The organism is Pseudonocardia sp. DSM 110487, from assembly GCF_019468565.1.
Taxonomy (GTDB): Bacteria; Actinomycetota; Actinomycetes; order Mycobacteriales; family Pseudonocardiaceae; genus Pseudonocardia.
In genome coordinates, this window is sequence record NZ_CP080521.1 from 5,783,721 (window position 1) to 5,896,561 (window position 112,841).

Annotated in this window: 104 protein-coding genes (2 of these 104 cut by a window edge); 52 read left to right on the plus strand and 52 right to left on the minus strand. The window is 73.1% G+C overall.

Going from position 1 to position 112,841, the window contains the following annotated elements:
• Positions 1 to 967, plus strand: the 3' portion of a protein-coding gene (locus K1T35_RS26980; protein WP_220254622.1) for an iron chelate uptake ABC transporter family permease subunit. 59 nt of this gene lie to the left of the window's left edge; only the last 967 of its 1,026 coding nucleotides appear in the window; its start codon lies off the left edge, out of view; it ends in the stop codon at positions 965 to 967.
• Here the strand turns inward: K1T35_RS26980 and K1T35_RS26985 are convergent.
• Positions 948 to 1,373 carry a pyridoxamine 5'-phosphate oxidase family protein gene (locus tag K1T35_RS26985; RefSeq protein ID WP_220254623.1) on the minus strand — a complete coding sequence of 142 codons (426 nt, stop codon included), beginning with the start codon at positions 1,371 to 1,373 and terminating at the stop codon, positions 948 to 950. The genes K1T35_RS26980 and K1T35_RS26985 overlap by 20 nt on opposite strands.
• Before the next feature lie 68 nt (positions 1,374 to 1,441).
• Between K1T35_RS26985 and K1T35_RS26990 the strand changes: the two genes are divergently transcribed.
• A complete protein-coding gene (locus K1T35_RS26990; protein ID WP_220254624.1) occupies positions 1,442 to 2,083 on the plus strand; it encodes a DUF1707 domain-containing protein in 642 nt (213 codons plus the stop codon).
• A gap of 68 nt (positions 2,084 to 2,151) precedes the next feature.
• Here the strand turns inward: K1T35_RS26990 and K1T35_RS26995 are convergent, their stop codons facing one another.
• Positions 2,152 to 3,042 (minus strand): LysR family transcriptional regulator, encoded by an 891-nt coding sequence (locus K1T35_RS26995; protein WP_220254625.1) that lies wholly within the window; start codon positions 3,040 to 3,042, stop codon positions 2,152 to 2,154.
• A gap of 88 nt (positions 3,043 to 3,130) precedes the next feature.
• Here K1T35_RS26995 and K1T35_RS27000 point away from each other — a divergent pair, with 88 nt between their 5' ends.
• The gene (locus tag K1T35_RS27000; protein ID WP_220254626.1) at positions 3,131 to 4,282 is read left to right on the plus strand and encodes an MFS transporter; all 1,152 of its coding nucleotides are present in this window, start codon (positions 3,131 to 3,133) and stop codon (positions 4,280 to 4,282) included.
• Here K1T35_RS27000 and K1T35_RS27005 read toward each other — a convergent pair whose 3' ends face one another.
• The 4 genes from K1T35_RS27005 to K1T35_RS27020 are packed head-to-tail and all read right to left on the minus strand — an operon-like array spanning position 4,283 to position 7,877.
• A complete protein-coding gene (locus tag K1T35_RS27005) occupies positions 4,283 to 4,816 on the minus strand; it encodes a signal peptidase II (RefSeq protein WP_220254627.1) in 534 nt (177 codons plus the stop codon).
• A gap of 21 nt (positions 4,817 to 4,837) precedes the next feature.
• The gene (locus K1T35_RS27010; RefSeq protein ID WP_220262881.1) at positions 4,838 to 6,340 is read right to left on the minus strand and encodes a tripartite tricarboxylate transporter permease; all 1,503 of its coding nucleotides are present in this window, start codon (positions 6,338 to 6,340) and stop codon (positions 4,838 to 4,840) included.
• 5 nt (positions 6,341 to 6,345) lie between these two features.
• On the minus strand, positions 6,346 to 6,837 hold the full coding sequence (locus tag K1T35_RS27015) for a tripartite tricarboxylate transporter TctB family protein (RefSeq protein WP_220254628.1): 492 nt from the start codon (positions 6,835 to 6,837) through the stop codon (positions 6,346 to 6,348).
• Complete coding sequence (locus K1T35_RS27020) at positions 6,837 to 7,877, minus strand: tripartite tricarboxylate transporter substrate binding protein (RefSeq protein ID WP_220254629.1); 1,041 nt, start codon at positions 7,875 to 7,877, stop codon at positions 6,837 to 6,839. Before K1T35_RS27020 ends, K1T35_RS27015 begins: the two co-directional genes overlap by 1 nt.
• 85 nt (positions 7,878 to 7,962) lie before the next feature.
• Here K1T35_RS27020 and tcuA point away from each other — a divergent pair, with 85 nt between their 5' ends.
• The 3 genes from tcuA (at position 7,963) to K1T35_RS27035 (ending at position 10,619) form a co-directional block, all read left to right on the plus strand.
• A complete protein-coding gene (tcuA, locus tag K1T35_RS27025; protein ID WP_255620770.1) occupies positions 7,963 to 9,420 on the plus strand; it encodes an FAD-dependent tricarballylate dehydrogenase TcuA in 1,458 nt (485 codons plus the stop codon).
• A 2-nt stretch (positions 9,421 to 9,422) separates the two neighbouring features.
• Entirely contained in the window at positions 9,423 to 10,076 is a 654-nt protein-coding gene (locus K1T35_RS27030; RefSeq protein WP_220254631.1) for a GntR family transcriptional regulator, read from the plus strand.
• 84 nt (positions 10,077 to 10,160) lie between these two features.
• A complete protein-coding gene (locus tag K1T35_RS27035) occupies positions 10,161 to 10,619 on the plus strand; it encodes a DoxX family protein (protein WP_220254632.1) in 459 nt (152 codons plus the stop codon).
• 7 nt (positions 10,620 to 10,626) lie between these two features.
• Here the strand turns inward: K1T35_RS27035 and K1T35_RS27040 are convergent, their stop codons facing one another.
• Positions 10,627 to 10,815, minus strand: a complete 189-nt coding sequence (locus K1T35_RS27040) for a hypothetical protein (protein WP_220254633.1) — start codon at positions 10,813 to 10,815, stop codon at positions 10,627 to 10,629.
• Between the two features lie 183 nt (positions 10,816 to 10,998).
• Here K1T35_RS27040 and K1T35_RS27045 point away from each other — a divergent pair, with 183 nt between their 5' ends.
• Positions 10,999 to 11,406 (plus strand): STAS domain-containing protein, encoded by a 408-nt coding sequence (locus K1T35_RS27045; protein ID WP_220254634.1) that lies wholly within the window; start codon positions 10,999 to 11,001, stop codon positions 11,404 to 11,406.
• 51 nt (positions 11,407 to 11,457) lie between these two features.
• A complete protein-coding gene (locus K1T35_RS27050) occupies positions 11,458 to 12,447 on the plus strand; it encodes an acetylxylan esterase (RefSeq protein WP_220254635.1) in 990 nt (329 codons plus the stop codon).
• Between the two features lie 192 nt (positions 12,448 to 12,639).
• Here K1T35_RS27050 and K1T35_RS27055 read toward each other — a convergent pair whose 3' ends face one another.
• Positions 12,640 to 13,401, minus strand: a complete 762-nt coding sequence (locus K1T35_RS27055; protein ID WP_220254636.1) for an alpha/beta fold hydrolase — start codon at positions 13,399 to 13,401, stop codon at positions 12,640 to 12,642.
• Positions 13,402 to 13,516: 115 nt separating this feature from the next.
• Between K1T35_RS27055 and K1T35_RS27060 the strand changes: the two genes are divergently transcribed.
• On the plus strand, positions 13,517 to 13,948 hold the full coding sequence (locus K1T35_RS27060; protein ID WP_370645145.1) for a winged helix-turn-helix transcriptional regulator: 432 nt from the start codon (positions 13,517 to 13,519) through the stop codon (positions 13,946 to 13,948).
• A gap of 169 nt (positions 13,949 to 14,117) precedes the next feature.
• Here the strand turns inward: K1T35_RS27060 and K1T35_RS27065 are convergent, their stop codons facing one another.
• A complete protein-coding gene (locus K1T35_RS27065) occupies positions 14,118 to 15,437 on the minus strand; it encodes an MFS transporter (protein ID WP_255620772.1) in 1,320 nt (439 codons plus the stop codon).
• Between the two features lie 72 nt (positions 15,438 to 15,509).
• Here K1T35_RS27065 and K1T35_RS27070 point away from each other — a divergent pair, with 72 nt between their 5' ends.
• Entirely contained in the window at positions 15,510 to 16,376 is an 867-nt protein-coding gene (locus K1T35_RS27070; protein ID WP_220254638.1) for a LysR family transcriptional regulator, read from the plus strand.
• 18 nt (positions 16,377 to 16,394) lie between these two features.
• Positions 16,395 to 17,009 carry a VOC family protein gene (locus K1T35_RS27075; RefSeq protein WP_220254639.1) on the plus strand — a complete coding sequence of 205 codons (615 nt, stop codon included), beginning with the start codon at positions 16,395 to 16,397 and terminating at the stop codon, positions 17,007 to 17,009.
• Here the strand turns inward: K1T35_RS27075 and K1T35_RS27080 are convergent.
• Positions 16,933 to 17,706 (minus strand): DUF2306 domain-containing protein, encoded by a 774-nt coding sequence (locus K1T35_RS27080; protein ID WP_255620773.1) that lies wholly within the window; start codon positions 17,704 to 17,706, stop codon positions 16,933 to 16,935. The genes K1T35_RS27075 and K1T35_RS27080 overlap by 77 nt on opposite strands.
• 45 nt (positions 17,707 to 17,751) lie before the next feature.
• Between K1T35_RS27080 and K1T35_RS27085 the strand changes: the two genes are divergently transcribed.
• From K1T35_RS27085 to K1T35_RS27095, 3 genes are all read left to right on the plus strand, one after another.
• Positions 17,752 to 18,351, plus strand: coding sequence for a superoxide dismutase (locus K1T35_RS27085; protein WP_220254640.1), 600 nt, complete (start codon positions 17,752 to 17,754; stop codon positions 18,349 to 18,351).
• Positions 18,352 to 18,353: 2 nt separating this feature from the next.
• Entirely contained in the window at positions 18,354 to 18,881 is a 528-nt protein-coding gene (locus K1T35_RS27090) for a flavin reductase family protein (protein WP_220254641.1), read from the plus strand.
• 75 nt (positions 18,882 to 18,956) lie between these two features.
• Positions 18,957 to 21,050, plus strand: a complete 2,094-nt coding sequence (locus K1T35_RS27095) for an ATP-dependent Clp protease ATP-binding subunit (protein ID WP_220254642.1) — start codon at positions 18,957 to 18,959, stop codon at positions 21,048 to 21,050.
• 16 nt (positions 21,051 to 21,066) lie between these two features.
• Here K1T35_RS27095 and K1T35_RS27100 read toward each other — a convergent pair whose 3' ends face one another.
• From K1T35_RS27100 to K1T35_RS27115, 4 genes are all read right to left on the minus strand, one after another.
• On the minus strand, positions 21,067 to 21,870 hold the full coding sequence (locus K1T35_RS27100; RefSeq protein WP_220254643.1) for an SAM-dependent methyltransferase: 804 nt from the start codon (positions 21,868 to 21,870) through the stop codon (positions 21,067 to 21,069).
• Between the two features lie 53 nt (positions 21,871 to 21,923).
• On the minus strand, positions 21,924 to 22,364 hold the full coding sequence (locus K1T35_RS27105; RefSeq protein ID WP_255620774.1) for a MarR family winged helix-turn-helix transcriptional regulator: 441 nt from the start codon (positions 22,362 to 22,364) through the stop codon (positions 21,924 to 21,926).
• A 97-nt stretch (positions 22,365 to 22,461) separates the two neighbouring features.
• A complete protein-coding gene (locus K1T35_RS27110) occupies positions 22,462 to 23,271 on the minus strand; it encodes an NmrA family NAD(P)-binding protein (RefSeq protein ID WP_220254645.1) in 810 nt (269 codons plus the stop codon).
• The gene (locus K1T35_RS27115; protein WP_220254646.1) at positions 23,268 to 23,696 is read right to left on the minus strand and encodes a nuclear transport factor 2 family protein; all 429 of its coding nucleotides are present in this window, start codon (positions 23,694 to 23,696) and stop codon (positions 23,268 to 23,270) included. The genes K1T35_RS27110 and K1T35_RS27115 overlap by 4 nt, the downstream gene beginning before the upstream one ends.
• 73 nt (positions 23,697 to 23,769) lie before the next feature.
• On the opposite strand from K1T35_RS27115, the gene K1T35_RS27120 reads away from it, so the two are divergent.
• A complete protein-coding gene (locus K1T35_RS27120) occupies positions 23,770 to 24,393 on the plus strand; it encodes a TetR/AcrR family transcriptional regulator (protein ID WP_220254647.1) in 624 nt (207 codons plus the stop codon).
• Positions 24,390 to 26,129, plus strand: a complete 1,740-nt coding sequence (locus tag K1T35_RS27125) for an acyl-CoA dehydrogenase (RefSeq protein ID WP_220254648.1) — start codon at positions 24,390 to 24,392, stop codon at positions 26,127 to 26,129. Before K1T35_RS27120 ends, K1T35_RS27125 begins: the two co-directional genes overlap by 4 nt.
• Positions 26,130 to 26,226: 97 nt before the next feature.
• Here the strand turns inward: K1T35_RS27125 and K1T35_RS27130 are convergent, their stop codons facing one another.
• On the minus strand, positions 26,227 to 26,823 hold the full coding sequence (locus K1T35_RS27130; RefSeq protein WP_220254649.1) for a hypothetical protein: 597 nt from the start codon (positions 26,821 to 26,823) through the stop codon (positions 26,227 to 26,229).
• 59 nt (positions 26,824 to 26,882) lie between these two features.
• Between K1T35_RS27130 and K1T35_RS27135 the strand changes: the two genes are divergently transcribed.
• Together K1T35_RS27135 and K1T35_RS27140 are read left to right on the plus strand one after the other, a co-directional pair.
• Positions 26,883 to 27,728, plus strand: coding sequence for a helix-turn-helix transcriptional regulator (locus K1T35_RS27135; protein WP_220254650.1), 846 nt, complete (start codon positions 26,883 to 26,885; stop codon positions 27,726 to 27,728).
• A gap of 24 nt (positions 27,729 to 27,752) precedes the next feature.
• Positions 27,753 to 27,968, plus strand: coding sequence for a DUF397 domain-containing protein (locus K1T35_RS27140; RefSeq protein WP_220254651.1), 216 nt, complete (start codon positions 27,753 to 27,755; stop codon positions 27,966 to 27,968).
• A gap of 113 nt (positions 27,969 to 28,081) precedes the next feature.
• On the opposite strand, the gene K1T35_RS27145 is transcribed toward K1T35_RS27140, so the two are convergent.
• The 4 genes from K1T35_RS27145 to K1T35_RS27160 are packed head-to-tail and all read right to left on the minus strand — an operon-like array spanning position 28,082 to position 31,876.
• On the minus strand, positions 28,082 to 28,672 hold the full coding sequence (locus K1T35_RS27145; protein WP_220254652.1) for a hypothetical protein: 591 nt from the start codon (positions 28,670 to 28,672) through the stop codon (positions 28,082 to 28,084).
• Positions 28,669 to 29,571 (minus strand): carbohydrate ABC transporter permease, encoded by a 903-nt coding sequence (locus K1T35_RS27150; protein ID WP_220254653.1) that lies wholly within the window; start codon positions 29,569 to 29,571, stop codon positions 28,669 to 28,671. The genes K1T35_RS27145 and K1T35_RS27150 overlap by 4 nt, the downstream gene beginning before the upstream one ends.
• Positions 29,571 to 30,527: a carbohydrate ABC transporter permease gene (locus K1T35_RS27155; RefSeq protein ID WP_220254654.1), complete on the minus strand. Its 957-nt coding sequence runs from the start codon at positions 30,525 to 30,527 to the stop codon at positions 29,571 to 29,573. The genes K1T35_RS27150 and K1T35_RS27155 overlap by 1 nt, the downstream gene beginning before the upstream one ends.
• Positions 30,528 to 30,541: 14 nt before the next feature.
• Entirely contained in the window at positions 30,542 to 31,876 is a 1,335-nt protein-coding gene (locus K1T35_RS27160; RefSeq protein WP_220254655.1) for an ABC transporter substrate-binding protein, read from the minus strand.
• Between the two features lie 249 nt (positions 31,877 to 32,125).
• Here K1T35_RS27160 and K1T35_RS27165 point away from each other — a divergent pair, with 249 nt between their 5' ends.
• The 4 genes from K1T35_RS27165 to K1T35_RS27180 all read left to right on the plus strand — a co-directional run bounded on the left by K1T35_RS27165 (position 32,126) and on the right by K1T35_RS27180 (position 37,502).
• Entirely contained in the window at positions 32,126 to 33,475 is a 1,350-nt protein-coding gene (locus K1T35_RS27165) for a Gfo/Idh/MocA family oxidoreductase (RefSeq protein WP_220254656.1), read from the plus strand.
• Position 33,476: 1 nt separating this feature from the next.
• Positions 33,477 to 34,901, plus strand: a complete 1,425-nt coding sequence (gene uxaC / locus K1T35_RS27170) for a glucuronate isomerase (RefSeq protein ID WP_220254657.1) — start codon at positions 33,477 to 33,479, stop codon at positions 34,899 to 34,901.
• A gap of 135 nt (positions 34,902 to 35,036) precedes the next feature.
• Positions 35,037 to 35,948, plus strand: coding sequence for a hypothetical protein (locus K1T35_RS27175; protein ID WP_220254658.1), 912 nt, complete (start codon positions 35,037 to 35,039; stop codon positions 35,946 to 35,948).
• A 138-nt stretch (positions 35,949 to 36,086) separates the two neighbouring features.
• A complete protein-coding gene (locus K1T35_RS27180) occupies positions 36,087 to 37,502 on the plus strand; it encodes an NAD(P)/FAD-dependent oxidoreductase (protein WP_220254659.1) in 1,416 nt (471 codons plus the stop codon).
• Between the two features lie 77 nt (positions 37,503 to 37,579).
• Here the strand turns inward: K1T35_RS27180 and K1T35_RS27185 are convergent, their stop codons facing one another.
• The 3 genes from K1T35_RS27185 to K1T35_RS27195 form a co-directional block, all read right to left on the minus strand.
• Positions 37,580 to 39,025, minus strand: a complete 1,446-nt coding sequence (locus tag K1T35_RS27185; protein ID WP_220254660.1) for a mannitol dehydrogenase family protein — start codon at positions 39,023 to 39,025, stop codon at positions 37,580 to 37,582.
• A complete protein-coding gene (locus K1T35_RS27190; protein ID WP_220254661.1) occupies positions 39,025 to 40,044 on the minus strand; it encodes a LacI family DNA-binding transcriptional regulator in 1,020 nt (339 codons plus the stop codon). The genes K1T35_RS27185 and K1T35_RS27190 overlap by 1 nt, the downstream gene beginning before the upstream one ends.
• Before the next feature lie 111 nt (positions 40,045 to 40,155).
• Entirely contained in the window at positions 40,156 to 41,928 is a 1,773-nt protein-coding gene (locus K1T35_RS27195) for a choline dehydrogenase (RefSeq protein ID WP_255620775.1), read from the minus strand.
• 274 nt (positions 41,929 to 42,202) lie between these two features.
• On the opposite strand from K1T35_RS27195, the gene K1T35_RS27200 reads away from it, so the two are divergent.
• On the plus strand, positions 42,203 to 42,427 hold the full coding sequence (locus K1T35_RS27200; RefSeq protein ID WP_220254662.1) for a hypothetical protein: 225 nt from the start codon (positions 42,203 to 42,205) through the stop codon (positions 42,425 to 42,427).
• Here K1T35_RS27200 and K1T35_RS27205 read toward each other — a convergent pair.
• Positions 42,397 to 42,594: a hypothetical protein gene (locus K1T35_RS27205; RefSeq protein ID WP_220254663.1), complete on the minus strand. Its 198-nt coding sequence runs from the start codon at positions 42,592 to 42,594 to the stop codon at positions 42,397 to 42,399. The two genes, K1T35_RS27200 and K1T35_RS27205, sit on opposite strands and share 31 nt — an antisense overlap.
• A 134-nt stretch (positions 42,595 to 42,728) precedes the next feature.
• A complete protein-coding gene (locus K1T35_RS27210; protein WP_220254664.1) occupies positions 42,729 to 43,757 on the minus strand; it encodes an NADP-dependent oxidoreductase in 1,029 nt (342 codons plus the stop codon).
• A gap of 105 nt (positions 43,758 to 43,862) precedes the next feature.
• On the opposite strand from K1T35_RS27210, the gene K1T35_RS27215 reads away from it, so the two are divergent.
• From K1T35_RS27215 to K1T35_RS27225, 3 genes are all read left to right on the plus strand, one after another.
• Positions 43,863 to 47,048 (plus strand): BTAD domain-containing putative transcriptional regulator, encoded by a 3,186-nt coding sequence (locus K1T35_RS27215; protein WP_220254665.1) that lies wholly within the window; start codon positions 43,863 to 43,865, stop codon positions 47,046 to 47,048.
• Positions 47,049 to 47,101: 53 nt separating this feature from the next.
• Positions 47,102 to 47,935, plus strand: a complete 834-nt coding sequence (locus tag K1T35_RS27220) for a sugar phosphate isomerase/epimerase (protein ID WP_220254666.1) — start codon at positions 47,102 to 47,104, stop codon at positions 47,933 to 47,935.
• Between the two features lie 118 nt (positions 47,936 to 48,053).
• On the plus strand, positions 48,054 to 48,698 hold the full coding sequence (locus K1T35_RS27225) for a hypothetical protein (protein ID WP_220254667.1): 645 nt from the start codon (positions 48,054 to 48,056) through the stop codon (positions 48,696 to 48,698).
• A 183-nt stretch (positions 48,699 to 48,881) separates the two neighbouring features.
• Here K1T35_RS27225 and K1T35_RS27230 read toward each other — a convergent pair whose 3' ends face one another.
• Positions 48,882 to 50,354 carry an LLM class flavin-dependent oxidoreductase gene (locus K1T35_RS27230; RefSeq protein WP_220254668.1) on the minus strand — a complete coding sequence of 491 codons (1,473 nt, stop codon included), beginning with the start codon at positions 50,352 to 50,354 and terminating at the stop codon, positions 48,882 to 48,884.
• A gap of 606 nt (positions 50,355 to 50,960) precedes the next feature.
• Between K1T35_RS27230 and K1T35_RS27235 the strand changes: the two genes are divergently transcribed.
• The gene (locus tag K1T35_RS27235) at positions 50,961 to 51,320 is read left to right on the plus strand and encodes a hypothetical protein (protein ID WP_220254669.1); all 360 of its coding nucleotides are present in this window, start codon (positions 50,961 to 50,963) and stop codon (positions 51,318 to 51,320) included.
• A 41-nt stretch (positions 51,321 to 51,361) separates the two neighbouring features.
• Positions 51,362 to 52,087: an AAA family ATPase gene (locus K1T35_RS27240; protein WP_255620776.1), complete on the plus strand. Its 726-nt coding sequence runs from the start codon at positions 51,362 to 51,364 to the stop codon at positions 52,085 to 52,087.
• Positions 52,088 to 52,152: 65 nt separating this feature from the next.
• Here K1T35_RS27240 and K1T35_RS27245 read toward each other — a convergent pair whose 3' ends face one another.
• From K1T35_RS27245 to K1T35_RS27270, 6 genes are all read right to left on the minus strand, one after another.
• A complete protein-coding gene (locus tag K1T35_RS27245) occupies positions 52,153 to 52,548 on the minus strand; it encodes a hypothetical protein (RefSeq protein ID WP_255620777.1) in 396 nt (131 codons plus the stop codon).
• The gene (locus K1T35_RS27250; RefSeq protein WP_220254672.1) at positions 52,509 to 55,325 is read right to left on the minus strand and encodes a cytochrome P450; all 2,817 of its coding nucleotides are present in this window, start codon (positions 55,323 to 55,325) and stop codon (positions 52,509 to 52,511) included. Before K1T35_RS27250 ends, K1T35_RS27245 begins: the two co-directional genes overlap by 40 nt.
• Positions 55,322 to 55,948 carry a TetR/AcrR family transcriptional regulator gene (locus K1T35_RS27255; protein WP_220254673.1) on the minus strand — a complete coding sequence of 209 codons (627 nt, stop codon included), beginning with the start codon at positions 55,946 to 55,948 and terminating at the stop codon, positions 55,322 to 55,324. Before K1T35_RS27255 ends, K1T35_RS27250 begins: the two co-directional genes overlap by 4 nt.
• Positions 55,945 to 56,559 carry a DUF3159 domain-containing protein gene (locus K1T35_RS27260; RefSeq protein ID WP_220254674.1) on the minus strand — a complete coding sequence of 205 codons (615 nt, stop codon included), beginning with the start codon at positions 56,557 to 56,559 and terminating at the stop codon, positions 55,945 to 55,947. The genes K1T35_RS27255 and K1T35_RS27260 overlap by 4 nt, the downstream gene beginning before the upstream one ends.
• 151 nt (positions 56,560 to 56,710) lie before the next feature.
• Complete coding sequence (locus tag K1T35_RS27265; RefSeq protein WP_220254675.1) at positions 56,711 to 57,160, minus strand: DinB family protein; 450 nt, start codon at positions 57,158 to 57,160, stop codon at positions 56,711 to 56,713.
• Between the two features lie 187 nt (positions 57,161 to 57,347).
• A complete protein-coding gene (locus K1T35_RS27270; RefSeq protein WP_255620778.1) occupies positions 57,348 to 58,208 on the minus strand; it encodes a MurR/RpiR family transcriptional regulator in 861 nt (286 codons plus the stop codon).
• Between the two features lie 91 nt (positions 58,209 to 58,299).
• Here K1T35_RS27270 and K1T35_RS27275 point away from each other — a divergent pair, with 91 nt between their 5' ends.
• The 8 genes from K1T35_RS27275 to K1T35_RS27310 are packed head-to-tail and all read left to right on the plus strand — an operon-like array spanning position 58,300 to position 66,716.
• Complete coding sequence (locus tag K1T35_RS27275; protein WP_220254677.1) at positions 58,300 to 59,823, plus strand: ABC transporter substrate-binding protein; 1,524 nt, start codon at positions 58,300 to 58,302, stop codon at positions 59,821 to 59,823.
• Positions 59,820 to 60,782: an ABC transporter permease gene (locus tag K1T35_RS27280; protein WP_220254678.1), complete on the plus strand. Its 963-nt coding sequence runs from the start codon at positions 59,820 to 59,822 to the stop codon at positions 60,780 to 60,782. The genes K1T35_RS27275 and K1T35_RS27280 overlap by 4 nt, the downstream gene beginning before the upstream one ends.
• Positions 60,779 to 61,660 carry an ABC transporter permease gene (locus tag K1T35_RS27285; protein ID WP_220254679.1) on the plus strand — a complete coding sequence of 294 codons (882 nt, stop codon included), beginning with the start codon at positions 60,779 to 60,781 and terminating at the stop codon, positions 61,658 to 61,660. Before K1T35_RS27280 ends, K1T35_RS27285 begins: the two co-directional genes overlap by 4 nt.
• Entirely contained in the window at positions 61,657 to 62,601 is a 945-nt protein-coding gene (murQ, locus tag K1T35_RS27290) for an N-acetylmuramic acid 6-phosphate etherase (RefSeq protein WP_220254680.1), read from the plus strand. Before K1T35_RS27285 ends, murQ begins: the two co-directional genes overlap by 4 nt.
• Complete coding sequence (locus K1T35_RS27295; RefSeq protein WP_220254681.1) at positions 62,598 to 63,755, plus strand: anhydro-N-acetylmuramic acid kinase; 1,158 nt, start codon at positions 62,598 to 62,600, stop codon at positions 63,753 to 63,755. The genes murQ and K1T35_RS27295 overlap by 4 nt, the downstream gene beginning before the upstream one ends.
• Positions 63,752 to 64,711: an ABC transporter ATP-binding protein gene (locus tag K1T35_RS27300; RefSeq protein WP_255620779.1), complete on the plus strand. Its 960-nt coding sequence runs from the start codon at positions 63,752 to 63,754 to the stop codon at positions 64,709 to 64,711. The genes K1T35_RS27295 and K1T35_RS27300 overlap by 4 nt, the downstream gene beginning before the upstream one ends.
• Positions 64,702 to 65,646, plus strand: a complete 945-nt coding sequence (locus K1T35_RS27305; protein ID WP_220254682.1) for an ABC transporter ATP-binding protein — start codon at positions 64,702 to 64,704, stop codon at positions 65,644 to 65,646. Before K1T35_RS27300 ends, K1T35_RS27305 begins: the two co-directional genes overlap by 10 nt.
• On the plus strand, positions 65,643 to 66,716 hold the full coding sequence (locus K1T35_RS27310) for a serine hydrolase (RefSeq protein ID WP_220254683.1): 1,074 nt from the start codon (positions 65,643 to 65,645) through the stop codon (positions 66,714 to 66,716). The genes K1T35_RS27305 and K1T35_RS27310 overlap by 4 nt, the downstream gene beginning before the upstream one ends.
• Here the strand turns inward: K1T35_RS27310 and K1T35_RS27315 are convergent.
• Positions 66,701 to 68,212: an MFS transporter gene (locus tag K1T35_RS27315; RefSeq protein WP_220254684.1), complete on the minus strand. Its 1,512-nt coding sequence runs from the start codon at positions 68,210 to 68,212 to the stop codon at positions 66,701 to 66,703. The genes K1T35_RS27310 and K1T35_RS27315 overlap by 16 nt on opposite strands.
• The gene (locus K1T35_RS27320) at positions 68,212 to 68,592 is read right to left on the minus strand and encodes a hypothetical protein (protein ID WP_220254685.1); all 381 of its coding nucleotides are present in this window, start codon (positions 68,590 to 68,592) and stop codon (positions 68,212 to 68,214) included. The genes K1T35_RS27315 and K1T35_RS27320 overlap by 1 nt, the downstream gene beginning before the upstream one ends.
• An 84-nt stretch (positions 68,593 to 68,676) precedes the next feature.
• Here K1T35_RS27320 and K1T35_RS27325 point away from each other — a divergent pair, with 84 nt between their 5' ends.
• Positions 68,677 to 69,240 (plus strand): TetR/AcrR family transcriptional regulator, encoded by a 564-nt coding sequence (locus tag K1T35_RS27325; RefSeq protein ID WP_255620780.1) that lies wholly within the window; start codon positions 68,677 to 68,679, stop codon positions 69,238 to 69,240.
• A gap of 92 nt (positions 69,241 to 69,332) precedes the next feature.
• Here the strand turns inward: K1T35_RS27325 and K1T35_RS27330 are convergent, their stop codons facing one another.
• Positions 69,333 to 69,914, minus strand: a complete 582-nt coding sequence (locus K1T35_RS27330; RefSeq protein ID WP_220254686.1) for a TetR/AcrR family transcriptional regulator — start codon at positions 69,912 to 69,914, stop codon at positions 69,333 to 69,335.
• A gap of 110 nt (positions 69,915 to 70,024) precedes the next feature.
• Here K1T35_RS27330 and K1T35_RS27335 point away from each other — a divergent pair, with 110 nt between their 5' ends.
• Positions 70,025 to 71,203, plus strand: coding sequence for an NAD(P)/FAD-dependent oxidoreductase (locus tag K1T35_RS27335; RefSeq protein WP_220254687.1), 1,179 nt, complete (start codon positions 70,025 to 70,027; stop codon positions 71,201 to 71,203).
• Between the two features lie 724 nt (positions 71,204 to 71,927).
• On the opposite strand, the gene paaE is transcribed toward K1T35_RS27335, so the two are convergent.
• The 8 genes from paaE to K1T35_RS27375 form a co-directional block, all read right to left on the minus strand.
• A complete protein-coding gene (gene paaE, locus K1T35_RS27340; RefSeq protein ID WP_220254688.1) occupies positions 71,928 to 73,019 on the minus strand; it encodes a 1,2-phenylacetyl-CoA epoxidase subunit PaaE in 1,092 nt (363 codons plus the stop codon).
• Positions 73,019 to 73,513, minus strand: a complete 495-nt coding sequence (gene paaD, locus K1T35_RS27345) for a 1,2-phenylacetyl-CoA epoxidase subunit PaaD (protein WP_220254689.1) — start codon at positions 73,511 to 73,513, stop codon at positions 73,019 to 73,021. The genes paaE and paaD overlap by 1 nt, the downstream gene beginning before the upstream one ends.
• Positions 73,507 to 74,481, minus strand: a complete 975-nt coding sequence (gene paaC, locus K1T35_RS27350) for a 1,2-phenylacetyl-CoA epoxidase subunit PaaC (RefSeq protein WP_220254690.1) — start codon at positions 74,479 to 74,481, stop codon at positions 73,507 to 73,509. The genes paaD and paaC overlap by 7 nt, the downstream gene beginning before the upstream one ends.
• Positions 74,478 to 74,798, minus strand: a complete 321-nt coding sequence (paaB, locus tag K1T35_RS27355; protein ID WP_220262886.1) for a 1,2-phenylacetyl-CoA epoxidase subunit PaaB — start codon at positions 74,796 to 74,798, stop codon at positions 74,478 to 74,480. Before paaB ends, paaC begins: the two co-directional genes overlap by 4 nt.
• 35 nt (positions 74,799 to 74,833) lie before the next feature.
• A complete protein-coding gene (gene paaA / locus K1T35_RS27360) occupies positions 74,834 to 75,775 on the minus strand; it encodes a 1,2-phenylacetyl-CoA epoxidase subunit PaaA (protein WP_220254691.1) in 942 nt (313 codons plus the stop codon).
• A gap of 76 nt (positions 75,776 to 75,851) precedes the next feature.
• On the minus strand, positions 75,852 to 76,451 hold the full coding sequence (locus K1T35_RS27365; protein WP_255620781.1) for a TetR/AcrR family transcriptional regulator: 600 nt from the start codon (positions 76,449 to 76,451) through the stop codon (positions 75,852 to 75,854).
• Between the two features lie 91 nt (positions 76,452 to 76,542).
• Positions 76,543 to 77,337, minus strand: a complete 795-nt coding sequence (locus K1T35_RS27370; RefSeq protein ID WP_220254693.1) for an enoyl-CoA hydratase/isomerase family protein — start codon at positions 77,335 to 77,337, stop codon at positions 76,543 to 76,545.
• A 77-nt stretch (positions 77,338 to 77,414) separates the two neighbouring features.
• Entirely contained in the window at positions 77,415 to 77,804 is a 390-nt protein-coding gene (locus tag K1T35_RS27375) for a nuclear transport factor 2 family protein (RefSeq protein WP_220254694.1), read from the minus strand.
• Positions 77,805 to 77,951: 147 nt separating this feature from the next.
• Between K1T35_RS27375 and paaZ the strand changes: the two genes are divergently transcribed.
• From paaZ to K1T35_RS27400, 5 genes are all read left to right on the plus strand, one after another.
• On the plus strand, positions 77,952 to 79,985 hold the full coding sequence (gene paaZ, locus K1T35_RS27380; RefSeq protein ID WP_220254695.1) for a phenylacetic acid degradation bifunctional protein PaaZ: 2,034 nt from the start codon (positions 77,952 to 77,954) through the stop codon (positions 79,983 to 79,985).
• A 67-nt stretch (positions 79,986 to 80,052) separates the two neighbouring features.
• Positions 80,053 to 81,312: a phenylacetate--CoA ligase PaaK gene (paaK, locus tag K1T35_RS27385; RefSeq protein WP_220262887.1), complete on the plus strand. Its 1,260-nt coding sequence runs from the start codon at positions 80,053 to 80,055 to the stop codon at positions 81,310 to 81,312.
• Positions 81,313 to 81,519: 207 nt separating this feature from the next.
• Complete coding sequence (locus tag K1T35_RS27390) at positions 81,520 to 81,723, plus strand: cold-shock protein (RefSeq protein WP_075955100.1); 204 nt, start codon at positions 81,520 to 81,522, stop codon at positions 81,721 to 81,723.
• Positions 81,724 to 81,875: 152 nt separating this feature from the next.
• Positions 81,876 to 82,826 (plus strand): alpha/beta fold hydrolase, encoded by a 951-nt coding sequence (locus K1T35_RS27395; protein WP_220254696.1) that lies wholly within the window; start codon positions 81,876 to 81,878, stop codon positions 82,824 to 82,826.
• A 49-nt stretch (positions 82,827 to 82,875) separates the two neighbouring features.
• A complete protein-coding gene (locus K1T35_RS27400) occupies positions 82,876 to 83,958 on the plus strand; it encodes a PIN domain-containing protein (protein ID WP_220254697.1) in 1,083 nt (360 codons plus the stop codon).
• A 27-nt stretch (positions 83,959 to 83,985) separates the two neighbouring features.
• Here K1T35_RS27400 and K1T35_RS27405 read toward each other — a convergent pair whose 3' ends face one another.
• Positions 83,986 to 84,966, minus strand: coding sequence for an ornithine cyclodeaminase family protein (locus tag K1T35_RS27405; protein WP_220254698.1), 981 nt, complete (start codon positions 84,964 to 84,966; stop codon positions 83,986 to 83,988).
• Between the two features lie 147 nt (positions 84,967 to 85,113).
• Between K1T35_RS27405 and K1T35_RS27410 the strand changes: the two genes are divergently transcribed.
• From K1T35_RS27410 to K1T35_RS27420, 3 genes are all read left to right on the plus strand, one after another.
• On the plus strand, positions 85,114 to 86,289 hold the full coding sequence (locus K1T35_RS27410) for an amidohydrolase family protein (RefSeq protein WP_220254699.1): 1,176 nt from the start codon (positions 85,114 to 85,116) through the stop codon (positions 86,287 to 86,289).
• Between the two features lie 57 nt (positions 86,290 to 86,346).
• A complete protein-coding gene (locus tag K1T35_RS27415; RefSeq protein ID WP_220254700.1) occupies positions 86,347 to 87,762 on the plus strand; it encodes an aminotransferase class V-fold PLP-dependent enzyme in 1,416 nt (471 codons plus the stop codon).
• Positions 87,763 to 87,991: 229 nt separating this feature from the next.
• Positions 87,992 to 89,536 carry an FAD-dependent oxidoreductase gene (locus K1T35_RS27420; RefSeq protein ID WP_220254701.1) on the plus strand — a complete coding sequence of 515 codons (1,545 nt, stop codon included), beginning with the start codon at positions 87,992 to 87,994 and terminating at the stop codon, positions 89,534 to 89,536.
• 30 nt (positions 89,537 to 89,566) lie between these two features.
• Here K1T35_RS27420 and K1T35_RS27425 read toward each other — a convergent pair whose 3' ends face one another.
• The 6 genes from K1T35_RS27425 to K1T35_RS27450 form a co-directional block, all read right to left on the minus strand.
• Complete coding sequence (locus K1T35_RS27425; RefSeq protein ID WP_220254702.1) at positions 89,567 to 92,335, minus strand: AAA family ATPase; 2,769 nt, start codon at positions 92,333 to 92,335, stop codon at positions 89,567 to 89,569.
• A 208-nt stretch (positions 92,336 to 92,543) separates the two neighbouring features.
• Positions 92,544 to 95,150, minus strand: a complete 2,607-nt coding sequence (locus K1T35_RS27430; RefSeq protein WP_220254703.1) for a LuxR family transcriptional regulator — start codon at positions 95,148 to 95,150, stop codon at positions 92,544 to 92,546.
• A 150-nt stretch (positions 95,151 to 95,300) separates the two neighbouring features.
• Positions 95,301 to 97,880, minus strand: coding sequence for an AAA family ATPase (locus K1T35_RS27435; RefSeq protein WP_220254704.1), 2,580 nt, complete (start codon positions 97,878 to 97,880; stop codon positions 95,301 to 95,303).
• 179 nt (positions 97,881 to 98,059) lie between these two features.
• Positions 98,060 to 99,097 carry an arabinan endo-1,5-alpha-L-arabinosidase gene (locus K1T35_RS27440; RefSeq protein WP_220254705.1) on the minus strand — a complete coding sequence of 346 codons (1,038 nt, stop codon included), beginning with the start codon at positions 99,095 to 99,097 and terminating at the stop codon, positions 98,060 to 98,062.
• Between the two features lie 358 nt (positions 99,098 to 99,455).
• Entirely contained in the window at positions 99,456 to 100,286 is an 831-nt protein-coding gene (locus tag K1T35_RS27445) for an isocitrate lyase/phosphoenolpyruvate mutase family protein (protein WP_255620782.1), read from the minus strand.
• A gap of 52 nt (positions 100,287 to 100,338) precedes the next feature.
• Positions 100,339 to 100,911 carry a sigma-70 family RNA polymerase sigma factor gene (locus tag K1T35_RS27450; RefSeq protein WP_255620783.1) on the minus strand — a complete coding sequence of 191 codons (573 nt, stop codon included), beginning with the start codon at positions 100,909 to 100,911 and terminating at the stop codon, positions 100,339 to 100,341.
• A gap of 66 nt (positions 100,912 to 100,977) precedes the next feature.
• Between K1T35_RS27450 and K1T35_RS27455 the strand changes: the two genes are divergently transcribed.
• Complete coding sequence (locus K1T35_RS27455; RefSeq protein WP_220254707.1) at positions 100,978 to 101,724, plus strand: zf-HC2 domain-containing protein; 747 nt, start codon at positions 100,978 to 100,980, stop codon at positions 101,722 to 101,724.
• Positions 101,725 to 101,732: 8 nt separating this feature from the next.
• On the opposite strand, the gene K1T35_RS27460 is transcribed toward K1T35_RS27455, so the two are convergent.
• Entirely contained in the window at positions 101,733 to 102,584 is an 852-nt protein-coding gene (locus K1T35_RS27460) for a LysR family transcriptional regulator (protein ID WP_220254708.1), read from the minus strand.
• 78 nt (positions 102,585 to 102,662) lie between these two features.
• Between K1T35_RS27460 and K1T35_RS27465 the strand changes: the two genes are divergently transcribed.
• The gene (locus tag K1T35_RS27465; protein ID WP_255620784.1) at positions 102,663 to 103,502 is read left to right on the plus strand and encodes an alpha/beta fold hydrolase; all 840 of its coding nucleotides are present in this window, start codon (positions 102,663 to 102,665) and stop codon (positions 103,500 to 103,502) included.
• 73 nt (positions 103,503 to 103,575) lie between these two features.
• Here K1T35_RS27465 and K1T35_RS27470 read toward each other — a convergent pair whose 3' ends face one another.
• Together K1T35_RS27470 and K1T35_RS27475 are read right to left on the minus strand one after the other, a co-directional pair.
• The gene (locus tag K1T35_RS27470; protein WP_220254709.1) at positions 103,576 to 106,479 is read right to left on the minus strand and encodes a BTAD domain-containing putative transcriptional regulator; all 2,904 of its coding nucleotides are present in this window, start codon (positions 106,477 to 106,479) and stop codon (positions 103,576 to 103,578) included.
• The gene (locus tag K1T35_RS27475) at positions 106,476 to 109,319 is read right to left on the minus strand and encodes a BTAD domain-containing putative transcriptional regulator (RefSeq protein WP_220254710.1); all 2,844 of its coding nucleotides are present in this window, start codon (positions 109,317 to 109,319) and stop codon (positions 106,476 to 106,478) included. The genes K1T35_RS27470 and K1T35_RS27475 overlap by 4 nt, the downstream gene beginning before the upstream one ends.
• A gap of 96 nt (positions 109,320 to 109,415) precedes the next feature.
• Here K1T35_RS27475 and K1T35_RS27480 point away from each other — a divergent pair, with 96 nt between their 5' ends.
• From K1T35_RS27480 to K1T35_RS27495, 4 genes are all read left to right on the plus strand, one after another.
• A complete protein-coding gene (locus tag K1T35_RS27480; RefSeq protein WP_220254711.1) occupies positions 109,416 to 110,486 on the plus strand; it encodes a DUF3616 domain-containing protein in 1,071 nt (356 codons plus the stop codon).
• A gap of 47 nt (positions 110,487 to 110,533) precedes the next feature.
• Positions 110,534 to 111,916: an FAD-binding oxidoreductase gene (locus K1T35_RS27485; protein ID WP_220254712.1), complete on the plus strand. Its 1,383-nt coding sequence runs from the start codon at positions 110,534 to 110,536 to the stop codon at positions 111,914 to 111,916.
• A 65-nt stretch (positions 111,917 to 111,981) separates the two neighbouring features.
• Entirely contained in the window at positions 111,982 to 112,236 is a 255-nt protein-coding gene (locus K1T35_RS27490) for a hypothetical protein (RefSeq protein ID WP_220254713.1), read from the plus strand.
• Positions 112,237 to 112,320: 84 nt separating this feature from the next.
• Positions 112,321 to 112,841: the 5' portion of an MFS transporter gene (locus K1T35_RS27495; protein WP_220254714.1), read on the plus strand. It continues 703 nt past the right edge of the window; only the first 521 of its 1,224 coding nucleotides appear in the window; its start codon is at positions 112,321 to 112,323; its stop codon lies beyond the right edge, outside the window.

Consider the following 112,841-nt stretch of genomic DNA (forward strand, 5'->3'; position numbering starts at 1 on the left):
GCTCGGTGCGGCGGCATGGGCCGCCGCGCTCGCGGTGGCGCTGTACGCGGTGACCGTCGGCGACTACCCGATGCCGCTGTCCACCGTGCTCGACACGCTCGCCGGCGACGGCACCCTGCTCACCTACGACGTCGTGGTACGCAACCGGCTGCCCCGGGCGCTCGTCGGGCTGCTGGTCGGCGCGTCGCTGGGAATGGCGGGCATGGTGCTGCAGCGCATCGCGCGCAACCCGCTCGTCAGCCCGGACGTGATCGGCGTCGGCGCCGGGGCGTCGGCGGGCGCCGTGGTGATGATCGTGGTGGTCGGGGCGGGCGCGCCCGCCGTCGCCGCCGGTGCGCTGACCGGTGCCGTCGCGGCCGCGGCGACCGTCTACGCGATCGCCGCCCGCGGCGGGTTCAGGGGTTACCAGCTCGTCCTGGTCGGCATCGGGGTCACCGCGCTGGCGAACGCGGCCGCGTCGTTCCTGCTCACCCGCTCCGACCGGTACGCGGCCAAGCAGGCGGCCACCTGGCTGGTGGGGGACGTCGCAGGCCGTTCGTGGCCCGACGTGCTCACCGTGGCGGCCGGGCTCGCGGTCGGCGCGCCGATGGTGCTGCTGCTGACCCGCCACCTGCGGCTGCTGGAGCTGGGCGACGACATCGCGCGCGCCCTCGACGGCCGGATCGGCACCGCCCGGGCGGCGCTGGTGGCGAGCGCGGTGGGACTCACCGCGCTCGCCACGGCCGCGGCGGGACCGATCGGGTTCGTCGCGCTGGTCGCACCGCAGATCGTGCGCCGGGTGCTCGCCACGCAGGCCGCGGGCCTGCTGCCCGTGGCCGGGGTCGGCGCGCTCGTCGTGGCCGCGGCCGACCTCGCCGCGCGGCGCCTGTTCAGCCCGGACGAGCTGCCGGCCGGGGTGCTGACCGCCGCCGTCGGCGCGCCCGTGCTGCTGTACCTGCTGGTGCGGGTCAGCCGCCGTAACGGCTGACCCGCTCCGGCCGGATGACGATGCGGACCAGATCCGCCGACACCATCTGCTCCAGCGTGGCGGCCTTCTCCGGGTCGTCCAGATCCCAGTAGCGCGCGCCGAGGCGGCCGGCGAGCTCCCTGGCGCCGTCCTCCTCGACGGTCGCGCTGCCGCTGATCGCGATCCAGTTCTCCGGCTCCCCGACGGCATTGGCCGCCACGAGCGACGCCCGCGGATCCCGGCGCACCCGTCTGACCTTCGGCGAGGAGGTCAGGGAGAACAGCTGCACCGCGCCGTCCTCGGTCACCTCGAACCACACCGGCCGGGGCGCGGGGAGACCGTCACCGCCCGCCACGGTGAGGAAGCCCATGCGGGGCGTCGCCAGGAACTCCCGGTCAGCGGCGGTCAAATCTGCGCTTCTCGTCATGCTGCTCATCAACCGATCGCCAACGCGATTCGGGGACCGATCATTCCGCCGGCGCTACGGTGGGGGCCGTGCCCGACGAGTCCGCCGCCCGTTTCCTGCGCGTCTCCGACGCCGAGCGCGAGCACGTCGTCGGGCTGCTGCAGCGGGCCACCGGCACGGGGCTGCTCGACGTCGACGAGTTCACCCGCCGCGTCGACACCGCCCTCACGGCACGCACCCGCGGCGAGCTGAACGCCGTGCTGCTCGACCTGCCCGGCCTGACCCACCCGGACCGTCCCGCGCAGGTGCCGATCCCCGCCCGGCCTCCCGTGCACCGGCCCACCCCGGTCGTGACCGACAACGGCACCGGCCACGAGGTCCGCAGCATGCTCGGCTCCGTCCGCCGCCGGGGTGTCTGGGACGTGCCCGCGCACCTGGTGGTGCGCACCACCCTCGGCTCGGCGGAGCTCGACTTCACCGAGGCGCGCATCCCGCACGAGGTCGTCGACATCGAGCTCGAGGTGGTGGCGGGCTCGGTGGAGCTGCGGCTCCCCGCGGGGGCCCGCGTGGAGCACGGCGACCTCGAGGCCACGCTCTCCGGCATCGAGAACCGCCTGCGGGGCCGCCCGGACGCACCGGAGGGCCCGCTCTTCCGGATCCGCGGCTCGGTGCGCGCGGGCTCCGTGGAGATCCTCCCACCCCGCCGCGCCCACTGGTGGCGCCGCTCCTGAACCAGATTCCGACGAACGGCGCGTTGGTCGGAACCTATCCGACGAACGCGCCGTTCGTCGGAAATCGGCTACGGCACCGTCTCCGCCACGACCTCGGCGAAGGCGCGGATCCGCGCGTTCTCGTGGTCCTGGTGCCACACCAGTCCGAGAGCCGACTCCGGGAGACCCGCCACCGGGACGTCCACCACGTCGCGGCGGCGGTGGTAGGCGGCGGTGGGCGCGCACAGCAGCATGCCGCCGCGGTTGGCGGCGATCAGCCACACGCCCTCCTGCAGGGTGCTCACGGCCGGGCCACTCGGGATGGGCAGCCCGCTGGGAGTGGTGGTGGGTGCGTGGGCGCGGCGCCAGTACTCAACGGCGGGTTCGGCCGCGGAGATCAGCGGGACGTCCGCGAGCTCCTCGGCCGAGACCTCGGACCGCCGGGCGAGCGGGTGGCGGGTGGAGATCGCGAGGCGTTGCGGCTGCCGCGAGAACACCGGACCCAGCACGAGGCCCTCCTCCTCGACGGGCAGCAGCACGACGGCGGCGTCGACCTCACCGCGGTGTACCGGCCCGAACGGGTCCGACAGCGGGATCTCGGCGATCTCGACGCTGCTGCGGGCGTGCCGGTCCTGGAAGGCGGTGACGGCGCCGAGCAGGCGGTCGTCGGCCGTGCCCTGGAACCCGACGCGCAGCGGGCCGGGAACCGACCGGGCCTCGGAACGCGTCTCGTCGACCGCCGCCCGCAGCGCGCCGTACGCGGGTTCGAGCGCGCCGCGGAACCGCTGCCCGAGCGGGGTGAGCCGCACGCTGCGGCTGGTGCGGCTGACGAGCCGCGCGCCCACGCGCCGTTCGAGGGAACCGATCAGCTGGCTCACCCGGCTCTGCGAGACGTAGAGCCGCTCCCCCGTACGCCCGAAGTGCAGCTCGTCGGCGAGGACGAGGAAGCACTCCAGCTCGCGGATCTCCAGCCCGGCCATGCTCCGCCTCCGATCGATGAGCCTCGCTCATGGAAGCGTGAGAGCTCCGTCGTTGTTCCGCGGCGCCGCCGGCGGTCTGCTGGGGATCATGACGCAAGCGACTCGCACGGCCGGTTGGCCTGCCGTGCTCGTGGTGGCAACCGGCATCTTCACGGTCGTCACGTCGGAGATGCTGCCGGTGGGGCTGCTCACCCCGATGGGCGCCGCGCTGCACGTCAGCGAGGGGACGGCGGGGCAGACGCTGACGACGACGGGGATCGTCGCGGCGATCGCGGCACCGCTGGTGGTGCCCGCGCTCGGCCGCCTCGACCGCCGGACGGCACTGGTGGCGCTAGCGGCGCTGCTCGCGGCGGCCAACCTGCTGGCCGCGTGGTCGCCCACCTTCGCCGTGATGATCGTCGCCCGCGTGCTGGTGGGGATCGCGATGGGCGGGATCTGGTCGCTCGCGGCGGGGCTCGCGGTGCGGCTCGTGCCACCAGGCGCCGTGGGACGCGCGACGGCCACGATCTTCAGCGGCATTGCCGTCGCCTCCGTGCTGGGGGTTCCGGCGGGGACGTTCCTCGACGCGCTCGCCGGATGGCGGGCGGCGTTCGTGGTGGTCGGGGCATTGTCGGGACTGGTGGCACTGGCGTTGGCGCTCGTGCTCCCAGCGCTGCCGGCCGAGCGTGCGCCGGGTTTCTCCGGCGTCGCCACACTGCTGCGCAACCCGCGGGTCGTCACCGGGCTCGTCGTGGTCGCGCTGCTCGTCGTCGGGCACTTCGGCGCCTACACCTACGTGCGCCCGGTGCTGGAGGGCCTCGCGATCGACGCACCGCTGATCGGCACGCTGCTGCTGGTCTACGGCGTCGCCGGCGTGCTCGGCAACTTCGTCGCCGGCACAGCCGCCGTCCGGTCGGTCGGGCGAACCGTGCTGGTGCTCGCCGGTCTGCTGGTGGGCGCCGTGGCGCTGCTCGCGGTCGCTCCGTCAGCACCCGCGGCGGCCGTCGCGCTCGTGGTGTGGGGGCTGGGATACGGGGGCGTCTCGGTGACCGCCCAGACCTGGATGATGCTCGCCGCACCCGACGACCGCGAGACGGCATCGTCGCTCTTCGCCGGCGTGTTCAACGGGGCCATCGCGCTGGGCGCGGTCGGCGGCGGCCTGGTGGTCGACGGCTTCGGCCCGGCGGCGGTACTGGCCTGGGGCGCCGTGCTGGTGCTCGGTGCGCTGGTGGCAATGGCGATCGGCCGGCCCGTCCGCTGATCAGCCGAGAGAAGTGCTCGGGGTGGGCCGAGGCGTGAGCCCGAGCGTGGAGAGGGTGACGATCAGGACGCCCGCGGCGAAGAGCGCGATGTCCGCGACGTTGCCGATGAACCAGTCGAAGTAGGCGATGAAGTCGACCACGTGCCCCTGGCCGAACGACGGTGCTCGCAGGAGCCGGTCGAGGAAGTGCGTGACGGCGCCGCCGAGGAACAGGCCGATGCAGACTGCCCACGCCCGCGAGCGGACTCGCCACGTGAACCAGGATGCGGCCAGCACCGCGCCGCCCGCGGCGATCGTGAACACCCACGTGGCACCGGTGCCGATGGAGAACGCGGCGCCCGGGTTGTAGATCAGCTTGATGCCGAGCGCGTCCCCGAGCACGGGGAACCGCTCCCCGACCGGCAGGGTGGCCTCGGCCCACGCCTTGGAGAGCTGATCGGCGGCCAGCACGACCACCGCGACGGCGACCGCGATCCACGGTGCACGGCGCGTCCAGTACTGCACGCGCCGGTCGGTCGATGCCGGCGGGGTCATCACTCGATCCTGCCAGGTCCTTCAGGATCGGGTGAGCGCCCGCCTTCGCCGCTTGGCCACCGGCAGCACCAGCGGGATCACCAGCGCCAATGCCACGACGATCCAGAGGAACACCGTGATCGGCGAGGACACCAGGATCGACGGGTCACCCTCGGACAGGGTGAGCGCGCGGCGCAGCTGCTGCTCGGCGAGCGGGCCGAGGATCAAGCCGACCACGGCCGGTGCGACCGGCACCTCCGCGGCGCGCATCAGGAGCCCGAGCAGCCCCAGTGCGCACAGCACCAGCAGGTCGACGGCGGTGCCGCCGGCGGCATACGCGCCGAGCGTCGCGAACACCAGCACACCGGCGTAGATGGCGTAGGCCGGGATCGTGAGCAGCCGGGCCCACATCCGCACCAGCGGCAGGTTGAGCACCAGCAACATCACGTTGCCGACGTACAGGCTCGCGATGAGCGTCCAGACCAGGTCGCCGGACTCGGAGAAGAGCTGCGGGCCCGGCTGCAGCCCGTAGGACTGGAACGCCGTGAGGATCACCGCAGCCGTGGCCGACGTGGGCAGCCCGATCGTCAGCAGCGGCACCAGCACGCCTGCCGCGGCTGCGTTGTTGGCGGCCTCGGGCCCGGCGACGCCCTCGATCGCCCCGCGCCCGAACTCCTCCGGGTGCTTGGTGAGCCGCTTCTCCGCCGCGTAGGACAGGAAGGTCGGCACCTCGGCGCCGCCTGCGGGGAGGCTGCCGATCGGGAACCCGAGCGCGGTGCCCCGCAGCCATGCGGGCCACGACCGGCGGAAGTCCGAGCGGGAGAGCACCACGGCACCGCGCAGCGGCTCGACGGTGGCGTGCCCGGTGCCGGTGAGCAGGTGCCCGAACGCCTCGGAGAGCGCGAACAGCGCCACGACCACGATCACGACGTCGATCCCGTCGAGCAGCGCGTCGATGCCGTATGTCAGCCGCGGCTGCCCGGTCTGGGCGTCGATCCCGATCAGCCCGATCGTGACGCCGACCAGCAGGCTCGCGAAGCCCTTGAGCAGGTTCGGGCCGAGCAGTGCGCTCACCGTGACGAACGCGACGGCCATCAGCGCCACGTACTCGGGCGGGCCGAAGCCGGTGGCGAAGTCGGCCACGACGGGCGCGAGGAACGTCAGCGCAACGGTGCCGATCGTTCCGGCGACGAAGCTGCCCAGCGCGGCCGTGGCGAGCGCTGCGGCCGCCCGCCCGGCGCGGGCCATCTTGTTGCCCTCGAGAGCCGAGATCATCGAGGCGCTCTCGCCGGGCGTGTTGAGCAGGATCGACGTGGTCGATCCGCCGTACATGCCGCCGTAGTAGATCCCGGCGAACATGATCAGCGCGCTGGAGGGCTCCAGCCGGAACGTGATCGGCAGCAGCAGCGCGACGGTGAGCGCCGGGCCGATCCCGGGCAGCACGCCCACCGCGGTGCCGATGGTGACGCCGATCAGTGCCCACAGCAGGTGCTCCACGGTCAGCGCGGAGGCGAAGCCCTCCAGGAGGAGCGTGACGCCGTCCATCACACTCAGAACCCCCATGGGCCTGCGGGCAGGGTGAGCCCGATCAGGCGGTCGAAGACGAGGAACACGACGGCGGCCAGTGCCCAGCCCCATGCGGGGACCCGCCAGTCCCGCGGCGCACCGAGCAGCAGGGCCGCGGCGACGAAGAGCCCTGTGGCGGTGACGACGTAGCCCAGGAGCGGCAGGAGCAGCGCGAACCCGACCAGCGCCGCGACGAGGCCGAGCACCCGCATTCCGGCCCGTGGCTGCCACGGCGTCCGGGCCTCGGCCCTCGGCAGCTTGCGGCGGGCGTCGACCAGCAGCCCGGCACCGACCGCGCCGAGCGCCACCCCGATCGGCAGCGGCACGGCGGCGGGCCCCACCACGGCCGATGTGGCCGGGAGCCGCACCGCGTCGATGATGACGAGTACGGCACCGATTAGCAGCAGGCCGCCGAAAGCGGCCGTCGCGAGCACGGTGTGCCGGTCGACGGCGACCGGCGCATCCTCATCGGCCATCAATTTCCCCCCAACCCGATCTGGGTGAGCACCCGCGACACGCGCTCCTGCTCGGACTGCACGAACCGCTCGAACTCGGGCCCGGCGAGCAGGGCATCGCCCCAGCCACGGCGGGCCAGCGCGTCGCGCCACCCCTCGGTCTGCGCCATCCGGACGAGCATGTCCTCCAGTGCCTGCTCCTCCTGGTCGCTGATGCCTGGCGGGGCGACGACCCCGCGCCAGTTCTCGACGACGACGTCCAACCCTGACTCCGTCAGTGACGGGACATCGGGCAGCGAGGGCAGTCGGTCCGCGCTCGACACTGCGAGCGCGCGTACGGTGCCGGCCTCGATCTGGGGCTCGATCTCCGAGAGCCCGAAGATCCCGATGGTCGACCGCCCGGACAGGACGGTGGTGAGCGCCTCGCCGCCTCCGGAGTGGGCGACGTAGCTGACGCGCGCCGGGTCGGCGCCGACGGCCTGTGCGAGCAGCCCGGACATGATCTGCTCCGCGCCGCCCGCCGACCCACCGGAGATCGAGACGGCCGCGACGTCGGCCTGCATCGCCGCGACCAGGCCGGGCACGTCGGTGAGCGGGGAATCGGCGGCGACGACCACGACCTGGTAGTCGGTGGTGAGCCGCGCGAGCGGGGTGGTGTCGGTGAGCGAGCGCGGCGAGCCGTTCGCGATGACCGCGCCCATCATGATCAGCCCGGTCGTCATCAGCTCGGACGGGTCGCCCTCGTGGCGGACGAACTGGCTCAGCCCGATGGTGCCGCCCGCTCCGGAGACGTTGTAGACCTCCGTGCGCCCCACCAGCTCGCGCAGCGCCTTCTGCATCTCCCGCGAGGTCTGGTCCCAGCCGCCACCTGGCGATGCCGGGGCCATGATCCGCAACTGCTCGTCGCCGAGCACGTCCTGCACGGCGCCGCCGCGGTCGGCGGCGGGCGCGGTGAGCACGATCGCGGCCGTGGCCGCGATTGCCGCCACCAGCGCGATCACGCCGCTGCGCCCCGGTGGTCGGCGAGGAGCGCGCTCCTCGGTGGTTCCGGGTGCCCCCATCGCCGGTCTCCCGTCGCCGGTTCGACTGCCGTGTCGACCGTTGTATACAGTGATGTGCAATCAAGGACAAGCGGGAGGCCCAGTAGTGCAGGAGGAGACCGAGGTCGTCGTCGTCGGGGGCGGCAACGCCGGGTTCAGCGCCGCCCACGCCGCGACCGGACGAGGGCGGCGGGTGCTGCTGCTGGAGAAGGGCGAGCCCGGGCTGGCCGGCGGCAACAGCTACTTCACCGCCGGGGCCGTCCGGATCGCACACGGCGGGCTCGCCGAACTGGCCGACCTGCTCGACCCCGACGAGCGGCACCAGATCAGCGTGCTCCCGCCCTACCCCGCCGATGCGTTCACCGCGGACATGGAGAAGGTGACCGGAGGGCGCAACGACCCGGCCCTCACCGAGGTGCTGGTGGCCGAGAGCCAGGACGCGATCCGCTGGCTGCACGGGCTGGGGCTGCGCTACCGGTTGATGTACGAGCGCCAGGCGTACCCGGACACGCAGGGACGACAGGTGTTCTGGGGCGGGCTCGCGGTGGGCAGCACCGGCGGGGGCAAGGGCCTGATCGAGCAGCACACCGAGGCCGCGGAGAAGGCGGGCGTCGAGATCCGCTACGGCACGCGCGCCGTCGACCTGCTGCCCGACGGTCCCGGTGTCACGTGGCGCGACACGGACGGACGCAGCGGCACCGTTCGCGCCGAGTCGGTCGTGCTCGCCGCGGGCGGCTTCGAGGCCGACGCCGAGCTGCGGCGCCGCCATCTGGGCGAAGGGTGGGAGCGGGCCAAGGTGCGCGGCACCCCGCTGAACACCGGCGACATGCTCACCGCCGCCCTCGCGGCGGGTGCCGCGCCGTACGGCGACTGGGGCAGCTGCCACAGCGTGGCATGGGACGCCTGGTTCCCGGGCAACGAGGGCGACCGCGAGCTGACCAACCAGCTCACCCGCAGCGGCTACCCCCTGGGGATCATGGTCAACACGCGGGGTGAGCGGTTCCTCGACGAGGGCGCGGACTTCCGCAACTACACCTACGCCGAGTACGGGGCCCGAATCCTCGCCCAACCAGACGGGATCGCGTTCCAGCTCTTCGACGCCACCACCCGGCCGCGGCTGCGCAGGGAGGAGTACGACATGCCGGGCGCGTCGGTCGTCACCGGCTCGACGCTCGCCGAGCTCGCGGCGGGGATGGGTGTCGACGCCGCGGCGCTGACCCGCACGGTGCAGGAGTTCAACGCCGGGATCGACCGGGACGTCCCGCTCGACCTGGCCGTCAAGGACGGTCGCGGCGCCCGCGTCGACCCGCCGAAGTCGAACTGGGCGATCGCCCTGGACAACCCGCCGTTCTACGCCTTCCCGGTCACCTGCGGGATCACGTTCACCTTCGGCGGGCTACGCGCCGACACATCGGGCCGGGTGCTCGACGGGTCGGGCGTGCCGCTGCCCGGCCTTTTCGTCTGCGGCGAGATGCTGGGCGGGCTGTTCAGCGGCAACTACCCGGGCGGCAGCGGGCTCACCGCGGGCGCGGTCTTCGGGCGCCGCGCCGGGACCATCGCGTGACCATGGCCGGCACGGACGCGCAGACCGTCTACGCCGACCTGCGCGGGCAGATCCTCTCCGGCGATCTCCCGCCTGGCACGCCGCTGCGGGAGATCGCACTGGCAGAGCGGTTCGGCGTGTCCCGCACGCCGGTGCGGGAGGCGCTGCGCCGCCTGCAGCAGGACCGCCTGCTCGCGCCCGGCGTACGCGGTATGCAGGTGCGGTCGATCGAGCCGCACGAGGTGGTGCAGGTCTACGACATGCGCGTGCTGCTGGAGGCCGAGGCCGCCGGACAGGCCGCGCACAGCCGCGGCGACGCCGACCTGATGCGCCTTGAAGGGCTCCTCGCCCGCGACCGCGACCTCGTCGATCCCGACGACGCCACCCGCACCCGCACCAACCTCGAGTTCCACTCCGCCATCTGGCAGGCCACGCACAATCCGGTGCTGCTCGACCTGATGGACCGGCTCTCCATCCACCTCGTCCACGCCCCCCGCTCCACGCTCTCGGTGGGCGACCGGTGGGCCACGGCCCTCGACGAGCACGCCCAGCTGGTGGCCGCGGTGCGGGAACGTGACGAGCGGGCGGCCCGGGAGATCGCCGGGCGGCACATGAGCACCGCGCGGGAGATCCGGCTCGCCCTGCTGCGAGAGGCGGCCGCGACCCCCGGCCCGTGAGGCACGGTCTTGCCATTGACAAGATGCTCGCTCCCCGGCACCTTGGCGGTGCCATCTTGGCAATGACAAGACCTGGAGACCGTCATGGAACCACTGATCACCCTCGTCGCCGTCACCGCGCTCCTGCTCGGCGTGGACGCGCTCGGCGTGCGAGCCCTTCGGCCGTGGCCGGTGGCGCTGCGCGGCGGGCTGGCGGCGATGTTCACGCTCACGGGCGTGGTGCACTTCGCCTGGATGCGTCAGGAGCTGATCGCGATGGTGCCGCCCGCGCTCCCCGCGCCCGGCCTGCTCGTGACGGTCACCGGCGTGCTGGAGCTCGCGGGCGCCGCCGGGCTACTGCTCCCCCGCACCGCGCCGTGGGCGGCGGCCGGCCTCTCCGCGCTGCTGGTCGTCATGTTCCCGGCGAACGTGCACGCCGCGCTGGAGGGCACCGGCACCCCGCTGCTGCCGCGCACCCTCATGCAGGCGGTGTTCCTCGCGGCCACCCTCGCGGTGGTCGCGTACCACCTGCGGACGCGGCGGACGCCCGCCCTCGCGTCGTGAGCGGTGCTCAGGCGGTCGCGCGCAGCACGGGACGATCCGCCGCCGGGCGCTTCGGCGGCGGATCGAGGCGGCCGACGGTCAGCAGCGGCAGGGAGTCACTCGCGTGATCAGGATTCTCGCCCCGCTCCGGCACTCTGAGGAGCTTGGCCTCGAGCCGCTGCAGCAGCAGTGTCGCCAGCAGGACGGCGACCGGCACGACGAACGAGATCCACACGTGTTCGGCTACCCCGGCAGGCGGTGCTCGTACACGGCTTCACGGCAGAGGCCGCCCATACGGGCTACACCTTCGCCGTGCCGTTCACGGCCGGTAGCCGAACGTCCGCCACTCCGGTCACGCTCCGCGTCGGCGAGGCGCGGCCGCGCCGGATACGGTTCCCGGATGAGCGACAGCGACCCTGCCGACGTCATGACGCTGACCGCCGCGCGGGTCGGCTCGACGGCCGTGGTCACCGTGACCGGCGAGCTGGACCTGCTGACCGCGCGAGAGCTGATGAAGACGGTCGACGAGACACTCCAGTGGCCGGATCTCACCGGCCTCGTCGTCGACCTGACCACGGTGAGCTTCCTCGGCTCGTCCGGACTGGGCACCCTCGCCGAGCTGGCCACCCGCACCACCGCACCCGGCGGCAGCGGCGGCTACCGCTCGCGGCCGCCCGCGCCCGTCCCCCCGATGCGGATCGTGGCGCCGCCCGACAACACCGCGGTGGTGCGCCCATGGGAGACGATGAACCTGCAGCAGATCCTGCAGCTGCACCCGGACCTCGACAGTGCTCTGGAGAGTTTCTGACCTCGGTCGGGTTATCTTCTCCTGGCATCCCCATTCGAGGACAGGAGATCCGTGGCCCGCGCCGATCTGCCCCTTGACGAGCTCGTTTCCTACCGCCCCGTCGTCAGCGAACCGGACGATTTCGACGCGTTCTGGAGCCGGACGCTCGACGAGACCCGCACCCACGACCTGGATGTCCGGTCCGAGGAGGTCGACACGCCCTACCGCACGGTCACGGTGCGGGACGTGACCTTCAGCGGGTTCGGCGGCGACCGGATCGGCGCCTGGTTCACGACGCCGCGCACCGCCGGCGACGACTCGCTCCCCGCGGTCGTCGAGTTCATCGGCTACAACGGCGGCCGCGACCTGCCGGGTGAGTCGCTGCGCTGGGCGAGCGCGGGCTACGCGCACCTGCTCGTGGACACCCGCGGGCAGGGCGCGCGCTGGGGAGGGGGCGGGCGCACGGCCGACCCGCACGGCTCCGGCCCGGCCACCCCCGGCTTCATGACCCGCGGCATCGACCGGCCGGACACGTACTTCTACCGCCGGGTGTTCACCGACGCCGTGCGCGCCGTCGAGGCGGTGCGCACACTGCCCGGCGTCGATGCCGGGCGCGTGGCCGTGCAGGGAGGCAGCCAGGGCGGCGGGATCACGCTCGCCGTGGCCGGGCTGGTGCCCGGCCTCGTGGCCGCGCTGCCGGACGTCCCGTTCCTCTGCCACTTCACCCGCGCGCTCGACATCTGCGACAAGGACCCGTACGCCGAGGTCACCCGCTACCTCGCCGTGCATCGTCACCGGGTCGACGACGTGCTGCGCACGCTGTCGTACTTCGACGGCGTGAACTTCGCCAAGCGCGCCGCCGCACCGGCCTTGTTCTCGGTGGCGCTGATGGATCTGATCTGCCCGCCCTCCACGGTGTACGCCGCGTTCAACAACTACGGGGCAAACCACCACACGGTCGACAAGGAGATCGAGGTCTACCGCTACAACGACCACGAGGGCGGCGAGTCCTACCAGCGGCAGGCCCAGATCCGCTGGCTGGACAAGCTCCTGGGCCGCTAGCGTCCTGAACGACTCAGGCCCTGGCGTGCGACGTCCAGGTGGTGTCCTCGCAAGCGCCGGCAACATCCCGGCCACCGTCATCGCCGCGACCGCCACGGCTTTGGCGGGGGCCGCGCTGCAGTCCGACGCCTCGGCCAGGCCTCTGTAGCTCGCTCGCGGTCAGGCCCCACAGACCGGAAGTGATCAATCCGCTCAGCGGGTTGCGGCGCTGAGGAACGGCAGCGCGTACGCGAGTATCTCCTGGGCGCGCCAAGTGGTGGTGCCGTGGTCGGCGTCGGGAATCGAGGCGAACTGGCCACCGGCTCGCTTCGCCGCCGCGCCAATGTTGTCGTGGTAGGGGTCCGAGGAACCGCAGTACATCAACAACGGCACCCCCGCCGACGCCAAGGCAGCGTCGAGGCCGGCTTGGCCCTCGAACCCGTGGTGCGACAGCCGGAATGCCTGCGGGTCCCCGGCGTCGACGACGGGCACCTGCTCTGGTGCGGCATATGCCATCCGCCGGACCACCTCCACCCAGTCCGAGTCGGCCGACATCCCCAGCCGCTGCACGGCGTCGTCGTAGGCGGTCTCGATGCCGCCGATCGGGTCCCAGGCACCGAGGACCAGCGCCGTGCATCGCTGCGGCGCGAACTTGGCGATGCCGCAGCCGACCCAAGCACCCATCGAGTAGCCCCAGTAGGCGGCTTCGTCCGCGCCAAGGTCGTCGAGGACCTCCAGTACGTCCCCGACCCTGCGTTCCAGTGTGTAGGCGGACGGGTCGTGGGGCGCGTCGCTAGCGCCGTGGGCCAATGGATCGACCTCCACCACGGTGAACTGGCCGCGGAGCGCGGGTGTGTACCCCTTGAGCGTCCACGCCGACCCGACCTCGTACATCCCCGGGTGCATCACCAGCACCGGTCCTGATCCCGTCACCTCGTAGTGCAGCTTGTGCTCGCCGTGGCGTGCAAATGGCACTCGAACATCCCTTCGTAGCCTGCTGGGCCGTGGCAGGGCCTCCACCAGGAGCGTTATCGCTTGTAACGGGAGTCATGCTCTGACACATTCGGGTCGCCGAGAAGGAGGCACTTTCTTGTCACACCGCCACACGGCTGTAACGCACCAGGTCAGAAGCCTCGCCCCCGGCGCGGATGAGCCGGCTGTGGAGGACTGCCCGCTGCGGGAGGTTCTCGCGCTCATCGGCGACAAGTGGAGTACCCAGGTCCTGGTCCAGCTCGGCGACGGCCCTCGGCGCTTCACCGAGCTCGAGCGATCGATCGAGGGAGTGAGCCGGCGCATGCTGACGCTGTCGTTGCGCGGGCTCGAACGCAACGGTCTGATCACCCGCACCGTGTACCCGGAGGTACCGCCGCGCGTCGAGTACGCCTGCACGTCGCTGACCGAGCAGATCCGAGAACCCCTGGAAGCCCTGGCCGCCTGGGTCGCCAGCAGCAGAACCACGATCGCCGCCGCACGGCGCGCCTACGACCAGAGCGGCGCCCGCGCGACGAGCTCGGCTCGCTGATCGGCGGGTCACCGGCCGCCGGCCGAGATGATCCGAACTGTCGGTTGTCCATGGCTGTCCTCACGACCATGAGCACCCGGAACATCGGATCTTGCGCGTCAAGATCGCGTGCATCGGTTGTCGGCGGATCACGGGCGCCGGTGGCAGCGCCGACTCCCGTGATCACAAATCAGGCGAGCGCCGGCTCGGCCGCCCGCTCCGCGCGGGAGTGCCGGGCGAGCACGGCTGCCACTCCCACGGCGGCGAGCAGAGGGACCAGCCCGCAGAAGGCCATGCCCACCCGCGCGCCGAAGGCGTCGGTGATCCAGCCGACGACGGGCCCGCCCAGCGGCGTTCCCCCGACGAAGGCGAGCATGTAGAGGCTCATCACGCGGCCACGGACGTCGCCGTCCACCCACGACTGCACCGACGAGTTCGCCATCGCCTGGAACGCCAGGTTCACCACGCCCATCGCCACCAGCGCAGCGAGGAAGACCCCCAGCCCCGGCGCCAGTGCCGCCGCGAACTGGGCGACACCGAACGCGGCCCCGGCGAGCACGATCGTCCGCAGGCGCGTCCGGGTGCGCCCGCCCGCGATCAGCGCACCCGCCACCGAGCCGACCGCCAGCACGACGTTGAAGAGTCCGTAGAGCTGCGCCCCACCCGCGAACGTCTCGTCGGCCATCGCCGTGAGCACCACCGGGAACTTGAGCCCGAACGTGCCGACGACGCCGACGAGCACGATCGTCCAGGCCACATGCGGGCGCTCGGCCACGTAGCGCAACGCCGAGCGCAGCTGCCCTGGCGCCCGTTCCACCGGCGGCGTGCGGATCAGGTCGGCGGAGCGGATGAGCAGCAGGCCGACGATCGGGGCGACGTAGGACGCGGCGTTCGCGGCGAACGCCCACCCCGAGCCCACCGTGGCGATCATGACGCCGGCCACCGCAGGCCCGACGAGGCGGCTGGTCTGGAAGACCGCCGCGTTCAGGGCGATGGCGTTGCGGACGTACCGATCCGGCACGACCTCGTTGACGAAGACCTGGCGCGTCGGGTTGTCGACGACGAACACGAGGCCGGCGGCGAGCGCGAACAGGTAGACGTGCTCGACACGCACGTGCCCGGTGATCGTCATGACGGCGAGGACGCCGCTCAGGATGCCGTTCAAGGTCTGGGTGACCATCAGGACGGCCCGCTTCGGGTAGCGGTCGGCGATCATGCCGCCGTACATGCCGAGCAGCAGCATCGGCAGGAACTGACAGGCCATCGCGATGCCGACGGCGGCGGGGCTCCCGCTGAGCTCCAGAACCAGCCATTCCAGGGCGATGTTCTGCATCCACGTGCCGGTGCTGGCGATCGCGTGAGCACTGAGGTAGATACGGAAGTTGGGGACGCGGAGTGCGATGAATGTGCTGGATGCGCGAGCAGTGGATGTGGTCCCGCTCACGGGTATGTCGGCCGCAGCCGTTGTCACGGATAACCCTTCGTAGTGCAACAGAAATCCGTACCTCATGATCCCGCCCGAGTGACGTATTGTGAACGACGATCAGCCGACTAACTGTTATTGCGGAGTGATATAGCGCAGATGATCTACGACCCGGCCCAGCTCCAGACGTTCCTCGCCGTCGCCCAGACCCGCAGCTTCACGCAGGCCGCTGCGCGGCTCGGCATCCGGCAGCCCACGGTCAGCCAGCACGTCCGCAAGCTCGAGGAGGCCACCGGGCGCGTGCTCGTGCACCGGGACACGCACAGCGTCTCGATGACGCCCGACGGCGAGGCCATGATCGGGTTCGCCCGGTCCATCCTCGCCGCGCACGAGCAGGCGGCCAACTACTTCAACGGGGAGCGACCGCACGGGCGGCTGCGGATCGGGATGTCCGACGACCTCGCGCTCACCCGGCTCCCGCAGATCCTGCGCGATTTCCGCCGCGACCACCCGCTCGTCGACCTCGACCTGTCCATCGACCAGAGCGGCTTCCTGCACCGCAGGCTGGAGAACGACAAGCTCGACCTCTTCGTGGGCAAGCGTCCCAGGGGCGAGCCGAGGGGCCAGCTCGTGAAGCGCGACCGCCTCGTCTGGGTCGGCACGGCGGCCACCCGGCTCGACCCGACCAAGCCGCTCCCACTGGTCGTCTACCCGAACCCGAGCCTGTCCCGCTCCGCGATGGAGAGCGCCCTGCAGCGCGCCACCATCACCTACCGCCCCGCGTGCGTGTGCCGCGGGGTCAACGGCCTGATCGGGGCGGTCGCGGCGGGCATCGGGATCTCGGCGCTGGCCAGCAGCCTCGTCCCGGTGCAGCTCACCCCGCTCGGCCCGCAGCACCGGCTGCCCGAGCTCGGCTACCTCGACCTCGTCCTGCTCACCAACCCGCGCACCGAGGGCCGCCCGGCCGCGAAGGCACTGGCGGCCGCCGTGCTCGCAAGCGGCCCGACCAGCCTCTCGGCCACATGAACGAGGCATGATCGTCTCGTGATCGACCACCTCGTGTACGCCACCCCCGATCTCGACGCCACCGTCGCCGACCTGGCCGGGCAGGGGCTCGCCCTCAGCCCCGGCGGCTCCCACGACGGCCGGGGCACCCGCAACGCTCTCGCCGACCTCGGCGGCGGCGCCTACCTCGAGGTACTCGGCCCCGACCCGGACCAGCCCGTACCCGGAGAGCCGCGGCCGGGCGGCGTCGACGCGCTCACCGCCCCGCGCCTGGTCGCGTGGGCGACGCCGGTCGCGGACCTGGACGATGCCGTGGCCGCGGCACGTGCCCGCGGCCACGACCCCGGCGCCGCACGCGACATGGCCCGCCTGCGCGGTGACGGGGTGCGGCTGGCGTGGCGGCTCACCCCGATGCCAGCCACCGTGCCCGCGGTGCTGCCGTTCCTCATCGCGTGGGGCGACACGGAACACCCCAGCGTGAGCGCCGCCCACGGCGCGCGGCTGGAGTCGTTCACGGTCGCGCACCCCGACCCGGCGGCCGTTCGGGAGCGCCTCGCCGCACTCGGCGTCACCGACCTCACGGTCGAGCCGGCACCCGAGCCGGCGCTCCGCGCGGTGATCCGGACGCCGTCCGCCCGCGTCGAGCTCGCCTGATCAGCACCTCCGCGACGATCAGGTTGATCACGCAGCCGAGGACCTGACCGACCGGGATCAGCGACGTCACGGCAGCAGGTGCGTCGGCGGGCGTGATCGCGCCGGTGGAAAGCCCCGTCAGCAGCAGGATCGGCACCACGATCCGGGCGGTGACGGCGAGGAAGGTCAGCGCGTAGTTGCGCGTCATCCACGCGCGGTGCGCCGCGACGTCGCCCCGGCGGATCGCGCGGACCGCCAGCCCGCCGGTCACCAGCCACCCGATCGCGACGATCACGAGCCCGACCTGGGTGACCAGCCGGCCCGACAGCAGCGCGACCGGGACGGCGGCCAGCGCCGAGGGCAGCACGCCTGCCATGAGGTAGGTGCGCCCGATCCGGCGGTGCCACCGCCTGCGGGCGCGGATGGCAGGCACGAACTGCAGCGGCCCGAGCACCAGCGCCACGGTCGCGGTGAAGATGTGCGCGACCAGCAGGGCGTGGTGCGGGCCCCCGTCGACCTCGATCCGGCTGGACCCGAGCGCGTACGGGCCGGCCAGCGCCGCGCCGGCGACCACCGCGACCAGCAGCATCAGCCAGATCCGGCGGGGGCGCAGCACCTGGAGGTCCATGTCCTCGATCGTCGGCCGCGCCGGCCGGGGCGTCGTCCGCTCAGGGTGGGCGATCGGCGTACTCCCGTCGACGTAGGTGATCCACGCCATGATCGGCTTGAGGTGAACCCGAGTTGAGGTTCGACGATCGGCCCCATGACGTACTCGCTGCCCGACCTGCCCTACGACTACGGCGCCCTCGCCCCGCACATCACCGGCGAGATCATGGAGCTGCACCACTCCAAGCACCACCAGACCTACGTCGGCGCCCTCAACCAGACCCTCGACAAGCTCGCCGACGCCCGCGACAAAGGCGACTTCAGCACCATCGTCGGCCTCGAGAAAACCCTCGCCTTCAACCTCGGCGGCCACGTCAACCACTCCACCTTCTGGCAGAACCTCTCCCCCGACGGCGGCGACCAGCCCACCGGCGAACTCGCCGCCGCCCTCGACGAGCACTTCGGCTCCTTCGACGCCTTCCAGGCCCACTTCACCGCCGCCGCCACCACCATCCAGGGCTCCGGCTGGGCCATCCTCGGCTGGGACACCCTCGGGCAGCGCCTGCTCATCCACCAGCTCTACGACCAGCAGGCCAACCTCCCAGCAGGCCAGATCCCCATCGCCATGCTCGACATGTGGGAACACGCCTTCTACCTGCAGTACCGCAACGTCAAGCCGGACTACGTCAAGGCCTGGTGGAACGTCGTGAACTGGGCCGACGCGCAGGCGCGCTTCGAGAAGGCCCGCGGAGCCTGATCATGACCGCGACCGGGACAGCAGCGCGGACGGGCCTGCTCGCGAGCGCGTTCCGGGACGCTTTCCGCCACCACCCCACCGGCGTCGCCGTGGTCACCGCGCGCGACGGCGCCGGCGGGCCGGTGGGGCTCACCGCCTCGTCGGTGGCGTCGGTGTCGCTCTCGCCGCCCGCGCTCGTGCTGTCGATCTCCCACCGGGCGAGCGCGGCCGCGGCGCTGCTGGCCGCCGACTGGTTCCTCGTGCACCTGCTCGAGGCGCGCAACGTCGAGCTGGCCATGCGCTTCGCGACGTCGGATGCGGACCGGTTCGGCCCTGCCACCGGGTGGACGCCGCTCGCCACCGGGGAGCCGTGGTTCCCGGAGGCGCCGACGGCGCTGCGCTGCCGCCCGCTGACCCGCACCCCGGTCGGGGACGCGACGGTGGTCACCGCGGAGGTGGTCGGGGTGCGCTCCTCGGGACGCGCGGGGATGCCGCTGATCCACCACGACCGCGGGTACCACGTCCTCGGACCGGCGCTGCCCGTTTCGTGACGACTGGGAGCGGCGCGAACGGGCCGGACGGAGGACCATCGGGGGTGGGTGGAGCACACCCCCCAGGAGGTGCACGTGCCGCAGGACCGACCCGGACCCAACCCCGGGCCTTTCGACGACCTCTTCGAGCGGCTCATCGGCAACCTCGAGAGCACGCTCGGCGACACGCTGGGCGGAACCACCGGCCGGCGCCCCGCCACCGGCGGCCGCACCCCCAAGCTCGACCGGTTCGGCCGGGATCTCACCGCCGACGCCGCACGGGGCGCGCTCGACCCGGTGATCGGCCGCGACGCCGAGATCGACCAGGTGCTGGAGGTCCTCTCCCGCCGCACGAAGAACAACCCGGTGCTCGTCGGCGACCCGGGCGTCGGCAAGACCGCGATCGCGGAGGGCGTCGCCCAGCGGGTGGCCGACGGTGCCGTCCCGGAGGCGCTGCGGGGTGTGCGGGTGGTGGCGCTCGACCTCGGCGGCATGGTGGCGGGCACCCGCTACCGCGGCGACTTCGAGCAGCGGCTCACCGGCGTCATCGACGAGGTCGTGGCCGCGGAGCGCTCGATCGTGCTGTTCCTCGACGAGCTGCACGCCGTGATCGGCGCGGGATCCGCCGAGGGCGCGCCGATGGACGCAGCCACCCTGCTCAAGCCCGCGCTCGCCCGCGGCGACCTGCGGCTGATCGGTGCCACCACGATGCGGGAGTACCGGCGCCACATCGAGAAGGACGCCGCGTTGGAGCGCCGCTTCGAGCCCGTGCCGATCGCGGAGCCGACGGTCGAGGCCACGATCGGGATCCTGCGGGGTCTGCGCCCGCGCTACGAGGAGCACCACGGCGTGCGGATCAGTGACGCGGCCATCGTGGCCGCCGCCGAGATGTCCGACCGGTACGTACCCGACCGGTTCCTGCCCGACAAGGCGATCGACCTGCTGGACCGGGCGAGCTCCCGGGCGCGGATCCGAGCAGGCGAGCCCGCGGGCCCGGTCGACAGCGCGGGGAACCATGCCGGTGAGGAGGAGCTGGAGCAGCTGCGCCGGGCGCGCGAGGTGGCCGTCGACGCCGAGGACTTCGAGCGCGCCCACCTGCTCACCCGCGAGATCGAGGCGGCCGAGGTCGCGCTGGGCGTCCCCGCCCCGAACCTGCGCAAGGACAGCGGATCCGTCGAGATCGGGCCCGACGACGTGGCCCGCATCGTCTCCGACAGCACCGGCATCCCGATCGCCCAGCTCACCGGCGCCGAGCGGCGCAAGCTGCTGGACCTCGAAGCGCTGTTGCACCGGCGGGTCGTCGGGCAGAACGAGGCCGTCGAGACCGTGGCCGACGCGGTGCGCGCGGGGCGCGCCGGCCTCGCCCACCCGGACCGGCCGGTGGGCTCGTTCCTGTTCCTCGGCCCCACCGGCGTCGGCAAGACCGAGCTGGCACGGGCGCTCGCCGAGGCCCTCTTCGGCAACCCCGACGCGCTCCTGCGCTTCGACATGAGCGAGTTCTCCGACCGCAGCAGCGCGTTCCGGCTGGTCGGCGCGCCACCCGGGCACGTCGGCTACGACGACGCCGGCCAGCTCACCGAGGCCGTCCGCCGCACCCGCTACGCCGTGCTCCTGCTCGACGAGATCGAGAAGGCGAACGCCGAGGTCATCAACACGCTGCTGCAGGTGCTCGACGCGGGCCGGCTCACAGACTCACACGGCCGCGCCGTCGACTTCACCCACACCGTGGTGATCATGACGAGCAACCTCGGCGCCGACCGCCTCCTCGCCGCCGCGGGACGGCCCGTCGACGAGGTCCGGGAGGGCGTGCTCGCCATAGCACGCCTGCACTTCCGACCCGAGTTCCTCAACCGGATCGACGACATCGTGCTCTTCTCCGCCCTCGACCGCGGCGAGCTGCGGCGCATCACCGAGATGCTGCTCGAGGGCACGGCCGACCGGCTGCGGGCACAGGGCGTCGAGCTCGAGGCCACGCCCGCCGCCATCGACTGGCTCGCCGAGCGCGGCCACCAGCCCGAGCTCGGGGCCCGGCCACTGCGACGCACCATCGCGCGCGAGGTCGACCGCGTGCTCTCCCGGCTGATCATCGGCGGCGAGCTGGGGCCCGGTGGGCGGGTGGTGGCGGACGTGCGCGAAGGGGCGCTGGTGCTGGAGCCGCAGGCACCGGGCGGATCCGCATCGGCGAAGTGACCGCGGCACTGGCCGCTCAGGGTTTCCGCGCGACTCCACCCCAGGGTGCGTCCGGCACCGGGGCTTGATCTCCGATGACGCGTTCGGGTCGCCAGAGTGGCACCGGTCCGAAGCCGGGCTCGACGAATTCGAGGCCGTCGAAGAAGCTGCGCAGCTCGTCGGGGGTGCGCAGGTTGTAGGGCACGGCGCCGGTCTCGGCGTACTGGTCGTGCGCCGCGGTGGCCTGTTCGGTGGGTACGCCGTCCGAGAGGGCGAGGTAGCTTCCCGTGGGCGTCGCCGCGACCAGCGCTCGGACCAGGTTGCGTGCCTGGGTGGTGTCGGGGATGTGGCCGAGGACGCCGAAGAACAGCACCGCCACGGGTTGTGTCAGGTCGAGGACCTCGGAGGCGCCCCGCAGGACGGCGTCGGGGTCGTTCATGTCGGCGTCGAGGTAGAGGGTTCGGCCCTCGGGCGCGCTCCTGAGCAGGGCACGGGCATGGGCCAGGACGAGGGGGTCGTTGTCGACGTAGACCACATGGGCGTCCGGGGCGACGGCCTGGGCGACCTCGTGGGTGTTGTTGGCGGTCGGGAGCCCGGTTCCGATGTCGAGGAACTGGCGGATGCCGGCTTCACCGGCGAGGTAGCGCACCGCGCGCACGAGGAAGGCGCGCGTCTCGCGGGCCGCGGTGAGGATGTCCGGCATGAGCTTGACGAACTCATCGCCCGCTTCGCGGTCGACGGCGTAGTTGTCCTTGCCGCCGAGCCAGTAGTTCCAGATGCGGGCCGAGTGGGGAACGGTCGTGTCCATGCCTGTGCCGCGCTCCGCGTCGTCATGGCTCATGGCCGAAGCATGGCATGTGAGCACCTCGGCGCCCGCGTCCAGGAGCTGGCGCCTCAGGGCAGTTCGGACTCCAACCGCCGCAGATACCCGGCGAACCGGCCGGCGTCCTCCGGATCCCAGCCTGCGGTGAGCCGGGCGAACGCCTTCTCCTGCCACGCGTGCGAGGCGGCGAGCAGCTCGCGACCGGACGGAGTGAGGGTGAGCACCGCCCGCCGGGCGTCGGCCTCGGACGGCCTGCGCTCCAGGTACCCGTTCTCCACCGCAGCCGTCACGAACCGGCTGGCGCCGGAGCGGTCGATCCCCAGCTGGTGGGCGACGTCGGCGACCGCAACCTCGGCGCCGTGCCGGGACGCGGCCGCCACGGCGTCGAGCACGAGGATGTCCTGCACCCGGCGCTGCTCCCCCGTCAGGTCCTCCGACGCCTGCAGGATCCAGCGCCGCGACCAGTACCGCACCAGGCGGAACAGCGCCGCCCCCGGCCTTCCCGTTTCCACCGAACCTCCCTCGCGTGCGATACGCACACGATAAGGGCACGTGATCTTCTCCGCGACGCCGCCCGCCATCGTGTAGTCGGCCCAGCCGGTACGACGCTCACGTCCCCACCACCTCGCGGAACGACCGCGGCGGGCGGCCCGTGACGTCCTGCACGGCCGAGGTCGTGCGGTCCTCGGCACCGCGGGCGATCCCCTCGTCGAGGGCCGCGAGCACCGCCGCGAAGTCCGCCGGGTAGCCGGCCGCCACGAATCGCCCGGCGAGCTCCGCAACGTTGACCGCGCGGTGCCGCACGGGGCGGCCGATGACGTCGGTGAGCACCGCGGCGGCGTCGGCGTAGCTCAGCGCCTCGGGACCGGTGAGCACGTACTCGCCGACGTGCGGCTTCTCGTCGGCCAGGGCGTGCGCGGCCACCGCCGCGATGTCGCCCGCGTCGACGAACGCCACGCGCCCGCTGCCGGTGGCCGTGACGATCTCGCCGTCGGCGCGCGCGGACCGGGCGTGCGGGTGGTCCCCGAGGAAGTTCTGCATGAACCAGGACGGCCGCAGCACCGTGGGCTCCGGGACGCCGGCACGCACCATCTGGTGCAGCTCGCCCAGCACGGGGGCGCCCTCCGGCACGGCCGAGGAGCTGAGGAGCACCACTCGCCGCACCCCGCCCTCCCGCGCCCGGTCGAGGAACGGCGCCACGAGCGGCGCGGGATCGGCGACGCCGACCGGGGCCACCAGGTACACCGCGCACACCCTGTCGAGCGCGGCGGCGTGGGTGCCGGGATCGGCCCACTCGAAGCGGACCTGCCCGTCCATTGGGCGACGGCTCGCGACGCGTACCGGCACGTCGCGCTCGCGCAACGCGGCGGCGACGCGACTGCCGGTGGTCCCGGTGCCACCCGTGATCAGCACGGTCACCGGTCACCGCCGAGTGCCGCGAGCTCGTCGGCGCCGCCGAGCGCCTCGGCGGCGGCCTGCGGGCTCCAGTAGTCGCGGTAGCCGGCGATCTCCCCGTTCCGGACGGTGATCACCGAGATGTAGCGCATCCGGTACGGCCGTCCGGTCCGCACCGCGACGCCGTCCACCTCGAACTCCACGACAGCGACCTCCGGATCGACCGTCTGGTGCACGGTTCTGCTCGTGATCGCGCGCAGGTCGACGTGGTCGGTGTAGTCGCGCAGGTAATCCGCTACGGCGGCGCGCCCGTCCAGCCGCCGCGGGTAACCGTCGGGCGCGAACGGGAACTCGATCGTCCCGTCCATCGCCCAGAGGCCCGCGAACCCGGCCATGTCGTGGGCGAGCAGCAGGTCCATGGCCCGCTCGACGACGTCCAGCGTTGTCATCCGACACTCCTCCTTCAAGCGGACGGTACGGTACCGTCCCGACGGACTCTAATGGGACGGGACCGTCCCGTCCATGCCATACTCGCCAGCCGTGGGAGTCACCGAGAAGCGGACGCCGACCGGCGCGGCGGTCCTGCAGGCCGACGTCACGCGGGCGATCACCGAGGCCGTGCTCGACGAGCTGGCCGATACCGGCTACGGCAGGCTCTCGATGGAGGCCGTCGCCCGGCGGGCGGGCGTCGGCAAGAGCGCGCTCTACCGGCGCTGGCCGTCCAAGCAGGAGATGGTCATGGCGGTGCTGGCGGACTTCAGCCTCGAACTGGCCACGGCGCCCGACACGGGATCACTGCGCGACGACCTCGTCGGCATGCTGCGCGCGCTGATGGACTGGCTCACCCACCCCCGGTTCTCGCGGATCCTCCCGGACCTGGCGGCCGAAGGCGTGCGCAACCCGGAGGTCGCCGAGGCTGTGCGCACGGCGATCGGCGAGCCACGGCGCGCGGTCGGCGCCGCCATGCTCCGCCGCGCTGTCGAACGCGGGGAACTGCCAGCCGACACCGACCTCGAGATGGCCCTGGACCTGATCGCCGCGCCGGTGTACTGGCGGGTCTCCGTCCGGCAGGCTCCGGCAGAACCCGGTTACCTCGACCACCTCGCCGACGTCGTGCTGCGCGCGCTGAAGGGTGATCCGTCATGACGCTGCTGCTGTCCCGCCGGGATCTGGATTTCCTGCTCTACGACTGGCTCGACGCCGGGTCCCGGCACCCTGAGCACTCCCGCGAGACCTTCGACGCCGTGCTCGACCTCGCCGCAGAGGTGGCCGCCGAGCACTTCGCGCCCCACAACAAGCGGGCCGACGCCGCGGAACCCACCTTCGACGGCGAGCGCGTCCACATGATCCCCGAGGTCCGCAAGGCCCTCGACGTGCTGGCACAGACCGGGCTGGTCGAGAGCAGCGTGGAGCTGCCGCACGTGGTCTCCACCGCCGCCTTCGCGTGGTTCCAGGCCGCCAACCCCGGCACGTGGGCCTACCCGTTCCTGACGATCGCGGCCGCCAACCTGCTGCGCGCGCACGGCACGCCCGAGCAGGTCGAGACGTACGTCCGGCCGATGGTCGAGGGCCGCTTCCACGGCACGATGTGCCTCTCCGAGCCGCAGGCCGGCTCGTCGCTCGCCGACATCACCACCCGGGCCGAACCGCAGCCCGACGGCACGTACCGCCTGTTCGGCAACAAGATGTGGATCTCCGCGGGTGAGCACGAGCTCGGCGAGAACATCGTCCACCTCGTGCTCGCCAAGATCCCCGGCGGGCCACGGGGTGTGCGCGGCATCTCGCTGTTCCTGGTGCCCAAGTTCCTCCCCGACGGGCAGCGCAACGACATCGCGCTCGCCGGGCTCAACCACAAGATGGGCTACCGCGGCACCACCAACACCCTGCTCAACTTCGGCGAGGGCGCCCGCACCCCCGGCGGCCTCCCCGGCGCGGTCGGTCACCTCGTCGGGCCCGAGCACGGCGGCCTGGCCTGCATGTTCCACATGATGAACGAGGCAAGGGTCGGCGTCGGGACGGGCGCGGCCGCCCTCGGCTACACCGGCTACCTCAAGTCCCTCGACTACGCCCGCACCCGCACCCAGGGCCGGCCCCCAGCCGCCAAGGATTCAGCCGCGAAGGACCCGGCGGCGCCACCCGTCCCGATCATCGAGCACCCGGACGTCCGACGGATGCTGCTCGCGCAGAAGTGCTACGCCGAGGGCGCGCTCGCGCTCGTGCTCTACTGCGGCCGGCTGCTCGACGAGCAGGACACCGGCCCCGACCCGGACCGCGCCCGGCTGCTGCTCGACGTGCTCACCCCGATCGCGAAGAGCTGGCCGTCGCAGTGGTGCGTGACCGCGAACGACCTCGCCATCCAGGTGCACGGCGGCTACGGCTACACCCGCGAGTACGACGTCGAGCAGCACTACCGCGACAACCGGCTCAACCCCATCCACGAGGGCACCCACGGCGTCCAGGCCCTCGACCTGCTCGGCCGCAAGGTCACGATGCAGGGCGGGGCCGGGCTGGCCCTGCTGCGCGAGACCGTCGCCGCGACGTGCGCTCGCGCCACGACCGGCGAGGCGGCCGAGCTGGCCGCCCAGCTCGACGCGGTGTGGGACCGGATCGTCGCGGTCACCGGGCGGATCCACGCCGAGCCCGATCCGGACCGGCTGGCCGACGCCTCGACCTACCTCGAGGCCGTCGGCCACGCCGTCATCGCGTGGATCTGGCTCGAGCAGTACCTGGCCTGCGGCGACCGGGACGAGCCGTTCCACCGCGGGAAGCGGCAGGCGGCGCGCTACTTCTTCCGCCGCGAGCTGCCCCGCACCGGCCCGCAGCTCGCCCTGCTCTCCGCCCTCGACCGCACCACCGTCGAGATGGATCCCGCCTGGTTCTGACCGACCACGGGACGTCCCCGCGCGTCAACCGGACCCGGCCACGTACGGCCACCGCTGCACCGAGTCGCCGATCATGTCGACCCGCGCACGCCCTCACTCATCGGGACTGCAGCGCGTCGAGCGCCACGGCCATCGACGCGGCGACCCGGAAGTCGACGCGCGGGTCGGGGACGTCGATGACGTAGCGGTCCCGGATCGACTTGCGCCGCGCGCTGGACAGCACCGGCTGCCCGGTGGCGGTGTCGACGAAGTCGAAGTGGAAGATGAACGGCACCCAGACGTCGCCGAGGAACGGGATGAAGTCCCACACCCTGCGCAGGATGGCGATGACGGGCCTGCGCTCCTTGCCGACGGCCTCGTAGCCGGGGCCCGCGATGCGCCACGTCGAGCGCAGCAGGCTCGCGCCGAACTCCTTGCGGAAGTAGCCGAGGGCGTTGCCGTGCTCGTCGAACACGTCGTGCTCGGCGTGCACGTCGAGCCGCTGGCGGGCCTTGAAGGAGAACACCGCGCGCGAGCGGGACTCGTCCGCGTAGAACACGACCTCCTCACGCAGCTTCATGCGCTTCTGCTGCGCGAACGCGAGCAGCGGGCCCTCGCTGCCGTCCGGGGCGGCGCCGCGGATCTCGTAGCGGTTGACCATCATCGTGATCCGCTGCCGGACGAAGAACCGCGGGACGTGCATCGGGGCGGTCATGGTCGCGAGTCTGGCACCTGGATCTTTCACCCCGCATCTCCCAGTGACAGTCTGTGACCATGGGCATGCGCAGCGGGACGCTCATCCGCCGGAAGCAGCTCGCCCGCATCCTGCGCGACCTGCGCCGCAGGTCCGGACTGACCATCGAGAGCCTCGCACCGCAGCTCGACTTCTCCCCCAGCAAGCTCAGCCGCATCGAGAACGCCCACCAGGGCGTCGACGTCCACGTCGTGCGCACGATGATGGACATCTTCGGCGTCACCGGTGACCAGTGGGAGGCGCTCCTCGACCTCACCCGCCAGGCCAGCGCCAAGGGCTGGTGGCGCGCCTATGGCCTCGACGACCAGGGCTACGTGCCCCTGGAGGCCGAGGCGAGCGCGGTGCGCGAGTACACCGTGAACTACCTGCCCGGCCTTCTGCAGACCGCCGACTACGCCCGTGCCCTGTTCGAGACCTCGCTGCACGCCGGCAGCCGGGCGGTGCGGGAGAACGACGTCGAGGTCCGCATGATCCGCCAGCAGCGGCTCACCGATCCGGAGAACCCGCTGACGCTGGTCGCGGTGATCGAGGAGGCGGCGATCCGCCGGGTGATCGGAGACCCCGACGTGATGTGCGCACAGCTCGCGCACGTGGTGGGGACGGCCGAGCTCGACACTGTCACGGTGCAGGTGCTGCCGGCAGAAGTCGGCGCCCATCCGAGCGCGACCGGAGCGTTCATCGTGCTCAGCTTCGAGGGGCTGGGAGAACCGGACATCGGCTACGTCGAGCACCCCATGGGGTCAATCCATATCGAGAAGGCCGAGGACGTCGCCCGGGGTAGGCTCGTGTTCGACCACCTGCGGTCGCGAGCGCTGAGCCCGGAGGAGTCGGCGGCCCTGATCGAACGGGTGGCCATGCAGATGTGAGGCCGCGACGCGAAGAGGTGCTTGATGCCCGCTCCCAGCTTCGACGGCCTGGCCTGGCGCACGAGCAGCTTCAGCGGCAGCGGCGGCGCCAGCAGCGGCTGCGTCGAGGTGGCCCCTCTTCCCGACGGCGGCATGGCGGTCCGCGACACGAAGGACCGATCCCGGGCGGCCCACCGCCACTCGGCCCCGGCATGGCGGGCGTTCCTCGCGGGCATCCGCGGCTGCGAGTTCGACTCCTGACGGGCCCGCCGACGCCCGCACGAGACTCTCTCCGCCCACTTCACACATCCAGCACCCACTTCACACAGGGCGGGCGCTGTGTGAAGTGGGTGCTGGGTTTGTGAAGTCGACAGTCAGTCGGTTCGGGGCAGCACCAGCCTGCGGTGTATCGCGTGCAATCCGAGCACCAGTAGCGCCGGGAGCACCAGGACCACGCCTGGCAGGAGGACCGCCAGCAGCACCGCGATCCCCGTCACCACCAGCGCCGCGAGGCCGGCCGCGGGGGCGCGGAGCAGATCCGTCCACCCGCCTGCCAGCGCGGCGCGCCAGGTGCCGCCCGCCAGGCGCGGCACGGCGAGCAGGACCACGGCCGCCAGGCACGCGATCGCCACGCCGAACGCCGCGAGCACCGCGCCACCGCCGGGTACCAGTCCGTCGCGGAGCCAGGCGACCTGCTGCGCGACGACGAGGGCCATGAGCACTCCTGCCGCGCTCACCGGCACCCCCGGCAGCAGCCGCCGCACGAACTCCGCGCCGATCTCCCGGTAGGACGGCAGGTCGTCGTGGTCGACCCAGTGCCCGACCGCCGTGGACAGGGTTGCCACAACGGCACCGACCGTCACCACCGGCACGCTCGCCAGCACCGCGACGATGCCGAGCAGGCACAGCTCGGCGATGCGGCGCAGCTGCTCCTTCCAGCCGCGGACCGGCACGGCGGCAGTCACCCCTTGATGCCGCTCGTGTTGATCCCGTCGACGATGAGCCGCTGGAACACCAGGAAGAACAGGAACACCGGCACCAGCGAGAGCACCGACATCGCGAACATCGGCGCGATGGCGTTCTGCCCGCTCGAGTCGAGGAACAGCCTCAGCCCGATCGGCACGGTGAAGTGGGGGGTTCTGTTGAGGTAGACGAGCTGGGTGAAGAAGTCGTTCCAGGTCCAGATGAACGAGAACACCGCCGTGGTGACGAGTGCGGGCTTGGTGAGCGGCAGCACCACGAAGAAGAACCGCCGGTAGGGCCCGCAGCCATCGATCTCGGCCGCCTCGTCGAGGCTGCGCGGGATGCCCCGCATGAACTGCACCATGAGGAACACGAAGAACGCCTCGGTGGCGAGGAACTTCGGCACGATCATCGGCAGCGGGGTGTCGATCCACTCCAGGCTGTTGAACAGGACGTACTGCGGCACGATCAGCACGTGGTGCGGCAGCAGCAGCGTGCCGATCATGATCGCGAACCAGAACCCGCGCAGTGGGAACTTCAGCCGCGCGAACGCGAACGCCGCGAGGGAGCACGCCACGACGTTGCCGACCACGACACCGATCGCGATCACAGCGCTGTTGAGGAAGAACGTGCCGAACGTGATGTCCGGGATGCCGACCCAGCCCAGGGGGTAGTTGCCGGGGCTGAACTCGCGAGGAAGGACGTTGAAGTTGTTGAGGATCTCGTCCGGCGCCTTGAACGAGGTGCCGATCATGTAGACGATCGGGTAGAGCGCCACGAGCAGGATCGCGATCAGCACGACGTGCGCGGTGGCGCCCTCGTACCAGCGGCCCTTCTGCCCGGCGGGACCGGGCGCGGCCGGAGAGACGCCGACCGGTGCGACTGCGGTGGTGGTGGCCATCAGCGGTCCCCCTCGTCGGCGTAGTGGACCCAGAGCGAACCGCTGCGGAAGACGAACGCGGTGATGATGCCGAGGGCGATGAGGAACACCCACGCCATCGCCGACGCGTAGCCCATCTGGAAGTCACCGAACCCGCGCAGGTACAGGTACACGGTGTAGAGCAGCGTGGAGTCGGCCGGGCCGCCGGTGCCGCCGCTGATCACGAACGCGGCGGTGAAGCCCTGGAAACCGGCGATCGTCTCCAGAACCACGTTGAAGAACAGCACCGGCGACAGCAGCGGGAGCGTGACGTGCCAGAACTGCGTGAACCGGCCGGCGCCGTCGAGCGCGGCGGCCTCGAACATCTCCGCCGGGATCTGCTTGAGCCCGGCGAGGAAGATCACCATCGGGGCGCCGAACTGCCATGCGGCCAGGATCACGAGCGTGCCGAGCGCGAAGGCCGGGTCGTTGATCCACGCGCGGCCTGTGATGCCGAAGACCGCGAGCAGCCCGTTGATCGCGCCCTGCCCGCCGAACAGCGTCTGCCAGACGATCGCGATCGCGACGCTGCCGCCGAGCAGCGACGGCACGTAGTACAGCGAACGGTAGAGCCCGACGCCGCGCCGGTTGCGGTACAGCAACAGCGCGACACCGAGCGCCACGGCGAGCTTCAGCGGCACCGACGTGACCGCGAACAGCAGGGTGGTGCCCACCGAGTTCCAGAACCTCGGGTCGTCGGTGAACATGCGGACGTAGTTCTCCGCGCCCACCCACTCCGGGTCCTGCAACAGGTCGTAGTCGGTGAAACTCAGGTAGAGCGAGTAGAGCATCGGCAGCAGCGTGATGCCGAAGAGGCCGAGCAACCACGGACTCAGGAAGACGTAGCCCGCGATCGCCTCCTTCCGGCGTCCTGGCCGGACGCCGGCGCCCGTGCGGGGCCCGGTGGGGGGCGCCTGTCGTTCTGCCGTGTCCACCATGGACGTACTCCCTGTCAGCTTGCCGCGCGCTCGAGCTCGGCCGTGGCCTGCGAGAAGAACTCCGCGGCCGCGGCGCGCGGCGTCATGCGCCCGAAGCCCGAGTTCTCGGCCGCGGTGATGAGCAGCTGCCGGACCTGCACGTCACCCTGTGCCGGCGTGGGCGGGGTGTCGCCCGCCTTCTCGGTGACGCGCTCGTCGTAGGCGACCACGTACTTGAGCTTGTCGTCGAAGTTGGGCAGCACGGCCTCGCGGACCTGGTCGTTCGGCGGGAGACCGCGCTCGGTGCCGAGGATCGCACCCGCCTCCGGGTCGTTGACGAAGAAGTTGATCACGTCGACGGCCGTGGCGACGTTCTCACCCCGGGAGTAGGCGGTGAAGAACTGGGACGAGCGGATGTAGGCGCCCTCGGGCCCTCCGGGCAGCGGAACGAGGACCAGCTCGTGGTCGGTGGCCTTGCTGACCTCGGTGTACTGGTTGTCCCACGAGAACGTCACCGCGGTCTGCTTGGTGATCACGGTGTTCTTCGAGATGTCACCAGCGTTGGCGGGCTGGGCGACCTCGGCGGGCGACGCCGCCCCGCTCTGGCGGAACCCGGCCCACATCTCCAGCCACCTCGCGGCGTCGTCCTCCGTGAAGCCGAGCTGCTGCCCGTCGTAGAGGTTCTTGCCCTGCTGGCGGAGCCAGAACTCGAAGCCACCGAGGTCGGCGCTCTCGTCCCGTACGCCCCACACGGTGCGCCCGGTGGCCGCGGTGACCTTGGAGGCCCACTCGCCGAACTCCTCCCAGCTCGCCCAGCCGGTCTCCGGCGGCAGCAGGCCCAGCGGCTCGACGACCGTCTTGTCGACGACGTAGGACTGGGCGTTGGAGGCGAGCGGCACCGCGTACAGCTTGCCGTCCACCTCGCCGGTGGACATCAGCCGTTCGTCGATCTGGTCGCTCTTGAGCGTCGACCCCACCCATGGGGTGAGGTCGGCGATGAGCCCCTTGCTCGAGTACTCGCGCAGCACGCGGTTGTCGATCTGGATGATGTCGGCCGCGTTGCGGCCCGCGGCCGTGGTGTTGACCTTGTCGTAGTAGCCGGAGTAGCCCTGCCACTGCGTGGTGAAGGTGACGTTCGGGTGCTTCTGCGTGTAGAGGTCGAGCACCTTCTGCGTGAGCTCGGCCCGCGCGGGGCCGCCCCACCACGTGACCTCGAGCTGCACCGGCTGCTCGCGCTCGGGCGGACCACCCGCCTGCTGGTCGCTCGCGCGCGACCCACCGCCACCGCACGCGGCGGTGGCGAGGACGGCGAGGACGGCGGCGCTCGCCAATAGCGAGCGCACGGTCCGGGCGGACCCGAGGATGGCCATGAGAGCTCCTTCGATCACACTGGCCCGGTCGGCCACCCACTGTGGCGGCGAGCACAGGGCCTGGCTCGTTGGGCAATTAGCTCAGAGCGCGGGCGCGACGTCAACAACGTCTTGCGGTTTTTTTCAGCCGTTTGCATCATTGGTCCGCCGCCGCCTCGGCAGCGGCACTCCACAACGCCGTGAGCTGCCCGCTCAGCCGAACCGTCGAGCTGCAACCCTTTGCAGTCGGCACCAGCACAGGGAGTGTGCATGTCCCCCAGCGCCGCGAACTCGCCGCGCCCCCGCTACGCGATCGTCGGCCTCGGTGGCCGCGCCCAGATATTCGTCGACGCCCTCACCGGGCCGCATGTCGACACGGCGCAGCTCGTCGCCTTCTGCGACGTCAACCAGACCCGGATGGACGTGCACAACCGCACCGTCGCCTCGCGCGGCCTGCCCACCGTCCCCACCTACAAGGCACCGGACTTCGGGCGGATGCTCGACGCGGAGCGCGTCGACACCGTGATCGTCACCACCATCGACCGGACCCACGACGAGTACATCGTCGCCGCGCTGCGCGCCGGCCGGGACGTCATCACCGAGAAGCCGATGACCACCGACGCCCAGCGCTGCAGGCGGATCCTCGACGCACAGGCCGAGACCGGCCGCCAGGTCACGGTCACGTTCAACTACCGCTACAACCCGCTGCACGCGCGGGTCCGCGAGGTGATCGCGTCCGGGGCGATCGGCGAGATCGGCTCGGTGCACTTCGAATGGCTGCTCGACACCCGCCACGGCGCCGACTACTTCCGCCGCTGGCACCGCGACAAGGCCAACTCGGGCGGGCTCATGGTCCACAAGGCCACCCACCACTTCGACCTGGTCAACTGGTGGGTCGCCTCGTCCCCCGAAACCGTGTTCGGGCTCGGGCGCCTGTTCTTCTACGGCGACGAGAACGGCGGCAGGCGCGGTCTCGCCCGGCCCTACACCCGCGCGCACGGCGCCCAGGAGGCGGCCGACGACCCGTTCGCGCTGCACCTGGCCGGCAACGAGAAGATGACCGCGCTCTACCTCGACGCGGAGCACGAGGACGGCTACCACCGCGACCAGAACGTCTTCGGCGCAGGCGTCACGATCGAGGACGACATGGCCGTGGCGGTGCGCTACCGCAGCGGCGCCACGATGAGCTACCACCTCACGGCGTACTCGCCGTGGGAGGGCTACCGCGTCGCGTTCAACGGCAGCGCGGGCCGCCTCGAGCTCGACGTGATGGAGAACTCGTTCGTCGACCCCGGCACCGCGGGCACGGTGAAGGGCGAGGCCCTGCACGGCAGGCCGGGCACGGAGACGCGGCCGGAACCCGACCGCGGCGCCCGGCTCACCCTGCGCAAGCACTGGGAGAAGCCGGAGGATCTGGACCTCCCCGACACCAGCGGCGGTCACGGCGGCGGAGACGAGCGGATGCTCGCCGACATCTTCGGTGGCAAGGTCGTCGACGACCCGCTCGGGCGGGCGTCCACCCACCGCGACGGCGCGCTGTCGCTGCTCACCGGCCTCGCCGCCAACCGTTCGTTCGAGACCGGCCTGCCGGTACGGGCCGACGACATCCTGGAGCTCTGACATGGCCGTTCGACCGCTTCAGCTCGACGACGACCGCATCCTGCCCACCGACCCGGGCGTGCGGGCCATCGCCCGCGAGATCTTCGGCGCCGTCCGCGACCTGCCGCTGATCAGCATGCACGGCCACGTCGAGGCGTCCGTACTGGCCGACGACGAGCCGTTCGGAGACCCGGCACAGCTGCTCGTGGTGCCCGACCACTACGTCACCCGCATGCTCGTCTCCCAGGGCGTCCGGCTGGAGGAGCTCGGCGTGCCCCGCCGCGACGGCGGGCCCGTCGAGACCGACGGCCGGGCGATCTGGCGGCGGTTCTGCGCGGGCTGGCACCTGTTCCGCGGAACGCCGTCGCGGTTCTGGCTGGAGCAGGAGCTGCACGACGTGTTCGGCGTGAACGTCCAGCCGTCGCGTGAGACGGCGGACGCGATCTACGACCAGATCGCGGCGTGCATCGCGCGTCCCGAGTTCCGGCCACGGGCGCTGTTCGACCGCTTCAACCTGGAGATCCTCGCCACCACCGACGCTCCGGCCAGCACGCTCGACGCGCACGCCGCGATCGCGGCGTCGGAATGGGGCGGGCGGGTCGTGCCGACCTTCCGCCCCGACGCGCTGGTGCACCTGCACCGGCCCACGTGGAAGCGGGACGTCGAGGAGCTCGGGGAGGTCGCGGGCACCGCCGTCGACACCTACGCCGGCTACCTCGCCGCCCTGGAGCAGCGGCGCGAGCACTTCACACGCCTCGGAGCGCTCGCCACCGACCACGGCCACACCACCGCCGACACCACGCCCCTCGACCGGGCCGACGCCGAGCGGATCTACGCCGCCGCACTCGCCGGGTCGGTGGACGCGGCCGCCGGCGACGCGTTCGCCGCGCACATGCTGTTCGAGATGGCGCGGATGAGCCGCGACGACGGCCTCGTCATGCAGATCCACCCGGGCGTCATGCGCAACCACCACCCGGACGTCCACGACGCCTTCGGGCCGGACAGGGGCTTCGACATCCCGCTGCCCGTCGACTTCGCCCGCGGACTGCGCCCGATGCTCACCGCCTTCGGCACCGACCCCGGCTTCCGGTGCGTGGTCTTCACGATCGACGAGACCACCTACTCCCGCGAGCTCGCGCCACTCGCGGGCGTCTACCCGTCGATGCGGCTGGGCGTCCCGTGGTGGTTCCTCGACAGCCCGCATGCCATGCGGCGCTTCCGCGAGGCCGTCACCGAGACCGCGGGCTTCTACAACACGGCAGGCTTCGTCGACGACACGAGAGCCTTCGCCTCGATCCCCGCGAGACACGACCTGGCCCGCCGGGTGGACGCGGGCTACCTGGCCCAACTGGTGGCGAACGGCCAGCTGAGCACGGACGAGGCCCTGGAGACGGCGGTGGACCTGAGCACGACGATCCCCCGCGAGGCCTACGCCCCGCGCGCCTGAGCCCGAACCGACTTCACACACCGTCCCCGGGCTTCACACAAGGCGGGCCTTGTGTGAAGCCGGGGCTGGGTGTGTGAAGTCGGCAAGATCTCCCGTTCGGGCCCGCGGACGACGCCTGCCGGGGATGCTCGGGCCGTGGAACTGACCTCCCGAGCGCAGTGGATCTCCGCCGGATTCTCCGACGACGAGCTGCGCGCATTGGTGCGGGCCGGCCGGCTCACGCCCGTGCGTCGCGGCAGCTACGTGCAGGGTGGCTTGCCGGAGGACGTCCTGGCCCGGCACGTCCTGCAGATCCGGGCTGCGTCGAATGAGCTGGCGGGCGACGCGGTGATCAGCCACCTCTCCGCGGCGGTGCTGCACGGGCTGCGGATCTGGGGTGTCCGGCTCGACCGCGTTCACGTGACCCGCCGCAGGCCCACCGGTGGCCGATGCGGCGCCCTCGTCCACGTGCACTCCGCAGGCCTGGACCCGGCCGAGATCGTCCTGATCGGAGGGCTGCCGGTCACGTCGCTCGCGCGGACGGTCGCCGACCTCGGGCGGATGCTGGTCTTCGAGAAGGCCGTGGTGTGCTGCGACTCCGCGATGTTCCACGAGCGGCCCGACCGCGTCGAGGTGGCGGACGTCCTGGACGTGCTCGACCACGAGCCGCGCCGCCCCGGCAGCCGGGCGGCTCGCCGGATGCTCGAGTTCTCGACCGCCCTCAGCGAGAGCGTCGGCGAGTCGCGCAGCCGCGTGGCGATCGCGGCAGCCGGCCTGCCTCCGCCGGTCCTGCAATGGGAGGTGCACGCGGCGGCCACGGGCGCCTTCATCGGACGCGTGGACATGGGGTGGCCGAAGCAGCGGACGATCGGCGAGTTCGACGGCCTCGTCAAGTACGGGCGCACGCTCCGCCCCGGCCAGGACATCGCCGAGGTACTCGTGGCGGAAAAGATCCGCGAGGACGTCCTGCGCGACGAGGACCTCGGTGTCGTCCGCTGGATCTGGGAGGATCTCACCGACTTCGCCCCGACGGCGAGACGCATCCGCGCCCGATTCCGCGCCTCCTGACGACTTCACAGACCCTGCCCCGGCTTCACACAGGGCCGGCCTTGTGTGAAGCGGCCGCTCGGTGTGTGAAGTCGGGCGAAGAGGCCGTATCAGTGGGCGTGATCGGTTCGTCCTCCTCCCATACACGGGAGGTGCGCCATGTCCGTCCTCGTCATCGGTGGTGGGTTGAACGGCCTGGTCACCGCTCTGCTCCTGGCCAGGGACGGGCACCGGGTCACGGTGCTCGAGCGCGACCCGGCCGAGCCGCCCGAGCCGGACGTGGCGTGGGAGGTCTGGCAGCGGCGTGGCTGCGGCCAGTTCCGGCTGCCGCACTACATGCAGGCGCGGTTCCGGCACCTGCTCGAGGCCGAGCTGCCCGACGTGGCCGACGCCCTCGTCGCGGCAGGGGCCTTGCGCTACGACGTGCTCGCGTCGCTGGCGGCCGCGGTCAGCGGTGGCGCCCGCGAGGGCGACGACCGCTACGCGACGCTCACCGCGCGCCGGCCGGTGCTGGAGGCCGTCGTGGCCCGGACGGCGGCCGCGGAGCCAGGGGTGCGGATCCGGCGCGGCACGACCGTGCGCGCGCTGATCGCGGGGCAGCCCGCGGTGCCGGGCGTACCCCATGCGGTTGGCGTGGTGACCGCCGACGGCGAGGAACTGCGCGCCGATCTCGTCGTCGACGCGAGCGGGCGCAACTCGTCGCTGCCCACGCTGCTCGCCACGATGGGCACAGCTCCGCCCGCCGACGAGCAGGAGGAGGGCGGTTTCGTCTACTACTGCCGGCACTTCGCAGGCCCCGGTCCGATGCCGGAGCTGCGCGGGCCCGTGCAGCAGTGGTACGACTCGGTGACGATCCTGACGCTGCCCGCGGACAACGGCACCTGGTCGGTGACGATCGTCGGAAGCTCCCGCGACAAGCAGCTGCGCGCGCTGCGCGAACTCGACCGGTGGACCGCGGTGGTGCGCTCCTACCCGCTCGCCGCGCACTGGATCGACGCGGAGCCGATCAGCGGCGTCGACGCCTTCGGAGGTCCGGGAGATCGCCTGCGCCGCCTCGTGGTCGACGGCAGGCCGATCGTCACCGGGCTGCTCGCGGTCGGCGACGCGGCGGCGTTCACCAACCCGTCGCTGGGGCGCGGGGCGAGCATCGGGCTGCTGCACGTGCTGCGGCTGCGCGAGCTGCTCCGCTCGATCGACGGGGCCGACCCGTACGAGGTGGCGCTGCGGTGGGCGGAGGACACCGCCACGGCCGTCGAGCCCTGGTACCGGGCGACGGTCAGCACCTCGCGCTCCCGGCTCGCCGACATCGAGAGCGATCGGACGGGCGTCCCGGCCCCGCCCGACGACCGCTGGGCGCTGGCGAAGGCGATGTCGGCCGGGACGAGGCGGGACCCGGACGTGCTGCGGATGCAGCTGGAGATCGCCGGCATGCTAGCGCTCCCGCCCGAGGTCTTCGGCAGAGAAGGCGCGATCGACCGCGTGCTGGCGGCCGGCGGTAGCGCCCCGCGCTACCCGCTACCCGGCCCGGACCGGGATGCACTGCTGACCACGGCAGGCCTGGCCGTACCGGCGTAGGCACCACTTCACACACTCCGCACCGACTTCACACAGGGCCGGCCTTGTGCGAAGTAGGTGCAGGGTGTGTGAAGTCGTCAGATGGCCGTGGCCGCGGCCACGCCGCCTTTCGTCAGGGCCTCCAGTGAGTCCGTCACCAAGTCGCGGAACCTTTCGTTCGCCGGGAGCTCCGACCCGAAGACCTCCTCCAGCGACAGGAGGGCCTCCACCACCGCCTCCGGCGTCGCGGCGTCGGCGGTGAGCTCCCGGAGACGGCCGGCCATTGGGTCGTCCACGGTCTGCGCGGTCCAGACGTAGCGCATCCACGCCGCGACGCCCAGGCAGGCGAACCGAGGCTCGGCACCGCGGGCGAGACCGTCGGCGATCGTGCCGAGCAGGCGCTGCGGGAGCTTCTGGGTGCCGTCCATCGCGATCTGGACGGTGCGGTGGCGCAGTGCCGGGTTGTGGAAGCGCTCGACGAGTTCCCGCTGGTAGGCGGCCACGTCGAAGCCATCGGGGACGGCCAGCGTCGGCTCGACGTCGTCGGCCATCAGGTGTGCGACGACGCCCGCGATGCCCGGGTCGGCCATCGCGTCGGCCACGTGCTCGTGCCCGGCCAGTGCGCCGAGGTAGGCGAGGGTGGAGTGGCTGCCGTTGAGCAGGCGCAGCTTCATCGCCTCGTACGGCGCGACATCCGAGGTGAGCACGGCGCCGGCGCGCTCCCACGCCGGACGGCCCGCGGCGAAGTGGTCCTCCACCACCCACTGCCGGAACGGCTCGGTGACCACCACCCCGCGGTCCTCGAACCCCAGCAGCCGGGCGACCTCGGCGCGGTCGTCGTCGGTGGTGGCCGGGACGATCCGGTCGACCATCGAGGACGGGAACGACACCGACTCGGCGATCCAGGACGCGAGGGAGTCGCCGCCGGGGATGGCGGCGCAGAAGTCCGTGACGAGCCCACGCAGCACCTCGCCATTGGCAGGCAGGTTGTCGCAGGACAGCAGCGTGATCGGGCCGGCGTCGGCGGCGCGGCGGGCCTGCAGGCCGCGCACCAGCTGCCCCACCACCGTGCGCGGCAGAGCCTCACCGGCGAGGTCGGCGGCGACGTCCGGATCGGTGCGACGCAGCCTGCCGGTGGCCGGGTCGTGCCGGTAGCCCTTCTCGGTGACCGTGAGGGTGACGATCCGGGTGGCGGGTGCGGCGAGCAGCGCCTGCAACCGCTCCCACTCCTCCGCCGCGAAGAGCAGGTCGCGCACGGCGCCCGCCACGCGCAGCGACGTTTCCGGGCCGCGGACGAGCACCGAGTAGAGCCCGTCCTGGGGCCGCAGCTGGTCGAGCACGCCGCGGCTCCGCTGGGTGACGCCGCAGATGCCCCAGTCACCACCCGCGGCGGCCACCGCCTCCTCGGTGAAGACCGCCTGGTGGGCGCGGTGGAAGGCGCCGATGCCCAGGTGGACGATGCCGACCCCGATGGCGCGCGGGTCGACGAGCGGGCGCTGCGCGGCCGGCAGGTCGCCGAGCGCGGCGAGAGCGAGACGCGCCATCACCGGCCCGCCAGCACGCGAGCCGAACCCGAGCCCTGCCGAGGCGGAGCCGTTGTGGACCGCACGATCAGCTGGGTGGGGAGCCAGCGGTGCGTGGCCTCCGGCTCGTCCCCCGCATCCAGCCCGTCGAGCAGCAGGTCGACAGCGGCCCGACCGGCCGCCTCCATCGGCATCCGCACGGTGGTGAGCGGCACCGTGGTCATCGACGACATCTCGATGTCGTCGTACCCGACCACGCTGATGTCCTCCGGCACCGCCACCCCGCGGGCGGCGAGCCGGTTGAGCACGCCCACGGCCATCAGGTCGTTGAAGGCGAGGATCGCGGTGACGCCGCGGGCGAGCGCGAGGTCGGCGGCCTGCACCCCGCCCTGGAACGTGGGCGGGAACGGGCCGAGCTCGACGGTCTCGACGTCGCACGCGGGAGCCGCGGCACGCAGGCCGCGCAAGCGCTGGTCCCCCGCCCACGACGCCGGCGGCCCGGCCAGGTGGGCGACGCGCCGGTGGCCGAGCGCCGCGAGGTGCTCGACGGCCTGGCGGGCGCCGTCGGCCGAGTCCATGAGCACGGCGGGCAGGCCGGCCTCGTCGCGGTTGACCAGCACCAGCGGGGTGGAGCCCACCAGCCGCTCCAGCTGGGCGGGCTGCATCCGGGGCGAGCAGAGCACGACGCCGTCCACCTGCTTGGCCATCGCGCCGACGACCTCGGCCTCGACGCGCGGGTCCTCCGCGGCGTCGGCGAGGAAGACGACGTGCCGCACCTCGCGAGCCCGTGCCGTGCAGCCCTTGAGCATCGCCGAGAAGAACGGGTTGGCGACGTCGGGAACGACCACCCCGATGTTGCCGGTCTTACCGGTGACGAGCCCGCGCGCCGCCCTGTTCGGCTGGTAGCCGAGCTCCTCGGCCACCTGCAGGACCTTGCGGCGCGTCGCGGCGTTCACCATGTCGGGCACCGTGAACGCCCGGGACACGGTGGACACCGAGACGTCGGCACCCTTCGCCACCTCGTGGATCGTGACCGCCATGCTGCTCCGTTCGCCCGGCTGAGCACAGCCTGCAAACCATTGCAGCAAGTGTCAAGAACGCAAGCGCTTACGTTATCCGCAGGTCGAGCAGCGCGCGGCCCAGCGCAGGCCCTACTCGACGACCGAGTCTGCGAAGAGCGACGCCCCCGACGGCGAGGCCGTCGGCGGCACGGGCGCGGGAGACAGGGCGGGCGGCAGGATCGACGGCGCGGGGGGCTCCACCAGCCGCGGGCGAATCGGCGGCTTCGGCGCGAGCGGGGCGTTGCCGATGATGATGTCGGCCGCCTTCTCGGCGATCATCATCGTGGGCGCGAGCGTGTTGGCGTTGGTCAGCGACGGCATCACCGACGCGTCGACCACCCGCAGACCCTCGACGCCGTGCACACGCATCGTGTCGGGGTCGACCACCGCGAGCTCGCCACGCCCCATCGCCGCCGTGCACGCGGGGTGGTAACCCACGCGGCCGGTGCGCCGCACCCAGGCCATGATCTCCTCGTCGGAGCGCACGTGCGCACCCGGGAGGGTCTCGCCGCCGTCGAGGTGCCGGAACGCCGGCTGCGCGAGGAGGTCACGGGCCCGCTGGAGGCCGTTGATCCACCGGTGCCGGTCCTTCGGGTCGGACAGGAAGTTCACCACGATCTTCGGGTGCACGGCCGGGATCGGGGAGGCGATCTTCACCGAGCCGCGTGCCTCCGACCGCATCACGCCGACGTGCATCTGGTAGCCGTGGGCGGTGACCTCGACGGACTCGTCGGCGCTGTTCATGGCCAGCGGCGCGAGCAGGAACATGAGGTCCGGCTCGTCACCCTCTGCGAAGTCGCTGCGGACGAAGCCGCCGGCCTGCATCGGGTTGCGGGTGCCAGGGCCCTTTCCGAACACCAGCGCGTCGAGGACGACCCCCGGCCACTTGGCCTTGTTGCGGATGTCGGACATCGACACGGGCTGGATGCACTTGTGCTGGACGTGCACCGCGAGGTGCTCCTGCAACGACTCGCCCACCCCCGGCAGGTGGTGCACGACGGGGATGCCCATCCCGCGCAGGTACTCGCCGTCGCCCACACCGGACAGCTGCAGGATCTGCGGAGTGCCGATCGCACCCGCGGACAGGATCGTCTCGGAGGCGCGGACGTCGTGCGTCTCGCCGTTGCGGTCCCGGTAGCGGATGCCCACGGCCCTGGTGCCCTCGAAGAGGACCTTGCTGACGGTCGCGTGGGTGCGGACCTCGAGGTTCGGCCTGCTCTCCACCGGGTGCAGGTACGCCGCCGCCGCCGAGGCTCGCTTGCCACCCCGCACCGCCTGGTCCAGCGGGGAGAAGCCCTCCTGCGCGTCGTCGTTGACGTCGGGCACCACCTGGTAGCCCGCCTGCTGCGCCGCCTCGAAGAAGGCGTCGAAGATCGGGCCCTCCGCCGGACCGCGGTTCAGCGGCTGCGGGCCGCTGCGACCCCGGCCGGTGCCGCGCGGCTCGCCCACGCAGCCCTCCAGCCTGCGGAAGTACGGTTCGCAGTGGGCGTAGTCCCACGTCTCGGAGCCCGCCTCCGCGGCCCACCGGTCGTAGCTCCCCCGGTGACCGCGCTCGTAGATCATCCCGTTGATGCTGCTCGAGCCGCCGAGGACCTTGCCCCGCGGGTGGTGCAACCGCCGCGACCCGAGGCCGGGCTCGGGCTCCGACTCGTAGCGCCAGTCGAAGGTCCGGTGACCGACGGGGAAGCCCATCGCGAGCGGCAGCTGGATCCGCAGATCCCACCAGTGATCGGGTCCACCCGCCTCCAGCAGCAGCACCCGCACCGACGGGTCGGCGGTCAGGCGATTGGCCAGGATGCAGCCGGCCGGGCCACCACCAACGATCAAGACGTCATAGCCGATCACAGACACTTCGTCCCTCACGTCCTCTTCCCCCTCGACCGGCGCACACCACCGGTCACGTCACGCGCACGCTTCACCGGAGCGACACGGTGACGGGTGCATCCGGCTATCGAGCGAGCCGAGAACGACGTTAGCTGGATCGAGTGAGTCCCGACCGCACCGGGGTGCCTCACGGCGTACGGCGTACCGGAACGAGTCATCCCATGTTTGCTCCGTCGGTGCAGAATGGCAACGTGCTGTTCACCGACACGCCACCGAAACCCGGTCCACGGCTGTGAGCGGCCCGGGACTCGAAGTGACGCGGCTGCTGCAGAACCCGCTGGGCCACCCCGCGCCCGAGGGCGAGCGGGGCGACATCGTCCGCGTCAGCGACGGGATGCGCACCCTGTACCTCACGCCTCAGGAGTTCGACGAGGCCAGCGAGCAACAGCTGCGCTACCGGCTGGCGGCCGAGGGCAGGACCCGCACCACCGCCCAGGGGAACTCGAGTCAGCTGCCTCCCTCGTGGGCGGAGTCGTAGCCGAGGTCGCCGTGCAGGTCGACCGTGAACGACGCGGTGCTCGCGGCCGTCAGGGAGATCGGCGACACGGCGCGTGGGCGTGGGATGTCCTGCAGGGCGGCGTTCACCTCGTGTGCGAGGTCGTAGCTGTAATCGCCCCCGCTGTCACCTTCGTGCGCACCCGACAAGACGTCTCCCTCCTCGGGTCGCCCCACGACCCGAACCCGACGCTGCGCTCATTTCACGCTGTGCGACCGTGTGCATCCGGTCGGTGTCGTCGATCATCGCTCGCGCGAGTGGCGCACGCAAGGGATCCGGACGCTCAGCCATCCAGGCGGACGAGCACCTTTCCGACGCCCGCCCCCGTGAGCACACCCAGCAGCGCGGCCGGGGCCTGCTCGAGACTCTCGTAGACGGTCTCCCTGGTCCGCACGCTGCCGTCAGCGAGCCAGCCGGCGGCGCGGGCGGTGTACGCCCCCATCTGGGGGAGGTAGGCGCCGACCTGCATCCCGCGCAGGGTGACCTGCTTCAGCACGGCCTGCACGAGGTTGGACGGGCCGGGCGGTGGCTGCACCGCGTTGTAGCCGCTGATCATCCCGACGAGGGCGACCCGGCCGCCGACGTGCATCGCGTCGAGGGCCGCGGCGAGGTGCTCACCGCCCACGTTGTCGATGTAGACGTCGATGCCACCGGGCGCGACCCTGGCGAGCTGCTCACCGACCGGACCTGCGCGGTGATCGATCGCCGCGTCGAACCCGAAGACGTCCACGAGCGCGGCGGCCTTCTCCGGGCCGCCCGCCGAGCCGATCACGCGGGCGGCACCCGCCTTGCGGGCGAGCTGGCCCGCGACGCTGCCGACGGCACCCGCCGCGCTGGACACGAACACGACGTCGCCCGGCCGCACCGGGGCGACGTCGGTGACGGCCGCGTACGCGGTGAGGCCGGTGGTCCCGAGCGGCCCGAGGTAGGCCTTGGCGGGCGCGATCGCGGCGTCGAGGACCGCGGCCGCCGACGCGTCGAGCACGGCGTGCTCGCGCCAGCCGAGGAAGTGCGAGACGGTCGCGCCGACCCCGATCGCGGCCGACCGAGACGCGACGACCTCCCCGATCGCCGAGCCCTCGAGGGGCTCACCGATCGCGAACGGCGGGAGCACGGGTGAGGGCCGGTCGTCCATGCGGCCCCGCATGTACGGGTCGACCGACATCCAGGTGTTGCGCACCAGGATCTGGCCGTCCGCGAGCTGCGGCAGCTTCGCCTCGGTGAGCGCGAGGTCGTCGAGCCGGGGCACGCCCACCGGGCGCGCAGCGAGGTGGATCTCCCGGGTGGTCTCCGGGAGGTTCGAGTTGGTCATCTGGGGCTCCGTTTCGGGGTTCGGACCAGTACGCCACCGACGGTGCCGCGGCCCGCTCCAGGTCTGCTCCAGGTCCGCTGTAGGGCCGCGCATTACGCTCCGCGGGTGCGTTTCGGGGTGCTCGGCCCGCTCGCGGTGTGGACCGCGAACGGGGAGCCGGTCCGCATCCCGGAGCTCAAGGTGCGCGCGCTGCTCGCGGACCTGCTCGTCCACGCCGGACGCCCTGTCGGGGTCGACCGCCTGATCGACGACCTCTGGGCCGAGCGGGCGCCGCGTGACCCGCTCGGCGCCCTCCAGACCCGGGTCTCGCAGCTGCGGCGGGCGCTCGGGCGGGACCTGGTGGTCTTCCAGCCGCCCGGGTACCTGCTGCGGGTCGGGGACGAGGCGCTCGACGTCACGCGGTTCCGGCGGCTCACCGCACGGGCCGCCGCGGCGGCCGACCCCCGCGAGCGCGCCGGGCTGCTGGCCGACGCGCTCGCGCTGTGGCGGGGACCCGCGCTCGCCGACTTCGCCGACGAGGAGTTCGCGCGGGCGGCGACGGCCCGGTGGGAGGAGGAACGGCTCGACGCGCTCGAGTCACGCGCCGAGGCCCGGCTCGCGCTCGGCGAGCACGGCGCGGTGGCGGCCGAGCTGGGCGAGCTCGTCGCCCGCCACCCGCTGCGCGAGCGGCTGCGGGCCGCCCACCTGCGTGCCCTGCACCGGTCCGGGCGCCAGACGGAGGCCCTCGCGGGCTTCCGCGAATTCCGCGAGCGGCTGGCCGACAAGCTGGGACTCGAACCCGGACGCGAGCTCGTCACGCTCCACGAGGCGATCCTGCGTCACGACCCGGCCGAGGAACCCGCGCCGGAGGTCGACGCGCTCCCCCGCACGAACCTGCCCGAACCGCTCACCGCGGTCGTCGGGAGGGAGGACGCGGTGGCTGCCGTGCAGGTCCGGCTGACCGGCGCGCGGCTGGTGACGCTGACCGGGCCGGGTGGGGTCGGCAAGACCCGGCTGGCCCTCGAGGTGGCCGCGGGGCTGCGCGATCCGGACGGCGACGGCCCGTGGCTGGTCGAGCTGGCCGCACTCGAGGCAGTGGCCGACACAGGGGCCGGCGCGACCGATGCGATCGCCACGTCCATCGCTGCCGCCCTCGGCCTGCGCGACGACCCGCGGTCCGCAGCGAACCCGGCCGAGCGGGTCACCGACGCCTTGCGGACGCGGCGCACGCTGCTGGTCCTCGACAACTGCGAGCACGTGGCCGGCGCCGTGGCGGACCTGGTCGACGCGCTGCTGCGGGCCGCGCCGGACGTGCGGGTGCTCGCGACCAGCCGCGAGCCGCTCCGGGTGGCGGGCGAGGCGCTGTGGCCGGTCCCGCCGCTCACGCTGCCCGCACCGGACGCGTCGCCCGCGCAGCAGCGGGCGACCGGGGCCGTGCGGCTCTTCGCCGCACGGGCCGCGGCCGCGGCCCCCGACTTCGTGCTCGACGACGCGACCGCCGCCGCGGTGGCCCGCATCTGCCGCAGGCTCGACGGCCTGCCGCTCGCACTCGAGCTGGCGGCCACCCGGGTGCGCGTGTTCGGCGTGCACGAGCTCGCGGACCGGCTCGACGGGCACGCCGACCGGTCTGGGCTGCTCGGCACCGGCCCCCGCGGCGCGCCTGCCCGCCAGCGGACCCTGCGCGCGACGATCGACTGGAGCTGGGGCCTGCTCGACGCCGCGGAACGCGTGGTGCTGCGCAGGCTCGCGGTGCAGGCGGGCGCCGCCCCGCTCGATACGGCCGTCGCGCTCGCCGGGCCCGACGCCGGCCGGGACGCGGTGGATGTGCTCGCCGGCCTCGTCGACCGCTCACTGGTGTCGGTGATCCCCGGCGGCGCGGGCGAGCCGACCCGCTACCGGCTGCTCGAGTCGGTGCGGGACTACGGGCTCGACCGGCTGGCGGAAGCTGGCGAGGTGGCCGCCACGCGGCAGCGTCACCTGGAGCACCACGTCGCGCTGGCGGAACGGGCCGCCGCTCGGCTGCGCGGGCCCGAGCAGGCCCGCTGGCTGCGCGTCCTGGAGAACGCATCGGCGGACCTGCGCGCCGCCCTCGACACGGCCGTGGCCACGAGAGCGGCCGAGGCCGCCCTGGGGCTGGTCGACGCGCTCGGCTGGCACTGGTGCCTGCTCGGACGCTGGAGCGAGGCGCTGCGGTGCTGCGCGCTCGCGCTGGGCGTGGCGGAAGGTCGCACCGATCTCGGCGCGCGGGTGGCGGTCTGGCAGGCGGGATTCTCGATGCTGAGCGGGTCCGGCGTCGACGTGCTCCCGGGAGCGCTCGCGGCCGCCGACGGGCTCGCCGACGCAGGTGGTCGCGCGCGGGCCCGCTGGTTCCTCGCGTTCGCCCACCGGGGGCGCGGAGAGCTCGCCACGACGGCGCGGCTCGTCGAGGACGTCGTGGAGCGGGCCGCGGCGGTGGGCGACCGGTGGAGCACCGCCGCCGCGCTCGCGGTGCGGGCCACGGTGGCCCGCGCCGGTGGTGCCCTCGACGCGGCCGCCCGGGACGCGGAACGCAGCGACCTGCTGTTCCAGGAGCTCGGCGACCGGTGGGGCAGGTTGCGGGCCACCACCACCCTCGCCGAGCTCGCGGAGATCGCGGGCGACTACGCCCGCGCCGTGCGGCTGCACCGGGAGGGCCTGCGGATGGCCGAGGAGCTGCAGCTGCGCGACGAGGCGTCGATGCGGCTCTCCGGGCTCGGCCGCATCGCGCTGCTGGCCGGGGACCTGGCCGAGGCCGACGCCCTGCACGAGCGGGCGCGCCGGATGGCCGTGCACGGAGCGCATCCCGTGGCCGAGGAGTTCGCCGAGATCGGGCTCGCGCTCTCGGCCCGCCGCGCCGGCCGGTTCGCCGACGCCGAGCGCCACCTCCGTCGCTGGATCGACTGGCTCCGCACCGTGGACGGCGAGCCCGGCCTCGCGCTCGTGCTCGCGGAGCTCGGCTTCGTGGCGGAGCAGCGCGGGGACCTCGCCGCCGCGCGGCGGACGCACCTCGACGGCCTTGCCGCGGCGCGGCGGGTCGGCGACCCGCGCGCGATCGCGCTCGCCCTGGAGGGCCTCGCCGGCGCACAGACCGCACGCGGGCCGGAACGCGCGGCCGAGCTGCTCGGGGCGGCGGAGGCCCTGAGAGCGGGCGTAGGGGCGCCGCTCCCGCCCTCCGAGCGCGGTGACGTCGACCGGATCAGCGGTCGGCTCCGGGAGACGCTCGGCGCTGCCGCGTTCGAGGAGCACGTGGCCCGCGGGGCACGGCGGGCCTGGCCCGAACTCGTGCCCGTGTGATCGATCTCTCGGCGGGGTCGGTCCCGCACCGCCGCGGTGCGAGACTCGCCGCCGTGCGCATCGCCGTCTGCACCGTGAGCCTGCCCGAGTGGACGCCGGAGGAGGCCGTCGCCGAGGTGGCGGCACTGGGGTTCGACGGGATCGAGTGGCGGGTGGCCGACGACCCCGGCACGGACGGCCCGCCCGGCTTCTGGCGCGGCAACCGCTGCACGCTCCCGGCGTCGACCTTCGAGCAGGACGCCGCGCGGATCAGGGAGCTGACCAGCGCCGCGGGCCTCGACATCCCCGCCGTCGGCCCGTACGCGCGCTGCGACGACCTCGACACGGTGGAGCGCCTCATGCGCGGGGCAGCAGCGCTGGGGGCGCCGCGGATGCGCGTGCAGGTCGGCGCGCCGGGCCCGGAGGGCTACCGGGAGACGTTCGCGCGGAGGCGCGATGAGTTCCGGGCGGTCGCCGACCTGGCGCTGCGCCACGGCGTGCAGGCGCTGCTCGAGCTGCACCACCAGTCGCTCGTGTCCAGCGCGTCGGCCGCGGCCCGCTTCCTCGACGGGATCGACCCGCGGGCCGTCGGCGTCATCCACGACGTCGGCAACATGGTGCGCGAGGGCTACGAGTTCGACCTGTGGAGCCTGGAGATCCTCGGCGAGCACCTCGCCCACGTGCACGTCAAGAACGCGGAGCTGCGGCCCGCGCCGGGCACGTCGCCGCCGTGGAGCTGGGAGTGGGCGCCGATGCGGACGGGCGCGGCCCCGCTGCAGCGGCTCTTCGACGCGCTCGCAGGGGTCGGCTACGACGGATGGGTGTCGCTGGAGGACTTCTCCACCGAGGTCCCGCTACGGGAGCGGCTGGTAGACGGTCTCGCCTACGTCCGGGAGCTCACCGCATAGTGCTGCACCCTTCCGGGTGAAGACCTGCCAGTACTCTGGCCGAACGGGAACGACAGGAGCACCGTCGCTCAGCGACACGCAGCAAGCGCGCGAGTCGCCGCCAAGAGGGAGCCCCTGGATGAGCCAGCGCACGTCCGCGCTCGCCCCGCCCGCAGCCCAGCACCGGCCCGCCGAGGCCATCGTCGTCATGGCGCAGGAGCCCGACGTGCCGGCGTGGGTGAAGCGAGCATGTCGGCGGTCCCGTCGGCAGGTGCGGATCGAACCCGCACCCGGGAGCCCGGAGGACCGCCTGCTCACGGTCGCCGCGCTCGCCGGGCGCAGCGTCCTCGTCGTGGGCCCGCCGGGCGACGGGCACACCCCCGGTGGGCGGGTGGTCGCCGCGGTCCGCGACCTCCCGTCGGACGCCGCGGTCCTCGCGGAGGCGGCCCTGGCCGCCACGGTGCTCGAGGCCGCCGTCGTGCCCGTCCACTGCGTCCCGCTCTCCTTCGGCGAGCGCAGCGTCGGGCTCACCGACGCGCTGGCCCGCGGGCACGACGTCCTCGACACGGCCGTCGCGCAGCTCGCGGCCGACGCCCCTGAGCTCAGGGTGGTCCCCCGCCTCCTGCGGATGCACCCCCACGAGCTCGTGGGCGAAGGGCTCGACGCCGACCTGCTCGTCCTCGGCGGGCCCCGCCACCGGATTCCCGCCCGCGTCGGGCTGGTGGGCTGCAGCGCCGTGCAGCACGCGCCCTGCCCCGTACTGCTGGCACCGCGGCCCGGCTGACGCCGAGGGGAGCACTAGTGCCCCGGCAAGGAAGGTTCGCCACGTAACTCGACGGCCCAGCTTCCCGCTGGCCGCACCGGCGAACCGGCCGAGTACGCCCGGTACGAGGCCGGTTCGCCGGCGCACCCAGCGGAAACCTGGATCCGCCGATTTACGCACCAACCTTCCTTGCCGGGGCACTAGTCAGCCGATCCCGAGCCGCGCGATCGGCTCGACCAGCTCGCGCTCCTCGTAGGCGAGGTGGGAGAGCAGCGTGTCGGTGAGCAGGTCGACCGCTGCGCGCAACGCGTCCCCGTCCTGACCGGCGACGAACGCGACCAGCGCGCGGTCGACCCGCTCCAGGACCTCATGGATCGCGTGGTGCTCCTCCTGGAGCCGCTCGACCACCGGGGCGAGGCGCGGGTCGCCCCAGCGCAGCCGAGGGAACATCGTCTGGTCCTCCAGCGTGTGGTGCATCGTGACCAACCGGCAGTAGGACTCGCAGTACGTGCCCACCGTCCAGTTGTTCTGCCGCAGGGTCATGGTCTGGATGTGCGAGCGTGCTTCCCCCGCGTCCACGGCACCGGAGACGACCTGTTCGACGAGGTCGCGCACCCGCGCGAGCTCGGAACGCAGGTGGTCGTGCACGTCGATGAGGTGCTGACCCCCGGCCAGCTCGTGCGGGGTGTAGGTGCGGTCCGGATCCGGCGCGGGCCCCGTGGGTCGCGCCGACTCGTCCCACACCTGGGTCGCGCTGCGGCGGAAACCGTCGTCGGGGGTGGGTACGACGGTGAAACCACCGCTACGCGCCACCGGGGCCTGCGGCTTCGTGGAACTCTCGGCGGACACCAGCTCGCGCACGGCCGGCGCCACCTCCTCGGCAAAGCGGTGCAGGTCGCCGGGATCGTCGCCGGCGAGGATGAACGCGCTGATCCCGTGGTCGAGGGCGAGCCCGGCGAGCTGCTCCGCGGACTGGTCGACGCCGACGTTGAGCAGCCTGCGGATGTCCCTCGGCGACCGGCCTGCCTCCCGTGCCGCGTCGTCGATGATCGCGTTGCCCGTGGCGAAGTCACTGGACTGCATGTTCGCGAGCGACGGCAGCCAGCCGTCGGCCGCCCGTCCGGTGAGGGCGAGCATGCGTGGCTTGTACGCGCCGAGCCAGATACCGACGTCGTGGGCGGGCGCCGGGCCGCGCTTGGCGCCGACCACGCGGTGGAACTCCCCCTCCACGCGCACTCCCCCGCGAGCACCGGCATCCCAGACCTGGCGGATGACGTCGATGGCCTCCTCCAGCGCGCGCACCCCCTGCCCGCCGGGCAGCCTGCGCCCGCCCATGGCCTCGATGGCCTCCCAGAACGCGCCGGCGCCGAGGCCCAGCTCCACCCGGCCGCCGGAGAGCAGGTCGAGGCTCGCCACGCTGCGGGCGAGCACGGCGGGCGGGCGCAGCGGCAGGTTCGTGACGTTCGCGGCCAGCCGAACGCTGCGAGTGCGGGCCGCGATGTAGGACAGCAGCGTCCAGGTGTCGAGGAAGCGCGGCTGGTAGGGGTGGTCCTGCACGGTCACCAGGTCCAGCCCGAGCCGCTCGCAGCGCTGCGCGAGGCCCACCACCTGCTCCGGGTCGGCCGCGAGCGGGGTGAGGAAGGAGCCGAAGAGCAGCGGGTGGCCGTAGTCGGTCATGCCCTCGATCCTATGCCGTACAGAACGTCTGCTGAACAGAACATATCATCGACGCTGTGACCTCGGGCGCACACCTGGCCTCGCGGTACTCATGTGTAGCGCGAACAAATAGGCCGAGCCAGCAGACGAGCATGCACGAGAGATGCCGACGTTCACGATCGCGAACATTCTCGACAGTTTCCGCCTGCGGCCTCGCGTCGCCACCCTAGGCTGATCATCAGCCCGGCTCGTCACGGCGAAGGCCGGCTCGCGACCCGCCCGAGCACCCACAGGAGAGAACAATGGTCAATGCTGACGGCTCACGGCCACCAGATGCGCCGAGACAGCCGAGAAGCCACCGGCGAAGAATCCTGCTCTGCAGCCTCCTAGCCGCATTCGCGGTGGCAATTCCAGCAGTCAGTGGCATTCAATCAAGCAGCATTGCGCTCGCCCAGCACGGGGATCGCGCGCACTGCGAGAAGTCATATGTTAGAATGCTCGACGGCGACTGCATGGGTGGCCGATACATCGTGACCTGGGAGAGTCGATGCGCTGATTGCGGCGGATTATGCGGGTCATGGATGACAGACGAGGGTCCCTGTTGACCGGGCAGAACGGAGAACAGCCATGGCACGGCTGCAGTCCTATGCCGAGGTTGTCGGCGCCGAGGAACTGACCGGCCCCCTGAACGCGACGGGCATGAGCCCTGGTCGGCCGCTGCGGGAATACGTCGACATGTCGAGAGGTACGTACCTCCTCGACATGCCCGTCCCCTCGGTCGACCGGCAACGTCTTCGCAAAGTGGCAGAGCTGAGCGGCGATGCCTCCCTACAGGAGATCGCGACCGCCGGCACAGTGTCGATATCACTCGAGCATCTCCGGAACCATGACACTGACAAGACACGCGTGCGAGTCGGCTACAAGATCGACTACTCCGAGGACGAGGTTCAGGAGCTCGGGATCGAGAACATCGACCCTCGATCGTGACGAGCAGCCGAGGCGGCCGGGCCGGACATTTCGTTCGGCGAGTGGTCATCGACACGCCATCCGCACATGATCGTGGATACCCTTTCGACCTCCCGCTGGTTCGAGCGATCCAACAGTCGGACGGTTTCGGCCTGAGCCCGGGGGTCACCGCAATCGTGGGAGAGAACGGCGTCGGGAAATCCACGCTGATCGAGGCGATCGCGGTTGCCCTCGGCCTCAACCCGGAGGGCGGCTCCCGATCGTTGCGATTCAGCACGCGCACGACGGAGTCCGAACTCGGCAAGTACGCTCGGGCAGTGCGCAGACCTGGTCGTGAGCGCCGAAGCTTCTTCTTGCGCGCCGAGAGCTTTTACAACGTCGCCACGCAGATCGAGCAGGTAGATGGCGGAAGTTCGGAAATACTCGCGGCGTACGGCGGCCGAAGCCTGCACACCCGATCGCACGGCGAATCCTTCATCGATCTCCTCCAACACCGGTTCGGCCCGTCCGGCCTCTACCTGCTCGACGAGCCGGAAGCAGCCCTCTCCGTCCAGGGATGCATGGCCGCACTCGCACTCATCGATCAGTACGTCAACTCCGGGTCTCAGTTCATCATCGCCACTCATTCACCCGTCCTGCTCGCGCTCCCCGGAGCCACCATCGTGCAGATCGAGGAGGACGGTTCGTTCCACACCGTCGACTACGACAGCTGCCGCACGGTATCCGCGATGCGCGGTTTCCTCAACGCACCCGAACGGGCGTTGCGCCATCTCTTGAGCGATGCCTAGGACCCGGAGGCAGCGCTGATCGGCGGAAGTGGTGCCACAACGTCAGTTCCAACACTGGGGTAGGCTCAACCGGCGTAAACGTCCTCGACGTAGCGGCCGCTGTGGCTCAGAGCGGCGAGCCACTCCTCGGCCAGCACCTCGCTGCTGCCGGTGCGGTCGCGACACAGCTGCATGAGGACCTCGCGGACCGCGGGCGCGAGCCGGCGCGCGTCGCCGCAGACGAGCACCCGGCCGCCGGCCTCCAGGGCGGACCACACCGCGTCGGCGTCCCGGGCCATCGCGTGCTGGGCGAAGCGCACCCCGCCGACCGGGCGCTCGCTGAACGCGGGGCGCAGCGTGACCACCCCGGCGGCGGCCGCCGCTTCGAGCTCGGCGCGGTGCAGGAAGTCCAGATCGGGGTCGTCGCAGCCGAAATACAGGGTCAGCGGCGCGAGGTCCGCCCCGTCCGCCTGCGCCTGCATCCGGTCGGCGACCACTCCGCGGAAGGGGGCGAGCCCGCTGCCCGCGGCGACCAGGACGGTCGGCTCCGCTGCGTGCGGGTCGACCCGGAGCACCTCGCGGCACGGCTGGAGGGTGGCGCGCACCTCGTCACCGGGCCGGAGCGCGGCGAGGTGGCCGGACCCGACGCCGCGGCGTCGCTCGCCGCTGGGCGTGCCGTACTCGAGGACCGAGACGAGCAGGTCCACCGCCGAGGGGCTGGCCGCCGGGGAGGACGAGATCGAATACGTTCGGGGCGCAGCGGCTCGAGCAGGTCGAGCAGGGTGGCCAGGTCGAGCCGTCCGCGCAGGGCGGGACTGCGCTCGACGAGCTCGACGAGGCCGGGGCGGGTCGCTTCGTCGGCCAGCGACCTGAGCACTGCCGCCTCGGGCGGGCACGGGTCCAGCTCGGCCATCCGCCTGGTCGCGGCCGCCCGCGCCGGGTCCTCCAGCTCCACGGTCTCCCGGAGCAGCCGGCGTACGGTGATCGGGACGCCCGCCGGCACCCCCTCGGTGCGGTCCCGCCGGCCGTGCTCCACGGTGACCCACCGGTCCCCGTCGAGGCCGAACGCGGCGAGCGCGCGGTCGACCAGCGCGTCCGGGTTGGCGACCCGGACGACGAGCTGGTCGCCGGTGCGGTACCGCTGCCCAGCTGGCATCGTCAGCCGGACCAGCCTCTTCGTGCGGCCGGGACGGCCCTCGTCTGTGAGCGGGCGGTTCTCCTCGACGGTGAGGGCGAGGGTCCCGGCGTGCAGGGCGGTGTCCAGGTCGGGCGCGGCGAGCTCGCGGACCCGGTACCCAGCGGCAACGGGCGCCGCCCGGGTCGTCTCCTCGCCGAACTCGTCGAGCAGCGTGGCGAGGGTGCCGTCGATCCAGGGCTCGGCGCCCGCGGCCAGGCCGATCGAGCCGTCTGCCTCGCCCCGCTCCACCAGCCGCTGCGCGCCGCCGGCTGCCAGCCGGTCGTCGATCAGGGTGGGGATCCGCTGGTAGGTCGCACTCCAGTTCCGGTCGCCGACCCCGAGCACGCCGTAGCGCACGCCGACGAACGCATCGGTCCCGGCGTCGTCCAGCTTGCCGACGAACTTCTCGGCGTCGTCGGTGGGTCGGCCGTTGTAGGAGGCGGCGACGACGAGCACCGGCCGGTTGGTCGGCAGCCCGTCGGCGGCGTCGTCGAGCGAGCCGCGGGTGGTCGTGAAGCCGGCGTCCTCGGCCCGGGCAGCGAGCGTGTCCGCCCAGCGGCGGGTCGAGCCGAGGTTGGAGCCGTGCAACACCAGCAGCGGCGTGCCCGGCGCCCGCCTCGTCGTCGTGGGCGACGCGGCGGCCGTGGGGACGGTCGTTGCCGTCGCCCGGTCCCCGGGTGTGCGCCTGCGCAGCCGCAGGGTGAATCCCTCCGGCTTGACGGTGAGGGCCTGGTTGATCTTCAGCCGGTAGTTCGTGTGATCGTCGAGGGTGAAGCGGTGCAGCAGCAGACCGAGCACGAGGGTGGCCTCGTGCAGGGCGAAGCGGCTGCCGATGCAGGCCCGCTCCCCGGTGCCGAACGGCTTGTAGGCGTGCGGCGGGCGGGCGGCAGCCCGCTCGGGGGTGACCCGGTCCGGGTCGAACGCCTCCACATTGGGGCCCCACACCGGGTCGCGGTGCAGCGCGGGCACCACGACGGCCACCGGCCGCCCCGCGGGCACCCGGAAGCGGCCGCCGATGACCGTGTCGGTGTCGGAGACGCGGTTGAACACCGGCGCGGTGGGCCACAGCCGCAGGGTCTCGTCGAGCACCTGCCGCACGTAGCGCAGCCGCGGCACGTCCTGCGGGCCGGGCTGCGGGTCGTCCTCGGGGCCCCACAGCGCGTCGACCTCAGCGGTGGCCCTGGCCAGCGCGGCTGGGTTCTTCACCAGCGCCTGCAGCGCGAACGACAGGGCCCCGGAGGTGGTCTCGTGCCCGGCGACGAGGAAGGTCAGCACCTGGTTGCGGATGTTGGCGTCGTCGAGTGGGGTGCCGGAGGCCGGGTGCACCGCGTTCAGCATCAGGCCGAGCAGGTCGTCAGTGGAGGTGTCGCCGCTCGACCGGCGGGCTTGCAGCACCTCGTCGATCAGGCCCTGCACGTGCTGCGCCCGCCGTTCCTGCGCGGCGTCCTCGCGACGGTGCAGGAAGTCGCTTCCGGGCAGCCTGCGCAGCAGCCGCTGGTTGTGGGCCAGCGATGCCTGCAGCGACACCACGAACGGGTGCGGCTCGGTGCGCCGGAACGAACCGAAGTCGTAGCCGAAGCCCGCCCGCCCGATCGTGTCGAGGGTCAGCGCGGTCAGGTCACCGACGACGCCGACCGGGCTCCCGTCCTCGGCAGCGGCGTCCCACCGTCCGCACAGCTCGTTCGCCACGGCGAGCATGGCGGGGTGGTAGGTGTCGATCTCGTCGAGTGTGAACGCGGGAACGAGGATGTCGTGGGCCTTGGCCCAGTTCGGCTCGTCGTTGTGCGCGGTGAACAGGCCGTCACCGACGACCCGGCGCGCGAGCTGCAGGCCGCGCCCGACGAACTTGGCGAAGCGGGTGTCGTCGCAGAGGTCGGACACCACGTCGACCCGGCCGGCCAGCAGCATCCTGCGGCCGAACGTCGTGCGGGAGACGAGGCTGCCCAGCTCGTCGAAGGCCGGCACCAGGTCGAACACGCTGTTCCCGGCGGCGTGGCCGCCGACGTCGCCGAGCACCGGGAGGCGAGCGCGGCCGAGCGGCGGGACGGTGGCCGGATCCGGCTGCGGGAGCTGGGTGGTCACCGGATCTCCTTGTCGGCCGGCTGGCGGATCACGCCGCGCAGGGTGCTGGTGAAGACGGCAGTGACGGCGGCCTGATCGACCTGGTCCGGGTCGGTGCCGTGCTCGAGGGCGAGCCCCATCCGCAGCGCCTGGAGGGTCAGGGCGAGCTGCTCGGCGGGCACCGTGAGCTCGATGCCGAGCTGGGCACAGCCATGCGCGAGGACCGCGGCGAGCTCGTCGCGCAGGGCCCTGCGCACCCCGACGTACACCTGCCGCACCTCGGGATCGTGGGCGGCACGCTGGGCGATCTCGACGAGCAGCCGGCTCCACGTGCTTTCCTCGACGATCCGCCGCGCGAAGACCTCGGCGATGTCCTCCAGCGCCGACTCGGGGCGGTTCTGGGCACGCACCTCGACCGTGCCGACCGCGAGCTGGGTGCGCGCGTGCTGATCGATCAGCTCGGCGAGCAGGGCGTGCTTGCCCTCGAAGTTCGAGTACACCGCGCCCTTGGTGAACCCGGCCGCATAAGCGATCTCCTCCAGCCGAGCGGCCTCGAAGCCGCGCCGGGCGAAGACCTCCGCCGCCGCGTCGAGCAACCGGCGGCGTACTTCGTCGCGCCGGACGCGCGGGACCGGCCCGGTCACGAGGACACCTCCACCTCGTGAGTGGGCACGTCGCCCGTGGCGGTTCGGTCGAGCATGCGCCACGACAGGAGGCCCAGCAGCAGGAAAGCGGGCGGGCCCAGCACGAACTTGGCCACGCCGAGCGCGACCACCATGTCCGCGGCGTACAACGGCAGCCCGACCGCGAGGTGCAGCACGCACAGTCCGGCCCACAGGGCCGTGACTCGCCTGTGCGTCGACACGTCACCGGTCAATCCGGCGTATCGGGTCAGCCGTGCCGTGACCGGCCGCCCGGCGACCAGGGAGACCACGAACACCAGCGTCAGCGCGATGTTGAACAGCAGCCACGGAAGGAAGTAGTCCCGCCCCTCGCCGGTGGCCACGACCGTGCCCGCGTGCAGCAGCACGAGGCCGAAGGCCGCGAACACGACCGTCGGCCTGCGTCGGCGCAGCAGCCGCAGGCCGACCAGCACCAGCCCGGCCACCACCGCCGCCGTCACCCCCACCGCCACCCCGGCCATCTCGTGGCCCACGAGGAACGCCACGTTCGGCACGACGGCATCCACCGCGTGCCGTCCCATGTCATGGCCCGGCGGAGGGGCCTTCAGTCGAGCTTTCCGAGTCACAGCCATGCTTCGTACGATACTTCTGGGTATCGGATACGTCGAAGTATCGAGCTGAGATGCGCTCAGGTTCCGGGCAACAGCGCCCGTCCGGTGCGTCGTGTTCGCCATGCATTTGAGGATCGCGGGATCATCTCGTCGCAGATGATCTTCTTCCGGATCACTCCCCCTTCGCGCCGTCGATCAGCTCCCGGACGATGTCGAGGTGGCCCAGGTGCCGGGCCGATTCCTGCAGGACGTCCATCAGCAGCCGCTCGATCCGCACCGGCCCGTGGTATCCCTCGACGAACCCTGACCACTCCACCGTGCGCAGCGTCTGCTGACTCAGCTCCCACTCCGCGTCGTACGCCGCCACAACGGAGGCGATGGTCTCGTCGGGACCGACCCGGAACTCGAAGTCGTGGTCGTCGGGGCGCCACAACGACGGGAGGTCCTGACCGCCGACCGTGCGTTGGATGTGCTGCCGCTGCACCGCGGTCAGGTGTTTGACCAAGCCGAGTGGATTCATCACCGGCGACGTCGGCAGAGGCGTTGCGCGCGCGTGCTCCTCGTCGAGTCCGTCCAGCTTGTTGACGGCAGTGGTGTGGATGAACTGAAAGTAACCGATCACCGACTCCCTCAACGTGGAGTCCACCGGCGGCCAGGCCCGGTCTCTGAGCACCATGCGGAGATCATGCAGGGGCTCTCCGACACTCCGGCAGCACGCGGGATGCGCGGGAACCGCGACGTCGCCAGCCACGGGCCGAACTCCCGCAACAACGTCCTGTAGGGCCGGTCGGTGCGGCAATGCCCGAACCTCACGGAGCGTTGATCCGCCGGGACCGCACCGCCTTGTACGTGCGATTCAGGGCCGTCGTCGTCCGGTCGTACGAGCGTTGGGCCACCCCGACGAAGAGGCAGTCGATCACGGCGAGCTGGGCGATCCGGCTGGCCATCGCGCCGGAGCGGAACGTCGTCTCCCTAGCGGCGGTGGTGAGCACGAGGTCGGCGTGCGCGGTGAGCGGGGACGGGACGAAGTTGGTGATCGCGATCGTGCGCGCTCCCGACTCCCTCGCGGTTCGCAGTGCGTCGATGGTGTCGACCGTGGAGCCGGTGTGCGAGATGCCGATCGCGACGCAGCCATCGTCGAGCAGGGCGGCCGAGGTCAGCGCGGCGTGCGGGTCCGGCCACACGAAGGCGAGCAGGCCGATGCGGTGCAGCTTCTGGTGCAGGTCCTGTCCCACGAAGCCGTTCGCCCCGATGCCGTAGACGTCGATCCGCCGCGCCGTCGCCACGGCGTCGACGGCCGCGGCGAGCGCGTCCAGGTCCAGGGTGGCGGCGGTGTCCTGCACGGCGGCGGCGTCGCTGAAGGCGATCTTCGCGACGATGTCGGCGAGCGAGTCGTCGCGGTCGATGTCCGGGGAGAGCACAGCGCCGTCAGCAGCGGCCTCCCGGCCGGTCTCGCGCGCGAGCGCGAGCCGCAGCTCCGGATAACCCTGGAAGCCGGCCGACCGGCAGAACCGCATGACGGTGGCCACCGACGTCTCGGTTTGCTGCGCGAGCCGCCCGATCGGCAGCTCCGCGGTGCCGGCCGGATCCCGAAGCACCGCATCGGCGACCCGCCGCTGCGCCGGGCGAAGCGACGGCGCGACGGCGCGGATCCGCACGAGGGCAGTCACCCGGGCAGTATCCACGACAATTTGTTACGTCCTGGTCGACGGTCACGGAAACTCTTGACCCGAGGGTGGACCTCGTGATCCGGTAGCCGCCATGCGTCGGATCGGTGCGGCAATGGCGGCCGCGGCGGTACTGCTCACCGCCTGCTCCGGGGGCGGCGGTGCACCCGCCGGAGGCGCCGCGCCGAGCGGCCTCGTCGTCGGATCGACATCCGACCCGGACACCCTCTTCCCCTGGAAGGCCACGCAGTTCCAGGCCGTCCACGTCCTCGAGCAGCTCTACGGCACCCTCACCGAGCTGGACGCCGACCTCGAGGTGGTGCCCGGCCTCGCCGAGTCGTGGCGGGTGTCCGAGGACGGCAAGACGATCACGATGACGCTGCGCACGGGCGTCACGTTCGCCGACGGCAGCGCGTTCGACTCCGCCGACGCGAAGGCCTCCCTCGACCGGATCCGCGACGAGGCGACCGGCGCCGTCGCGGCCGCGAGCCTCGCCTCCGTCACCGCGGTGGACGCGCCCGACCCGGCCACCGTCGTGCTCACGCTCTCCGGGCCGGACGCCGGCATCCTCGCCGCCATGGCCTCGGTGAACCTCGCGATGCTGCCCAGCGACGCCACCGAGCAGGCCCTCCAGGCGACCCCGAACGGGACCGGCCCGTTCACGCTCACCCAGCGCACGCCGAACCAGTCGATCGCGCTCGCGCCCAACCCGGCCTTCTGGGGCGGAGCGCCCCGGCTCCCGTCGCTGGAGTTCCGGGTCATCCCCGACGAGACGTCGATCGTGTCGGCGATGCAGTCCGGCAACGTCGGCTTCGCGGTGTTCGACGACCCGCTGGTCGCGCAGAGCGCGGAGGGGTCCGGCCTCACCGTCACCGACACGCCGCAGCTCTCCTACCACGTGCTGCAGCTGAACGCCCGCCAGGCGCCGCTCGACAACCTCGACGTGCGGCTGGCGATCCAGTGCGCCATCGACCGCCAGCAGGTGCTCGACACGGCGGCGCTGGGCGAGGGGGAGGTGACCGGACCGATCACCTCCCCCGCCTACCGCTCCGACCCGGCCGCGCGGCCGTGTCCGCAGCGCGACGTCGAGGCCGCGAAGCGCCACCTGGCCGCGGCAGGGCACGCAGGCGGCCTCACGCTCGCGGCGATCGTGTCGCAGGGCGAGTACGCCACGTCCGTCAACGAGGCCACGAACATCCAGGCCCAGCTGGCGGAGGCCGGCATCACCCTGAACCTGGACGTGCTGGAGTCCGGCGCCTACGTCGACCGCTGGGTGGCGGCCGACTTCCAGACCGCGGTGGCGCTCAACGGCGGCCGTCCCGACCCGGACGGCATGTACGGGCGGTACTTCACCAGCACCGGGAACCTCAACAAGGTCGCCGGCTACTCATCCCCCGCCCTCGACGGGCTCTTCGCGCAGGGCAAGGCCACGGCCGACCCCGAGGCCCGCAAGCGGATCTACGAGCAGGTGTCGGCGGAGCTGGAGAACAACGCGGCCTGGGTCTGGCTCTTCACCAGCTTCACCTACACGGCCACCAGCCCCGAGGTCACCGGCTTCCGGCCGATGGCCAACGGCTCGCTGAAGTACCTGCGCGAGACCTCCGTCGGCGGGTCATGATCGTTCGCCACCCGGTCGTCCGGCGCCTGCTCGAAGCCCTCGCCACCCTCCTCGGCGTTGCGGTACTGGTCTTCGTGATGCTCCGCGCGATCCCCGGCGACCAGGTCACGGCGAGCCTCGGCACCGAGGCCGCCGCTCTCACCCCGGCCCAACGCGCGGCGCTGGAGGCCTACTACGGCCTCGACCAGCCGCTGCCGGTCCAGTTCCTGTCCTGGCTCGGTGCCGTGGCCACGGGCAACCTCGGCGCGTCGCAACGCAGCGGCGAGTCGGTGCTGCGGATGACCGCCGCGGCGCTGCCGATCACCCTGGAGCTCGCGGTCCTGTCGCTGGTGATCGGGCTGGTTCTCGGGGTCGCCGCGGCCATGCTCTCGGCGTCCCGCCCGAACTCAGCCCGCGACGCGGTCGGCCAGGCCGTCGGGCTGGCCGGGCTCTCGGTGCCGGCGTTCCTGCTGGGCTCGGCGCTGCTCGCGCTCTCGGCCCGGTTCCTCGGCTACAACCCCAACGCCGAGCAGTTCGCGCCCCTGATCGCCGACCCGGCGCTGCACCTGCAGCAGCTGCTCATGCCGGCCCTCGTGCTCGGGTTCGGGCTCGCGGCCCCGATCATGCGGACGGCGCGGTCGGCGCTTCTGGAGGTGCGATCGCAGGACTACGTGCGCACGGCCCGCGGCAAGGGAGTCGGGCCGCGCAGGCTGGCGCTGCGCCACGTCCTGCCCGGCGCGCTCGTCCCGATCGTGACGATGACCGGCCTGCAGTTCGGCTACCTGCTCGGCGGCGCCGTTGTGGTCGAGCAGATCTTCTCGGTGCCGGGCATCGGGCGGCAGGTGCTGCTCGGGATCCAGCAGAAGGAGTACGCCGTGGTGCAGAGCACCGTGCTCGTCGTCGCGCTGACGTTCGTGCTGGTCAACCTCGGCACCGACCTGCTGTACCGGGTGATCGACCCGCGGGTGCGGGCCGCATGAGCACGCTCGTCACAGCGGGGTTGCCCGCGGCGACCGGGCGGCGCGGGCTGCTGCGGCGCACCCTCGCGACCCGCAGCGGCGCGTTCGGCGCGGTGCTGGTCGGGGTGGTCGTGCTCGCGGCGCTCGTCGCGCAGCTGGGGCTCCTGCCCTACGACCCGCTCGTCCAGGCGCCCAGCGAGCGGCTCGGCGGCCCGTCGGGGATGCACTGGTTCGGCACCGACCAGTTCGGCCGCGACGTCCTCACCCGCTCCGCGGCGGGCGCGGCCGCGTCGCTGCAGATCGCGGTTGTGGCGGTCGCGATCGCCGCGGTGGCCGGCACGGCCGCGGGCGTCGCGGCGGGGTTCTTCCGCGGGTGGTCGGACCGCTCGGTCCTCGGCGTCACCAACGTGCTCTTCGCGTTCCCGCCGCTCCTGCTCGCGCTCGCGCTCGCGTCGACGTTCACGCGCACGTGGCTGACGGTCGCGATTGCCATCGCCATCGTCTACACGCCGATCTTCGTGCGGGTGGCGCGCGGGCCGGTGCTGTCGCTGCGGGAGGCCGACTTCGTGCGCGCCACCACCGTGCTCGGGTTCTCCCCGCTGCGCACGCTCACCCGGCACGTGCTGCCGAACATCGCGCCGATCGTGATCGTGCAGGTCACGCTGTCGCTGTCGTGGGCCGTGCTCACCGAGGCGTCGCTGTCGTTCCTCGGGCTCGGCACGCCCCCGCCTGCCCCGTCGCTGGGCGCGATGGTCCTCGAAGCGCGGGTGCTCGTGAACGTCGCATGGTGGACGATGGCCGCCCCCGGCGCCGTGATCGTCGCGCTGGTGGTGGGGCTCAATCTCCTGGGCGACGGCCTACGCGACGCGCTCGATCCACGAAACGGGGGCTCGCGATGAGCGGCCAGGACGGGTGTCGGCAAGGTGGCCGTGCTGACCTCTCGGCGGGGCTCGACGGGCTGGAGACCGAGCGGGCCGATCCGCGGTACGCCGCGATCGATCGCGCCTCCGTCGCGGAGCTGGCCACGCTCATGAACGATGCTGACGCCACCGTGCCCGCCGCCGTACGCGCCGCGCTGCCGCGGATCGTGCCGGCCATCGAGGCGGTGGCCGACCGGATGCGCGATGGCGGGCGGCTGCTCTACGTCGGCGCGGGGACGCCCGGTCGCCTCGGCGTGCTCGACGCCTCGGAGTGCCCGCCGACGTTCAGCACGCCGCCCGACCTGGTCCGCGGCCTGATCGCGGGAGGAGAGCCTGCGATGTTCGCCGCGCAGGAGGGCGTGGAGGACGACGCGGACGCCGGGCGCGCCGTGATCGCCTCGGAAGAGGTGGGACCGGCCGACGCGGTCGTCGGGATCACCGCGAGCGGCCGCACGCCCTACGTGCTGGCCGCCATCGCCGAGGCCCGCATGCGCGGCGCGCTCACCGTCGGGGTCTCGTGCAACGCGGGCACCGCGCTCTCCGCCGCCGCTGAGCACGGCATCGAGGTGCTCGTCGGTCCAGAGGTGGTGGCCGGCTCCACCCGGCTCAAGGCGGGCACCGCGCAGAAGCTGGTGCTCAACATGTTCTCGACGATCGTGATGGTGCGGCTGGGCAAGACCTACGGCAACCTCATGGTCGACCTCGGCGCCACCAACGCGAAGCTGCGCGAGCGGGCGATCCGGATGGTCCGCACCGTCACCGGCGTCTCCCGCGAGCGCGCCGAGGAGGCCCTCGAGGCGTCGGGGATGCGGGTGAAGCTCGCGATCCTCCGGCTCGAACGCGGCCTCGAGACGGCCGAGGCGACCGCCCGTCTCGCGGCCGCGGATGGCCGGCTGCGGGACGTCCTGGAGCGGCCGTGAAGGTCCTCGGGCTGATCTCCGGCACCTCGCACGACGGGATCGACGCGGCCGTCGTCGACTTCGCGCTCGACGGGGACGTGCTTCTCGGGCAGGTCACGGCCGCGACCAGCACCCCGTACGACCCCGCGCTGCGGGCCCGCCTCCGCGCCGCACTGCCCCCGGCCACCACGACGCTCGCCGAGGTGTGCGCGCTCGACACCCTGATCGGGCAGGCCTTCGCCGACGCTGCGGCTGCCGCGCCGCGCGTGGACGCGGTCTGCTCACACGGCCAGACCGTGTACCACTGGGTCGAGGGCGCCCGAGCGCTCGGCACGCTGCAGATCGGGCAGCCCGCCTGGATCGCCGAGCGGGCCGGCGTGCCGGTCGTGGCAGACGTCCGGATCCGCGACATCACCGCAGGCGGGCAGGGCGCCCCGCTCGTCTCGTACCTCGACACCCTGCTGCTCGCCGGGCTGCCCGGCCGGCCCGCCGCCCTCAACCTGGGCGGGATCGCCAACATCACCGTGCCCGGCTCGCCACCCCTCGCGTGGGACACCGGCCCGGCCAACGCACTGATCGACGCGGCCGTGCTGCGCACCGGCGCCGACCCGGCCGGCTACGACGTCGACGGCGCGCTCGCCGCTCGTGGGCACGTCGACGAGGACCTCCTCGCCGACCTGCTCGCCGAGCCCTACTACCGGCTGCCGCCACCCAAGAGCACGGGCAAGGAGCTGTTCCACGAGGGCTACCTCGACACAGCCCTCACCCGCCCGATCGAACCCGCGGACCTGATCGCGACGCTCACCGCCCTCACCGCCCGTACGGTGGCAGATGCGGTGCGCGGCGCGGGCGTGGACACGCTCGTCGTCTCCGGCGGTGGCGCCGCCAACCCGACCCTGCTCGCCATGCTCGGCGCCGAGCTGCCCGGCGTCCGGTTCGTGCCGTCGGCCGACCTGGGTGCGCCGCGGGACGCGAAGGAGGCGATCGCGTTCGCGCTGATCGGCTGGCTGACCCTGCACGGCCTGCCTGCCACCTTGCCGAGCTGCACCGGCGCGAGCGGCGAGCGCGTCCTCGGCACGATCACGCCGGGCGCGGGCCCGCTGCGACTGCCCGAGCCCGCAGCCGTGCCGAAAGCGCTGCGCCTGACGGTGCGGGTCGAGGCGAGGGCGCCGTGAGCGCGCCCGTGCTCCAGGTGCGGGACCTCGCGGTGGGAACCCGCGCCGCCGAGATCGTGCACGGCGTCGACCTCGTGCTGCACCGCGGCGAGACCGTCGGGGTGGTCGGCGAGAGCGGCTCGGGCAAGTCGGTCACGATGCTCGCGCTGATGCGGCTGCTCGGCGACCCGCTCCGGATCACCCGCGGCAGCGTCCGGTTCGGCGGCCGCGACCTCGCGACACTCTCCGAACCGGAGATGAGGGCGCTGCGCGGGCGCGAGATCGCGATGGTCTACCAGGACCCGATGACCTCGCTGCACCCCCTGATCCGGGTGGGCGAACAGGTCGCCGAGGTGATGCTCGTGCACGGCGTGGACGCCCGCACCGCCCGGAAGCGCACCCTCGACCTCTTCTCCCGCGTCGGCATCCCGGACCCGGCCCGCACGGTGCGCGCCTACCCGCACGAGTTCTCCGGCGGCATGCGACAGCGGGTCGTCATCGCGATGGCACTGGCGCTGCGCCCCACCCTGCTCATCGCCGACGAGCCGACCACCGCCCTCGACGTCACCATCCAGCAGCAGATACTGGGGCTCGTCGCCGAGCTGCAGCGCGAGCTGGGTATGACCACGATCTGGGTGACCCACGACCTGGGCGTGGTCGCCCGGCTCGTGGAGCGGGTGGTCGTGATGTACGGCGGGCACGTCGTCGAGGACGCTCCGGTGCGCGAGATCTTCACTGCCCCGCGGCACCCGTACACCGCGCGGCTGCTCGCGTCGCTGCCCAACCCCGCCGACGACGACCGTCCGCCACTCGCGCAGATCCCCGGCCGGCCGCCGCTGCCCTCCGAGCCGGTCGAGGGATGCCCGTTCCGCCCGCGCTGCCCGCAGGCTCGCGACGTCTGCGCGGAACGCCCGCCGCTGCTGGACCGCGGCCCCGGCCGGGCCGCCTGCTGGGTGCCGGTGGAGATATGGACCTGATGCTGGAGGCCCACGACCTCGAGAAGAAGTATCCCGTTCGCGGCACGGACCAGGTCGTGCACGCGCTGAACGGGGTGTCGCTCGCGGTCGGGCCCGGCGAGACGCTCGGCGTCGTCGGCGAGTCCGGCTGTGGCAAGTCGACCCTGGCCCGGGTGCTGGTGCGGCTGGACGACCCGACGCGGGGCCGGGTCGTGCTGGACGGCGTGGACCTCACGGCGCTGCGCGGCAGGCGGCTGCGGGCGCACCGCAGGCACGTCCAGATGGTGTTCCAGGACCCGTTCTCCTCCCTCGATCCACGCCAGCCGGTCGGCGCTGCCCTCGACGAGGTGCTCACCGTGCACGGGCTGCGCAGGCCGGGCCGCGTCGAGGAGCTCCTCGACCTCGTCGGGCTCCCTGCCGAGTTCACGGCGCGGCTGCCGCACGAGATGTCGGGCGGGCAACGCCAGCGCGTCGGGATCGCCCGCGCGCTCGCACCGGAGCCGCGGGTGCTGCTGCTCGACGAGCCGGTGTCCGCGCTCGACGTCTCGGTGCGGGCCGAGGTGATGAACCTGCTCGCGCACCTGCGCGCCGAGCTGGGACTGGCGCTCGTGTTCATCAGCCACGACATGGCGATGGTGCGCCAGATCAGCGATCGTGTCGCCGTCATGTACTTCGGGCGGATCGTCGAGGAGGGCGGCTGGCGGGAGGTCCTCGCGGATCCGCTGCATCCCTACACGGCGGGCCTGCGCGCCGCCGTGCCCGTGCCGGACCCGACGATCACCCAGCCGCTCACCCCGACCGTGGTCGGCGAGGTGCCCGACCCGGTCCAGCCGCCTACCGGGTGCCCGTTCCATCCCCGCTGCCCACACGCGGAGGACATCTGCAGGGCCGAGCTGCCGCGGCTCGTCGAGATCCGACCGGGCCACCGGGCGGCCTGCCACGTGGCGGCCCGGTGACCCTCCAGGAGGTCGTGAACGCGCTCGTGGCGCCGGACGGGGCGCCGCCCGGCGCCTGCCTCGCCGTGCGCGCGCCCGGCATCGACGCACTCGCGGTGGCCGGCCACCGGCAGGTGCTCGGAGTCGACGACCCGTTGCCGATGACCGCGGCGACCAGCCACGATCTCGCGTCGGTCACCAAGGCGTTCACGACGACCGCGCTCGCCGCCCTCGACATCGACCTGACCGCCCCGGTGCGCCGTTACCTGCCGGACGCTCCCCCGGTCACGGTGGACGACCTGCTGTTGCACCGCGGCGGGCTCTGGGAGTGGTGGCCGACCTACTGCGACGCCGCCGGGCCGGACGAAGGCGCCCGGCTCGTGCGGGCGCTGCCACTGCGCTACGCACCGGGCGCCGGGCGGCACTACTCGGATCTCGGGTTCATGCTCCTCGGGCAGGTGGTCGCGACCGCGGCCGGCGCCCCGCTGCCGGATGCCCTCCGGGAGCTGGTGCTCGATCCCGCCGGGCTGACGCAGACCGCTTTCGGGACGCCGGTGGGACCGGAGGCCGCCGCGACCGGTGCCGGCGATGCCATCGAGCGGCGGATGCTCGACACCGGCGAGCCCTACCCCGTGCCCCGTTCCGCCGCCGACTTCGCCGGCTGGCGCCGGACCGTGATCGTCGCCGAGGTATCGGACGGCAACGCCTTCCACACCTTTCGTGGCGTGTCCGGGCACGCTGGGCTGTTCTCGACCGTCGAGGACCTGCTGCGGCTCGGCGCCACCCTGTGCGCATCCGCCGCCGGGGACGGACCGTGGCACGCCCTCGGCACCTACCTGTCGACCGGGCCGGACGCCGGCCAGTCGCGCGGCTTCCGCTCGTGGACCACCGCCGTGCGCGGCTGCACGGCGACCGCATACGGGCATCCCGGCTTCACCGGCGTCACCCTCGCCGTACTACCGGAGCACCGGGCGAGCGTCGTGCTCGCCGCCAACCGCCTCCAGGTGCACGGCGACCCGGTGCCGAACGAGGAGATGTGGTTACCCGTCCTGCACACCGCACACCTCTTGCTCCACTACCGCGGCGACTGATCGCCATGTTCACGTCCGGAGCCGGTGAACGTCGGGTCACGCGCTGACGAGCGCGGAATCGCCCTGGCCGCGACCACCGCCAGTATCGCCGCGGCCGCCGCCACGAGGAACGCGATGGTGAACCCGCCTTCGGTGGGCAAGCCTGCCGCCGGGGTGATGATCGCGGCGGCGACCTGCGCGCCTGCCGCTCCCCCCACGGTCCGCAGGATCGTGTTGATGCCGGTCGCCGCGCCGGTCTCGTCGGGGCGCACCGCGCCGACGATGAGGGTGCCGAGCGCGGCGAACGCGAGCCCGTACGCCAGGCCGAGCACAGCGCCGGCCGCGGCTACCTCCCACACGGCGTCATGGGCGAGGGCCAGCGCCACGAGCGCGGCCGCGGCCAGCAGCGCGCCGACCTGGAACGTGGCGCGCCCTCCCATGCGCGCCGTGAGCCGCGCGCCGAGCGGCGCCGCGATCACCATGATCACCGCCATCGGGGCGATCAGCAGGCCGATGCCGGCGGCGGTGGCGCCGAGGCCGTAGCCCGCGGCGGGCGGTACCTGCGCGAGCTGCGGAATGAGGGTGACCGCTGCGAACATCCCGACGCTGACGACGAGCGTGGCCAGGTTGGTCGCCGCGATCGGCCGGCGGCGCAGCAGCCGCAGGTCGACGACGGGGGCCGCGACCCGCAGCTCCACCAGCACGAACGCCACCGCGGCCCCGATCGCGACGGCGGCGGTGGCGAGCGTCGCCGCCGAGTCCCATTCCCAGGTCCGGCCCTGGCTCACGACGAGCAGCACGGCGACGAGGACCACGGACAGCAGCAGCGCGCCCCCGACGTCGAGCGTCGCGGCAGGCGCCCGCTCCTCCGGCTCGCCCACCACGGCCGCCCCGGCCAGCGCGACGAGACCGAGCGCCGCGCAGAGCCAGAACAGCACCGGGGTGCCGAGCACGCCGGCGAGCGGTCCGGCGAGCACCATGCCGAGCGCACCGCCGACGCCGAACATCGCGCTCAGCCCGGCGACGACCCCGGTCAGGCTGCTCGCCGGGACGGTACGGCGGGCCAGCCCGAAGGCGACGGGGAACACCCCGGCGGACAAGCCCTGGACCACGCGTCCGAGCAGGAGACCCGCGAACGATCCTGTGTGGTCGGCGACTGCGGCCAGCACGCTGCCCGCCACGAGCACCCCGAGGCTCACGAGCATGACGCGGCGATGGCCGTGGACGTTGCCGAGGCGCCCTGCCACCGGCGTCGCCACCGCGGCAGCGAGCATGAAGCCGGTCAGCAGCCACGTCACGGCGGCCGCCGAGACCCCCAGCTGCCGGCCGAAGACCGGGAGCACCGCCAGAACGACGGTCTGGGCCGTCGCCACGCCCAGCGCAGCGACGAAGAGGGCGGCGGTGAGCACGGCGGGCGTGGCCACGCGGGTCGCCATCTGGTTCGGGTTCCTCTCGGGGCCGGCGAACCGGCGGGCGATGGCGACGCCGGCGGCCGTGAGGGCGGCCAGGACCCACATCAGTCGCTCTCCAACCGGGCCAGTGCCCATGAGCGCGCCTGCCCTGGATCGTCCGTGGCGAATGTCGGGCAGCCCCACATCTTCGCCCCGGAGCGGAGCTGTTTGGCGTTGTTCCGCTGGCCCTCCTCCGACAACACGAAGGCCAGACCACGGCAGTGCTCGACCAGCCCCGGCCGAAGCCGTTTGAGCATCCGCACCCGTTCCGCCACCCCCGCGATGCGTCGGCCCCTCTTCGGCCCGTCGGCGGCTACCTCGGGCATCCGCACGACGGCGGCGAACAACTCGCCTCGCCGCACCGCGGCCATGAGGGCCTCGAAGACGGCGGTCGGCGCCGCCTCCGGCGTGGCGTCGGAGACGTCCACATCGACGATCCGGTCCATGCACTCACCTCCTGAAGTCAGGTGAGGCGACCCTAACACAGTTTGTGACCATTGGTCTCTAATGCGGTCACTAGGATCCCCGCGGTGACAGCGGCAGCGGGCAGACCGGGACGACCGGCGCGGCTGTCCCGCGAGCTGATCGTCGCGGCGGCGTTGCGAGGCGACCTGGCGAGCCTGACGATGCGGGAGCTCGCCGCCCGGCTCAACGTCTCCCACTCGGCGCTCTACCGCTGGGTGGCCGACCGCGACGAGCTGTTCGACCTGATCAGCGAGGTGATGGTCGAGCGCATCCTGCCGACGTCGGAGCCGACGCCCGCGGACTGGCGGGACTGGCTCGCCCGGCTCGCGTGGGCGATGCACGACGAGTTCCTCGCGGTGCCCGGGTACGCCGCGCACGTCGCCGCGCCGCACCGGCACAACCCCCGCTCGTTCGGGCTGCTGCGCGACCAGGTGATCGCCGCGTTCCGGGCGGCAGGGGCCTCACCGGAGATGGCCGCGCAGAGCTGGTACGTCTTCGGCCTGGGGGTCGTCCAGTGGCTCGGGGCGCAGCAGGCGGGCCACGACCTCGGCCCGGTCACCCCGCGCTTCGACCTCTTCATCGACACCCTGCTGCGCGGCCTGCCCACACGAGAACCCGTGGAGCACTAGACACCCTCGAGGGCCGTTCCGATGGGAAGCGTCAGCCGATTCGGGGTGTGTGAGCACGCATCGACGGGTCCGGTCACACCGCTCGGCCTGACTCATCGGGTGCTTGCCGTCCAGCCGTGCTCGATCACCACGAAGATCCGGTCGAGGGCGGCCTCCGGGTCCGGACGGCCGTGCGCGAGGTCGAGTGCCTCGATGGTCATCCGGGCCAGGGTCGCGCACGCGACGTCGTCCGCCGCGACCCCGATCTCCGCGGCGACGGCTGCCGCCAGGGCCTTCTCATGCCGGCGCCACATCCGCATCTCGTACTCGCGCAGGGCGGGCGCCGACCGGACCAGCGCGAGGAACTCGGCTAATCCAGGGTGCTCGACCGGGCCCAGGTACATGCGCCCGAGGCACGCCCGCAGCGCCTGCGGGATCGTCTGCTCAGGCGCCCGTTCCTGGACGCAGGCCACCAGCCCGGCCTCGTGGTCGGCCTCCCGGTCGAAGACCAGCGCCTCCTTGCTGCGGAAGTGGTTGAACAGGGTGGTGGTCGAGACGTCCGCGGCGTCGGCGATCTCCTTCACGCTCACCTGGTCGAACCCCCGCTCGAGGAACAGCCGCAGGGCGGCGTCGGCAAGCGCCTGGCGGGTGGCCGCCTTCTTGCGCTCGCGGCGACCGGCGGAGCTCTGCGTCATGACGCCATCGTAGCTATTGGTTCAGTCACTTCAAAGTTTGTCTCAGTGCACATTTGAACTCGGTAAGCCTATGGTGGTGCTCGACCCCCTCTAATCGAAGGAGCACCACCATGACCCCCACCCCGCGCATCGCCGTGATCGGCGCCGGCCCCGGCGGCCTCACCTGCGCCCGCGTCCTGCAGCGCCACGGCATCGACGTCGCCGTGTACGAGCGCGACACCGACGTGGCCGCCCGCGACCAGGGCGGCACGCTCGACCTGCACGCCGGCACGGGCCAGATCGCCCTGCGCGAAGCCGGCCTGCTCGAGGAGTTCCTGCGGCTATCCCGGCCCGAGGGCCAGTCCATGCGGGTCATGGCCCGGGACGGGACCGTCCTGGTCGACCACGTCGCCGCCGACGGCGAGGACGCAGCCCCGGAGATCGACCGCCGGCAGCTGCGCGCGCTGCTGGCCGAGTCACTGGCGCCCGGCACGATCCGCTGGGACCACCGGCTCAGCGCGGTCACACCCGGCCCGGCCGGCACCTCCCGGCTCACCTTCGCAGACGGCACCGAGACCGAGGTCGACCTGGTCATCGGCGCGGACGGCGCCTGGTCACGGGTCCGCCCGCTGGTCTCCGCCGCGGCGCCCGCCTACACCGACGTCACCTTCGTCGAGGCGCACTTCGACGACGTCGACGTATGGCACCCGGCGGTCGCCGAGCTGGTCGGCGACGGCAACCTGTTCGCTGCAGGCGACCACAAGGGCCTGATCGCCCAACGCAACAGCAACCACCACGTCCGCGTCTACATCGCCCTCACGACCGACCAGGACTGGCTCCGCGCCGCCGGCATCGACCCCACCGACACCGCAGCCGTCCGGACCGCGCTGCTCACCGCCTTCACCGGCTGGGACGCCCGGCTGTTGAGGTTGATCACCGACAACGACGGCCCCTACGTCAACCGGCCGCTGCACGTGCTCCCCGCGTCCCACACCTGGCCGAATACGCCCGGAGCCACGTTGCTCGGCGACGCCGCCCACCTGATGTCGCCGTTCGGCGGCTTCGGGGCCAACCTCGCGATGCTGGACGGCGCCGAACTCGCGCGCGCCCTCGTCCGGTACGCAGATGTCGACGACGCGATCACCGAGTACGAGCGGGTGATGGTGCCACGCGGGGCCGAGCACGCGGCCCTCGCCGACGAGGGCCTGCGCCGGTTCTTCGGCCCGGGCGACCGGGATGGCGCCGACGTGCCCGACGTCGAGGCCGAGAACGAGCGCTACAAGCGCGAAGCGGCCGCATACGGCTCCTAGCCGTTCGCGGCATACATGATCACCGGATCGGCGCGAAAGCCGACGCGACGCGTCGGGGAACGCGCCAGTCCGATGATCAAGGGCCGGTTGCGTTCCGCACGCGGGCGGGGTGCCGTCGCGGCGCCGCGTCCCTCGTGGGCGCGCCATCCCGGCTCGGGACACCCGGCCCCACCGACGAGCCCGGGCCGTCGTCGGGGCCATCCGGTTCACCTCGACCCGTCACCTGCGCGGGGTGGCCGGGTCGGGTGCACAACTGAATCATGTGGTTGCGCGGGCGGCCGTCGCCGATTTGGGGGCACGCCCGCTTGGGGACCGCCGCGGTCGGGTGCCACGCAACCGGCTGTGATCCCGTCCCCACCCCGCCGACCACGCACACCCGCATGACCGACCCGAGCGAGACCGCACCTGCACCCACGCACCTCAGCCGCAGCCATGCGGCTCACGTCACGTTTCCCGCTGATCACGAGCACGGTCCGGGGCTTCGCCGACGAGCATGATCCGAAGTTCCGGTTGTCCATGGCTGTTCCCACGACCATGAACACCCGATACTCCGGATCATGAGCACGAAGATCGCAAGTATCGGGTGTGTATGGCTGTCGGCACAGCCATGGACAACCGAAACAACGGATCATGGGCGCGGCCACCGCCACCGGACGGGGGAAGCAGCGCCGACGGTCCTAGCCCGCCGCACTTCTCAACAGCTCCTAGTGCCCGCCGAGGATCGCTAGCTGTCGAAGTCGACCGTCAGCTCAGGGGTGTCGGGGCGGGACTGGCACGTGAGGACGAACCCGGCCTCGACCTCGTCGTCCTCCAGCGCGAAGTTGCGCCGCATCGTCACAGTGCCCGCGGTGACCTTCGCCCGGCACGTGCCGCAGACCCCGCCCTTGCAGGCGAACGGCAGGTCGCCGCGGACCTTCTGCGCCGCGTCGAGCACGCTCTCGGCCCTGGGCAGGGTCATCGTGGTGGATCGACCATTCAGCACCACGGTGACCTCGCTGGTCGCTCCCTCGATCGCCGGGTCGGCGCGGTGCAGCTCCGGCGGCGGCTCGTCCACGTAGAACAGCTCGCGGTGCACCCGCTTGCGGTCCACGCCGAAGCCGGTGAGCACGGCGACGGCCGCCTCGGTCATGCCGAGTGGCCCGCACACCCACCAGTGGTCCACGCCTGCGACGTCGACGAGCGCGCCGAGGAGGAGGCGCAGCTTCTCCGCGTCGAGCCTGCCGGTGAAGATCTCGGCCTCCATCGGCTCCCTGGAGAGCACGTGCACCAGGTGCAGCCGCGGGCCGTGGGCGTTCTTGAGGTCGGCGAGCTCCTCGGTGAACATCACCGTGTCGGTGCGCCGGTTGCCGTAGAGCAGCGTGACGCGGGTGTCCGGGTGCGCGGCCAGCAGCGACGCCGCGATCGAGAGCACGGGCGTGATCCCCGATCCCGCCGCGATCAGGCCGTGGTGCGTGCCCGGCGCGAGGTCGGGCGTGAACGAGCCAGAGGGCGGGGCCACCTCGATGGTGTCACCCGGTGCGGCCCGCTCCACCAGCCACTCGGAGAACAGCCCTCCGTCGACCCGCCGCACACCGACCTTCGGCAACGCCCCCGCGGGCGCGCAGATCGAGTACGACCGCCGCTCCTCCGTCCCGTCGCGGTGCAGCCGCAGCGTGAGGTACTGCCCCGGGCGGAACGCGAAGACGTCCCGCAGGTGCGCGGGCACGTCGAAGGTGACGGCCACGGCGTCGTCGCACAGCCGCTCGACGTCGGCCACGCGCAGGCGGTGGAAGCCGGAGGTGCGCGGGACCGGCACGTCGACCTGCGGTGCCGCCATCAGTGCTCCTTCATGTGCTCGAACGGCTCGCGGCACGCGGTGCACCGGCGCAGTGCCGTGCACGACGTCGGGCCGAACCGGGAGAACTCCTCGGTGGCGGGCGAGCCGCAGCGCGGGCAGCGCACCACCGTGGCCGGAGCCTCGAGCGTCAGCGGCACCGGGCCGGTACCGCGGGGCCCCATCCGGTCGGGCGGGGCCACGCCGTGCTCGGCCAGCTTGCGGCGCCCGGCCTCGGAGATCCAGTCCGTGCTCCACGGCGGCGAGAGCACGGTGCGCACCTCGACCCGGGCGTACCCGGCCGCGGCGAGCCGGGCACGCAGGTCCTCGCGCATCACCTCCAGGGCGGGGCAGCCGGAGTAGGTCGGCGTGATCGTGACGGTGACCCGGTCGCCGTCGGCCTCGACGCCGCGGATGACACCGAGGTCGTCGAGCGTGAGCATCGGCATCTCGGGGTCGACGACCTCGGCGACCACGCTGCGGGCTTCGGTCACCATGTGGCCCCCGGGTGCTGCCGGGCAAGGCTCTGCATCTCCGCGAGCACCTGCCCGAGGTACTCGGTGTGCATCCCCTGCCGGCCGCCCTGCCCGTTGATTGGGCCGGCGTGCGGGATCGTCGGCCGCGTGAGGGTGGCGCGGGCGAGTACCTCGTCGAGCACGGCGTCGACCTCCTCGCGGGTTTGTTCCGGGTCCACCGCCACGCCCGCGTCGGCGAGCCTGCGCTCGACGTCGGACGTGCGGAAAAGTTCTTCGACGTACGGCCACACCGCGTCGAGCGCGGCCTGCATGCGCCGGTGCGACTCCGGGGTGCCGTCGCCGAGGCGCAGGGTCCAGCGGGCGGCGTGGTCGCGGTGGTAGGTCAGCTCCTTGACGCCCTTGCCTGCCACCGCGGCGACCACCGGATCGCGGGACCCGAGCAGCCGCTGCAGCAGCGCGAGCCGCCACGTCGAGAACAGCAGCAGCCGGGCGATCGCGCGGGCGAAGTCGCGCTCGTCGGGCAGCTCCGCGAGCGCGATGTTGCGGAACTCCGGCTCGGTGCGCAGGTAGGCGAGCGAATCCTCGTCCCGCTGTCGCCCGGCGGAGCCTGCGGAGCCGGCCATCGAGCTCGAGTCGGCGGAGCCTGCGGAGCCGGCCGACTCGACCCAGCCGGCGCGGGCGAGCAGCACCCGGGCCTGGCCCAGCAGGTCGAGCGCGGTGTTGGCGAGCGCGACCTCCTCTTCCAGCTCCGGCGCGTTGGTCACCCACTCCGTGATCCGGTGGCTGCAGATCAGCGCGTCGTCGCCGAGCATGAGACAGTAGGCGGCGAGGTCGGCTGGGTCGACGCCGTCCGGCACCGGCGAGGTGATCTCGGCCTGGACGTCCTCCACGCCGGTGCCGAACGCCCAGCGCGGGTCGTCGTGCCCCAGCGTCTCGACGAGGGACTGGTAGGCGTTCGTCGCGTCGTGATCAGTGCTGTCGTCCGTCATAGATGCGGCACGTCCTCGGGGATCGCGTAGAACGTCGGGTGCCGGTAGACCTTGTCGGCCGACGGCGCGAAGAACGGGTCCTTCTCGTCAGGGCTCGACGCGGCGATGTCGGAGGCCTCGACCACCCAGATCGAGACGCCCTCGTTGCGGCGGGTGTAGAGGTCGCGGGCGTTGTGCAGCGCCATCTCGGCGTCGGAGGCGTGCAGCGAGCCGACGTGGACGTGGTTGAGGCCACGCTTGCCGCGCACGAACACCTCGTACAGCGGCCAGCTGCCCCGAGGCGTCCCCGAGCCGGTCTCGACGCCCTCGGTCGGGATCGCGCCGTGGCCGCCCTCGGCGGTGTAGTCCCCGTTCACGCGGCCACCTCCTTGCGGGCGTGCTTGTGCGCGTACGCTCGCGCGGCCTCGCGCACCCACTCCCCCTCCTCGTGCGCGCGCTTCCGTTGGGCAAGGCGCTGGGCGTTGCACGGCCCGGACCCGGAGATGACCGACTTGAGCTCGGCCCAGTCCGGTCCGGTGAAGTCGTGGTGGCCGCGCTCGGGGTTCCAGCGCAGGCCGGGGTCGGGCAGCGTGACGCCGAGCGCCTCGGCCTGCGGCACGGTCATGTCGACGAAGCGCTGGCGCAGCTCGTCGTTGGTGTGCCGTTTGATGCCCCACGCCATCGACTGGTCGGTGTTGGGCGAGTCGCCGTCGGGTGGGCCGAACATCATCAGTGAGGGCCACCAGAAGCGGTTGGTCGACTCCTGCACCATCTCCCGCTGGCCATCGGTGCCGTTCACCATCGCGAGCAGCAGCTCGTAGCCCTGCCGCTGGTGGAACGACTCCTCCTTGCAGATCCGCACCATCGCACGGGCGTACGGCCCGTAGGAGCAGCGGCACAGCGGCACCTGGTTGCAGATCGCGGCGCCGTCGACCAACCAGCCGATCACGCCCACGTCGGCGTAGGAGAGCGTGGGGTAGTTGAAGATCGAGGAGTACTTCTGCTTCCCGGCGATCAGCTTCTCGGTGAGCTCCTCGCGGTCGACGCCGAGGGTCTCCGCGGCGGCGTAGAGGTACATGCCGTGCCCGGCCTCGTCCTGCACCTTGGCCAGCAGGATCGCCTTGCGCCGCAGGCTGGGAGCGCGCCGGATCCAGTTGCCCTCCGGCTGCATCCCGATGATCTCCGAGTGCGCGTGCTGAGCGATCTGGCGGATCAGCGTCCTCCGGTACGCCTCGGGCATCCAGTCCCGCGGCTCGATCCGCTGGTCGCCCGCGATCGTCGCCTCGAAGTGCGCGGCAAGGGCCGTCTCGTCCATGGGCAGCAGCCTCCGTACCGAATGTTCGTTCGGTTCATGGTGACGCACGGATGCCGGGCGCGCAAGGCGGCGGGCCTCAGCCGCGCGCCGGAAGGATGCCCTCGAACACCGCCCGCGCGACGACGCCGGGCAGTGCGTCCGGGTCACGGTCGGGCCGGGCCCACTCGACGACGGAGTTCACGAGGCCGGACAGCAACCGCGCCGCGAGCGCCGGGTCCACCTCCTCCCGCAGCTCCCCCGCCTCGACGGCCTCGCGGACCAGCTCCGCGACCCGCGCGTCGAACTCGCGCCTGCGCTCGAGGGCCCACCGCTCCGACTCGGTGTTGCCGCGCACCCGCAGCAGCACGGTGACGTACGGCAGCTCTGCCACGAGCACGGCCACCTGCTCGCGGACGATGTGGCGCAGCCGCTCGAGGGGGGTGCCGGTGCGCGCCTCGTCGGAGTCGAGGATCGCGAAGAGCCCGTCCAGCGCGCGTTCCAGTGCCGCCCGCAGCAGCGCTTCCTTGCCGCTGAAGTGGTGGTAGAACGACGACTTCGTGATCCCGGCGGCGCGGGAGAGATCCTCCATCGACGTGGCGTCGTAGCCGCGGGTGAGGAACTCCCCCACCGCCACTTCGAGCAGCGAGCCGGGCCCGTGGCTCGGCCGGCGAACGCGCCCACCCGTCTGCGTGCTCACCGCACGGCCTCGCCGGCGCTCGGCCGGCCCACCGGGAAACGACGCAGCGCGAAGGTGCTGTGAAATTGGTTCGCTCGCAGGCTCGCTCACCTCACCGGCCCTCGAACGTCGGGCGACGCTTCTCCGCGAAAGCCTCCACCGCATTGACGTGGTCGGCGGTAGCCGCGAGCCGGGCCTGTGCGAGGGCCTCCGCGGCGAGCACGTCGTCCAGGTGCGCGGTCGCTCCGTACCGCACCGCCTTCCGGACCTCGGCGTACGCCCGTGTCGGTCCGGCCGCGAGCCGCCCCGCCAGCTCCAGCGCGGCGCCGAGCACCTCGTCCGCGGGCACTACCGTGCGCACCAGGCCCCACGCCTGCGCGTCCTCCGCCGTGAAGCCCTCGCCGAGCAGCAGCAGCTCGAGCGCCCGCGAGACGCCGACGGCGTGCGCGAGGCTCGCCGAGAGCCCGGAGTCGGCGGTGAGACCGATCCCGGTGAACGCGGTGGAGAACGATGCCCCGGCCGCCGCCACGCGCAGGTCGCAGGCCAGCGCGAAGCCCAGCCCCGCCCCGACGCACGGCCCGTTGATCGCCGCGACCACCGGGAACGGCAGGTCGGTGAGCCCTCGGACGATGGGGTTGTAGTGCTCGGCGACGGTGTCGAACGCGGTGGCCGGATCGCGGCGCAACGCCTCCGCGTGCTCGCCGAGGTCCTGCCCCACGCAGAACGCCTTGCCCGCGCCGGTGAGCACCAGCGCCCGCACGCCGTCGGCCGTCGCGAGCTTCCCCAGCGCGGCGAGCAGCGCGGTCTTGAGCTCCAGGGTGAGCGCGTTGTAGCGCGCGGGCCGCTGCAGCGTGAGCACGGCGACGGCCCCGTCCCGTTCGACGCGGACGGCCGGATCATCGGTCATCGCGCCAGCGTAACGGCCAACCGAACGATCGGTCGCCCCTTGGTGACCGCTGCGCGCCCGTTCCGGTTCGCCGAGCGCTATGGCGACGTATCGACGATCTTCCAGTACGAGTCCTTGCGGACGATCTTGCCGTCGCGGAACTCCCAGTGGTCGCAGCCCCGCACGCGGATCTGCCGGCCACCGTGTGCGGTACCGGTGAGGAGCCACTCGGAGACACCGAGGTCGCCGCTGACCCAGTGCCGCGCATCGCCGTAGTGGACGTCGGGCAAACCCTTGAACCGTGCGGCCAGACCCTCACGCACCGCCGCCTTGCCGGTGAGGCGCTGACCCCATGGTTCGGGTCCCCTCGGCATGTCGAGCGAACAGTCCTCGGCGAAGAACTCCATGATCGCGTCCAGGTCGTGCGCGTTGAACGCGTCGGCGACCGCCTCCAGCATCTCGACCGATGCCCCGACCCGATCAGCCATCGCCGACCTCCTTCCCGTGCTCCGCACAGGTGCGGGCGATTCTCCACCCCACGGCCGCTGTGTCCAGGCCCTGGGATGTGCCGCCCGTTGGTGCTAGCGTCGCCCCGAACGAACGGTCGGTTGAGCGAGACCAACGGAGGCCCGCCGATGGCGCCTGTCCTGCGCAGCTACGTGAACGGCGGGTGGCACCGCCCGGCGGAGGAGGGGCGACCGCTGCACGACGCGGTGACCGGCGCGGAGGTCGCCCGCATCTCCTCGGCCGGGATCGACTTCGCCGCTGCGCTCGACCACGGCAGGCGCGTGGGCGGGCCTGCGCTGCGAGGGCTGACCTTCCACCAACGCGCGGCTCTGCTCAAGGCGCTCGGCCAGCACCTGCGCGAGCACCGCGACCGCCTCTACGCCGTCTCGGCGCAGACCGGGGCCACGCTCGGCGACTCCAAGTTCGACGTCGACGGCGGCATCGGCGTGCTACTCGCCTACGCCTCGAAGGGCCGCAGGGAACTGCCCAACGACACGTTCTACGTCGACGGCGCCGTCGAGCCGCTGGGGCGCGGCGGGACGTTCGTCGGCCAGCACATCTGCACGCCGCTGCGCGGGGTCGCGGTGCAGATCAACGCGTTCAACTTCCCGGTGTGGGGGCCGCTGGAGAAGCTCGCGCCCGCGTTCCTCGCCGGCGTGCCGTCGCTGATCAAGCCGGCCAGCCCCACCGCGTTCCTCACCGCGGAGCTGGTGGAGCTGATCGTGGAGTCCGGGCTGCTCCCGGAGGGCTCGCTGCAGTTCGTGGCGGGCGGCACCGGCGATCTCCTCGACCACCTCACCGAGCAGGACCTCGTCTCGTTCACCGGCTCGGCGTCGACCGCGACGAAGCTGCGCACGCACCCCACCGTCGTCCAGCGTGCCGTGCGGTTCACCGCCGAGGCCGACTCGCTCAACCTGTCCGTGCTCGGCCCGGACGCGGCACCGGGTTCACCCGAGTTCGACCTGTTCGTGAAGGGCCTCGTGGCCGAGATGACGGTCAAGGCGGGCCAGAAGTGCACCGCCATCCGCCGCGCGTTCGTGCCCGAGCGGCACGTGGACGCCGTGGTCGAGGCGGTGTCGGCGCGGCTGGCCCGCACGACGATCGGCAACCCGGCGAGCGAGGGCGTGCGGATGGGCGCCCTGGCGAGCCTCGAGCAGCGCGAGGAGGTGCGCCGCAGCGTCAAGGCGCTCGCCGATGCCGGCCGGATCGTCTTCGGTGACCCGGAGAAGGTCGACGTCGTCGACGCCGACGCGGAGCGCGGCGCGTTCGTCTCCCCGATCCTGCTGGTCGCCGACCCGGACCGCGCCGAGCCGCACGAGGTGGAGGCGTTCGGGCCGGTGTCCACCGTCATGCCCTACCGCGACACCGCGCACGTGATCGAGCTGTCCGCGCGCGGACAGGGCAGCCTCGCCGGCTCGGTGGTGAGCGCGGATCCCGCGTTCGTCCGCGAGGTGGTGCTCGGCGCCGCCCCGTGGCACGGGCGGCTGCTCGTGCTCAACGAGAAGGACGCGAAAGAGTCCACCGGCCACGGCTCCCCGCTCCCGGCGCTGGTGCACGGCGGCCCCGGCCGCGCGGGTGGCGGCGAGGAGATGGGCGGCATCCGCGGCGTGCTGCACCACATGCAGCGCACTGCGGTGCAGGCCGACCCGGACACGCTCACCGCGATCACTGGCCGCTGGGTTCCCGGCTCGCAGCGGACCGTCACCGACGTCCACCCGTTCCGCAAGCACTTGGAGGAGCTGCGGGTCGGCGACACGGTCATCGCCGGCCCGCGGCGCGTCACGCAGGAGGACGTGGAGCACTTCGCCGAGTTCACCGGCGACACGTTCTACGCCCACATGGACGCCGAGGCCGCCGCGGCCAACCCGCTGTTCGGCGAGCGGGTGGCCCACGGCTACCTCGTGGTCTCGCTCGCCGCCGGGCTGTTCGTCGACCCCGACCCCGGCCCCGTGCTCGCCAACTTCGGCGTCGACAACCTGCGGTTCCTCACGCCCGTGAAGTTCGGCGACGAGCTGACGGTCACCCTGACCTGCAAGCAGCTCACGCCGCGCGACACCGCCGCGTACGGCGAGGTCCGCTGGGACGCCGACGTGACCCGCCAGGACGGCGAGTCCGTAGCGCGCTACGACGTGCTGACGCTGGTGGCGAAGAAGGAGGGGTGACGTGACGACGACCGAACGGCGTCTCGGAGAGGCGCCCCCTACCGAGCTGCTCGACCCGGCCGAGCGCATGTCCGTGGACGAGCTGCGGGCACTGCAGCTGGAACGCCTGCGCTGGACCCTGCGGCACGCGTACGACAACGTCCCGTTCTACCGGGACAAGTTCGACGCCGCCGGGGTGCATCCCGACGACTGCAAGGAGCTCGCGGACCTCGCGAAATTCCCCACCACGTCGAAGACCGATCTGCGCGACAACTACCCGTTCGGCATGTTCGCCGTTCCACAGGAGCAGGTGCGGCGCATCCACGCCTCGTCCGGCACCACCGGAAAGCCCACGGTGGTGGGCTACACCGAACGCGACATCGACACCTGGGCCACCCTCATGGCCCGCTCGATCCGCGCGGCGGGTGGGCGCCCGGGGCACAAGGTGCACGTCGCCTACGGGTACGGCCTGTTCACCGGCGGTCTCGGCGCGCACTACGGTGCGGAGAAGCTGGGGGCCACCGTCATCCCGGTGTCCGGGGGCATGACCCCGCGGCAGGTCCAGCTGGTCCAGGATTTCCGGCCCGAGATCATCATGGTCACCCCGTCGTACATGCTCACGATCATCGACGAGTTCGAGAAGCAGGGCATCGACCCGGCCTCCTCGTCGCTGCAGGTCGGGATCTTCGGCGCGGAGCCGTGGACCGAGCAGATGCGCGTCGAGATCGAGAACCGCACCGACATGCACGCGGTCGACATCTACGGGCTGTCGGAGGTGATGGGCCCCGGCGTCTCGCAGGAATGCGTGGAGACCAAGGACGGCCTGCACATCTGGGAGGACGCCTTCTACCCGGAGGTCATCGACCCCATCGACGGCGTTCCGATACCCGACGGCGAAGAGGGCGAACTGCTCTTCACCTCGCTCACCAAGGAGGCGCTGCCGATCATCCGCTACCGCACGCGCGACCTGACCCGGCTGCTTCCCGGCACGGCCCGACCGGCGATGCGGCGGATGCAGAAGATCACCGGCCGCAGCGATGACATGATCATCCTGCGCGGTGTGAACGTCTTCCCCACCCAGATCGAGGAGGTCGTGCTGCGCACGCAGGGGCTGGCGCCGCACTTCCAGCTCGTCCTCACCACCGAGGGTCGCCTCGACGCACTCACCGTGCGCGTCGAGGCCCGGCCCGACTGCCCGCCCGAGCGCCGCAGGGCCGCGGCCGAGGCCCTCGTCACGGCAGTCAAGGACACGGTCGGGGTGAGCGTCCACTGCGAGGTCGTCGACCCCGAGACCCTCGAACGGTCGGTGGGCAAGCTGCAGCGGCTCAAGGACCAGCGACGACGCTGAGAAAAAGAAACTTCGGCGAGACCGGAACAGATCCGGGTCCCGGGGAGTTGTAGCGATCAGGTCGTCAGTTTCGGTGCTCGTGTTTTGCACGCCCGCAGGAACAAGGTCGGTGGTTCGGTTCAGGCGTCACAAGGACGCCGGGGCACCCATCGCGGCCGGCCGGTCCCCGCACAGTGCGGAGGCCATCTGACCTGCGAGGAGCAGTTCATGGCACAGGGAACCGTCAAGTGGTTCAACGGCGAGAAGGGCTTCGGCTTCATCAGCCAGGACGGCGGAGGCGCTGACGTCTTCGTGCACTACTCCGAGATCGACGCCGGCGGCTTCCGCAGCCTCGACGAGGGGCAGCGCGTGGAGTTCACGATCGGCCAGGGCGCCAAGGGCCCCCAGGCCACGGGCGTCCGCGTCCTCTGATCCACAGCTGAAGTCCAGGAGCCCGCCTCCCCCGTGGAGGCGGGCTCCTGCCATTCGCGGACCTAGTGTCCCGAACCGGAAGTCCGGTTCGGGACACTGGTTCCGCACGCGCTGGGCCATCCGCCCGCCGAACCCCCATCGGGAGCACTCCCATGTCGACGACCTCGGCACGCCGCTCGCTCTCCCCGGTCCCCGTCGCAGCGCGGGAGATCACCCTGCACGGCAGGCCGGTCGCCTTCCTCGAAGCAGGCGCCGACAGCGGCGGTCCCGTCGTCGTACTGCTGCACGGGCTGGCCAGCAGCTCACAGACCTGGTCGGGGGTGCTGCCGCTCCTCGGCCGGCACGCCCACGTCATCGCCCCCGACCTGCTCGGTCACGGGAAGTCCGCCAAGCCGCGCAGCGGCGACTACTCCCTGGGGGCGTACGCGGCGGGCGTACGCGACCTGCTGATCACCCTCGAGCTGGACCGCGCCACCGTCGTCGGCCACTCCTTCGGGGGCGGGGTCGCGATGCAGTTCGCCTACCAGTTCCCGGAACTGGCGCAGCGCCTCGTCCTGGTATCCAGTGGCGGCCTCGGCAGAGCGGTCAACGTCGCGCTGCGCGCGGCGACCCTGCCAGGTACCTCGATGGTCCTACGGGCACTTCCGGCGATCAGCCCGCCATGGCTCACCCGCCTCGCCCGCCGGGTGGTGCCTGCGCTCGACCGTCCCGACCTCGTCGGGATGGCCTCCGCCGTCGCCTCGTTCACCGACCGGGGCGCCAGGGGCGCGTTCGCCCAGACCGTGCGCGGCGCCCTGAACCTGTCGGGCCAGCGCCTGGAGGGCACGGAGCGGCTCTACCTGCTCGCCGACGTCCCCGTGCTGCTCGTCGGCGGCAGCGAGGATTCGGTGATCCCGGTCGAGCACACGCTGGGCGCCCACGACCTGCTCCCCGGCAGTCACCTGGAGATCTTCGACGGCGCCGGACACTTCCCGCACGTCGAGCAGCCGGTCCGGTTCGCCGACCTGCTGATGCGTTTCCTCACCGGCACCAGCGCCGCGCGATCGGACATGGACTCGCTGCGCCGCCGCCTGCAGGCCGCGCCCAGCCCTGCCGCCGGCTGACACCCCCTCTAGTCTGCGGGAACATCCAGCCCCTTGGAGAGCCACCGCAGTGATCAACGACGACGAGCGCATCGCCCTGTTCCTCGACTACGAGAACCTGGCAATCGGGGCCCGCGACGGCCTCGGCGTGGCCCCGTTCGACTTCGGACCGGTCGCCGACGCGCTCGCCGAGCGCGGGCGGGTGGTGGCGCGGCGGGCCTACGCCGACTGGTCCGCCTTCGACGAGGACCGCAGGCTGCTGACGAGGGCGCAGGTGGAGCTCATCGAGATCCCGCAGCGCGTCGGCGGCTCCCGCAAGAACGCCGCCGACATCAAGATGGCGGTCGACGCGATCGAGCTCGCTTTCGCACGCGGGTTCATCACCACGTTCGCGATCGGCACCGGTGACTCCGACTTCACCCCGCTCGTCCACAAGCTGCGGGAGCTGGACAAGCGGGTGATCGGGATCGGGGTGCAGTCCTCGACGTCGGCACTCCTGCCACCGGCCTGCGACGAGTTCCTGTTCTACGACCGCCTGCCCGGGGTCGAGCCGGGGCAGCCGGCACGCCGCGGCCGTGCCCGCTCGCGCGTGCAGGCCACGTCCGTCGAACCGCCCCTCGAGGAGGAGCCCGCGCCCGCGGCGGCCGAGGAGCCCGCGCCGACCGATGCCGGCGACCCGGCACACCTCGTCACGAGCACGCTCGCCGGCCTGCAACGCCACGTCGACGGGCCGGTGCTCGCCTCCCGGCTCAAGCGCGCCGTCCTGCGGAAGGACCCCACGTTCGACGAGGCCGACCACGGCTTCCGCGGGTTCGGCGAGCTTCTGCGCCACCTGGAGGGCGAGCACGTCCTCCAGCTCAGGGCCGGGTCGGCGCAGGGCGACCCCGAGGTGACCTTCCTCGAGGACGGGTCGGAGGTCGACGAGGCCTTCGCGCTGCTCGTCGACGTCGTCCGGCAGCTCCAGGCGTCCGGCGCACGGCCGCAGCTCAGCGGGCTCAAGGACCACCTGCGCAAGCGACGGCCGGGCTTCAGCGAGAAGCGCTACGGCTTCAACACGTTCCTGTCCTTCGCCAAGGCCGCGCAGGCCCGCAATCTGGTCGGGATGGCGTGGGACCAGACCACGAACGAGTACCTGCTGCAGGTTCCCGACTAGATCCCGTTCCACCCGCCCCAGGCCCCATCAGAGGGGTACGTCGGTCCCGACGCCCTGCTCGCGCGCGGCCCGCAGCACCAGCGCCGCCGCTGCCGCGTCCTGGGCGGCGACGCCGACCGACTTGTAGAGGGTGATCTGGTCGTCCGCGGCGCGGCCGGGCCGGGTGCCCTCCACGAGCTCGCCCAGCTCGGCGTGCAGGTGTTCCTCGCCGATCAGGCCGGAACGGACGGGTTCGAGCAGGTCGACGGTGCCCGCGGGGAACGGCGCCAGTGCCGCGCGCCGGGTCTCGACGCACACCAGCGCGTCGGCCACGGTGGCGTCGTCGATCTCGCGGCCGACCGCGCGGACGGACGTGACGTGCATCCCAGGGCTGAGCCAGGCACGCTGGATCGCCGGCTCCCCCTCCGCGGTGGTGCCGCAGGCGATGTCGGCACCGTCCAGCGCCTCGGCGTAGGAGGCGGCGCCGCGCGCGGCCACGCCCAGCTCGGCGGCGAGATCGGTGGCGAGGACGGCCGCGCGCGTGGGCTCGCGCCCGGCGACCCTGATCTCGCGGATCGGCCGGACGCGGCACATCGCACGTGCGTGCGACCGCGCCTGAACCCCGGTACCCAGGATCGCGAGCACCGCGGCGTCGGGGCGGGCGAGCAGCCGCGCCGACAGCGCCGAGGCCGCGCCGGTGCGCACGGCGGTGATCACGGTGCCGTCCAGCAGCGCGGCCGGACGGCCGGTCTCGGGGTCGCAGGCGACGATCACGGCCTGGTGGGTCGGCAGGTCGGTGCCCGCGTTGCGGTGGTAGAGCGTCACGATCTTCGCCATCAGCATCTGCGCCGACGGGACGTAACCCGGCATCGCGGCGAGCACGCCGTCGTGGTCGGGTACGAGGGCCCCGATCCGGTCGGGGACCGACGCCCGCCCCGCGCTGAGGTCGGCCATGGCGGCGGCGAGAGCGTCGATGAGCTCGTCGAGATCGAGCAGCTTCTCGACCTGCGTGCTGGTGAGCACGAGCATGCCTTGTCTCCTGTCTGCCTGAGTCGGTCAGGATGCCGGGCGCAGGAGTGGAGCGCCGGCTCGCCTCCACGATGGCGACCTCTCGCCCGCGAAACATCGGTAGTGGATGCGGATGTCGCCATCGGCCCGTCTCCGTAGAACCGGGGCATGCCTCCCTCCACCATGATCCGCGGCGCGCGCCTCTTCGACGGGGCCGCGCTGCGGCAGGGCCGCCACGCGAGCGTGCTCGTCGCCCGCGGCCGCATCACCGATGTCGACCTCGACGGGTCCGCGCCGCCGGACGGGGCGCGGGTCGTCGACCTCGGCGACGTGACGCTGCTGCCGGGGCTCGTGGACGCGCACCTGCACCTCGGCTTCGACCCCGAGGGGAACGCGGTCGAGCAGATGCAACGCGACAGCGACGCCGTTCTGCTGCGGCGGATGCACGACAACGCGCAGGTGGCGCTGCATGCAGGCATCACGACGGTCCGGGATCTCGGGGACCGTCGCTACCTCGGCGTCACCCTGCGCGAGCGCTACGCCGCCGACCCGGGCGCCGGACCGGAGGTGCTGGTGGCCGGCCCGCCGATCACGCCGACGCGCGGCCACTGCTGGTTCCTCGGCGGCGAGGCGGACGGGCTCGACGCGCTGCTGCACGCCGTCGAGGAGCGCGCCACACGCGGGGTGGACGTCGTCAAGATCATGGCGACCGGCGGGATGCTGACCCCCGGCCGCGCGCTGCACGAGTCGCAGTACACGCGTCGGGAACTGGCGGCCGTCACCGATGCCGCCCACCGGGCCGGCCTGCCGCTCACCGCCCACGCCCACGGGCCGGCCGGCATTGCCGACGCTGTCGCGGCAGGCGCCGACGGGGTCGAGCACTGCACGTTCGTCGGCGCCACCGGCATCGAGCCGGACTGGTCGACGGTGGCGGCGCTCGCCGATGCGGGCACCTTCGTCGGCGCCACCGAGGCGTGGCTGCCCGACGGTCCGCCCATCCCGGCGGGCGAGCTGATCGAGCGGGGATGGGAGAACCTGGCGCGCATGCACCGCGAGGGCGTGCGCGTCGTCTGCTGCTCCGACGCCGGGATCGGGCCACGCAAACCGCACGACGTGCTGCCGCATGGCGTCGCACTGCTCGCCTCGCTCGGCTTCCGCACGGCCGACGCGCTGGCCGCGGTGACGTCGGTCGCCGCCGACGCGTGCGGGCTCACCGGGCGCAAGGGCAGGCTGCTGCCCGGCCACGACGCCGACGTGCTGGCCGTCGCGGGCGACCCGACCCGCACCCCGGATGCCCTGCTCGACGTTCGCGCCGTGTTCCGGGCCGGACGGCGCGTCGTCTGAGCCGGATGGGCAGTCACTACCGATTCGCGCGGCCCGCCGCCCGGCGACCATGGCGCCATGCCGTCCCGGATCCCCACCCTCGCGCCACCGCGCCCGCTCGAGCCGACCGGACCGGAGCTGCGCGCGCTGCTGTACGCGGCCGTCGAGCACGTGGTCGAGCTGGTCGACGGGTTGCCCGCAGCACCGCCGCACGACCACACCGGGGTCGACGAGCTGCTCGCCGACCCCGCCGTGCGCCGACCGCCACCCGAGCACGGGCGGGGGGTCGACGAGCTGCTCGCCGTGCTCGACCGCGCCGCGGCCAAGGGCATCAACAGCGCGAGCGGCGGCGTGTTCGCATACGTCCCGGGCAGCGGACTGGTCAGCGCGGCCGTCGCCGAGCTGCTCGCGGGCGTACTGAACCGCTACACCGGCCTCGCCCACCCGGCGCCCGGGCTCGTCGCGTTGGAGTCCGACGTCCTGCGCTGGGTCGCCGACCTGTTCGGGCTGCCGGCCACCGCGGCGGGCACCCTGACGACCGGTGCATCGCTCGCCACGCTGTCGGCGCTGGTGACCGCGCGAACGGCGATGCTGCCGCCGGACTTCCGCGCCGGCACGCTCTACGTCACCGCCCAGTCCCACCACTGCGTCGCGAAGGCCGCACGCATCGCCGGCTTCCCGGGAGCCGCAGTCCGGGTCGTCCCGACCGACGCCGACCTGCGCATGGACACCGAGGCACTCCGGCGGGCGATCGACGCCGACCGGGCCGCGGGACGGCTCCCGTTCTGCGTCGTGGCGACCGCGGGCACGACGAACACCGGAACGATCGACCCGCTCCCCGCGATCGCCGAGGTCGCGGCGACGCAGCGGCTCTGGCTGCACGTCGACGGGGCCTACGGCGGCTTCTTCCAGCTCACCGACCGCGGCCACGACCGGCTCCGCGGCATCGAGCACGCCGACTCGCTCGTGCTCGATCCGCACAAGAGCCTGTTCCTGCCGTTCGGAACTGGCTGCCTGCTGGTCCGCGACGGCCGGCTGCTCGCCGCCGCCCACTCCCCGGACGACGATGCGCCCTACCTGCAGGACCTCGAGACGGGCACCCTTCCCGACTTCGCCGACCACAGCCCAGAGCTCACCCGCGAGTTCCGCGGGCTGAGGCTGTGGCTGCCCCTGCACCTGCACGGGGTGGCGGCGTTCCGGGCCGCGCTGGACGAGAAGCTCGACCTCGCCGCGCACGTCCACGAGCAGCTGTCCGGGATCCCGGCACTCACCGTGCTCGGACCGCCCGACCTCTCGACCGTCGCCTTCCGCTGCCGCGCGGGCGATGCGGCGACGAGCGAGCTGCTTCGCCGCGTGAACGCCGAGCGGCGGGTGCTGCTGTCCAGCACCCGCGTCGACGGGCGGGTGCTCGGCCGGGTCTGCGTCCTCAACCACCGGTCCGACCGCAGCCGCGTCGACGAGGCCGTCGACGCGCTGCGCCGGTACGCCGGCTGATCGGGAATCACCCTCGGATCGCCGTCACCAGCCAGGCCGCCGAGCCCAGCTCCACGCCCCGCTCCGTCTGGTGGGCCGCCATGGTCGTGTGCAGGGTGGCGAGTGCGCGGGCACGGGTGGGCGGGTCGAGCCTCCGCCGGTGCGGGACGGGCCGGATCGGTAGCGGCTACCGAAACTTCGGTACCCGCTACCGATTCCCGGGGCGGCGGCGGCCAGCACCCTTCTCGGCATGCCCACCACCACCGACGTGCTCGTCGTCGGCGCAGGCCCGGCCGGTCTCGCCACCGCGATCACCGCACTGCGCCACGGCGCCCGGGTGCTCGTCGTCGAGCGGCGGGCCGGGACCTCGACCGTCCCGCGCGCCACCGGCGTCAGCACGCGCACGATGGAGCTCTTCCGGTTCTGGGGCGTCGACCGCGCGGTCCGCGCCGCCGGCGTCGACTGCGACCCGCGCGTCGCCGTCACCCACACCCTCTCCGCCGAGCCCGACGAGCTGGTGTCGTTCACCTACCCGTCGATGCGTGAAGCGCTCGCGGTGAGCCCCGCGTACCCCGCGCTCTGCTCGCAGGACCACATCGAACCGATCCTCGCCGACGAGATCCGGAGGCTGGGCGGCGAGATCCGCTTCGGCACGGAGCTGACAGCCCTGCGCACCACCCCGGGCGGGGTGCGGGCCGAGCTCGGACCGTCCGGCCTGGTGCGGGCCCGGTTCGTGGTGGGCGCCGACGGCCCGCGCAGCGCGGTGCGCACCGCGCTGGGCATCGGCTGGGAACGTCTCGGGTCGTTGGGCGAGTGGGTCAACGCGCTCTTCCGCCCGGATCTCGCCGCGCTGCTGGGCCGCCGGCTGCCGGGAATCACCTTCGTGAAGCACCCCGACGCGGAGTGTGTGCTGGTGCCGGTCGGCGCGGGTCGCTGGACCGCGACCCGGCGCCGGGGCCAAGGGCTCGGCGAGAGCGCCGCCGACTACACGCCGGCCCGCTGGACCGAGCTGCTGCGGACCGCCACCGGAATACCGGAGCTACGTCCCGAGATCCTCGCCACCGATGCGTTCACGATGGCTGCTGACGTGGCGGCGACGTTCCGGCTCGGCCCTGCCTTCCTCGTCGGCGACGCAGCACACCGGATGACGCCGATGGGCGGGATCGGCATGAACACCGCGATCCACGACGGCCACGAGCTCGGCTGGCGGCTCGCGTGGGCCGTCCGTGGCCTCGCGGGTGACGTCCTGCTGGACAGCTACGCCGCGGAGCGCGAGCCGCTCGGCCGCGCGCTCGCCGCCCGCTCGCTGCGCGAGGAGCGGGAGCCGGACGACGGCCTGCCCACCGACCTCGGGCGCAGCTACCGCTCCCCCGTGGTCGCCGACGACGGGGCCGCACCCGCACGCGGCCATTCCCGCACGGCTCGGCCCGGCGAACGCGCCCTGCACGTCTGGGTGCGGTGGCGCGGGCGCCGGGCGAGCGTGCTCGACCTGTTCGAGGACCGGCTGACGGTGCTCACCGGCCATGGCGGAGCGGGGTGGCGCCGCGCCGCCGCCCGCACACCGGGCGTTCCGCTCGAGGTGCTCGTCGCCGGCCGGGACCTCCCCGACCCGAGCGGCAGCCTGTGCGCCGCGTACCGGCTGGGGCCCGACTCGGCCGTGCTGGTGCGCCCCGACGGGATCGTCGCCTGGCGGCACGACGGGCCGTGCGCTGATCATGGGGTCACCCTCGCGGGCGCGGTGGAGACGGCTCTGGGCCGCCCGGCGATTGCAGCTTCCCGCATGCAGGTGGCCTGACGGTGGCCATGCTGCGACCGCGGCCCGCGATCATGCCGGGTCGGCCCACCGGCGGAGGTCCCGGCGGGTCGCGGCCCCGGTCTTCGCCAGCAGGCTGGCGACGTGGGTCTCGACCGTGCGGCGGGAGAGGACGAGCCGTTCCGCGACCTCGGCGTTGGTGAACCCGCGTGCGACGTATGCGAGGACCTCGGCCTCGCGACCGGTGACGCCGAGTGCCGCGAGCCGCGGCGGGACGACGGTGCGGCCCCTGCGACGGGTGGGGGCGCCTGCGCGGCGGAGCAGGTCATGGCAGGCCCGTTCGAGGTGGGCATCTCCTGCCTGCCGGTGCGCCGCGAGATCGGCGCGCAGCTCCGGGACGGGATCGCCCCAGCCGTCGGCGATCGCGCAGCCCAGCACCACGAGCCGCAGCAACCGCCGCCACCAGGGCCGCGCGGCGAGGGCGGCGTCGCCTGCGCGTAGGTGCGCGACAGCGTCCTCCGCGCGACCGGAGCGGCCGGCCAAGACGGCGTCGGCGTAGTCGAGGGCCGCGAGGATCGTGCGCGACAAACCACCGGGTTCCGCGACGAGCTGAGCGCGCGCTTCGGCGGCACGGTCGCCTGCCGCGGCGCGCAGCAGGATCCAGAGCCCGACCGGGGCGAGCAGCACGAGGCCCCGGTCCTTCCGCACCTGCGGCACCGTCGGGTCCATCGCCGCGGCCGCACGCGGAAGATCGTGCTCCAGCAGCGCGCCCATCGCGGTCGCGAATCCGCGGAAGGGGTTCGTCCAGTGGGGGTTGGTCGCGTGGTGCGACTGGTCGATCGACGCGAGGACATCGGCCGCGCCCGCGGCATCGCCTGCCGCGGCCCGGTACGCCGCCACCTGCTCCAGCGCCTGCGCCTGCAGCTGGGGCAGGCGCAGGCGGGCGGCGGCGTCCGCGGCCCGGCCCGCGAGCTCCCCTGCGGCGACCGGGCCGCGGGTGTGCAGTACCAGGTCGGATTCGATGATGTCGATCGAGGCGAGCTGCGCCAGCATGCCCGTCTCGGTCGCGAGCTCGCGGGCCCGCCGCAGCGTCGGGGCCTCGGCATCCTCGAGGACCTCGAGCATGCCGACGCCGAAGAGCGCGGCGACCCGCCACGGCGTGAGCCCGTGCTCCGCGGCCACCTGTGCGGCCCGCCGATAGGCCGCCCGGCTGGCCCCGAGATCGGTCTGCCACGTGGTGCGCGCCGCGATCCCCAGCGCCTCGCAGAGCGCCGACGGCGCACCTGCCCGCTCGGCGCGGGCCACGGCGTCGGCCGCCAGCGCGGCGGCCTGGTCCTGGTCGCCGATCCCGAACGCCGCGTCGGCACGCAGCACCGCAGAGCGCGGATCCTCCGGCCGCCCCGCCCTGTCGACGTAGTCCCGCGCGGCCGCCCAACGAGCCGCGGTCACCGCTGTGCGGGCGAGCCGAAGGCACAGCTCGGCGTGCGCCTCGCCGGTCAGCGAATCGACGTAGGCATCGCCCAGCGCGAGCGCATCGTCGGCACACCCCGTCAGGGTCAGCACGCTCACCCGCTCCAGGACGATCTCGCCGACGATCTCCGCATCGAGCGCGGCCGCCGCCGCGGCACGGGCGAGCAGCGCGTCCGCGGTGTGCAACGCACCCCGGCCGGCCGCTCGCCTGGCCAGCCCCAGCAACACCCGTGCGGCGTCCCGCGGGCGGCCCGCCTCGGCGAACAGCTCCGCCGCGCGCGGTTCGTCGTCCGGGCCCGCGCGCTCAGCCAGCAGCCGCGCGGCCCCGGCCGCGAGCGCCGCGCGCTCGGGGGGCAACAGCGTGCCGAGCACCGCGTCGCGGGCGAGCGCGTGCGGCCAGCGCAATGCACCGGCGTCCGCCCGCACCACCAGCCCGACGCCGACGGCCCGGCGCAGCGCGCGCACGACATCGGCGTCCGCCACACCGCTGACCGGAGCGAGCAGCCGCCAGTCCGGGTCGGGCCCGAGGACCGCGGCCGCGTGCAGGACAGCGCGCTGCGGGGCATCGAGGGCGTCGAGACGGGCCGCGACAAGGGCGGCGAGGCTCGGCGGCACGTCCCGGCCCGGCTCGGCGAGCAGCTCCTCCACGAGGAACGGCAGTCCGTCCGACCGCGCATGCAGGTCCCGGACGGCGTCCGGCGGAAGCGGCTGCCCGCCACGGCACGCCGCCGCGAGCGCGGCGACCTCGGGTTCCCCGAGCCTGCGCAGGTGCACCGTACTGATCCCGGGCAGCGCGCGCAGCCGCGTGGTGGCCGCGGCCTTCTCCGGCTCGTCCCTGCTCGACACGGCGACGAGCACGGGCCGGTCGCGGACGGCCACCGCGAGGTACTCGACGACCGCGAGGGTGTCCTCGTCGGCCCAGTGCAGGTCCTCCAGCCGCAGCAGGCATCCGGCGTGCCCTGCGCCGATGGCGCACAGCGCACGCAGCACCCCCTCCCCGAGCACGACCGCAGGGTCGGCGCCGTCGGCCACACCGGCACCGCCTGCGACGAGGGCGTCGAGCGCGGCCCGGTACGGACGGACTGCCGCGGACTCGCGGACGGCGGGTGCGTCGAGCCGCCCGACGACCGCCTCCGCGATCGCCCGGTAGCTGCCCCCGCCCTGCACCGCACGACCGCTGAACACCAGCAGCCCGACATCGGCCGCCGCCGACACGGCGGCGTCGAGCAGCCGGGTCTTGCCCACGCCCGCCTCGCCGACGACGGCCAGCGCACCGCCACGCCCGGACGCGGTGGCGGCCACGAGCCTGCGTACGTCGGCCAGTTCTTCCGTGCGGCCCACGACCACCGGGCAGCGGAGCACGGTCGTCACGGGCCCAGTACACCGGACGCGGGATGCCACGGGGAACGTCACGCGGGAATCACCGGATCCGGGTCGGCCGGAAGGCGGGGATCGCCCGCGTGGTCAGCTGCTCGCGCCGGGTGCGGCTCGGTGTCGGCTCCATGGCCTCGAGGTTCGTCCCGGTGCGCGCGCGGCGCATCGGTGAGGCCTACCCATGTCGGATCACGCCCATGTCGGATCAGGCGCTGGCCAGCGTGCGGGCCACCCGCGATGCGTGCCGGCGCGACGGAACGCCGAGCTTGCCGAGGATCGTCGAGACGTGGTGGTCCACCGTGCGGACCGAGACCACGAGCCGCTCGGCGATCTCGGCGTTGGTGAGGCCTTCGGCGAGCAGGTCGAGCACGTCGGCCTGCCGGCTGGTGAGCCCGGCCGGGTGGGCGCGGGTGGCCGCAAGCGGGCCGCGGGGGATGGTGCGCACCCCGAGCGCGCGCAGCCGGCGGCGCGCTGCGGTTGCGGCCGGGGCCGCGCCGAGGTCGTCGAGCGCGTGCACGGCCTGCAGCGTCGGCTCCACCACGCCGGACCCCGCGCGCTCGAGCGCCGCCTCGTACGGGTCGCCTGCGGCCTCGAAGGCCTGCGCCGCCGCTCGCCAGTCCCCGCGCAGCGCCGAGGCCCACGGCTCGGGACAGCCCTCGGGCACGGTGACCATCAGCGCCGCGACCGGCACACCTGCGCGCTGCGCGTAGCGCAGCAGCTCGGCCCACGCCGGCTCGGCAGTGGGCCGGTCGGCGTGCCGGCGCCACTCGTCGAGCACGGCGGTGGCGACGTCGGGGCGGCCGTTCAGGAAGGCCCACTCCACGAGCGCGGTGCCGGTGTAGGCGAGCCCGAGCACCGAGCCCTGCCTGCGCCCCCGCTCCCACGCCGCGGTCAGCACGTCCGCGGCGGCCGGATCGCCGCGCCGGGCGAGCAGCCTGCCGTGGGCGGGCTCGGCGTAGAGGCGCAGCATGCCAGGGTCCTCGTCGCGGTCCACCAGCGCGGCGAGCCCCTCGCCTGCCGCGTCCCACTCCCCGCGCCGCAGCTGGAGCAGGCAACGGTGCACCGTCAGGTTGTACGCGTGCGACCAGAACCCGCGCCCTGCGGTGAAGTCGAGGCCATCCCGGACGCACTCGTCGAGCTCGGCGAGCCGTCCGTAGCGGTACAGCAGCTCGGCCAGGTTGGTGTAGCCGCGAGCGGCGGCCTCGTGGTGACCGCCTGCGAGTGCCCGCTCCAGGCTCTCGCGGACCAGCGCGATCCGGGCCGCGCCGGTCAGGCCGGGGCGGGCGATGCTCTGGTAGTTGAGGCAGAGCGCGGCGAGGTCGTCCCGGCCGGAGCGTTCGGCTGCGGCCTGCGCCTCGTCGAGTACGGCCGTCGCCGTCGTGGTGTCACCGCCGAGCGCGAGTGCTGCCCCGTGGTAGGTCAGCGCGTACGCCGTCGCCGCGGGTGAGCGGGCGCCACGCAGCCCGTCGACCGCCTGCCGGGCGACGACCTGCGCGTCTCCGGTGTGCCCTGCCAGGTAGTGGTAGCGCGACAGGCGGACCCGCGCCTCGCCGAGGCCCACCTGCTCGTCCAGCTCCGCGTACAGCGCGACGGCCGCCGCGCCCGCCCGCAGCGCGTCGGCGAAGCGGTGGGCGTTGTGCAGCTCCCATGCGTGGTCGTCGAGCAACGCGGCCCGCTCCCGCGGTTCGAGGCGGCCGAGATGGGCCACGGCGGCCTCGAAGTGGGCCAGCGCCTGCCGGTGCGAACCCGCGGCCGCCGCCTCGCGCCCGGCCCGCACGGCGAACCGGAGAACGGCATCGACGTCGCCTGCGGCCGTGGCGTGGTGCACGAGCCGCGCGAGATCGGGGACGGGCAAGCGCTGCAGCGCCGCGAGCACGGCCTGGTGCAGGCGCCTGCGGTGCAGCCCGGTCAGGCTCGCCTCGACGGCGCGCCGGGCCAGCTCGTGGCGGAACGCGACGCCGTCGAGCCGCACCTCGAGCATCCCGCGGACCTCGGCCTCGGCGAGCGCCTCCAGGTGCTCGCCGAGCAGCGCGTCGGCCAGCTCGAACGGGACGGTCCCCGGCACGACGGACAGCTGCAGCAGGTCCGCCCGGCACCGCTCCCCCAGCTGCGCCACGCGGGACATCACTGCGTCGGCCACGGACGCCGGCACGGCGTCACGGCCTGCCAGCACCTCCGTGACGAAGAACGGGTTGCCCCCGGTCAGCTCCGCGAGCGCCGCCGGGTGCCAGCCGCTTCCGGCCGCGAGCGCGTCCACTGCGGCGTCCGACAGCGGCCGCAGCGCCACCCGGTGCACCGGGCAGCCCGCGAGGCTGCCGAGCCACCGGTGCACCGGGTGCCGCTGCGGCACCGCACCCTCCCGGATTGTCACGACGAGCACGGCAGGCAGGTCCGCGATCCGCCGGGCCAGGTACCCGAGCACGTCGAGCGTGGCGTCGTCGGCCCAGTGCAGGTCCTCCACCACGAGCGCGGTCGTCCCCCCGCCTTGCAGCTCGCCGAGTACCGCCTCGAACACCGCCTCGCCCGTGCCCTCCGCCAAGGTCGCCTCCAGGCGACCACCGGTGCCGCAGCACGCGTCCCGCAACGGGCCGAACGCGCGGGCGGTCACCAGGTCGTCGCAGGCGCCCCACAGCACGCGCACCCGGTCTCCCGCCCGCACGGACCACGCCCTGACGAGCGCGGACTTGCCGATCCCCGCCTCCCCCGAGACGAGCACGACGCTTCCCCGGCCCGCCGCAGCCCCGCTCGTCGCCGCGTCGAGCACGGCGAGAGCGGGCTCGCGCTCCAGCAGGCCGTCCACCCCGATCACCATCGACTCCCCTCCGTACCCCCAGTCCTCGCCCACCGTCCCGGACGCGCCGACCCGGCGGATCGGTGGCGGTTACCGAGTTAGGAGGCGCGAGCGACGCCACGGATACGCCTGGAACCGGGTCAGCGTTCGGCACCGACGGGTCGCGCGCTCCTAGGGCCGCACCGTGACGGCGCGGGCCGCGCGCACCGCCTCCCGGCGGTTGCGTGCGCCGAGCCGCGTCAGGATCGCCGCCACGTGGTGATCGACGGTGCGCACCGACAGATCGAGCCGCCCGGCGATCTCGGCGTTGGTCGCGCCCTCGCCGATCAGGTCGAGGACGTCGAGCTGGCGCTGGGTCAGGCCCGCCGGACCGGGCCGACGCTCGGGCCTGCGACGGCGGGGCAGGCGGGTCAGCCCGCGTGCCCGCAGCTCCTGCCGGACCGGCCGCGCCGCGGCGGCGCCCATGGCGTCCAGCGCCACCCAGCCCTCGATCATCGCGTCGGGGTCGCCGGAGAACCCCAGCTCCAGCGCCCGCTCGTAGGGGTCGCCCACCCGCTCTGCCACCGCGGCCGCGGTGCGCCACTCCCCGCGCAGGCCCGCGGCGTAGGGATCGGGGCAGCCGTCGAACGGCTCCACCGCCACTCCCGCCCGCGCGAGATAGCGGCACAGCTCACCGCGCGGCCACGCCCATGCGGGCGAGCGCGCCAGCCGCGGTAGCAGGACCTCGGCGACCTCGTCCGTCGCGGCGGTCGTGCCGTGGAGCCACGCCCACTCGGCGACGGCGAGGCCGGCGTGGAGCAGGCTGGTCGGGTGCTGCTGGCGGCGCGCCTCCTGCCAGGCGCCCTGCACGAGCCCGCCGGCCTCGTCGGCTCCGCGCCGGGCGAGCAGCCTCCCCAGGCAGGCCTCGATCCTCGGGACGAAGGTGGGGATGCCCCGGCCACGCGTGGCGAGCTCCCGGAGCCCGCTCTCGGCGACGTCCCACTCGCCTGCACGCATCCGCAGCTGGCACTCCTGCAGGTCGAGCAGCGCGGCGTACCTGACGATCCCGCGCTCCGCGCAGAAGGCCCGCCCCTGCGCAACGGTGGCGGCCAGGGCTGACCAGTCCGCGGCGACGGCGAGCATCTCGCCGAGGTTGGTGTAGATCCGGACGGCCGCCTCGTCGCAGCGATGCCGCACGCTGAGCTCCAGCGCCTCCCGGACATCGGCCTCGCCTCCCACGATCTCACCGGACTCGTAGCGGGCCAGTCCGAGGTAGGCGAGAGCGAGCGCCTGCAGATCGGGTCGCCCGGCCTCGGCCGCGAGTCCCGCCGCGGTGCGCAGCTGCGGCGCTGCCTCATCCCACCGGCTGGTCAGCAGCAGCAAGGACCCGTAGTTGCCGGCCAGCTCCGCGCGGGCGGCCGGCGAGCCGTGATCGCCGAGCAGAGCCGTCGCCCGCTGGTGGAGCCGCTCGGCCTCGGCCAGCTCACCGGACATGAGCAGGTAGCGCGAGAGCCGCACCGACAGGGCGGCTTCCAGCTGCGGGAGCTCCAGCCCTGCGCACAGGTCCAGCGCCGTGCGCCCGACCGCGATCGCCTCACCGAACCGTTGCGCGATGTAGAGCTGCCACGCGAGGTCGCTCAGCAGGCCGGCTCGCGGCTCGGGCGCCAGCCGGTCGGCGAATGCGGCGGCGGCCTCGAGGTGGGCGAGTGCCTGCCGGTGCGACCCGCCTGCGGCCGCGTCCCGTGCCGCGGCCGGAGCGAACTCCAGCACCGTGCCGGCGTCGCCCGCGGCGACGGCATGGTGCACGAGCTGTTCCGCGCGGGCGCTGCCGCTCTCGCGCAGCGCCGCCACTACCCGGGCGTGCAGCGCGCGCCTGCGCAGCCCGGGCAACGTGGACTCGACGGCGCGCCGAGCCAGCTCGTGCCGGAACGACAACCCGGCCGCGCGCAGCTCGACCACGCCCTGCTCCTCGGCGGCGGCGAGCGCCGCGATCCGGTCACCGAGAAGGCCCGCCGCGAGCGTCGGCTCGACCGGGGTGGGCACGACCGACAACGCCTCGAGCGCCGCGACCGACTCCGGCGGAAGCCCGGACAGCCGCGCACGGACGGCGTCGGCGACGCTGTCCGACAGGACCCCTTGCGGCGCGGCGAGCGCCTCCGTGACGAAGAAGGGGTTTCCGCCGGTGATCCGGTGCAGGGTGGCCGCGTCCCGGGTGCCGGCCATCGCCGCGACCGCGGCAGGCGTGAGCGGCGCGAGGTCCAGGTGCGTCACCGGCAGCCCGGCGAGCGCGCCGAGCAGCGCCTGCGCGGGGTGGCCCCTGCGGAGGGCGTCTCGCCGCACGGCCAGCACCAGCAGCGCCGGCAGCTGCGCGATCCGGCGTGCGACGTGCCGCAGCACGTCGAGCGTGGCGTCGTCGGCCCACTGCACGTCGTCGACGACCAGAAGTGAGGGCCGCGCCGCAAGCTGCGCGACGGCGGCGTCGAGCAGATCGTGTTCCGTGCTGTCGCCGAGCGCGTCGGCGAGCGGGCCGGGCACGGTGCGCACCGCATCGCGCAGCGGTGCGAGCGGGCGTGCCGCGAGCAGGTCGTCACAGCCACCGGCGAGCACCCGGACCGCGGTCGCCGCACCGGCCAGGAACGCCCGCAGGAGGCTGGACTTGCCGATCCCGGCCTCGCCGCCGACGACCGCAATCGATCCCCTGCCCTTGGCCGCGTCCGCCAGCGCGGCGCGGAGCACAGCCAGTTCGGCGTCCCGCTCTCGCAGCTCGTGCACCCGACGTCACCCTCCCGCCCGTGCCACCCGTCTCTCCTTCGAGGGCCGGATTCCCGGCCTGATACGTGCCGGTCGAGATGGGCAGCCGCTACAAGCCGTCGTGACGTCAGGACGAGCACGTCCGCGCCGGCCGGCTCGAGCTGCGCTGGTCCCGCCGGAACCGTCCGAGAGCTGGGCGGTCAGGCCTTGTTGGTGAGCACCGGCCAGCCGTCGTCGTCCCACGCGATCGGCTGCAGGGCCAGCTTCGTCGCCCCGTCCGCCGACTTGTCGTAGTAGTGGTAGGCGATGATCTCCTCGGACGCGGACTGCCCGCCCGGTCCGACGCGGTCGCCCGACGTGGTGAGCAGCGTGGTGCCGCCCCCGTCGAGGAGCTTGCGGCCGTCGCGGTCTACGTACGGGCCTGTGACCTTCTTCGACCGCCCGACCATCATCTTGTAGTCGCTGTCGGAGCCCTGGCAGCACTGACCCCACGACGTGAAGAGGTAGTAGAAGCCGTCGTTCTTCACGATGTAGGCCGCCTCGATGGCGTTGGGCGAAGCCTTGCGGTCGGCGATGTGCAGCGGCTCCTTGTCGGGGTCGGCGAGCTTCCCGGACGGCCAGTCCAGCTTCACCATCCGGATGCCGCTCCAGTAGGAACCGAACGCCATGTACGGCGTGCCCGACCCGTCCTCGATCACGCCGGGGTCGATCGCGTTGAAGTCGTCGTCCGGCTCGGAGCCGATGACCTCGCCGCGGTCCACCCACTCGTAGGCGGGGTCTGACGGGTCGAGCGTCTCGTTGGTGGCGAGCCCGATGACGGAGCGGTTCTTCCCCCAGGTGGAAGCCGAGTAGTACATGTAGTACATCCCGTTGGCCTCGTACACCTCAGGGGCCCAGATGTTCTTGACGCCCGGCACCGCATCCTTGATCCACTGAGGGATCTCGTCCCAGACCGTGCCTTCGTAGGTCCATTTGTGCCCGTCTGCCGACGAGCGGATCTGGACGTTGCCGTCGCCCTTGCCCTCCTCGCCGGTGGCGAAGACGTACCAGTCCTGGCCGCCCCCGCCCGCGACCAGCGCCGGGTCGTGGGCGGCGAGATCACCGCTGAGCCGCCACGGCTCCTCCGCCTGCGCAGGCGCCGCGGGCGCAGCGGACGCGGCCGGTGGCGCCAGCGCACCCGTCAACCCGACCACTGCAGCGACGACGGTGAGGAGCGGCGCGAGTCGCACGGGCGTCATCCGTTCTGCGAGGGGGACGAGGCGTCCGCGGCGACCGAGGGAGCAAGATCGCCGAGGCGACGGTCAGCGTAGGCGGGGCGAGGCGCGCGGCGACGGAGCGACAACGCCATGTCACCCGAGAGTGACGCGCGTCACCCTGACGCGCCGATCCACCGGGTGGATTCCGCGTGGATCTAGCGGTCTCTACGAGGTTCTAGTGCCCCGGCAAGGAAGGTTGGTGCGTAAATCGGCGGATCCAGGTTTCCGCTGGGTGTGCCGGCGAGCCGGCCTCGTACCGGGCGTACTCGGCCGGTTCGCCGGTGCGCCCAGCGGGAAGCTGGGCCGTCGAGTTACGTGGCGAACCTTCCTTGCCGGGGCACTAGTGCAGACGGAATGCCTTCGTCGTGAGCTCGCGGCCCTCGCGGGCGAGCTCGAAGAACCCGTAGGTGCCGTGATCCTTCAGCTCCCGGGCGGCGCGGGCGAGCGCCCCGAACGCCACCGCGCTGAACGTGCCCCCCACCGAGATGCGGGCGACCCCGGCCTCCGCCAGCTCCTCGATCGGGGCCATACCGGGCATGATCAGCACGTTCACCGGCCGGTCGACCGAGGACACCACGCTGCGGATGTCGGCGAGCTCCACCAGGCCAGGCGCGTACAGCACCTCGGCGCCCGCCTCCTGGTAGGCCTGCAGGCGTTCGATCGTGTCGCCGAGGTCCGGGTTGCCGCGGATGAAGTTCTCGGCACGGGCGGTGAGCACCAGCCCGCGGCCCTCCAGGGCGGCGTCGGCCGCGGCGGCGATCCGGTCGGCGGCGAGGCCGATGTCGTGGATCTCGGGGTCGGCGCCCGCGCTGTAGTCCTCGATCGAGCAGCCGGCAAGGCCTGCCTCGACGGCCTCCGCGACGGTGGTGGCCACCTCGGCCGGGTCGTCGCCCCACCCGTCCTCGAGGTCGGCGTTCACCGGGATGTCGACGCACACCGCCACCGCGGCGGCGTGCTCGAGCGTGTCCACCGCGCCGACCGCACCGTCGACGAGGCCGGCGGTGGCCGCGAACCCGCTACTGGTGGTGGCCAACGCCGCGAACCCGAGCGTGGCGAGCGCCTTCGCCGATCCCTCGTCCCACGGGTTGGGCATCAGCAACGGCTCGCCGGGGACGTGCAGGGCCCGGAACCGGGCGGTCATGTCGGTACCCGTGAAGTCGCTGCTCGTCATCCTCGCCACGATGGAAGACCGTACCGAGCCGCGCCAGCGTGATCCGGAGCGATCAGGCCTCGCGGCGCCGCCCCGTGTGGATCCCGGCGTCAAGGGCCCGCACGAGGTCCTCCCGGGCCCGCGCCACCCGCGACCGAATGGTGCCGATCGGGCAGCCGCACACCCGCGCCGCCTCGGCGTAGCTCAGGTCGAGTACCTGCGTGAGCACGAACGCCTCGTGCCGGTCCGGATCGAGCCCGGCGACCAGCTGCGCGAGCAGCACCGCCTCGTCGCCCGCGCGGCGCACCGCCCCCGTGCGCACGGCGACGGCGTCCCAGTCGCCGACGGCGGTGGTGCGAGGCCGCCGGCCCGCGGCCCGCACCGCGTCGGCCGCGACCCGCCGGGCGATCGACAGCAGCCAGGTGCGCGCGGAGGCCGTGGCCTCGAACCGCGGCAGTGCCCCGACGGCGCGCAGGTACGTCTCCTGCACGAGGTCCTCGGCCTGGCCGGGGTCGGCGAGGTGCGAGACGAACCGAAGCACGTCGCGCTGGGTGCCCCGGACGAACGCCGAAAGGGCCTCCCGGTCTCCGCGGCCGGCCGCGAGTGCCCACGCGGTGATCCGCCCGTCGTCCGGTCGTTCGGTCACGGCATTCAGCCTAGTGTCCCGGCCGGCCGGGGAACCGCGCGGGCGGGCACAAGCGACCATAGGCACATGCGGTGTGAGGACTACCGGGACGCGATCTCGGCGCGGATGGACGGCGAGGACACGGGCGTGGAGCCCGGCGTGGTGGAGCACCACCTCGAAGGTTGCGCGGCCTGCCGCGCCTTCTCCGAACGGGCCGCGCACGTCACGCGGCTGACCCGGATCCGCCCCGCGGAGGATCTCCCGGACGTCCTGCCCGGGCTCCTCGCCGCGCTCGACGCGGGCGAATCCCGCCCTGCGCCCCGACGGACGCGGCGCTCGATCGCCCGCGACGCCGTCCGTGCCGCACTCGCGGCGATCGCGGTCGGGCAGCTGGCGCTCGCGGTCAGCGGGGTCATCGCCGCGACCGGGGCAGGCCCCGACCAGTTCGCCGGGGCGAGCATGGCGCACTTCTCGCACGAGAGCGCGGCCTGGAACCTCGCACTCGGCGTCGCGTTCGGATGGGCCGCGACCGGGGCGCGCCGCGCGGGCGGGCTGGTGCCGGTGATCGGCGCGTTCGTCGCGCTGCTGGTGACCCTCAGCACCCTGGACGTGCTCGCCGGGCACGTCACGGCCGGCAGGCTCCTCGGACACCTGCCGGTGATCGCGGGCCTCGCGCTCCTGCTGCTGCACGCCCGCCTCGGCCGCGGCGGCGGGACCACTGCCGCCGTCCGCGACGACGGGTCGGGCGGCACCGGCCGCCGCGACGTCCGGTTCGGCCGGCCCCGGTTCGGCGACGGGGGCTTTCAGCCCTCTGCGCACCACCGGGCGGCATGAGGCGCCGGTCAGGGAACTGCGAGCTCCTCGACGAACGCCCGTGCCGCGGGGCCGGCATCGGGTCCCAGCGCCAGCGCCAGCCTCCGCGGCAGGTGCGGCTCGAGCGGCCGAGTGACGATGCCCGGCGGCCTGCCTGGCAGGTTGAGCGTCGGCATGACGCTCACGCCCAGGTCCGCCGCGACCATCTCGACGATGGCCTGCGGATCGCGCGCCTCCAGCGTGATGTCGAGCGTGACGCCGGCACGGCGGGCGGCGCCCACGATCAACGGGCCGCATCCGCCTGTGGGGAACACGAAGGGCTCGCCCGCGAGCTGCACGAACGTCACCGCGGTGTGCTCGGCCAGCCGGTGCCGTGACGGGAGCACCGCGACCATCTCGTCGCCGCCGAGCTCGACGCAGTCGAAGCCGGGCGCCGGCAGCGTGACGACGCCGACGTCGGCCCCTCCCTGCCCGATCCAGTCCCTGACCTCCTGGTCGGTGCCCTCGAAGAGCCGGATGCTCACGTCGGGGTGGCGGTGGGTGAACGCGCGCATGGGGGCCGCCAGCAGCGTGCCGGTCGCGCTGGGGAGGCTCGCCAGGCGAAGCGTCCCGCTCAGCCGGCCGCTGGCCGCGCTCACGTCCTGCGTGAGCCGGTCGAGGCAGCGCAGGGCCTCCCTGGCGTGCCGGATCGCCGCCGCGCCCGCCTCGGTCGGCGTCACGCCGTCGCGCCTGCGGACGAAGAGCGCGGTGCGCAGCTCGCGTTCGAGCGCGCTGATGGCGCGGCTGACGGCCGGCTGGGCGCTCTGGAGGCGCTCGGCCGCCGAGGTGAACCCGCCGTGCTCGGCCACCGCGAGGAGGATGCGCAGCTGCGACAGGGTCACTGGGATGGCCGAAGCGACATGCGTGGCATGGCAGAAATGATATTTGAGATCGGCTCCGCATGACCAGATAGTGATGTCGTGACATCCCGTACATCGAAGATCACGACCAGCCGCCGCGAGATCGACCTCGACGGTCACGCCGCCAGCTACCTCACCGCGGGCGACGGCCCCGTCGTCGTGCTCCTGCACGGCACCTACTGGAGCCGGGTGTGGGCCCCGGTGATCGAGCGGCTCGCCGCGGCCGGCCTGCAATCCGTGGCCGTGGACATGCCGGGGTGCGGGCGCTCCGGTGGCGAACTGACCCTGGAGACGGCCACGGTCCCGGCACTCGCCGACTGGGTGACGCGGTTCGTCGAGACGCTGAACCCCACGGCGCTGGCCGGGGTGGCCGGGCACGACATCGGCGGCGCCGTCGCGCAGCGCCTGCTCGTCACGGACGGACTCGACATCGAGCGGCTCGCGCTGGTCAACTCGGTCGCCTACGACTCGTGGCCGGTGCCGGGGGTCGCCCGCTACCGCGATCCCGAGATCGTGGCCGGCACGACGGTCGAGGAGATCCTCGCCGCCCGCCGCACGGCGATCACGACCGCGCTGGCCCGCCCGGCGGGCGAGGACGAGCTGCGCGAGTACCTCTCACCATGGACGGACGCGCGTGTCGCGCGCTCGTGGATGTCCCTCGCTGGTGCTGCCGACAGCCGCTACACCCTCGAGCTCGTCGACGCCCTGCGCGCCGACACCCACCCGAAGCTGCTGGTCTGGGGAGAGGACGACGGGTTCCAGCAGATCCACCACGCCGAGCGGTTCGCCGGCGAGATCCCGGGGTCGACGCTGGTGCGGGTGCCGGGAGCCGGGCACATCCCCATGGAGAACGACCCGGACCGGGTGGCCGGCGCTCTCGGCGCGTTCTTCGTCGCATAGCGGACCGGTCATACAGGGCGGATGCGGGGCAGCTCGTCGACCACACGGAGCACGGCCTCCGCGCTCCGCCGTCTCACGACCCGAGCCTGGCCGTCACCTCCGTGAGGCGGTCGGTGTAGCGCCGCCACCCGAACCCGGCGGCCGCGTGCTGGGCGGCCGTCCGCTCGACCAGCTCGCGCGCTCCCGGGTCCCCGACGGCGCAGGCGAGCGCACACGACACGGCGCGGGCGGCCAGCCAGGCCAGCTCGCCCTCCGCCGACTCCGACAGGACGACGTCCAGCAGGGCGGCGGCCTCGGCCGGCTCCCCCTTCTCGACCAGCACGTCGGCGAGATCGGTGTTCGCCATGGTCGGCAGGCCCTCCGCGTACGCCACGGCGCCGCGGCAGTGCTTCTCGGCGTCGGCGAGCCGCCCCTCCCGGCGCGCCGCGATGCCCCGGACCACTTCGTTCATCGTGGAGACCTGGGTGTCCTCGAGGCGGAGGGCGAACACGTCGGACTCGTCGGCCAGCCGTACGGCCTCGTCGAGGCGGCCGGCGTCGAGCTCCGCGTTGGCCAGGTTGGCGAGCCCGCGTGACAGCCCGTGCTCGTTGCCACGCTCGCGGTCGTGCTCCACGCCGGCCCGGTAGCACTCCAGTGCGGCGTCGGTGTCGCCCCCGAACAGGTACGCGCTGCCCAGCGCATCGGTGAACACCCACTCGCGCTGGTCGCCGTTCGCCCGCGCCAGCTCCCGGCCGGCGCGCAGGGTCGCGATCGCCTCGGCCGGCCTGCAGAGCTGGATCGCCAGGATGCCCCGGTGGTAGTGCACGCTCAGCGCGAGCTCGTCGTCACCGCATTCAGCGGCCAGCCCCGATGCCGAGGCCAGCAGGTCGGCCGCCTCGGAGTTGAGGCCGGCCATCACCGAATGGAACGCGTGGTTGCTCATCGCCAGCCCACGCTCGGCCGCGCCGGCGCCAGGGGCGTCGGCGAGCGCGGCGAAATGGCGCCGGGCCGTCAGGGACCGGCTGCGCACGATCCACGGCGACTGCATCTCGTTCGCCAGCCGGAGCGCGTCGGCCGCCCGCGGCGTGCCGGGAGCGGTCTCGAGAGCATCGGCGATGTTGGGCCACTCGGCGTAGACGGCGGAGACTGTGCCGACGCCGGCGAAATCGTCGACCTGCTGCAGCCGTGTGACGAGGTCGGTGCACCACGACAGGTGCCGGGCCCGCGTCGCCTCGGTCTCGCCCGCCGCGGCGAGCCGGCCCAGCGCGTAGTCGCGCACGGTCTCCAACAGGACGAACCGCTGTCCATCCGCACCGGCGGCACGGATCGCGGCGCCGACAAGGCTGCGGTCCACCAGGTCGGTGAGCGCGGGCGCGATGTCACCGACGAGAACGTCCCCGTCGGGCGCGACCCGTTCTGCCGCGTCCAGGTCGCACCCGCCCGCGAACACCGCGAGCCTGCGCAGCACCGTGCGCTCGCGCTCGCCGAGCAGCTCGTGGCTCCAGTCGAGGGCGGCGCGCAGGCTGGTGTGCCTGCCTCCGATGTCGCGCCTGCCGCCCACCAGCAGCCGGACCCGGTCGGTGATGCGCGTCGCGATCTGCGGGACGGTCAACGCCCTGGTGAGGCCGGCCGCCAGCTCGACGCCGAGGGGCAGGTGGTCGACGGCGGAGCAGATCGTCGCGACGTCGGTGGCGTCCGGATGGGCGTCGGGCGCGGCGCGCTCGGCGAAGATGGCTGCGGCCGCGGCCGGCGCAAGCGGACCCACCTGCACCTGGGTCTCCCCTGCCAGCAGCAGCGGCCGCTGCGACGTCACCAGCACGGTGAGCCCCGGCGCCACGAGCCGTAGCGTCCTGACCGCGGCGCTGACCTCGTCGACGACGTGCTCGGCGTTGTCGAGCAGCAGCACCGATCCGTCGAGCGCCGCCGCGACCGACGGCAGCGGGTCGCCCGCACCGACCTCGACGCCGGCGGCGTCGGCGATGGCGGGCACCACGTCGTCGAGCCGGAGCGGCGCGAGCTCGACGAGCCGCGCGGCGCGGCCCTCGACCGCCCGCGCCGCCTCGATCGCCAGCCGCGACTTCCCGCTCCCCGGCCCGCCGACGAGCGTGATGATGCCGGGGACGGCGAGCGTCTCGAGCAACGCGGCGAGGTCGGCGTCGCGCCCGACGAAGCTCGTACCCGGAACGGGCAGGGACCGGCCGGACGGGGACGCCCCGGCCGATGCCGGAGCCGGCACCTCAGGGGCGAGCAACGCGGGGTCCTGGCGCAGGATCCGCAGCTCCAGATCGGCGGTGGCGGGTGCCGGGTCGACGCCGAGCTCGCCTGCGAGGGACCGGCGCAGCCGGGCGAGCCGGTCGAGCGCGTCGGCCTGCCGGCCCGCGCGGTAGAGCGCATGGGCGAGCAGGCAGGCGATCGGCTCGTGCAGCGGGTGGGCTCCGGCAAGGCCGGTCAGCTCCGCGACGCTCTCCCCGCCCGCGCCCAGCTCCAGCCCGGCTCGCAGGCGCTGGACCGTCAGCTCCAGCCACCACGCGTCCAGCCGCTCCCCCTCGGCCAGCGCGTACGGCACGGCGCGCAGGTCGGCGAGCGCGGCGCCGCGCCAGCGCGCCAGTGCCTCTGCGGCGGCGGCGCGGACTCCGGCGTGGTCGTCCGACCTGGCGGCGGCGTGCATCCGCGCGGCGGCGTCCTCGGCCGCGAGGAGGTCCGTCGGCCCGCCCGCGACCCGGTACCCGGCGGGAGTGCGGCCCAGCACGGCGGCGTGCTCGCCCAGCGCGCCACGCAGCCGTGACGCGACGACCCGCAGCCGTTGCGGGGCCCGGTTCAGCTCGACGTCGCCCCACAGGTCGGCGGCGAGCCGCTCGTCGGGGACCGGCGTCCCGCGGGCCAGCACCAGCCGCACCAGCAGCGCCCGTTCCAGCGGCCGGTCGACGGGCACGGCGGGACCGCCGCTCGTGATCATGGTCGGGCCGAGCACCCGTACGTCGAGCGGATGGGCCGTCACGCGAGTACGTCGAGGAGGCCGGCCGTTGAGCCCGGACCGGGGAGGAGTATCTGGACGACCGCCCTGCGCAGCCAGTCGGTGTAGCGCCGCTCGGTCCACCCGGCCTGGTCAACGAGCCGCTGGCACTGCTCGGAACGCATGACCACCCACAGCAGGTCGCCGAGCTCGTCGACGGGAACCTCGGTGCGCAGCACCCCGCGTTCGGCCAGTAGCGCGACGGTGAGCCGGTTGTCCAGCCTGGCGAGCTGCTCGCAGTGCTGGAGCGCCGCATCGAGATCCGGATCGGACGCCGCGGCCCGCCGCAGCGCCTCCCAGCGGGCACCCATCCGGATGTTCGCGGCGGCCGCGAACGTCGCGATTCCTTCGACGACGTCCATCGCCGCCTGCGGGTCCAGCCTGGCCAGACCACGCGCGAACACGTGCTCGCGCGGCTGCCCCTCGCCGATGGCGGCGGCCACCTCGTACAGCGCCATCGCCGCCTTGCCGTCGCCGAGGTACAGGTATCCTGCGGCCGCCATCTCGGTCAGCGCCGCGAGGAAGCGGGCGTCGTCACTCTTCTCGGCGACCGCCCGGCCGGCCTCCAGCGCCTCGAGCCCCGCCGCCGCGTTGTCGCGCTGGATCTCGATCGTGCCGAGGTAGAGGTGCGCCGTCATGATCAGCTCGGCGTTGCCGGAGCGGGCGGCGAGCTCGCACGTGCGGGCGAGCAGCTGCGCCACCTCGTCGATCTCGCCGAGGAGCGCACTCGCCAGACCGTGGAACAGCAGCGCCCAGCACTGGTCCTCGAGGCGCGCGCCCTCGGCGCCCACGAGCGCCGCGAGGTGGCGGCGCTCCTCCTCGAACTGGCCACGGGCCTGCCACCACCAGTGCAGCGCGAGCGCCAGCCGCAATCCCTCGGCCGAGCGCTCGGAGCGGGGTGCCCGCTCGAGCGCCTCGATCAGGTTGGGCCATTCGGCCTCGACGACGCCGAGGTCGGCCGCACGGGCGATCGTGCGACACCACTCGAGGTGGCGGTCCCTGATCTCCTCGGCCTCACCGGCGGCGGCGAGCTGCTCCAGCGCGTACTCCCGGACGGTCTCCAGGAGCGTGAACCGGTGCCGGCCCCGATCCGACTGCCGGGTGACGAGGCTGCGGTCCACGAGATCCGCAAGCAGCGACGCGACGTCATCGGCCGCGAGCGGCGGGCCCGCCGCGACCTGCTCGGCGGCCTCGAGCTCAAACCCCCCGGAGAACACGGCCACGCGGCGCAACAGCGTGCGTTCGGGCTCGCCGAGCAGGTCGTGACTCCACGCGAGCGCCGTGCGCATGCTGGTGTGCCGGGTGCCCGCGTCCCGGCGCCCGCCGACGAGCAACCGCAGCCGATCGGGCATCCGGCTGGCCAGCTGGGCGACGCTGAGCGTGCGGGTCAAGCCGGCCGCGAGCTCGATGCCGAGCGGCAGCCGGTCGACCGCGGCGCAGATCGTCCCGACGTCGCCCGGCTCTGCGTCGACGGAGATGCGCTGCCGGAACAGCGTCGCCGCGTCCCCCGCGCCGAGCGGGCCGATCCGGTGCTGCTCCTCCTCGGCGAGGAGCAGCGGGCGCTGCGAGCTGACGAGCACGGTGAGCTCGGTGTGCCGGCGTAGCGCGGTGACCAGCTCACCGACCTGTTCGACGACGTGCTCGGCGTTGTCGAGCACGAGCAGCGCGCCGCCGAGCGCCGCCGCGATCGCGCGGACCGGGTCGACTGACGTGGCCGGTACCCCGACGGCCACGCCGGCCGTCGCGGCGACCGACGCGGCGGGCTTCAGCGGGGCGAGCTCGACGAACACGGTCGGGCGGCCGCCGGCAGCCACCGTGGACGCCGCCTCGACGGCCAGGCGCGACTTGCCTGCGCCCGGCCCTCCGACGAGCGTGATCAGGCAGGGTTCCCGCAAGCGCTCGACCAGCACGGCGAGGTCGGCGTCCCGGCCGACGAACGTCGTGGCCGGGGCGGGCAACCGGGTGCCGACGGTCCGCGGGGGCGGCGGCTGTGTCATCGGTGGCCCGCTCATCGGCACCCGTGTGCTCGGCGCCGGCCCCGCCTCGAGGAGCGCCGGGTCGTGGCGCAGCATGCGCAGCTCGAGGTCGGCGAGGGCCGGTCCGAGGTCGACACCGAGCTCATCGGCGAGCGTGCGCCGCATCCGGGCGAGCCGGTCGAGCGCGTCGGTCTGACGGCCGCCGCGGTAGAGCGCGAGCGCAAGCAGCCCGCAGAGGCCCTCGTGCACGGGGTTCTCGGCGGCCAGCCGATCGAGCTCCGTGACGACCTCGGCAGCCGCGCCGAGGGCGAGATCGGCGGTGAGCCGCTGCACGAGCAGGTCCAGCCGCCACGCGTCGAGGCGCTCCCCCTCGACGGCCGCGAAGGCGACACCGCGCATGTCGCCGAGCGCTGGTCCCCGCCACATCGCGAGGGCTTCCGCTGCCGCCGAGCGGGCGGCAGCGGGATCGTTCGCGCGCCGGGCGGCGGCGAGCGCGTCGGCGGCCGACCGCGCCGCGAGCAGGTCGCGTGGCTGCGCGGAGAGTGCATACCCGGCCGGCGAGCGGCTCAGCACGCCCGCGTGCGGGCCGAGCGCCCTGCGCAGTCGCGAGGCGAGCACCCGCAGCCGTTCGGCGGGTCGCGTGATCTCGGCGTCGCCCCACAGGTCGGCGGTGAGCCGCTCGTCGGCGACGGGGGTGCCGGTCGCGAGTGCCAACCGGACCAGCAGCGCCCGCTCCAGCGGACGCTCGACCGTCAGCGCGGCGCCATCGGCCGTGCACTGTGCCGGGCCGAGCACCAGCACCTCGACCCCCGCGCCACCGATGTGCGCAGCCCCCATACGTACCAGCATCGCACTCCCCCTGATCAAGGAGTTCCGAGACCGCGTGCCCGGGGCGTGATACGTCCGTGAAGCATCCGTGAAGGCGGACACAGCAAGATTGGCGCCATGGAACGTGCAGGCCAGGTCGAGCTGGTCTTCAGTGGGGGAACGTCACGCACCGGCAACCACGTCAATCTCTCCGCGGTGCGCACCGAGGGCGAACACCTCTGGCTCGCAGGTGACGAGACGGCCACGATCGAGCGCCTCGTGCTCGACTCCCCGTCGGCGCCGACCCGGGGCGGGTGCGAGCGCAGCTTCGCGCTCGCCGACCTGGTCGATCTGCCCGGTCCTCCCGAGGAGGAGGCCGACATCGAGGGCATCGCGCGCAGTGAGGGCTGGCTGTGGGCGGTCGGCTCACACAGCCTGGCCCGCAAGCAGATCAAGCCGCACCACGGCGTCGAGAAGGCGGTCAGGCGCCTTGCCAAGGTCAAGCGGCAAGCCAACCGTTACGTGATCGCCCGGCTCGCCGTCGAGCCGGGAGCCGACGGCAGGCCCGAGCCGGTGCGCGTGGCCGCCGACGGGCGGCGCTCGGCGCTCATCGGCGGCGCCGGCTCGGAGAACCTCACCGACCTGCTGAGCGACGACGAGCACCTCGCGCCCTTCCTCGCGATCCCGTCCAAGGACAACGGGCTCGACGTCGAGGGCCTCGCCGCGCACGGCGACTCGCTCTACATCGGTCTGCGCGGCCCGGTCCTGCGGGGATGGGCGGTCGTGCTGGAGGTGCTCCCGGTGCCCGATGCGCGCGATCCGGCCCGGCTGACGCTGGGTTCGTGGGCGGACGGCACCCGCTACCGCAAGCACTTCGTGAACCTGGGCGGGCTCGGCGTCCGGGACCTGTGTCCCGACGGCGACGACCTGCTCGTGCTGGCCGGCCCGTCGATGGCGCTGTCCGGACCCGTGCGCGTGTACCGCTGGCACGGCGCGGTGGCGGGGCGGACCGGACTGGTCGTGCGCGGCGAGGACATCACGCTCGAGACCGACCTGCCGCACGGTGACGGGGTCGACCACGCCGAGGGCATCGCGCTGCTCGAGCCGGGCGACGGCGCGGAAGCACGGCTGCTCGTCGTCTACGACAGCCCGTCGCCCGCCCGCAGGCCCACCCCGCACTCGGTGCTCGCCGATCGGATCGGCCCGTGACACGCCGGTGAGGCGGCCGTGCAACCCCGGAGAGTCAGGCTCGGCGCATGGACAAGCGGGGCGGCTCGCCGCAGGGCCTGGTCAGGGGTCGGGTCGTCACGCGGGACGACGCCGCGTACGACGAGGCGCGCGCGGTGCACAACGGCGCGATCGACGCACATCCCGTGACGATCGTGCAGGTCAGCGGCGTGGAGGACGTCAAGCGCACGATCTGGTTCGCCCGCAGGCGGGGCCTCTCGCTCAGCGTCAGGGCAGGCGGGCACGGCGTGGTCGGCAACGCCGTGCGCGGCGACGTCGTCGTCGACCTGTCCGCGCTGCGTGCGGTCACCGTCGACCCGGTCGCTCGGACCGCAGTGGTGCACGGCGGCGCGACGTGGGGAGACGTCGACGCCGCCACGCAGGCGCACGGGCTCGCCGTGCCGGGCGGGCGGATCAGCAGCACCGGCGTCGGCGGGCTCACCCTCGGCGGCGGCGAGGGATGGCTGTCGTCGAAGCACGGGCTCAGCTCGGACAACCTGATCGCGGCCGAGCTCGTCACCGCCGCCGGGGACAGCGTGCCGGCCTGTGAGGACACCTCGCCCGAGCTGTTCTGGGCGCTGCGCGGCGGTGGCGGCAACTTCGGCGTGGTCACCTCGTTCACGTTCCGGCTGCACCCGGTCGAGCCCCTCGTCATGGCCGGGATGCTCGGCTATCCCCTTTCGGCAGCGCCCGAGGTGCTGGCGACGCTGACCGAACTGCACGAGGCGGGTGAGGAGAACTTCGCGGGCGCCGCCGCGTTCCGGTTGGCACCGCCCGCCCCGTTCGTGCCCGGCGACATCGTGGGCACACCGATCATCGCGGTGATCCCGGCCTGGTTCGGCGAGCACGATGCGGGCAAGGCGTTCCTCGCGCCGCTGCGCGAGCGGGTCAGGCCCGTTGTCGACGCCGTCGCGCCGATGCCGTACGTCGCGCTGCAGTCCATGCTCGATGCCGGATCCCCGAAGGGGATGCGCAACCGGTGGTCCGGCGGGATCGTGCGGGATCTCGGCCCGACGCTGGTCGACCGGATGCGGCGGTCCGCGGTGCGGCTGCCCGGCCCGCTCACCCAGATCCTGATCTCGCCGCTGCCGGACGCGGTCCGCAGGCTGCCCGACGACGCGACGGCGTTCCCCGCCCGCTCCGGCGGCCGCTGGATCGTGCACCCCGTCGCGGTCTGGGCCGACCCGGCAGCCGACGAGGAGGCGGCCGCGTGGGTCGCCGAGCTGACCGCGGTGGTCCGCGCGCACGGCGAGACCGGCAGCTACCTCAACCTCGACGACCCCGACGACACCCGGATCCGCTGGGCGATGGGCGATGGGCGCTACCGGAGGCTGCAGCGGGTCAAGGCCGCGTGGGACCCGGAGGACGTCTTCCACCACTGCACCCACATCGCGCCGCACCCTGGACGCTGAAGCCGTCTTGCAGTACGCCTGTACTGCTGGCCGGTCGAGGCCACCACATCTCGAAGGGGAGCCCCATGGGTAGCGACTCGGACTCGATGGATCGCACCACCGCGTCCCTGCTGTACGAGCTGCTGCGGTTCGTCGCGGAGGGACCACGCAGCTACGCCGAGGTGATGGAAGCGTGGCGGACGTCGTGCCCGCGGTTGCCGATCTGGGAGGAGGCGACCGAGCGCGGCCTCCTCAGGAGGGAGAGGGACGAGTCGGGCGTCCCGGTCGTCCGGATCACGGCGGCGGGGCGTGCTGTCCTGCTCGAGGCCCGAGGCTACTGAGCCGGGAGTCAGGCGCCGCCGTGACCGGCGGCTGAATCGATCTCCGCGCCGTATCCTCCTCGTACCGGTGGTACAGGGGGGACGATGACGTCGCGCACGCTCGCCGATCCGACCCAACCGGTAACGGCGGGCTGGGTTGTCCGCTTCTCGCTCGCCTGGATCGGGCTGTACGCGGGCCTGTTCGGGCCGCTCGAGGTGCTGCTGCCCCAGCAGATCGCGCAGCTCGCACCCGCCGACAAGGAAGCGACACTCGCGCTGGTACTCGGGGCGGGGGCGGCCTGCTCGCTCGTGGCGAACCCGCTGTTCGGCGCGCTGTCGGACCGCACGCGATCCCGATTCGGCCGGCGCAGGCCCTGGATCGCGCTCGGGTTCGCCGGGGGCGCCGTCGCGATCGCGCTGCTCGCGGCGGCGCCGACCGTCCCGTTCGTGGTGCTCGGGTGGTGCGCGGTGCAGACGTTGCTGAACGCCCCGTTCGCCGCGCTCAGCGCCGCCGTGCCCGACGAGGTGCCGGCCGCGCAGCGGGGCACGGCCGCTGGGTACCTCGGCCTGGCGTTCGTCGTCGGAATCGGCGCGGGCGCCGGGCTCGCCGTGCTCGGCGGCGCGAC

Excerpts from the sequence above, each read along its gene's own strand:
- K1T35_RS27080 (WP_255620773.1), bottom strand. The coding sequence starts at position 17,706 with ATGGCGTGGATCACCTACGTCGACGGGAGTACGCCGATCGCCCACCCT.
- K1T35_RS27155 (WP_220254654.1), bottom strand. The coding sequence starts at position 30,527 with ATGGTGGACACGGCAGAACGACAGGCGCCCCCCACCGGGCCCCGCACG.
- K1T35_RS27320 (WP_220254685.1), bottom strand. The coding sequence starts at position 68,592 with ATGGACCGGATCGTCGATGTGGACGTCTCCGACGCCACGCCGGAGGCG.
- K1T35_RS27235 (WP_220254669.1), top strand. The coding sequence starts at position 50,961 with ATGGCACGGCTGCAGTCCTATGCCGAGGTTGTCGGCGCCGAGGAACTG.
- K1T35_RS27150 (WP_220254653.1), bottom strand. The coding sequence starts at position 29,571 with ATGGCCACCACCACCGCAGTCGCACCGGTCGGCGTCTCTCCGGCCGCG.
- K1T35_RS27185 (WP_220254660.1), bottom strand. The coding sequence starts at position 39,025 with ATGGCGCGTCTCGCTCTCGCCGCGCTCGGCGACCTGCCGGCCGCGCAG.
- K1T35_RS27445 (WP_255620782.1), bottom strand. The coding sequence starts at position 100,286 with ATGACGAGCAGCGACTTCACGGGTACCGACATGACCGCCCGGTTCCGG.
- K1T35_RS27005 (WP_220254627.1), bottom strand. The coding sequence starts at position 4,816 with ATGACCCCGCCGGCATCGACCGACCGGCGCGTGCAGTACTGGACGCGC.
- K1T35_RS26995 (WP_220254625.1), bottom strand. The coding sequence starts at position 3,042 with ATGGCCGGGCTGGAGATCCGCGAGCTGGAGTGCTTCCTCGTCCTCGCC.
- K1T35_RS27430 (WP_220254703.1), bottom strand. The coding sequence starts at position 95,150 with ATGGTGATCGGGGTGGACGGCCTGCTGGAGCGCGAGCCCGCTCTCGCC.
- K1T35_RS27090 (WP_220254641.1), top strand. The coding sequence starts at position 18,354 with ATGACCGCGACCGGGACAGCAGCGCGGACGGGCCTGCTCGCGAGCGCG.
- K1T35_RS27330 (WP_220254686.1), bottom strand. The coding sequence starts at position 69,914 with ATGACGCAGAGCTCCGCCGGTCGCCGCGAGCGCAAGAAGGCGGCCACC.
- paaD (WP_220254689.1), bottom strand. The coding sequence starts at position 73,513 with ATGGTGACCGAAGCCCGCAGCGTGGTCGCCGAGGTCGTCGACCCCGAG.
- K1T35_RS27120 (WP_220254647.1), top strand. The coding sequence starts at position 23,770 with ATGCCATACTCGCCAGCCGTGGGAGTCACCGAGAAGCGGACGCCGACC.
- K1T35_RS27065 (WP_255620772.1), bottom strand. The coding sequence starts at position 15,437 with ATGAGGTACGGATTTCTGTTGCACTACGAAGGGTTATCCGTGACAACG.
- K1T35_RS27085 (WP_220254640.1), top strand. The coding sequence starts at position 17,752 with ATGACGTACTCGCTGCCCGACCTGCCCTACGACTACGGCGCCCTCGCC.
- K1T35_RS27030 (WP_220254631.1), top strand. The coding sequence starts at position 9,423 with ATGGCCGGCACGGACGCGCAGACCGTCTACGCCGACCTGCGCGGGCAG.
- K1T35_RS27165 (WP_220254656.1), top strand. The coding sequence starts at position 32,126 with ATGTCCCCCAGCGCCGCGAACTCGCCGCGCCCCCGCTACGCGATCGTC.
- K1T35_RS27280 (WP_220254678.1), top strand. The coding sequence starts at position 59,820 with ATGATCGTTCGCCACCCGGTCGTCCGGCGCCTGCTCGAAGCCCTCGCC.
- K1T35_RS27140 (WP_220254651.1), top strand. The coding sequence starts at position 27,753 with ATGCCCGCTCCCAGCTTCGACGGCCTGGCCTGGCGCACGAGCAGCTTC.
- K1T35_RS27455 (WP_220254707.1), top strand. The coding sequence starts at position 100,978 with ATGCGGTGTGAGGACTACCGGGACGCGATCTCGGCGCGGATGGACGGC.
- K1T35_RS27475 (WP_220254710.1), bottom strand. The coding sequence starts at position 109,319 with ATGCTGGTACGTATGGGGGCTGCGCACATCGGTGGCGCGGGGGTCGAG.
- K1T35_RS27180 (WP_220254659.1), top strand. The coding sequence starts at position 36,087 with ATGTCCGTCCTCGTCATCGGTGGTGGGTTGAACGGCCTGGTCACCGCT.
- K1T35_RS27035 (WP_220254632.1), top strand. The coding sequence starts at position 10,161 with ATGGAACCACTGATCACCCTCGTCGCCGTCACCGCGCTCCTGCTCGGC.
- K1T35_RS27210 (WP_220254664.1), bottom strand. The coding sequence starts at position 43,757 with ATGACCAACTCGAACCTCCCGGAGACCACCCGGGAGATCCACCTCGCT.
- K1T35_RS26985 (WP_220254623.1), bottom strand. The coding sequence starts at position 1,373 with ATGACGAGAAGCGCAGATTTGACCGCCGCTGACCGGGAGTTCCTGGCG.
- K1T35_RS27015 (WP_220254628.1), bottom strand. The coding sequence starts at position 6,837 with ATGGCCGATGAGGATGCGCCGGTCGCCGTCGACCGGCACACCGTGCTC.
- K1T35_RS27335 (WP_220254687.1), top strand. The coding sequence starts at position 70,025 with ATGACCCCCACCCCGCGCATCGCCGTGATCGGCGCCGGCCCCGGCGGC.
- paaC (WP_220254690.1), bottom strand. The coding sequence starts at position 74,481 with ATGACGGACGACAGCACTGATCACGACGCGACGAACGCCTACCAGTCC.
- murQ (WP_220254680.1), top strand. The coding sequence starts at position 61,657 with ATGAGCGGCCAGGACGGGTGTCGGCAAGGTGGCCGTGCTGACCTCTCG.
- K1T35_RS27000 (WP_220254626.1), top strand. The coding sequence starts at position 3,131 with ATGACGCAAGCGACTCGCACGGCCGGTTGGCCTGCCGTGCTCGTGGTG.
- K1T35_RS27160 (WP_220254655.1), bottom strand. The coding sequence starts at position 31,876 with ATGGCCATCCTCGGGTCCGCCCGGACCGTGCGCTCGCTATTGGCGAGC.
- K1T35_RS27395 (WP_220254696.1), top strand. The coding sequence starts at position 81,876 with ATGTCGACGACCTCGGCACGCCGCTCGCTCTCCCCGGTCCCCGTCGCA.
- K1T35_RS27260 (WP_220254674.1), bottom strand. The coding sequence starts at position 56,559 with ATGGCTGTGACTCGGAAAGCTCGACTGAAGGCCCCTCCGCCGGGCCAT.
- paaZ (WP_220254695.1), top strand. The coding sequence starts at position 77,952 with ATGGCGCCTGTCCTGCGCAGCTACGTGAACGGCGGGTGGCACCGCCCG.
- K1T35_RS27020 (WP_220254629.1), bottom strand. The coding sequence starts at position 7,877 with ATGGGGGCACCCGGAACCACCGAGGAGCGCGCTCCTCGCCGACCACCG.
- K1T35_RS27315 (WP_220254684.1), bottom strand. The coding sequence starts at position 68,212 with ATGTGGGTCCTGGCCGCCCTCACGGCCGCCGGCGTCGCCATCGCCCGC.
- K1T35_RS27275 (WP_220254677.1), top strand. The coding sequence starts at position 58,300 with ATGCGTCGGATCGGTGCGGCAATGGCGGCCGCGGCGGTACTGCTCACC.
- K1T35_RS27415 (WP_220254700.1), top strand. The coding sequence starts at position 86,347 with ATGCCGTCCCGGATCCCCACCCTCGCGCCACCGCGCCCGCTCGAGCCG.
- K1T35_RS27225 (WP_220254667.1), top strand. The coding sequence starts at position 48,054 with ATGAGCCAGCGCACGTCCGCGCTCGCCCCGCCCGCAGCCCAGCACCGG.
- paaE (WP_220254688.1), bottom strand. The coding sequence starts at position 73,019 with ATGGCGGCACCGCAGGTCGACGTGCCGGTCCCGCGCACCTCCGGCTTC.
- K1T35_RS27245 (WP_255620777.1), bottom strand. The coding sequence starts at position 52,548 with ATGCAGGCGCAGGCGGACGGGGCGGACCTCGCGCCGCTGACCCTGTAT.
- K1T35_RS27490 (WP_220254713.1), top strand. The coding sequence starts at position 111,982 with ATGGGTAGCGACTCGGACTCGATGGATCGCACCACCGCGTCCCTGCTG.
- K1T35_RS27410 (WP_220254699.1), top strand. The coding sequence starts at position 85,114 with ATGCCTCCCTCCACCATGATCCGCGGCGCGCGCCTCTTCGACGGGGCC.
- K1T35_RS27440 (WP_220254705.1), bottom strand. The coding sequence starts at position 99,097 with ATGACGCCCGTGCGACTCGCGCCGCTCCTCACCGTCGTCGCTGCAGTG.
- paaK (WP_220262887.1), top strand. The coding sequence starts at position 80,053 with ATGTCCGTGGACGAGCTGCGGGCACTGCAGCTGGAACGCCTGCGCTGG.
- K1T35_RS27190 (WP_220254661.1), bottom strand. The coding sequence starts at position 40,044 with ATGGCGGTCACGATCCACGAGGTGGCGAAGGGTGCCGACGTCTCGGTG.
- K1T35_RS27405 (WP_220254698.1), bottom strand. The coding sequence starts at position 84,966 with ATGCTCGTGCTCACCAGCACGCAGGTCGAGAAGCTGCTCGATCTCGAC.
- K1T35_RS27135 (WP_220254650.1), top strand. The coding sequence starts at position 26,883 with ATGGGCATGCGCAGCGGGACGCTCATCCGCCGGAAGCAGCTCGCCCGC.
- K1T35_RS27045 (WP_220254634.1), top strand. The coding sequence starts at position 10,999 with ATGAGCGACAGCGACCCTGCCGACGTCATGACGCTGACCGCCGCGCGG.
- K1T35_RS27230 (WP_220254668.1), bottom strand. The coding sequence starts at position 50,354 with ATGACCGACTACGGCCACCCGCTGCTCTTCGGCTCCTTCCTCACCCCG.
- K1T35_RS27390 (WP_075955100.1), top strand. The coding sequence starts at position 81,520 with ATGGCACAGGGAACCGTCAAGTGGTTCAACGGCGAGAAGGGCTTCGGC.
- K1T35_RS27420 (WP_220254701.1), top strand. The coding sequence starts at position 87,992 with ATGCCCACCACCACCGACGTGCTCGTCGTCGGCGCAGGCCCGGCCGGT.
- K1T35_RS27480 (WP_220254711.1), top strand. The coding sequence starts at position 109,416 with ATGGAACGTGCAGGCCAGGTCGAGCTGGTCTTCAGTGGGGGAACGTCA.
- K1T35_RS27485 (WP_220254712.1), top strand. The coding sequence starts at position 110,534 with ATGGACAAGCGGGGCGGCTCGCCGCAGGGCCTGGTCAGGGGTCGGGTC.
- K1T35_RS27285 (WP_220254679.1), top strand. The coding sequence starts at position 60,779 with ATGAGCACGCTCGTCACAGCGGGGTTGCCCGCGGCGACCGGGCGGCGC.
- K1T35_RS27010 (WP_220262881.1), bottom strand. The coding sequence starts at position 6,340 with ATGGACGGCGTCACGCTCCTCCTGGAGGGCTTCGCCTCCGCGCTGACC.
- K1T35_RS27375 (WP_220254694.1), bottom strand. The coding sequence starts at position 77,804 with ATGGCTGATCGGGTCGGGGCATCGGTCGAGATGCTGGAGGCGGTCGCC.
- K1T35_RS27100 (WP_220254643.1), bottom strand. The coding sequence starts at position 21,870 with ATGAGCCATGACGACGCGGAGCGCGGCACAGGCATGGACACGACCGTT.
- K1T35_RS27305 (WP_220254682.1), top strand. The coding sequence starts at position 64,702 with ATGGACCTGATGCTGGAGGCCCACGACCTCGAGAAGAAGTATCCCGTT.
- K1T35_RS27370 (WP_220254693.1), bottom strand. The coding sequence starts at position 77,337 with ATGACCGATGATCCGGCCGTCCGCGTCGAACGGGACGGGGCCGTCGCC.
- K1T35_RS27130 (WP_220254649.1), bottom strand. The coding sequence starts at position 26,823 with ATGACCGCCCCGATGCACGTCCCGCGGTTCTTCGTCCGGCAGCGGATC.
- K1T35_RS27115 (WP_220254646.1), bottom strand. The coding sequence starts at position 23,696 with ATGACAACGCTGGACGTCGTCGAGCGGGCCATGGACCTGCTGCTCGCC.
- K1T35_RS27070 (WP_220254638.1), top strand. The coding sequence starts at position 15,510 with ATGATCTACGACCCGGCCCAGCTCCAGACGTTCCTCGCCGTCGCCCAG.
- paaA (WP_220254691.1), bottom strand. The coding sequence starts at position 75,775 with ATGGACGAGACGGCCCTTGCCGCGCACTTCGAGGCGACGATCGCGGGC.
- uxaC (WP_220254657.1), top strand. The coding sequence starts at position 33,477 with ATGGCCGTTCGACCGCTTCAGCTCGACGACGACCGCATCCTGCCCACC.
- K1T35_RS27125 (WP_220254648.1), top strand. The coding sequence starts at position 24,390 with ATGACGCTGCTGCTGTCCCGCCGGGATCTGGATTTCCTGCTCTACGAC.